This is a genomic window from Clostridium liquoris, assembly GCF_002995785.1.
Lineage (GTDB): Bacteria > Bacillota > Clostridia > Clostridiales > Clostridiaceae > Clostridium_AO > Clostridium_AO liquoris.
The window spans coordinates 1-115343 of sequence record NZ_PVXO01000073.1 but is presented as its reverse complement, the minus strand read 5'-3'; the positions used below and the strand labels follow the sequence as shown (position 1 = coordinate 115343).

Genomic DNA, 115343 nt, shown 5'->3' with positions numbered 1-115343 from the left:
TTCACAGAATTTAATACCAGTTCATATAGCATTCATTCCAATTTTAATACCACCACTAATTCCATTAATGAATAAAATGAAGCTAGATAGAAGAGCGGTGGCTTGTGCATTGACTTTCGGTCTTAAGGCACCATATGTATCTTTTGGTGTTGGATTTGGACTTATATTCCATAATATTATAAGAGACCAAATGATTCAAAATGGAATTCCAATTACAACTAAAGATGTTGGAAGTGTAATGTGGATTGGCGGATTATCAATGCTTATAGGTTTGCTATTAGCTGTACTTGTAGCGTATAGAAAACCAAGAGAATATAAGGATATAAAAATAGAAGGTCTTGATTTAGATGAGACTGAAGATGTTAAAATGACACCAAAACACTGGTTAGCACTTTCAGGGGCAATAGGAGCATTTGTAGTTCAGCTTATTACAGGATCATTACCACTTGGAGCATTAGCAGGATTGCTAATTATGGTTCTAACTGGATCAATAAAGGTAAAAGAAATAGACGAAATGATAGATGGCGGATTAAAAATGATGGCATTTATTGCTTTCGTAATGTTAGTTGCAGCAGGCTATGGAGATGTTTTAAGAAAAACTGGAGCAGTTGAAGCTTTAGTTAGCTCTACAGCAAGCGCAGTAGGTGGAAAAATGGGTGGAGCTTTCTTAATGCTTGCAGTTGGACTTCTAGTAACAATGGGTATAGGAACATCCTTTGGTACAATTCCAATTATAGCTGCAATATATTGTCCATTAGGTATAAAACTTGGAATGAGCACACCAACAATTATACTACTATTAGGAATTGCAGCAGCACTTGGAGACGCTGGTTCACCAGCATCAGACAGTACTTTAGGACCTACATCTGGATTGAATGTAGATGGACAGCATGATCATATTTGGGATACCTGTGTGCCAACATTCATATTCTATGATATACCATTATTCATAGCAGGTATGATAGGAGCTGCTATAATGGGTTAATTTATGAAGCATATGAAGCTAATATATAGCTCTAATATATAGTTAATAATATACACTTTAAGGAGGAAATACAAATGAAAGAATTTAAAGAAGTTGTTTTAACAGGAAATGATTTGACTTTAGAGGAAATGGTAGCAGTAGCTAGAAAGGGATGTAAAGTATCTTTAAGTGAAGAAGCTAAAAAGAATGTTTTAAAATCAAGAAAAATTATTGATGATATAGTTGAAAATGAAAAAGTTGTTTATGGTGTAACTACTGGTTTTGGTGAGTTTTGTAATGTAAGTATATCCAAAGAAGATTGCAGTCAATTACAAGAAAATCTTATACGTTCACATTCTTGTGGATATGGTCCAAGATTTTCAACAGATACAGTAAGAGCTATAATGCTTACTAGAGCAAATGCTTTATCAAAGGGATATTCAGGAATAAAAATAGAAACTATAAATACTTTAATAGAGATGTTAAATAAAGGAGTACATCCATGTATTCCTGAAAAAGGATCATTAGGAGCATCAGGAGACTTAGCACCACTTGCTCATATGGTTTTACCAATGCTTGGACTTGGAGAAGCTGAATACAAGGGTCAAATAATGTCAGGTAAAGAAGCTATGAACAAGGCTGGAATTCCTACAATTAAGTTAGAAGCTAAAGAAGGTTTAGCACTAATAAATGGTACTCAAGTATTAACAGCAACTGGAGCATTAGCAGTATATGATGCTATACAATTATTAAAGGTTAGTGATATTGCAGCTGCATTAAGCATGGAAGCATTAAGAGGAATAACAGATGCATTTGATCCTAGAACTCATGTAATTAGACCACATGAAGGACAAATGGCTACTGCAAGAAATATATTAAAATTAGTAGAAGGAAGCACTTATGTAACTAGACAAGGGGAATTAAGAGTACAGGATGCTTATTCATTAAGATGTGTACCTCAGATACATGGTGCTAGCAAGGATACAATTGATTATGTACAGAAAAAGGTTGAAATAGAAATCAACTCAGTTACAGACAATCCAATTATAACAAGAGAAGGAGACGTTATCTCCGGTGGTAACTTCCATGGAGAACCAATGGCACAGCCTTTTGACTTTTTAGGAATTGGAGCAGCAGAAATTGCTAACGTATCAGAAAGAAGACTTGAAAGACTTATAAATCATCAGTTAAATGATCTGCCAGCATTCCTTGCTAAACATGGTGGATTAAACTCAGGATTTATGATTACTCAGTATGCTGCAGCAGCTTTAGTATCAGAAAATAAGATACTTGCTCATCCAGCATCAGTAGATTCAATCCCATCCTCAGCTAACCAGGAAGATTTAGTAAGCATGGGAACTATAGCAGCAAGAACAGCTAGAGATATAATTAAAAATTCTACAAGAGTAGTAGCTACAGAAATGATGGCAGCTTGCCAGGCTATAGATTTTAGAAAAGATAAAGGCTTCAAGTTAGGAAAAGGAACTGAACAAGCTTACAAAGTAATAAGAGGGTCAATAGACTTTATTGAATATGATACTAATATAGAAATGTATAAAGAATTAGATAAAGCTACAGAATTAATTACTAGTGGAAAAGTACTAGATGCTGTTGAAAACGTAGTAGAATTAGAACATTAAAATTAATTATTAAAATAAACCTGTAAAATTTTACAGGTTTATTTTTTTTACCATTGTATTCAATTTTATTCTCAAATATGATAAAAGCTTATTAAATTTGAGAAAAGCGAAGAATGGTGTAAAAGCAATACTTACACTTAATGGTATTAAGATTAATACTAAATAATTCTCAATTTTGATAAAAATAATATATAAGTTTTTTCAGAACATTGATTTTACAGCAGTGTAAATTAATTCCACTTGGCATTGAAATTGCTATTTAATGTAAGTGAGCTTAATTTTGAGGAGGAGTGTTTATGTATAATGAGGATTTGCTAATAAATATTTTAAAGGATGGGGTAGTTCCAGCATTGGGATGTACAGAACCAATGGCAGTAGCTTATGCTGTTGCAAAAGCTAAGGAATTGCTTGAAGAGCAAGTAATGGAATTGAATATAAGTGTAGATAAAAATATATTTAAAAATGGTAAGGAAGTTGGTATTCCAGGAACAAACAATAAAGGTATTATTATGGCAGCAGCTTTAGCCATTGTGGTTGGGAAATCTGAATACAAGCTTCAAGTTATTAAAGATTTAGCTGTTGATGATATTCAAAAAGCTTTAGATTTAATTGAACAGAATATTATCCATCTAAACTTAAGAGAAGAGATTACTGGACTATACATAGAAGTAGAAGCTAAAGGAAAAAGCAATACATCCAGGGTTGTAATTAGAAATAGTCATTTAAATATAGTATGTCTTGAAAGAAATGGTGAATGTATTTCACAACAGTATGAAGAAAAGATTTCCCAAATTGGTATAAGGGATAGGATTAAAGAATTTTCTATAGCTGATATTAAGGAATTTGTAGATAATGTAGAATTAGAAAAGATACAGTTTATTAATGAGGGCATTATTATGAATAAAAAGATTGCTGAAGAAGGATTAAAATATAATTTAGGCTTAGGATTGGGGAATCTATTATATAAGGATAATGAAAGTATTGAACATTATGCAAAAGCAATAACTTCAGCAGCTTGTGAAGCTAGAATGTCTGGCTATCCATTACCAGTTATGAGCAGTGCAGGCAGTGGAAATCATGGGTTAGTAGCAATACTGCCTATAGCTGCAGTTGGGGAGAAATTAAATATAAATAATGAAATAATTATTAGAAGTGTAGCTTTAAGTCATTTAGTAACCATTTATATTAAAAGCTATACAGGAGCGTTGTCAGCAGTATGTGGCTGTGGGGTAGCTGCAGGAGTAGGGGCAAGTGCTGGATTAACATACTTGTTAGGTGGAGATATAAAACAGATATGCGGGGCTATAAAAAATATGATTGCAGGTATATCTGGAATGATTTGTGATGGAGCTAAATTAGGATGTGCATATAAATTAATTATTTCAGTATCCTCAGCATTAGATGCTGCAAAAATGGCCCTAGATAATATTTTTGTACCTTCTAATGATGGTATTTTAAATCAGTCTGTGGAAAAATCAATTCAAAATTTGGGTAAGGTATCTACTGAAGGAATGAGCTGTACAGATGAAGTTATTTTAAATGTTATGATGGAAAAGTGTAGTTGAAAAATGTAGCGTAAAGCTACTAAAAATATATTAAATAGGAGGAAGTTATCATGGGTAAGGTGAAAGACAGCTTAGTATTAAAACTATTTATAGCAGTAATAGGGGGAATTATATTAGGACTTGTTTCATCTGAGGGTGTAATAGGAGTAGTAATGACTATAAAGTATGTATTAGGACAAGTAATTTTCTATTGCGTACTGCTTGTAATTATAGGATTCATTGCACCTTCTATAGTTAAAATGCGATCTAATGCTAGCAAAATGTTGGGAATTGCTGTAGTTATAGCATATATCTCATCTATTGGAGCAGCTACTTTTTCAGCTATATCTGGCTATGCTATTATCCCGAAATTATCTATAACTAGTAATGCAGAAGGATTAAAGAAATTACCTGAAATAGTATTTCAATTAGATATACCTCCAATTATGTCTGTTATGACAGCATTAATTACCGCAGTTCTAATAGGTCTTGCCACTGCTTGGACAAATTCAGATTTAATTGAAAAGTTGTTGGATCAGTTTCAAAATATTATGCTCTCCATTGTAACAAGAGTAGTAATCCCTATTCTTCCATATTTTATAGCTACAACTTTTGCAGGATTAGCTTATGAGGGAAGTATTACAAAACAATTACCAGTATTTTTAATTGTCATATTATTAGTAATAATAGGCCATATTATTTGGCTTACATTATTGTATATTATAGGTGGAGCAATGTCTAAGAAAAATCCTTTAGAAGTGGTAAAGCATTATGGGCCAGCATATTTAACAGCAATTGGAACTATGTCTAGTGCAGCTACTTTACCTGTAGCTCTTAAATGTGCTCGTAAATCTTCCGTTTTAAGAGATGATATGGTAGATTTTGCAATTCCATTATGTTCTACTATACATCTGTGTGGCTCTGTTTTAACAGAAACATTTTTTGTTATGACAGTGTCAAAGATAGTGTATGGCACATTACCACCTGTTGCTCAAATGGTGCAGTTTATAATATTATTAGGTATTTTTGCTATAGGTGCTCCAGGGGTACCTGGTGGAACAGTAATGGCTTCACTAGGATTAATTACAGGAATATTAGGATTTAATGATTCAGCAGTGGCATTAGTATTAACTATATTTGCACTACAGGATAGCTTTGGAACAGCTTGTAATGCTACTGGCGATGGAGCCATAGCACTTATGCTGACAGGCATAGTTGAAAGATATAATATATTTGATAGTTCTAATATAACAGGCTAAATATTTGTATAGTGGACAATTGATAATTGACAGTGGACAGTTAAGGATAATTTTTCTTGGCTGTTGCCATGAAAAATTTATAATTATAAAGGGGATGTCGCACTAAAAATTAGTGCGACAGATTTTGTCTATAAATAAAACCACCTGCTATGCAGGTGTGTTCAGAAAAGCTTAAGCGTTGAAAAAAAATACCTCACTTTGATATAATAGATATGGTTTCGCCAGCCAATCTAAAATCAAAAGAGGTATTGCCCAAAATGGACAATAATAGTTTAGCACATACTAATTGGAGATGTAAATATCATATAGTATTTGCACCCAAATATAGCATTTAAAAAAATCAATATGTAAAAAATTTAAATTGAATCAATTTTAATACATAATTATGGTTTGAATTATAGGCTATCGCCTAATTTAGAGGCTAAAGCAAAAAAACGCGGCCTACTGGCCGCTTTAGTCTTAAATGATTTTTCGTAATGTTAATGGAGAAAAATTATCCATATCTATTATTTATTCTTTAGTATTTATAATTTAATCCTTTGTCAACTGTTAACTAAAATATAAAGAGCTTATTTAAAGATTTTTTTAGTGGAGCTTCAATATCCTTTTGCATGTCCATAGTAATTAGATTACCATCTTCTACAACTTTTTTCCCTCCAACAAAAACATCTTTTATATTTCCATCTTTATTAAGAACCTTCAAATCACAAAAATTATTTACATCTATGTTTCCTATAAAACCATTGTTAAATGCTAATGGAGTAGTTCCAATACTGTCAATAGTATCACTATTGATATCTGTATATCTATTTTTTAGGAAATTACGTTCTCCGGTAATAGATAAATCATCATTACTAGCTTCTCCATCTGTTCCAAGGTAAAGAGGTATATCTTTATCTAAAAGTTTTCTTAAATCAGCTTCTCCGGTTTTTATTCTATTATTCATTCTTGGATTTAAAACAACTTTCATATTATACTTTTTAATTATGTCTCTTTCATTATCATCAATCCATACACAATCTGATAAAATAACATGTCCTAAGCTTTTTATTTCGTTTTTCTTTAATAAAGATTCTAAAAATTCTATAGGTCTTAGGCCATAAAGTTTAAGAGATAGATCTACATCTCCTTTATCTTCGGAAAGATGAAATTGAATGTATTTACCATACTCAAATGCCAAATTAATTCCTTTTATAATAGCTTCCTTTGTTGAAGCATGGATACTATGTAATGAAGGGGCAACTACTACATTATTAGAACAAGCTTCTCCAGAAAGCATCATGAAATTAATTTCTGCTTCTTCAGGAGTTTCATAATAAGTTTTTTGAGATGCCTTTTTACCTTCATAAGCATCTTCATTTATAATATCATAATTCATTCTACCAAAATATAATCGTATGCCTACATCTTCTGCTGCTCTTATTACTTCTCTATCTAAAAGATTTTTTTTATTTCCGTGGCAATAAAAAGAAACCATTACAGAGGTAACACCTAAAGTAAGCATTCTGGAAAAAGCTCTTAAACAACCTAAATATACATGTTCTGGTTGTAATTTTACGCTATATTTGTATATGGTATTTCTACACCAAGTGCCTAAATCCCAAGACTTATCTATTATATCTGTATAGATGGATTGTTCAGGATGTGAATGACAATTAAAGTCACCTGAACAAATTGTGTAATTTTCTTCATAGTTTATTATTTCACCAGTAAAATTTTCAGGAGGAATTTCATCAAAAACAATTTTTTCTATTAATCCAGTATCTAAGTTTGCTATGATATAACCTTTTTTATCACTTTTATCTTTCCTAAAAACACCTGTTATTAAAGCTTTATTTTTCATAAATATCCCGTCCTTTATATTATATTCTTGTATATTATCTATTATTTCGACAATTATAGAATTATTCCTCTTAAATTGCTAGAGAAAAATATTAAAGAGATTAAATATTTTGAAAATAGCCTGCAAAAATTGCAGTGCGGCAAAAAGTGCAGGGTAGAATAATTCAGAAAAGTTACATTTTACTGAATATTTGGTTGATAAATGTGTTGGCATGAATTTTGCTATATAATATTATAAAAAATAAAAAAAGGGAGGATTAATATGAAAATAGAAATTGTAAAGGGAGTATTAACATTAAACGTTGACATGATTGCAACTTTAGCATTATCACTTTTGCTATTATTTTTAGGTACCTATTTAAGAAAGAAAATTAATTTCTTTGAAAGGTTTTGCATACCTGCTCCAGTAATCGGTGGACTTTTATTTTCAATTTTAGCTTTAATTTTAAAACAGAGCAATATTATAACAATAAGTATGGATACCACATTTCAATCACCTTTTATGATAGCATTCTTTACAACTATCGGGCTTGGTGCAAGCTTTGGCCTTGTAAAAAAAGGTGGAAAACCATTGATTATATATTGGATATTATGTTCCATAATGGCAGTAATGCAAAATGTAATTGGGGTTTCAATGGCTAAGCTGGTTCATATTCATCCTATACTTGGAGTTATGATGGGTGCTGTTTCTATGGAAGGCGGGCATGGTGCAGCGGCAGCCTTTGGGCCAACAGCAGAAGCTTTAGGAGTTCAAAGTGCAACTACAGTTGCTATAGCAGCTGCTACATTTGGACTTATAGCTGGTGGGTTGATAGGCGGTCCTATAGCTAAACATTTAATAGATAAATATGATTTAAAACCAACAGAAGTTGATGAATCAGTTGGAGAATCTTATAAGGAAGCGGCAGGTATTAGTGAAAAATCTAATGTTACTTCGTCAGTATTTTTGCTTCAATTAGCAGTTATAACTGTTTGTATGACTATTGGAGCTATGGCAAGTACATGGATTACTAAAACAACAGGCGCAGCACTTCCAGGCTATGTAGGGGCAATGTTTACTGCGGTTATATTCAGAAACTTAAATGATAAGTTTAAAATTGTTAAATTAGATTTTTATACCATTGATTTGATTGGAGATGTAAGTTTAGGAATATTCTTATCCATGGCTTTGATGACATTAAAACTTTGGGAATTAGCAAGTTTAGCAGGCCCAATGATAGTGGTATTAATGGCTCAGGTAGTATTTATGATATTTTATACACTATTTATTGTATTCAAAGCATTGGGAAAAGATTTCGATGCAGCGGTTATGGCAGCTGGTATGGCTGGACATGGACTTGGAGCTACTCCAAACGCTATAGCTAATATGGGAGCTGTAACAGAAAAATATGGTCCTTCAACAAAAGCATTCTTGATAGTTCCATTAGTCGGAGCATTCTTAATAGACTTAGTTGGAATACCTAATATAGTATGGTTTATGAATTATTTTAAATAATGTATAATTAGCCACATCAATATTAGCGTCTACAAATTAAGCCAAGATTTATAAAGGTTTGCGAATTATTGCAAAAATTAGACGATTTGTTGATGGATATGTAGTATAATAAAGTCAGAAAAAACAAAAAATTGTGCTTTTAAAGTAAACACTATAAAATAAATACTATAAAATAAACACTATAATTAATAGAACTTATATAAAATTTAAGGAGGAGTTTACCATGGCAAAATTAGTTGAATGTGTACCAAATTTTAGTGAAGGAAGAGATAAGGTACTTATTGAAAAAATAGTTGACGAAGTAAGAAAAGTTAAAGGGGTAAAATTATTAGATTATTTACCAGATGAAGATCATAATAGAACAGTTGTTACAATGATAGGAGCACCAGGACAAGTAAAAGAAGCAGTTATAAATGCAGCAAAAGTAGCAACAGAACTTATAGATATGACTAAACATCAAGGCGGACATCCAAGAATGGGAGCAACAGATGTGGTTCCATTTACACCAGTATCAGATGTTACAATGGAAGAATGTATTCAGTTAGCTAAAGAAGTTGGTGAGGCAATTGGAAACTGGGGAATTCCAGTATACTTATATGAGGATGCAGCAACAAAGCCTGAAAGAAAGAATTTAGCAGATATTAGAAAAGGACAGTATGAGGGATTCTTCGAAAAAATTAAGGCTGAAGAATGGAAGCCAGATTTTGGACCACATGCTATGAATGCTAAGAGCGGATGTACTGCTGTAGGAGCTAGAGTTTCATTAGTAGCATTTAATGTTAACTTAGGAACTGATAATGTAGAAATAGCAAGCGCTATAGCTAAAAAGGTAAGATTTATTGGTGGCGGATTAAGATTTGTTAAAGCAATAGGATTAAAATTGGAGGAAAGAAACATAGTTCAAGTTTCCATGAACCTTGTAAACTATGAAAAGACATCAGTATACAGAGCTTTTGAAATGGTAAAGATGGAAGCTAAAAGATATGGTGTCCCAGTAATAGGAAGTGAAGTAATAGGAACAGTTCCAATGAAAGCATTACTTGATTGTGCTGAATATTACTTACAAATTGAAAATTTTGATATGAATCAGATTCTTGAAAAAAGATTACTTGAATAATTTGCTTTGAAAATTCCTTTAAATAAATAAATGAGGCTGTGGCACTAATAATAAATTCTAAATGCCACAGCCCCATAAAAACTCAATATAACTCTTTAGAAAAAAACCTTTAGATACATTATAGTACATGATTTAAGAAAATGAAAGAGTATTCATAAAATACAGGTAAATGGGGGAGTACAATTGAAAACAAAAAAGATAGTTTATGCAGCCTTATTTATAGCAATTGGAGTAATAATCAGCAGATTCTTTTCAATTCAACTGCCTATTTTAAGAATAGGATTTGGATTTATTCCAACAATGTTAGCGGGGGTATTCTTTGGACCTTTATTTGGAGGAATAATAAATGCCGTAATAGATGTGATTGGGGCAACACTTTTCCCTGCAGGATCTTTCTTTATAGGATTTACAATAAGTGCGTTTTTATGTGGAGTAATATATGGGATGTTCTTTTATAAAAAGGAAATTACATATAAAAGTGTTATAATATCAGTAATATTAAAAATAGTTTTAGTAGATGTAGGCTTAAATACACTATGGCTTTCTATGATGACAGGAAAAGCATTTATGGTGTTATTACCAATAAGACTTGTAAAAAATATAGTGTTTATTCCAATAGAAACCATTGTATTTATGACAATTGTATATTCTCTTAAAAATACTTCTCTTGTAAGAAAGATAAATAATGTTCTACAATAATATAAAAAATAATTAGATGAGGTGGATGATTATTATGAATAAAGTACCAAGTGATATCGAAATAGCACAAAGTGCAACCATGAAGCCAATAGCTGAAATAGCTGAAAAGTATGGAGTTTTAGATGATGAATTAGAACTTTACGGAAAATATAAAGCTAAAATATCATTGGATGCATTTAAAAGATTAAAAGATACACCTAATGGAAAATTAGTATTAGTTACAGCTATAAGCCCAACACCAGCAGGTGAAGGTAAATCAACAACTTCAATAGGATTAGGTCAGGCTTTAAATAAAATAGGAAAGAAAGCATTTATAGCACTAAGAGAACCATCCTTAGGACCAGTATTTGGAATTAAAGGTGGAGCAGCAGGTGGTGGATATTCTCAGGTTGTTCCAATGGAAGATATAAACTTACATTTCACTGGAGATATGCACGCTATAACTTCAGCTAACAACCTTTTATCAGCTGCAATAGATAACCATATTCATCAGGGAAATGCTTTAAGAATTGATTCAAGACAGATAGTTTGGAAAAGAGTAATAGACATGAATGATAGAGCTTTAAGGCATGTTACAGTAGGACTTGGTGGAAAAGCTTGTGGATTTGTAAGAGAAGATGGATTTACGATTACAGTTGCATCTGAAGTTATGGCTATACTTTGTCTTGCAAATGACTTAATGGATTTAAAAGATAGATTAGGAAAAATAATAGTTGCTTATGATCTTGATGGAAACCCAGTAACAGCTAAAGATTTAAAAGTAAATGGTGCTATGGCAATGTTATTAAAAGATGCTATAAAGCCAAATATTGTTCAAACTCTTGAAAATACACCAGCTCTTATTCATGGTGGACCATTTGCAAATATTGCCCATGGATGTAACTCCTTAATAGCAACAAAATTAGCATTGAAATTAGGCGATATAGTTGTAACAGAAGCAGGCTTCGGTGCTGACCTTGGTGCTGAAAAATTCTTAGATATAAAATGTAGATATGGCAACTTAAAACCAGATGCAGTTGTTGTAGTTGCTACAATTAGAGCTTTAAAAATGCATGGTGGAGTTAAGAAAACAGAATTGGGAAATGAAAACTTAGAAGCATTAGATAAAGGATTTGCAAACTTAGCTAGACAAGTTGAAAGTATGAGAAAGTTTGGCTTACCAGTATTAGTTGCTGTTAATAGATTTTCAAATGATACAGAAGCTGAAATAGAACTATTAATGAATAAATGTAAAGAATTTGGAGTTGAAGTTTCATTAAATGAATGTTGGGCAAAAGGTGGAGAAGGCGGAATAGAAATGGCTGAAAAGCTTGTTAATATTCTACAAACTAAGGAATCTCACTACAAACCAATTTATGATGTAGAAGCTTCAATACCTGAAAAACTTGATACAATAGTAAGAGAAATCTATGGTGGAGATGGAGTTGATATAGCTCCAGCTGCTATGAAACAGATTAAAAAACTTGAAGAATTAGGATTAGATAAATTGCCAATATGTATGGCTAAAACTCAATTCTCATTTACTGATGATCCAAGTATTGTAGGAGCACCTAAAGGATTTAGGATTAATGTTAAGGATGTTAGAGTATCAGCCGGTGCTGGATTTATAGTATGCCAGACAGGCAACATAATGGTTATGCCAGGACTTCCAAAGGTTCCAGCAGCAGAAAAAATGGATATTGATGAGAATGGTGTTATATCAGGTTTATTCTAATAAGTCAACCTTTTAAATACCTCTAAGGTATGTCTCTCTTATAAAAGGGCATACCTTAAAGGATAATTAAAAAATATTAATTTAGGAGGCAACTATTATGCTTAAAGAAATGTCAGTTAAAGATTTTATATATGAAACAGCTTCAGAATCGCCAGCACCAGGTGGTGGAAGTATTGCAGCCCTTAGCGCAGCTTCAGCAGCAGCATTAATCGAGATGGTAGCTAATCTTACAATAGGAAAGAAAGGCTATGATGAAGTAAGGAAGGAAATGGAAGAAGTTAAAAAAGTAGCTTCTGAATATAAAGAAAAATTTATTAATTACATAGATGAGGATTCAGATTCTTTCAACAAGATTATGGCTGCTTTTAAAATGCCAAAGGATACTGATGAACAAAAAGCTGAAAGAACAAAATGTGTTCAGTCAGCTTTTAAGGGAGCAGCAACAGTTCCATTAAATGTAGGTAAAGATGCTTTCCAGTTACTTCAATTAGCTGAAAAAGTGGTATTAAAGGGTAACAAAAATGCAGTAACAGATGGAGCTGTAGCAGCAATGTCTGCCAGAACAGCAGTACATTCAGCATTTTATAATGTAAAGATCAATTTAGGTTCTATAAAGGATGAGCAATTTGTAAGCAATGCTAAAAAAGAAATGGAAGAACTAGAATCTAAAGTAAACGATATGGAAAAAGGAATACTTTCAAAAGTTAATCTATAATGCCAATACCTCCAATATGCTATTGACAGTTTATTAAATTAGGTTATAATAAAGATTATTATAATTAAATATGTAAAGCTTTGAAAAAGAGGAGTAGAGGATAATAGTACCAAGAGAGGAAGGTCCAATGGGTGAAAGACTTTCTGTATGAGTTTCCTTGAAGGTAGCTTTTGAGCTTCTTTACTGAAACACTAGTAAGTAAAGACGGTTTTCTTAATCGTTAAATTTGTAAGAGCCTGTAATTTGTTTTGCAGGAAAAAAGGTGGTAACGCGCGCTGTCGTCCTTTAAGGATTGGCAGCGCTTTTTGTATAAAAATAAGCATAAGGAGGAAATACATATGAATGAAAATTTAAATATCGCAAAAACTTATAATCCCAAAGAATTTGAAGAAAGAATATACAAGGTTTGGGAGGAAGAAAAGTATTTTACACCAAAGGTGGATAAAAATAAAAAACCTTTTACTATAATAATGCCACCTCCAAATATAACAGGTAAATTACATTTAGGTCATGCATTAGATAGTAGTTTGCAAGACTTCTTAATTAGAGTTAAAAGAATGCAAGGCTACAGCACACTATGGCTTCCAGGCGAAGACCATGCAAGTATAGCTACAGAAGTAAAGGTTGAAAATGAACTATTAAAACAGGGACTTGTAAAGAAGGAAATGGGAAGAGAAGCTTTCCTAGAAAAAGTATGGGAATGGACCGAGAAATACAGAGAAAGAATAAGAACTCAGCTTAAGAAAATGGGAGTTTCAGCAGACTTTACAAGAGAAAGCTTCACTATGGATGAAAATTTAAGCAAAGCTGTAAGAGCAGTATTTGTAAAGTTATATAATGAAGGATTAATTTATCGTGGAAATAGAATAGTTAACTGGTGTCCAAAATGTATGACTGCATTATCAGATGCAGAAATTGAATATGAAGAACAAGAAGGACATTTTTGGCATATTAAATATCCTGTTATAGGGGCAGATGAATATTTAGAAATAGCTACTACTAGACCTGAAACAATGCTTGGAGATACTGCTGTAGCTGTTAATCCAAAGGATGAAAGATATACTCATTTAGTAGGCAAAAAGCTTATGCTTCCTTTGGTAAATAGAGAAATTCCTATAGTAGCTGACGATTATGTAGATATAGAATTTGGAACAGGAGCTGTTAAAATAACTCCAGCTCATGATCCAAATGACTATGAAGTTGGCAAAAGACATAACCTTCCAGAGATTGTAATTATGAATGAAGATGGAACTATAAATGCTTTAGGCGGGAAATATGCTGGAATGGATAGATATGAAGCTAGAAAAGCTATTGTAGAAGATTTAAAGCAGCAGGGATTTTTAGTAAGTATAAAAGATCACTCACATAATGTGGGCTGCCATGATAGATGCGGCACAGTTATTGAACCTATGATATCAAAACAGTGGTATGTAAAAATGGCAGAACTTGCAAAACCAGCTATTGATGTTGTAAAAAATAAACAGATTAAATTTGTCCCTGAAAGATTTGATAAAATATATTTTAACTGGATGGAAAACATTCAGGATTGGTGTATATCAAGACAACTATGGTGGGGACACAGAATACCAGTATGGTATTGTCAGGATTGTGGCGAAATGATAGTATCTATGGAAGAACCAACACAATGTACAAAATGTTCAAGTCATAATTTAAAACAGGATGAGGATGTACTTGATACATGGTTTAGTTCGGCATTATGGCCATTTTCTACTTTAGGCTGGCCAGATAAAACAGAGGATCTAGAATACTTCTATCCAACAGATGTGCTTGTTACAGGATATGATATTATATTCTTCTGGGTTGCTAGAATGATATTCTCAGGATTACACAACATGAATGATATACCATTCCATACTGTGCTTATACATGGTATAGTTAGAGATTCCAATGGTAAGAAAATGTCTAAGTCTTTAGGAAATGGTGTAGATCCATTAGATGTAATAGACAAATATGGAGCTGATGCATTAAGATTTATGTTAATCACTGGTAACGCTCCAGGAAATGATATAAGATTCTATGAAGAAAAAGTAGAAGCAGCTAGAAACTTTGCAAATAAGATATGGAATGCATCAAGATTTGTTATGATGTATCTTGATAAAGATATTATGGAAAAGTATAAGAATTGCAAAGATTATACAGCAGCTGATAAATGGATTTTATCTAGAGCAAATACTGTAGTAAAAGAGGTAACAGAAAACATAGAAAAATATGAATTGGGGATGGCATCACAAAAGGTTTATGATTTTATGTGGAGTGAATTCTGTGATTGGTATATTGAACTTGTAAAACCCGTGTTATATGGTGAAGATGAAAAGGCTAAGGGAGTAGTATTCAATGTATTATTTAATGTTCTTACTACAGGACTTAAATTATTACACCCAGTAATGCCATTTATAACTGAAGAAATATATACTCATATTCAAGATAAAGAAAAGACTATAACAACTTCTAAGTGGCCAGAATATAAGGAAGAATTAAAAGATGAAAAAGCAGAAGAAAATATGGACTATATTATAGAAGCAATAAAGGCTCTTAGAAATGTTAGAGTTGAAATGAATGTACCTCCTTCAAGGAAAGCTAAGGTTATGATTTATGCTATGGAAGGAAAAGATGCTTTTGAATCAGGGAAAGTTTATTTTGAAAAACTAGCTTCTGCTAGTAAAGTCATTTTCTTAAATTCAAAAGATGAGGTACCAGAAAATGCAGTTTCAGCAGTTACAAAGGGTGCAGAAATGTATATGCCATTGCTTGATTTAGTAGATTTAGAAAAAGAATTAGATAGATTAAATAAGAAAAAAGTAAAATTAGAAAAAGAAATAGAAAGAGTAGAAAAGAAACTTTCTAATAAAGGATTCGTAGCTAAAGCTCCTGAAGCAGTAGTAAATGAAGAAAAAGCTAAGGGAGAGAAATATAGGGAAATGCTTAGCTCAGTAATGGAGAGAATAAATAATTTAAAATAGCTTTAAATTTGGGGGTGATTTATTATGAATTATAATGAAGCAATGTTATATATTGAAAATACAGCTAGGTTTGGAAGCAATTTTGGCACTGAAAGAACAGAAAAAATATTAGAATTGCTAGGGAATCCTCATAAAGAGTTAAAATGTATACATATTGCAGGTACAAACGGGAAAGGTTCTACTACTGCAATGATATCGAAAATACTTATAGAAGCAGGCTTTAAGGTTGGAATGTATACTTCTCCTTTTATAGAAGAGTTTGAAGAAAGAATACAAATCAATGGGCAAAACATCCCAAAATGTGATTTAGCAAAAGTAGTGACTAAAGTATCTGAAGCAGTGGAAAAGGTAATAGAATTAGGATATGAACATCCAACAGAGTTTGAGATAATAACCTGTGCTATGTTTCTATATTACTATGAAGAAAAGGTGGATTATGCAGTTATAGAAGTAGGACTTGGCGGAAGAATGGATTCCACAAATGTAATAACTCCTTTAGTAAGCGTAATAACATCTATAAGCTTTGATCATATGCAAATACTAGGCAATACTCTTGGTAAAATTGCTTTTGAAAAAGGTGGAATAATAAAAGAGAACGTTCCAGTTGTATTATATCCACAAGAAAAAGAAGCTGAAGAAGTAATAAAAAAAATATGTGAAGAGAAAAATAGTCACTTAACTTTAGTAAATAGAGATTCTGTAGAATATGTTGATAAAGATTTATCCAATGAATATTATCAAAATTTTATAGTGAAAACTAAGGAAAATAGATATGAAGTACAGCTTTCATTACTAGGAACCCATCAGATGTTGAATTGTTCAGTGGTACTGCATACTATTGATGAATTAATAAAACAGGGAATTAATATTAAAAAACAGCATATTTACAAGGCATTAAAAGAAGTAAAATGGCCTGGAAGATTAGAAATTATGAGAAAGAATCCATTGGTGGTATTAGATGGGGCACACAATATAGATGGAATTACTAATCTTAAAAACAGCGTGGAAAGATATTTTAAATATAATAAGATGGTCTTAATACTTGGAATACTTGCAGATAAGCAGGTAGAAGATATGGTAAGTACTATAACTCCAATGGCTGACAAGATTATAGCAGTTACCCCTCATAGCTACAGGGCTGAAAATTCCAACATTCTAATGCAGGTAATCAAGAAACACAATAAAAATTGTGAAGCAATGGATGACTACGAAGAAGCCTATAAAAAAGCATTAAGCTATTGTAATGAGGATGATTTAATTTTAATTTCTGGATCTCTTTATATGATAGGAGATATGAGAAAAGTTGTAAAAAACTAGGATAGAATACAGAGTACAGAGTACAGAGTATAAAACACAGAGAGGAGATTTATTTTTACAAAGCAAAAATGAATCTCCTCTCTGTACTCTATTATCTATTCTCTATTAATAGCTTCCTCTAGAGCCTTTGAAAGTTGATCTGGGCAGGAAGTGGTTTTATTTCCACAGGTTATTCCCTTTAATTTTTTAATAGCTTCTTCTACTGGCATACCTTCTATAAGATTGGATAAACCCTTTAAGTTTCCATCACAGCCGCCAGCAAAATTAACCTTTGCTATTTTATTATTAACTATTTCAAAATCAATTCTTTTAGAACAAACTCCCTTTGTTTTGTAGCTATACATTAATTCTCCTCCTTAAGTATTATATGAAAAAATTATATACTATATTAGAGTTGGAACTCAATAGTAATTAATAATATTTAATCTCACATTTTAATAATTCTACATATTATGTTTGTGAGGAGGGGAATTTTATGTGCTGTTTATTTATTTGTAACACATCTTCTGATTGTATATCAAAGGTAAATGTCAATTCATTTAAAGAAGAAAGTAAAATTACACTAAGTGCTACAAACTATAGAAAAGTTGGCCCCCATGGAATATGTAGATATGAGGATAAGCTAATAACGGCAAATAGTTATGATAATAGTATTTCCATTATAGATATAGAAGAGAATAGAGAAAAAGAAAACCATTTTATAGGTATGCATTGTAATGATGTAATTGAGTATGAAAATAATGCATTTATAATATGTGGAGAGCTAAATAATGTAGTAGTATTTGATCTAATAAAAAGCAAATTAATAGAAGAAATACCTTGCGGAAATCTTCCTCATAGCATAGCTTTGAATAAGGAAAAAAAATTGTTATTAATATGCAATATGGAGAATGACAGCATTACTTTAATAGACTGTGAAAATAGGGAAAATGTTAAAAATATAAAAGTAGGTTCCTATCCCACTAAAGCAATATTTAGTATGGATGGACAATATATACTTGTTTGCGAAAGTAATTTAGGATCGGATGGCAGAGGAAGTATTAGTATAATCTCGCTAAAAACTTTTAGAGTTCTTTACAGAATAGAAGTTGGTAATTCACCAGTGGATATGTTTTTAGAAAATGAATTTTGCTATGTTTCTAATTTTGGAGATGGAACTATAAGCATTATTAATATAAATTATTATGAAGAAGTAAAGAAATTAAATATAGGCGGAATGCCTAGAGGAATTGTAAAAGTTAATAATAATGTATATGTAGGTGATAATTATAATAATCTTCTTATAAGAGTGGATATTGAAAATGGAAACAAAAAAAATATACCAATAGGCGGCGAACCTACAGGTATGGTATTAGCATAAAATATTAATTTGTTAGTATTCCTAGTATTTTACTGTAAATTTCTGAAGAATTATTTTTCCATTTAGCACACAAATCTCTGGCCTGTTTATTAGAATCTACAGTAATTTTTAAATCAATTAATACAATATTATTATCTACAGCCTTTAAATTTACAATGAATTTATCCTTGTTCTCTATTGTATAGTCAGAAGTTATAGTAACATCTTTCTTTATGATATTAATATTATTAGTCAAATATTCATCAGCCGCATCAATTTTATTGCGTGATAGCCTATTTCCAAATAAAGATAGTACTTTTTTACCTTTTTCCGTTATTTCTAATCTGTGTTTATTTTCACCTTCAGTATACTTTAAAAAATTAGAGGAAATTAATTCAGATATATATTGCTGCAGTGTGAAATAATTAATAAAATTATTTTCTAAAATGATTTGTGTAATTTTATTGTTTGTTATAGGAATCTTAATTTTATCAAATATATAAAGAAGGAGAAGTTTATTCTCCGCTAATTCTAAAGTGTCTTCAAACATCATTTATCCTCCCTAAAAAATAATATTATAATAATATTAATTTTAAATATATATATTTCATTATAACATAAATCTTTTAAAATGAATAAAACACCAAAAAGAAATAGGTGCTTTAAATTTATAAATTTATTTTTAGGGAGGATTATTTATTTTTAATATAATGCTGTGAATAATAGTAATAATTAGTATTAAATTGCGCATATAAAATTTATAGAGAAGATAAATATGGGGGTAGTATTATTGAATAAAAAAGTATTAAGAAAATTAACAGGTGCAATGTGTTTACTTCTTATTAGTATGGCAGCATCTATATTTTTTAAAAGTAAAGGGGTATTTTTAGATACTGGAAGAAAGCTTCCTATATATTCTGTACAAACTGAAGAAAAAAACATAGCAATTACCTTTGATGTCAATTGGGGAAATAGCAATACAAAGAAGATATTGGATGTTTTGGATAAGTACAATATAAAGGCAACATTTTTTCTTATAGGTAATTGGATTGATGATTTTCCAGAAGAAGTTGAAGAAATATGCAAAAGAGGACATGAAATAGGAAACCATTCTAATTCTCATCCTGATATGACCAGAATATCTACAGAGGATATGATAAAGGAAATAAGCATAGCAGATGCAAAAATAATGAAAGTAACAGGGGAAAGCACAAAACTATTTAGATGTCCTAGTGGGGCCTACAATGATCTAGTAGTTGAAACAGTGAATTCCAATGGATATCACTGTATACAATGGGATGTAGACAGTATAGATTGGAAAGCCCAAGGAGCGGATAATGAATATAACAGGGTTATGAGAAAAGTACAGCCAGGCTCTATATTGTTATTTCACAATGATGGTAAATATACACCAGAAACCTTACCGAGAATAATAGAGGATTTAAAAGCTAAAGGTTATAGCTTTGTTAAAGTAGGGGATTTAATATATAAAGAAAATTATTATATAAATAATCAGGGCAAGCAAATTAAAAAATAGACATATATAAATGCTTAATCTATTGAAGCAGACATATATCTATATTATAATGGAAATATAAGTAAAAGGCCATAGGATTTATTTTAGGCTGTTGTTAGCATAATAAAGTATAAAATATAGACTCCTGTTAAAAATACTGTTAAGATGCAAAAAAATAGGAGTTGATTATATGAAAAACATAGTTGTTTTTGATGGTAATAGGAAATTTAAGGCTTATCTAAAAAGTCAGTTAGATTTATTAAGGATATCATGGGATATTAAGGATAATCCTAATAAACTTTATGGAACTTATGATTATGTAGTAATAAACAATGGAGGAATTATAGATAAATATAAGGAAGGCTTCAGCAGCAAATATATATTATTAAACATGGACCTTTTAGAAAATAGTAGAATTAACCTTTCAGGTAATATAATTACCTATGGATTAGGTAATAGAAATACTGTAACAGTATCCAGTATGGAAAAAGATAATGGAAGTTTTGTTTACTGTATTCAAAGGGCCTTATCAAGCAATATAGATTCTATTGTTCAGCCAGAGGAAATTCCTATAGATAGAACTTTTAAAGATGACTATGAATTATACTCTTTTATGGCTACCATAACTATAGCTTTAATTGAGGGAATGGATAGTTATGATATCAGAAAATATTTTAATTAAGAGATAAATGAATTTACTAAAATTGGTATATTTAAAGTTTTATTTGAATAATTATATGTTGTATAAATTATTTTAAGATACTAAGGGAAAGAGGGGTTATAATGGATAATTTGTTACAAAACAATAAGATCTATTTAGAGGGGAAAGTGTGTTCCAAATTAGAGTTTAGTCATGAAATGTATGGGGAGGGCTTTTATACTTTCTATGTGGAAGTACCAAGATTAAGTGAAATTAAGGATAATTTGTTTATTACAGTTTCGGAAAGGCTTATTGGCAGCATGGAAATAAAAGAAGGAACAGAAGTAGTAATTGAAGGTCAGTTAAGATCATACAATAAGTTCATAGATGGGGCTAATAGGTTAATACTAACTGTATTTGCTAGAAATATTGACTACTGCATTGAAAAAAGTAAGAACCCAAATCAGATATGCCTTAATGGTTTTATATGTAAGCAGCCGGTATATAGGACAACTCCCTTTGGAAGAGAAATAGCGGATTTGCTTCTAGCAGTAAATAGAGCTTATAACAAATCTGACTATATTCCAACTATTGCTTGGGGCAGAAATTCTAGATTTTGTCAAGAGTTACAAGTGGGAGATAATATAAGAATTTGGGGTAGACTTCAAAGCAGGGAATATCAAAAGAAGATTTCGGAAAATGAAAGTATTAAGAAAATAGCTTATGAAGTATCCATATCTAAGATGGAAAGGGTCTCAAAAGACGATAATAATGAAAACATTCTTGAGAAAATAAATGAATTAGAAATTAACGAAGAAGAGATAATTAATGAAGAAAATGAATTAATAAATGGCAAATAAAAAATAATAGAGAATAAATATGGAGAATTTTCTTCCGTATTTATTCTCTATTCTCTGTTAGTTATTATTTATAATATCTTCCATATTATAAAATCCAGGCCCTTTACCTTTCATAAATTCACAGGCCTTAAGTGCACCTATGGCAAAAACCTCTCTAGATAATGCACTGTGTTTTATTTCAATAGTTTCACCAGTACCTGCAAATATTATTTCATGTTCTCCTACAATGGATCCACCTCTAATTGAATGAATTCCAATTTCATTATTTTTTCTTTTACAATTACCAACTCTTCCATAAGTAAATTCTGTTTCTTCTGGAATAGATTCTTTTATTGTATTAGCTAATAGAAGAGCTGTTCCACTTGGGGAATCCACCTTTTGATTGTGATGTTTCTCTATTATTTCAATATCAAAATCCTTGTATAATTTTTTGCTTATATTTCTCAATATAGAGTTTATTATATTAATTCCTATAGACATATTTGCAGATCTAAATATAGGTATTTTTTTTGAAGTATCTGCAATTTTATCTATTTGTTCAGGAGAATAGCCTGTAGTACAAAGTACTAAGGGCAGCTTATTTTCTGTACAATAAGCAAGTAAATCCTCTAATGCATCCGGTCTTGAAAAGTCTAACACTACATCACCTAAAGCGGTACATTCATTTATATTAGAAAATGTAGCATAGGAATTTTTAATATCTATAAATTTATCTATTCCAGCAACTATATTGATATCAGGAAATGAATGTATGGCTTCTGTTATAACTTTTCCCATTTTTCCATTGCAACCGCATAAAATTACCTTTACCATTACGTACCTCCTATAAGATCAGTCTGTTATTTTAATAATCCATAATTTTTTAATTCACTTTTGAGTATATTTAGGTTATTTTCATCCATACTGCATAATGGTAATCTTAAATTACCAACATTCATTCCTAAAATATTCATAGCAGTTTTTATAGGAATAGGATTTGTTTCTATAAATAATGAATTTGATAGAGCTAAGGTATCTAGTTGAATTTTTAAAGCTTCATCTATTTTACCATTCATATATAATTCACACATTTTATGAACTTCTTTAGGTATTATATTTGCTAATACGGATATAACTCCAATACCACCTAGAGAAAGTATTGGTATTGTTTGATCATCATTACCAGAATAAATTTGAATTCTATCCCTTAATAGGGCTTTTATTTCTGCAATTTGACTTATATCCCCTGAGGCTTCCTTTATAGCTATTACATTTTTGCACTCATGGCATATTTTTACTAAGGTTTTTGGTAATAAGTTCAAACCTGTTCTGCCTGGAACATTGTAAATAATAATGGGTGTATTTACCTCTTGGTTTATTGCCTTAAAGTGTTCAATTAATCCTTTCTGAGTTGTCTTGTTATAGTAAGGTGTTATAACAAGAAGCCCATCTATTCCAATTGATTCAGCCCACTTACTAAAGTTTATTGCTGAAATAGTGCTGTTACTTCCTGTACCAGCTATTACTGGTATTCTTTTATTTACTTTTTCTACTGTAAATTTAATAGTTGCTTTTCTTTCCTCTTCTGACATTGTAGATGCTTCACCAGTAGTACCACAGACAATTATAGCATCAGTATTATTTTTTATATGCCATTCCAATAGTTCTCCTAGTTTATTAAAATCCACACCTTCTTCAGTAAAGGGAGTAATTATAGCTACACCTGAACCTTTAAATATATTCATTAATAAACCCCTTTTCTAAAAAAATTTGTTAATTTTATTAAATATTATTCATTTATAATGCATTCTGCAATTTGTATTGCATTTAATGCAGCACCTTTTCTTATATTATCTGCAACAACCCATAGGTTTAAGCCATTTTCAACGCTGAAATCCCTTCTTATTCTTCCCACATATACCTGATCATGACCTGCAGCTTCAATTGGCATAGGGTATACCAAATGTTTTACATCATCTTTTAATATAATTCCATTAGCATTTTTATAAAGTTCAAAAATATCTTCTAATTTAAAGTTACACTTTAGCTCTACATTTATACTTTCACTGTGACCATGATAAACAGGAACCCTTGCAGTAGTAGCTGTTATTTTTAAAGTGTTATCATTAAATATTTTAATAGTTTCATTAACCATTTTCATTTCTTCTTTTGTATAACCGTTTTCAAGAAAGCTATCTATATGCGGTATTATATTACCTGCTATTGGATAAGGAAATTTTCTAGGAGGCATACCTTTATATCCTTCAAGAAGATCGTTGTATCCTCCCATTCCAGCACCAGATACTGCTTGATAAGTTGAATAAATTATTCTCTTAATTCCATATCTTTCATGGAGCGGCTTTAATGCAACTACTGCCTGTATTGTAGAGCAATTAGGATTTGCTATTATACCATTATTCCATTCAATATCATCAGGGTTTACTTCTGGTACTACAAGAGGAACCTTTGGATCCATTCTCCATGCACTACTATTATCAATTACAGTAGCACCATATTTAACGAAGATAGGAGCAAACTCTAAACTTACACTTCCTCCTGCTGAGAAAAGAGCAAAATGAATTTTTTTATTTTTTATATTATCTTCCTTTAATTCTTCAACAGTATAATCACATCCCTTAAAACTTAATTCTTTTCCAGCAGATTTAGCTGATGCAAAAAGATAGAGATTATCTACTGGAAAATTTCTTTCTTCTAGTAATTCTAGAAATTTTCTTCCTACCATTCCTGTGCAACCAACTACGGCTACATTATAATTCATAGTAAATCCCTCCTAAAATTTCTTTACTATATTATATAACCCATATAGCTAAAATCATATAGTTTTTTAATAAAAATATAATAATTATAAAATATATTAGATCGGAATGAAATTATTCAATATGTGGAAAATTGTGAATATGATAAAATAGTTCAAAGCTTGATAAATCAAAAAGTGTATAATTGACAATATAAAAGAATTATGCTAATATGATTTAAACAAATAAAGGAAATGTCATTTGAAGTGTCTTATAATCATATTTTAGATTAATAAAAATTTAATATTTTTATATGTATAAAATATTTATATATGTATAAGTTATTTATTAATAAGTATACTTATTAATAAATAAAAAAATAAAGGTCTAACAATTAAATAAAAGGGGGAGTAAAAGTGAAAAGTAAAAAGTTTTTAGCCATACTTTTAACTGCCACTATGTTGTTATCCACAGCATTAGTTGGTTGTGGTGGAAGTAGTGATGGCAAAAAGCCTGCCGAAGGCGGAAAGAAGGGACAGTCTATAACATTAATATCTTCTGATGCTAAAACATTAGATACTTCAAAATCTACAGACCAGATGTCATTCAATGCTATTAATGCATCTATGGAGGGATTAACAAGATACAACAATGACAAACCAGAAAAAGCTATTGCAGAAAGCTGGGAACAATCCAAGGATGGATTAAAATGGACTTTTAAATTGAGAGATGCTAAATGGTCCGATGGTAAAAAAGTTACAGCTAAGGATTTTGAGTATGCTTGGAAGAGAATATTAAATCCAAAAACTAAAGCACAATATGCTTCTTTTATGTTTGTATTAAAGAATGGTGAAAAATTCTATGAGGGTAAAGCAAAAGAAGAAGAAGTTGGCGTAAAAGCTATAGATGACAAGACATTAGAAGTAACATTAGAAAATCCAACACCATACTTCTTACAGTTAACAGCTTTCCCATTATTATCCCCATTAAGACAGGATATAGTTGAAGCTGCAGGAGATAAATATGGTACAGATCCTTCAAAAATGGTATTCGATGGACCATTTGTTCTTGAAAAATGGGAAAAAGGATCAAAAATTACATTTAATAAGAATGAAAAATACTGGGATAAGGATACAGTAAAACTTGACAAAGGTACCTTCCAGGTAGCTGAAGAAATGCCAACAAGATATCAGATGTTTACTAGTAAACAGATAGATGGAACAGCTATAACTGGAGAATATGTTCAGAAAATGAAAGATGAAGCTAAAGCAGGAAAATATGATTACGTTGAAAGTACAGATCCAACATCTTTCTATATGATAATGAATCAAAATGGAGAAAAAGCTAATAAACTCTTAACAAATTCTAAAATCAGACTTGCATTATCACTTGCTATAGATAGAGAATCTTATGTTAATAAGGTTTATCAGAGAGGTTTTGCATCAAATGGTTTGATTCCAACAGGAATGGTAGCTGGAGAAAAAGTATATAGAGATGTAGTTCCAGAACCATTGAAGAGTGTAGCTAATAAGGATCCTAAAGCTTTATTTATAGAAGGGTTAAAAGAGCTTAATTTAGATCCAAATCCATCAAAATATACATTAAGATATTTACCACAGGGAAGTGCTACTTCAGATAGGGCATATGCAGAATACTTCCAGAATCAGTGGCAATCAAAAATAGGTGTTAACATTAAAGTAGACTCAGCAGCTGATTTCTCAGATTACTTAAAGAAAACAGAGGAAGGCAATTTTGAAATAGCTATGTCAGGATGGGGCGCTGACTATAATGACCCAATGGCATTTATAGAACTATTCACAACTGGTAATGGAAACAACAATGGTAAATTCTCAAATGCTGAATATGATAAAATTGTTAAAGATATAAAAAAAGAACCTGACATGAATAAGAGAATTGAGTTATATAAGAGAGCAGAACAGATATTAGTATCAGAACAGGCTGGAATTGCTCCAGTATTCTACAAAGACAAACGTTTCTTTACACAGAAATATGTAAAGGGATTACAATTCCCATCCTTCGGTGGATTATATGAGTTAAAGTGGACTTCAATTGAAGGAAAATAGTAAATTATATTGGTAATGTAATTATAAAGCTACAACAGGATTTTCCTGTTGTAGCCTTTATATAGCTTGTGATAAAATATTCATAGAATTAAGAATTTACTTTGAGAGTGTGAATTCTTTTATTTTAAAGTAGAAAATACTTATTACAAGAATGTAATAATTTTATATATATATTTAATAGCAAAGGATATAAAAATATTTGTAGTTTCGGAGGGGAGAAAAGATGGTAAGATATATATCTAAAAGATTGGGATATATGGTGCTTACGTTATGGGTAATAGTAACTATTACGTTTTTCTTAATGAATAGTATGCCTGGAAATCCCATAACTTCACAGGTCAAGCAATTGCCGGCACAAGTTAAAGAAAATTTAATGGCTGAGTATGGTTTGGACAAGCCTGTATCAGAAAGATATGTAATGTATGTTAAAAATTTATTAAAAGGAAATATGGGAGATTCTTTCGTAACACCAGGTATATCTGCTAATAAGTACATACATGATAGATTTCCAAATTCTGCAAGGATTGGTCTTCAAGCTGTATTTGTAGGTTTGGCTATAGGCTTAACTTTAGGAATAATTGCTGGTTTTAAAAGAAATACAGGGGTGGACTATTTTGTTATATTTATTGCCATATTAGGTGTATCTATACCTAGCTTTGTTGTTGCAGCTTTGTTGCAAAAGGGCTTAGGAGGAAAAGCAGGTTTACCTATAGCAGGGTGGTATAGTCAAGGAGATGGGTTCCTAAATACTATAAAGTTTACTATTTTACCAACTATGGCATTAAGTTTTTCAAGTATTGCTACCTATGCAAGATATATGAAGACTTCTGTTTTGGATGTAATAAGCCAAGATTATATAATTACTGCCCAAGCAAAGGGAGTGTCTAAGGTTTCTATAGCATGGAAGCATATTATTAGAAATGCAATACTTCCAATCGTAACTATACTTGGACCACAAATAGCTTCTATAATTACGGGATCTTTTGTAATTGAAAGGATATTTGCTATTCCTGGTCTTGGAAATGCAATGATTGATTCTATATCTGCGAAAGACTACAATATGATAATGGGATTCACCATATTTTACTCATTCTTATATATAGTATCTTTGTTAGTTGTTGATATATTATACACATTAATAGATCCAAGAATAAGATTATCAGGCAGTAAAAAATAGGAGGGGTAAAAATGGCAGAATTAAGTAAAGAAAAGTTTCAGATAATAGGTTGTGATAATTTTAATGCTGATGCCATAGTAAGACCCAATATGACCTATTGGCAGGATGCGTGGAGAAGATTAAAGAAAAATAAAGTTGCCATTTTTTCTTTAATATTATTGTCAGCAATTATTATAATGTGTGTTATAGGACCTTGGATAGGTAAATTGATATCTGGAGTTGATTACACCCATCAAAACATAGCTATTACTAATCAGAAGCCTAATAGTCAATATATATTTGGAACGGATAATCTAGGAAGAGATATGTTTGGCAGGCTATGGATAGGCGGAAGGGTATCTATAGCAATCGGTATTTGCGGTACTTTAATTGAGGTAACTATTGGCACTCTATATGGTGGAATCAGTGGTTATTTCGGAGGATTAGTTGATGACATAATGATGAGAATAGTTGAAGTATTAAATAGTATTCCATATATGATAATTGTTATACTATTTGCTGTTGTATTTGATAATCAAGGTATAGGAAGCTTATTATTAGCTTTATGTATTACAGGATGGACTGGAATGGCTCGTTTGATAAGAGGACAAGTTATGCAGTTAAAAGAATCAGAGTATGTGCTTGCAGCTCAAGCATTGGGTTCAGATCCAAAGAGAATAATAACTAAACATTTAATACCAAATACTATTGGAATAATAATTATATATATGACATTTGATATACCGGGATTTATATTCTCAGAAGCATTTTTAAGCTTTATAGGTTTAGGTATTCAGCCGCCTGATACAAGCTGGGGTGCTATGTGTTCATTTGGACAATCTGTAATAGATTTTTATCCCCATGAATTATTTTTCCCTGCCCTAGCAATAAGTTTAACTATGCTTTCATTTAATTTATTGGGTGATGGATTAAGAGATGCTCTAGATCCAAAACTTCGTCAGTAGAAAGGAGGATACTTATGGCAAAATTACTTGAAGTAAAAGATTTAAAAGTTTCATTTCACACATATGCAGGTGAGGTTCAATCAGTTAGAGGAGTATCCTTCGATTTAGAAAAAGGAGAGACTTTAGCAATAGTTGGTGAATCTGGATGCGGAAAAACTATAACCTCTAAATCAATAATGAGACTAATAGCTACTCCACCAGGAGAGATAAAGAAAGGTTCACAAATTTTTTTTGAAGGCAAAGATGTTTTAAAAATGTCTGATAAGGAGTTAAGAGATTTAAGGGGAGAAGATATAAGCATGATATTCCAAGACCCTATGACTTCTTTAAATCCTACTATGAAAATTGGAAATCAGATTGCTGAAAGTTTAATTATTCATAGAGGAATGAATAAAAAAGAAGCTTTGAAAGAAGCAGTGAAAATGCTAAAAGTAGTTAATATTCCTAATGCGGAAAAAAGATCCAAACAATATCCACATGAATTTTCAGGTGGTATGAGACAAAGGGCTATGATTGCTATAGCTCTTGCCTGTAATCCCAAGATATTAATAGCTGATGAACCAACCACTGCATTGGATGTTACTATACAGGCTCAAATTATGGACCTTATAAAAGAATTACAAAATAAGCTAGACACTGCAGTTATACTTATAACCCACGATTTAGGGGTTGTTGCTAGTGTAGCTAGCAGAATACAAGTAATGTATGCAGGAATGATAATTGAAAGAGGAACAACAGAAGAGATATTCTATAATCCTAAGCATCCATACACTTGGGCATTATTGCAATCAGTTCCTAGATTGGATACAAAGCATAAAAATCAGTTATATTCAATAAAGGGAACTCCTCCTGATCTTTTAAAACCACCAGTTGGATGTCCTTTTGCATCAAGATGTGAGTATTGTATGCAGATATGTAGAGACGAAATGCCAGAGATTACTAAGATAAGCGATACCCATAGTGTTCAATGCTGGCTTCAACATCCTTTAGCACCTAAGGTTGAAGTTCCACAGGCTATAGGAGGTGCGAAATAATGGAAGATAATTATTTAGTACAAGTAAAAAACTTGAAAAAATACTTTAAGGTGGGAAAAGACTCAGTTTTAAAGGCTGTAGATAATGTAAGTTTTAATATAAAAAAAGGTGAAACTTTAGGTTTAGTTGGAGAATCAGGCTGCGGTAAAACTACCTGTGGCAGAACAGTTCTAGGATTATACGAGGCTACTGGCGGACAAGTTTTTTTTGAAGGAATAAATATACACGGACTTAAAGGAAAAGATAAAAAAGCTTTTACTAAAAATGCACAAATTATATTCCAAGATCCATATGCTTCATTAAACCCTAGAATGACTGTAGGAGAAATTATTGCCGAGGGAATAGATATACACGGATTATACAAGGGGAAGGAAAGAATAAATAAAATATACGAAATGTTAGATTTAGTAGGACTTAATAAAGAGCATGCTTCAAGATTTCCTCATGAATTTTCTGGAGGGCAAAGACAGAGAATTGGTATAGCTAGAGCTTTAGCTGTAGAACCTAAGTTCATTGTATGTGATGAGCCTATTTCTGCTCTTGATGTATCAATACAAGCACAAGTAGTAAATTTATTAATTAAATTACAAAATGAATTAGGATTAACCTATTTATTTATTGCACATGATCTTTCTATGGTAAAACATATATCAGATAGAGTTGGAGTTATGTATTTAGGTACTATGGTGGAATTAGCATCTAGCCATGATTTATATGAAAAACCATTGCATCCATATACTCAGGCACTTTTATCTGCTATTCCTATTCCTGACCCTGAAATTGAAGAAACTAGGTCCAGAATAATGTTAGAAGGGGAAGTGCCAAGCCCTATTAATCCAAAACCTGGATGTAGATTTGCAGCTAGATGTAAGTATGCAAAGCCTATATGTACTGAGGCCATACCTGAGATTAAAGAGGTAGAAAAGGATCATTTTGTTGCTTGTCACTTATTTAATGATAAATAGATTATTTACAGAGTAAGGATAATCCTTACTCTATTTTTATTTCTATTCAGTGTATAATTAATTTCCTTCCTGTAAAAACTATTTAATGTGTTATATGACTTTTTATTAATCTTAAGTGGAGGAATAATTATGGGGAAAACACCTTTAAAGAAGGTTATAAAGGCAAAGCTAAAATCAAATAGGGAATTAACAGACAGTGAAAAACTAAGAGAAAAAATGAAATATGAAATTGCAGAAGAATTAGGATTAAGGGAAAAAGTCGATAAACTTGGATGGAGTTCTTTAACCTCGGAGGAGACTGGAAGAATAGGTGGAATAATGACTAAAAGAAAAAAACAACTTAATATTCCAAAAAATATTGACTTGCAGAATGAAAATATATAATATTTAGTAAGTGTAAATTATTCGCAAAAAGGAGTATTGCTAAATGGATTGCTATAAGGATTTTGCTCATATATATGATGAGCTAATAAAAGGAGATATTGACTATAAAAAATGGGCAGATACAATTTTGATTTTCTGTGATGAGTATAAAGTTCAAAGAAAAGATTATTTAGATCTAGCCTGTGGCACTGGAAATATAACAGAAAATATAGCAAAGTCTTTTTTAAACACTTGGGCTGTGGATTTGTCATACGATATGCTGACAGAGGCAGAAGGAAAATTAAGAGACAGTGGCATAAAGGGCAAATTTATATGTCAGGATATAAGTAGTTTAAACTTAAATAGAAAATTTGATTTAATAACTTGCTGCTTAGATTCTACTAACTATATAGTTGAAAAAGAGAAGCTTCATGAATATTTTAAAGGTGTATACAATCATTTGAAAGATGGGGGTATATTTGTTTTTGATATTAATTCCTATTATAAGATCACACAAATACTAGGAAACAATATATACAACTATGATAGTGAAGATGTCTATTATATTTGGGAGAATAATCTTGAAGAGGATATAGTGGACATGTATTTAACCTTTTTTATTAAGCAGGGAAAAGTTTATAAAAGATTTGATGAGTTCCACAGAGAAAGAGCTTATACAAACAAAGAAATCCAGGAGTCGGCAATTGCATGCGGGTTTCAAATTGCAAAGCTTCTTGATAATTATGAAAGTAAAGCTTTGAGGGAAGACACAGAAAGAATAGCTTATGTGTTAAAAAAATAGAAGTTTGGAGGCATTGATAGAATGGATAAATTGGTTAAAGCTGTTGCTATGGACGGCGGCATAAGAATAATTGGTGCAATAACTACTGATTTAGTAAATAAAGGGGTAAAGGTTCATAATTGTAGTGCTACAGCAGCTGCTGCACTTGGCAGAATGTTAACGGCAGGCGCTCTTATGGGTACTATGCTAAAATCTGATAAGGACACACTCACATTGAAGATTCAAGGTGGTGGAGAAGCAAGAGGAGTAGTTGTAACATCCTATGCTGATGGACATGTTAAGGGGTATATAGGTAATCCTTATGTAGATTTACCAGCAAATGATAAAGGAAAGCTGGATGTTGGCGGTGCTATAGGAAAGAATGGTATGTTGACAGTAATTAAGGATATGGGGCTTAAAGAGCCTTATGTAGGACAAACGCCAATATATTCTGGAGAAATAGGAGATGATTTAGCTTATTATTTTACTGTTTCAGAACAAACTCCATCCGCTGTAGGATTAGGAGTTTTAGTTAATGAAGATTTGAGTGTAAAGGCAGCAGGAGGGTTTATAATCCAAATGATGCCTGGGGCTGATGATATGGCAGCAGATTTAGTAACTTACAGATTAGAAGAGATTTCATCAATAACTGATTTTATATCAAAGGGAATGAGCATAGAAGAAATATTAGAATTTATTTTTGAAGGAATGAATTTAAAAATATTAGAACACCTTACACCAGAATATAGATGTGATTGTTCAAGAGAAAGAGTAAAGAGAGCTCTTATAAGTATAGGTAAAAAGGATTTAGGGGAATTGTATAATGATAATAAAACTGAGGAATTAAAATGTGAATTTTGTAATAAAAGCTACCACTTTAATCACGAAGAAATAGGACAATTGTTAGAGAAAATTAACGAGTAATTACGAATGATTTAGTTAAGAATAGGGATAATGTACTTGAAACATGTGGAATAAAGTAATATAATTAATCCATAATTGAATACTATTAAGCCTCTAACTAAAATGTAGAGGTGATGTTTTTAGAGGGGTGGAATATATGAACTTATTACAAAAGACTTTAGATATTATCAGACCAGCGGATAAAGAAGCTATAAAAAAGGCATGGGAAAGGATGGATAATCTTTCTAAGCCTATAGGCAGTTTAGGTAAGCTAGAGGAAATTGCGGTAAAAATGTCAGGAATAACGGGAAAAGTAAAGAACAGAATAAATAAGAAAAATACTATAATAATGGCTGCTGATAATGGAGTTTGGGAAGAGGGGGTTAGTGCCTGCCCACAGGAGTTAACAGCTATAATTACTAACAATTATACAAAAGGAATAACAGGTATAGGAGTTTTATCTGATTATGCAAAAGCTGATATCTGCGTAATAGATGTGGGAGTTAAAGCAGAATTTAATAATCCCAATATAATAAATAAAAAAATAGCTTATGGCACTAAAAATATAGCAAAAGGTCCTGCTATGACAAGGGAAGAAGCTATTAAAGCTATTGAAATCGGCATTGAAGCTGTGGATAATCTTGTTAAAGAAGGTTATGATTTATTTGGTACTGGTGAAGCTGGTATGTGTAATACCGCAACTAGTGCTGCAGTTATAAGTGTGCTTTCAGGAATGGATTCTGATATTGTTGCTGGAAAGGGTTCTGGTCTTACAGAAGAAGGATTTGCAAATAAGAAAGCAGTAATTAAGAGGGCAATAGAAATTAACGACCCTGATAAAAAAGATCCTATTGATGTATTAACTAAGGTAGGTGGATTTGATATAGCGGGATTGTGTGGATGTTTCCTAGGAGCTGCCAAGAACAGAGTTCCTATAGTTATAGATGGAATAATTGCTTGTGCCGCTGCTCTTTGTGCATTTAGATTAAATCCCAATGTAAAAGATTTTATGTTTCCATCCCATTTATCAGCAGAACCAGGATCTGAATATGTGATGAATGAAATAGGATTAAGACCAGGGTTAAATATGGATATGAGATTAGGAGAAGGTACTGGCTGCCCTCTAGAATTTTGCATAATTGAGTCAGCTCTATGTGTCATGAATAATATGGCCACTTTAGAGGAAGCAAGTATACATAACAGTGAGTTCTTTGTAGATATAAGAGAAAAGTAGTTTATTCACTATAAAAGGTGCCAATGCTCCCCAAAAGGTGCATTGACTTTTTCATTAAATTAAAAAAAGGTATTGACAAGTTTTATGATTTTCATTATAATTAATATTGTCTTAATGTTAAATCTATGGGCGCATAGCTCAGCTGGGAGAGCATCTGCCTTACAAGCAGAGGGTCACAGGTTCGAGCCCTGTTGTGCCCACCATAGATTAGGCTGGATAGCTCAGTCGGTAGAGCAGAGGACTGAAAATCCTCGTGTCCCTGGTTCAATTCCTGGTCCAGCCACCAGACGCGGGAGTGGCTCAGTGGTAGAGCGTCACCTTGCCAAGGTGAACGTCGCGAGTTCGAATCTCGTCTTCCGCTCCATATATATGGCGCTATAGCCAAGTGGTAAGGCAAAGGTCTGCAACACCTCTACCCCCAGTTCAAATCTGGGTGGCGCCTCCAATAAAAAATCAGCACTAAGTAGTGCTGATTTTTTTAGTTGACAATTGACAGTCTTTTTAAAGAATAAATAAGAATGAACTGCTCCATGTCAAATAGACAGATGAAAAATATGAAAATAATATGTGATAACTGTAAAAGGGAATTTGAAACAAGCAGAGATACACATCCATCAATATTATTAAGTGCCAAATCATAATTATATGAGTAGCAACTCTTAAAAACACCAAAATTCATCAAAATTTGGCATTTATCTTTATAAATTCTTGTTAAAATAACTTATAAAGATAACATATTAGATTTTTCAAGTTAGTTTCGTAAATCTCCTACTTTTAGACTTTGACTTTCTTTGACCATTGATTTATTATATAAGTATAAATTAAATAAGAGTTAGGAGGAGTTAAAAATGTTTGAGATGATACCTTTTAGTAGAAATAATTTAAATAGAAAAGAGGATTTCTTTTCACCATTTTGGAATAATTTCTTCGATGATGATTTCTTTCCAACAATGCACAACTTACAGGGAAACATTAGGGTGGATTTAAAAGAAACAGATGAAAACTATGTAGTGGAAGCAGACCTTCCCGGAATTAAAAAAGACGATATAAATATAGAGTTTAATAACAATTATCTAGTAATCAGTGCAAAGCGTGATGATTCCGCAGAAGATAAAAATGAAAATTATGTTACACGAGAAAGACACTATGGAGAGTTTAAGAGAAGTTTCTATACAGATAATGTAGATGAAAGCAAAATAGATGCTTCATTTAACGATGGTGTTTTAAAGATTATTCTTCCAAAATTAAATAAAGGCAAGGATGAAAAGAAAAAAATTGATATCCATTAGAAATATAACTAAAGCATATTAAATTGAATGGGGCTGTGGTACTAAGGAATTGTAGTATTATTCTTAATGCCACAGCCCCGGAATTTTATTTTGAAATTTTTCGTAATGTCAATGGAGAAAAATTAACCATAATTGTCAATTGTCAACTTTCAACTCTCAACTTTAAAGATGCTTCCCCTGTCTATCAGCTTTCCATCAGATAAGAATATAGGTTCTACATCATGCTTATGTAAAAAATTCATAACTTCTTTCCCGTAAGCGTAATATTTTAAATCACCATAAAAAGCAATCTTATTTTCTTCTATCATGCCACAACAGCCGCCAATAAAGCCATAATCTAAACCTGGCAGTATAATATCACCTGGTGGAAGCAGCAGCACATCTACATTTTCTTTTTCCATAACAGAAGCTATTATTTTATCACTGGTGATAAGGGCAGTATCTTTTACTATGGCTGTAGAGCACTTAGTATATCCTTGTTTAACATTTATAATTTTCTTATTGTGAATTTTATCTAATAAAACTGTATCTGTATATTTTATATAATGTATAAAAAAGTTTTTTAAATTAACTGCATTTAGAATTATATCATAGGGATATTTATAGATTAGTGAAGAAGAAGATAGTAGTACATTAATACCTAAAGATCTTAATGTATTAATAAAGTTTATATCCATATCCCTATGGACTACAATATTTTTATCATCAATTATATGCATCAGCATATCTGGATGGCCACAAACAGCTTCATAAAGAGAAGAGTTAGGAGGACATTTTAATATTTTATATCCTAGTTTTAATAAATTTGTTTCTTCTTCATTGGTAATTCTATAATCTACAAAAATGTATTTCATATTATTAATTTTTACGCTCCTTCAATAGTTTAATTACATTTTATAGTATTATATTATGTTTATCAAATGACTGATATCTTCATAAGCATAGAATATTATTGTGCTGTCGATATTTGAATAAATTATTATGAATATACCTTTGAATAAAACGCATACTATTGTAGAAGGGAGTGAGGCCAATGGAATCATTTCAACTTGTATATGAGGAAGATTTGGAAGAAATAATTGAAGGTATAAAGGATTTAAAGAATTTCTTTAAAATGAAGAAAATAGAAGCTGGTATTTCAGAGAGCATAAATAAAAGTACTCACTTCATTAAAATATCCTTTCCAGATGAGAAATTAAGTAGAAAAAATTTAAATATGTTTAATATATATATAGCTAACATATTATATAAAGCATTAATAGAGGAGTTCTCACGCAAATATATTATAGAATTTATTACAGATACTTATTTTTTTCTAGATGGAGATGAAATTGATGAAGTAAAGAAAAGAAGTATAGAAATATTGAATAATGATAGCCATATTATTGAGGATTCAAACATATATTACATGAACAGAAAAAATGAAATAATAGAAAAGATAGTTGAATGTATAGAAGAAAATAAAGAAATAAATATAAAGGGCTTTTTAACTTTTAGAATGAAAGAGTTAAAAAATGAATTGCAAAATATAATAGATAAAATTGTGGAGGATTATTTAATAGAAAAAGAATATAATGAATTTATAAAATTACTTAAATATTTTGTGGATATACAAGATAGTAAAATAGATGAAGTGAATATCATTATAGATAAAGGCGGAAATTATATAATTCAAGATGGAAGCGGCGATGATTTAATGGATAGATTATTTAATGAGTTTTTAGGAAATAAATTTACTGGCACTGTAAATATGGAGGATATGCTTATTAGTGGTCTTATTACTTATTGCCCAAATAAAATAATTATACATTGTGCTAATAATTGTCATAACACGGAATTTATAAATACAATAAAAAATGTATTCTTACAGAGAGTAGAGTTCTGCGATAAATGTAAAATATGTAATAAGATTAAGGAAAAAAACCATAATTAATGCAAGTTATCTATATTTAATATTGACATTATAAAAACTAAAGAATATAATAATAAAAAAAGATGGAAAAAGGCTGTGAAAAGGAAGAGTAAGCAATAAACATATTAAAAGAGATGAAGATCCAAGGGCTGAAAGATTTTCTTAATAGAATTTGTTGAAAACCACCTTTGAGCTATGTGCTGAAATCTTAGTAAGCATAGTCGTTACCTGCGTTAAAGGGCTAAAGATGATGATAGCATTATTGGTATTTTATTTATGCTACTATCAATTTGGGTGGAACCACGGTATTTAAATCGTCCCAGTTTGGGAGGATTTTTTTTGTTTTTTGTTTATTATTAGTTGATTATTAATTGAAAACTTTTTTATGGATAAGGAGGAATAGCAATGATTAAAGTAACATTAAAAGATGGTAAGATAATGGAATTTGAAAAGGGAACAAAAATTAGTGATATAGCTATGAAGATCAGTCCTGCTCTTTACAAAAAAGCATTAGGTGCTAAATTAAATGGTAAAGATGCAGAATTAATGACAGAAGTCAATGAAGATTGTTCTTTAGAAATATTGACTTTTGAAGATGAAGGTGGAAAATGGACACTTAGGCATACAGCTTCTCATATATTGGCTCAGGCTGTAAAAAGAGTATATCCAAATGTAAAGTTAGCCATAGGTCCTGCAATAGATACAGGATTTTACTATGATTTTGATGCAGATTTTACTTTTACACCTGAAATGTTAGAAACTTTAGAAAAAGAAGTAGGAAAAATAATTAAAGAAGATCTTAAGTTAGAAAGATTTGAATTACCAAGAGAAGAAGCCGTTAAATTTATGCAAGAAAAAAATGAACCATATAAGGTAGAACTTATAGAAGATCTTCCAAAGGATGCTATAATATCCTTCTACAAGCAAGGAGATTTTGTAGATCTTTGTGCAGGTCCTCATGTACCATCTACAGGAAAAGTTAAGGCTATTAAATTATTATCTGTAGCTGGAGCATACTGGAGAGGCGACGAAAAAAATAAAATGCTTCAAAGAATATATGGTACAGCTTTTACTAAGAAAAGCGAATTAGATGCATATTTAAATATGTTAGAAGAAGCCAAAAAGAGAGATCATAGAAAGTTAGGAAAAGAACTTGATTTATTTAGTATCCATGAAGAAGGACCAGGATTTCCATTCTTCCATCCAAAGGGAATGGTAGTTAGAAATGAACTTGAAGGATTCTGGAGAGAAAAACACACAGAAGCAGGATATGATGAAATAAGAACTCCTATAATATTAAATGAAGCATTATGGCATCAATCAGGACATTGGGATCACTACAAAGAAAATATGTATTTTACAAAGATAGATGGAGAAGATTATGCAATAAAACCTATGAACTGTCCAGGTTCTATATTGGTATATAAGAGTTCATTACATTCATATAGAGAATTTCCATTAAGATTAGCTGAATTAGGGCTTGTTCATAGACATGAGCTTTCAGGAGCATTACATGGTCTTATGAGAGTTAGATGTTTTACTCAAGATGATGCTCATATATTTATGACAAAAGATCAAATAAAAGATGAGATATTAAATGTTATTAAATTAATAGATGATTTCTATAAGACATTTGGATTTGAATATTTTGTTGAACTTTCCACAAGACCAGAAGATTCTATGGGAAGTGATGAAGATTGGGAAGCAGCAACTAATGGATTAAAAGAAGCTTTAGATGCAGCTAAACTTCCTTATAAAATAAATGAGGGGGATGGAGCTTTCTATGGCCCTAAGATAGACTTCCACTTAAAGGATTGTATAGGAAGAACATGGCAATGTGGTACTATACAGCTTGATTTCCAGATGCCGGAAAGATTTGATTTAACATATGTAGGTCCAGACGGAGAAAAGCATAGACCTGTTATGGTACACAGAGTTGTATTTGGAAGTATAGAAAGATTTATAGGAATACTTATAGAACAATTTGCAGGGGCATTCCCAACATGGTTAGCACCTGTACAAGTAAGGGTTATGAATATAACAGATGCTCAAAAGGATTATGTAGCAGCAATAGCTAAGACATTAAAATCAAAGAAAATAAGAGTTGAGATAGATGATAGAAATGAAAAGATTGGATATAAGATAAGAGAAGCTCAACTCCAAAAAATTCCTTATATGATTATTGTAGGGGATAAAGAAATGAACGAAAATAAAATATCTCTTAGAACTAGAAAAGGTGGAGATCTAGGTGCAATGAGCTTAGATGAATTCATTTCAAAGATAACCGAAGAAATAGAAAATAGGGTTATTGAGTAAAAAATTAATTAAAAAATGTTGACAATATTATATTAACATAGTAAAATATAATCTGTTAAGAAGAAACCAGCCGTTTCTCACCTTACAGCAATGCTAGTAAGGCTGTGTATTTAAGTACACATAGTATGTTGTATATTAGGAACGGCTTTGCCGTTCTTTTTTTATGTAATATATTTTTAAATCCACCTAGGAGGTGAATATTATTAGTAAGGATTTCCTTGTAAATGAAGAGATTAGGGAAAAAGAGATAAGGGTTATAACAAGCGATGGTGAGCAATTAGGTATAATATCATCAACTGATGCCCTAAAAATTGCAGAAGAGAGAGAATTAGATTTAGTTATGATAGCTCCTACTGCGAAACCGCCTGTTTGTAAAATAATGAACTTTGGTAAATTCATATATGAACAATCCAAAAAGGACAAAGAGGCTAAGAAAAAACAGAAGATCACCAATTTAAAGGAAGTAAGATTAAGTCCAACAATAGAGGAACATGATATCGAAATAAAAGCTAATAATGCAAAAAAATTCTTATTAGCTGAAGATAAGGTAAAGGTTACAATAAGATTTAGAGGAAGAGAAGCTGATTATTCCTTTATTGGGAAGAAAATACTTGATTTATTTCTTATAAAAGTTGGAGATATATGTGTTATAGAAAAACCAGCAAGATTAGAAGGTAAAAATATGACAATGGTTTTAGCTCCTAAAAGAGCATAATCATTAGGAGGAGGAATACACTATGCCAAAAATGAAAACACATAGAGGTGCTGCTAAAAGGTTTAAAGTTACTGGAACTGGTAAATTAAAAAGAGCAAAGGCTTTTAAGAGCCACATATTAACAAAGAAAAGCACTAAAACTAAGAGAAATCTTAGAAAAACTGGATATGTAGCTGGATGTCAAGAAAAAACAATGAAGAACTTATTACCATACCTATAATTTAGGGCTTAAAGGAGGTTTATTAAATGGCAAGAGTTAAGGGAGCGATGAATGCTCGTAAATATCATAAAAAAGTGTTAAAGCTTGCAAAAGGCTATTATGGTGGAAAAAGCAGGTTATTTAAGACAGCAAATGAATCAGTTGTAAGAGCATTAAGAAATGCATATACTGGAAGAAAATTAAAGAAAAGAGATTTTAGAAAGTTATGGATAGCTAGAATTAATGCAGCTACAAGAATCAACGGACTTTCATATTCAAGATTTATGAATGGTATAAAACTTGCTGGAATAGATATAAATAGAAAAATGCTTTCAGAAATAGCTATAAATGATCCAAAAGCTTTTTCTGAGTTAGTACAAATAGCAAAAGCGCAAATTAATGCTTAAAAAAATGCAGCGATAGAGCTGCATTTTTTAACTTATATCACCTTTTAATACACATTATTTTATATTACTAAGGTTTGTTGACAACATGTTTTTAAGTGATATAATTATCCATAATGTTCATAGCTTAATAATAATTTACGGGGTGCATATAATGAAAATAAAAATAGTAAAAGACTTTAAACTTACTCCTGTTCAAATTCTAGCAATTGGTTTTGCTATTGTAATAGTAACAGGAGCTATTCTTTTAAATCTTCCTGTAGCGTCCCAGACAGGAGAAAGAACTCCTTTTATAGATTGTTTTTTTGTTTCTACTTCAGCAACCTGTGTAACGGGTTTAATTACAGTAGATACTGGAACCCATTGGAGTTATTTTGGCAAGACAGTTATAATGTGCTTAATTGAAATAGGCGGACTAGGATTTATGTCTTTTGCCACATTAATAGCTTTAGTATTGGGAAAGAGGATTACTCTTAAAGAAAGGCTTGTAATGCAGGAAGCATTAAATTCTTTTTCTTTGCAGGGACTTGTAAAGATGGCTAAATATGTATTGATGTTTACTTTTTCAGTACAAATTGCAGGGGCAGCATTACTAGCCACCCAATTTATTCCCCAGTTTGGATTGGCTAAGGGATTATATTATAGTATATTTCATTCTGTATCTGCTTTCTGTAATGCAGGATTTGATCTTTTTGGAAACTTTCAGAGTTTAACAGCCTATGCAAATAATACAGTAGTAATATTGACCATCTCAGCTTTGATAATCATAGGTGGGCTTGGTTTTTATGTATGGCAGGAGATATACAATTTTAAGGGATTAAAAAAATTATCATTACATTCAAAATTAGCTCTTTCTGTTACGGCTATTTTAATAGTTGTAGGAGCAATTTTAATGTTCGTTTTTGAATATAATAATCCTGCTACTATAGAAAATATGTCTTTTAAAGGGAAAATATTATCTTCTATTTTTGCTTCAGTAAGCCCAAGAACTGCTGGATTTAATTCTGTTTCGACTTCAGATATGACTACTGCTGGAAGATTTTTAACTATAATATTAATGTTTATAGGAGGATCTTCTGGTTCTACTGCAGGAGGTATAAAAGTTACTACTGCAGGATTACTGTTTATGACAGTGTTATCCATTGTTAAAGGAAGAGAAGATACTGAAATATTTAAAAAGAGAATTCCTAAGGACACAATTTATAAATCTTTAGCTATAACTGTTATAGGACTAGGATTGGTAATCCTTGTCACTATGGTACTTTCTATAACAGAAAAAGGAGCTTCCTTGGAATATCTTTTATATGAAGCTACTTCAGCTTTTGGTACAGTCGGATTAACCTTAGGGCTAACCACTAAATTAACGGCTATTGGAAAATTAGTTATTGCCTTTACTATGTATGCAGGAAGAGTAGGTCCTTTAACATTAGCATTGGCATTATCAAGAAAGAAAACTTCAAATACAATAAAATATCCAGAGGATAAAGTATTAGTTGGTTAAGGAGTGTTTATCATGGCTAAAAAACAATTTGTAGTTATAGGTTTAGGTAGATTTGGAACGTCTGTTGCTAAAACTTTATATGCCTTAGGCAATGATGTTTTAGCAATAGATTCTAATGAAGATATGGTGCAAGATATTTCAGACAGTGTAACTCATTCAGTGCAAGCAGATGCCACTGATGAAAATAGTCTTAGATCTTTAGGAATACGAAATTTTGATGTAGCAGTTGTTACTATAGGTTCAGAGTTGCAGGCTAGTGTTATGGTAACATTATTGGTTAAAGAACTAGGAGTAAAATATATAATCGCTAAGGCAAATAATGAATTACATGCAAAAGTATTGTATAAAATAGGGGCAGATAGGGTAGTACTTCCAGAAAGAGATATGGGAGTGAGAGTAGCTCATAATCTAGTATCTTCAAATATACTTGATTATATTGAATTATCTCCAGATTATAGCATTGCTGAAATTGTAAGCCCTAAAGAATGGCATGGCAGAAATTTAAAAGATTTAAGTATGAGAGCAAACTATGGAATAAACGTAGTAGCTATTAAAAAGGATAATGATATAAATGTTTCTCCATCTGCTGAGGATATTATTGAGCCAGATGATATTGTAGTTGCTATAGGTGGAACAGAAGAATTAAGCAGGCTAGAAAACTTAATATCCAAATAAAGGTGGAATAGGCTTGGATACCATTGTTAGTAAAGATAATTCTATTATAAAAGAAGTTAAGAAGCTTAAAGAAAGAAAATATAGACGAGAAGAAAATAAATTCTTGGTTGAAGGGTTTAGATTTGTAAGTGAAGCTTTGGATTCAGATTTTAATGTACTACAAATATTTTTATGTGACAATTCTTTAGATAAATACAAAAGTTTTCATATTAATGACAGAGTTAAAAGGGATACAAAGGTATATTTACTAAAGGAAAATGTATTTAAAACTATAAGTAGTACAGATACCCCCCAAGGCATTATAGCTGTAGTAGATAATAAAAGTTTAAAAATAAGTGACATTAATGGATTTTATGTTTTAGTTGATAAAATACAGGATCCAGGAAATATGGGCACCATCATAAGAACTGCCCACGCTGCAGGGGCCTTAGGCATAATAACTACTAAGGGAACTGTAGATATTTATAATGAAAAGACATTAAGAGCTACCATGGGATCAATATTTCATGTACCTATATTAGAAGATAATAATTTTGAAATAGTTAATAGCCTAATTAATAAGGGCTTTAAAATATTAGCCAGCTCATTACAATCAGATAAAAATTTTTATCAGCTGCCTTTGAGGCATAGTAAAGTAATCATATGCATAGGAAATGAAGGAAATGGAATAAGTGATGAAATATATAGTATAGCCCATGAAACATTCAAAATACCTATGCCAGGTGGAGCAGAATCACTAAATGCAGGAGTGGCAGCATCTATTGTAATGTTTGAAGTAGTTAGGCAAAACTTAAAATAACATTGACAATTTTATTATTAATATGTAGAATTTAAAATTAAAGAGATAAAAATTGCATAGTTATAAACTATGAGGAAGAAAGTAGATATAAGGGTTATTTTAGGAAGAAAAGGTCATAGACTGCAAGCCTTTTTATTAATCTTGTATTGAAGTTCACTTCTGAGTTCTAATTGCGAAATAGTAGTAGCAGTTAGCGGTGGATAACCGATATATTATGGAGATGGACGCAATTTATGCGTCAATCAGGGTGGTACCGCGGATATAAAGTTCGTCCCTATGTGGATGGACTTTTTTTGTTTAATAAAATATATTGAAAGGAGCTCTAAGTTATGAAAGAAAACTTGGAAAAGATTAAGGAAAATGCCATAAATGAATTAAAAACAGTTATGGATAAAAATGAATTAGAAAATATTAGAGTTAAGTATTTAGGAAAAAAGGGAGAGTTAACCCAAATATTAAGGGGGATGGGAGCATTAAGCCCTGAAGAAAGACCTGTAATAGGAAAGTTAGCTAATGAAGTAAGAAGTAGCATTGAGGAATTAATAGAAGAAACTTCTAAGCAAATGAAGGAAAAAGAAAAATCTACAAGATTTAACAGTGAAACTATTGATATATCAATGCCAGGAAGAAAGCAAACTTTAGGTAGAAGACATCCTTTAGATTTAACATTGGAGAGTATGAAGGAAATATTCATATCTATGGGATTTACAATTGAAGAAGGTCCAGAAGTAGAATTAGATTATTATAATTTCGAGGCATTAAATATACCTAAGAATCACCCAGCAAGAGGAGAGCAGGATACATTTTACATAAATGATAATATAGTTTTAAGAACACAAACTTCACCTATACAAGTAAGAACTATGGAAAAACAAAAGCCGCCAATAAAGATGATATCCCCAGGAAAAGTTTATCGTTCTGATGCAGTAGATGCTACTCATTCTCCTATATTTTATCAGATGGAAGGTTTGGTAGTAGATAAAGGAATAACTTTTGCAGATTTAAAAGGAACTTTAGAATTATTTGCAAAGAAAATGTTTGGGGATAAAGTAAAAACTAAATTTAGACCACATCATTTTCCATTTACTGAACCATCAGCTGAAATGGATGCCACTTGCTTTGTATGTAATGGAGAAGGCTGCAAAGTGTGTAAAGGAAGCGGCTGGATAGAACTATTAGGATGTGGAATGGTTCATCCTCAGGTGTTAAGAAACTGTGGAATTGATCCAGAAGTTTACAGTGGATTTGCATTCGGTTTTGGTGTGGATAGAATGGTTATGCTTAAGTATGGTATAGATGATATAAGATTACTTTACGAAAGTGATATGAGATTTTTAAATCAATTTTAAAATTTCAGAATGGAGGAATAGGAAATGAAAGTCCCAGTTAAATGGTTAAAGGATTATATTAATATAGATATTTCAGCTCAGGAATTAGGCGATAGATTAACATTGTCAGGCTCAAAGGTTGAAGAAGTAATATCTTCAGGGGATGAAATTAGCAATGTAGTTACAGGAAAGATATTAGAAATAAAGCCTCATACAAATGCAGAGAAACTAGTTGTATGTCAGATAAATGTTGGAAAAGAGGAGCCTATTCAAATAGTAACTGGTGCTAACAACATGAAAGAAGGAGACATAGTACCAGTAGCTCTTCATGGATCAACTTTACCTGGGGGAGTAAAAATAAAAAAAGGAAAATTAAGAGGCATAGTTTCAAATGGTATGATGTGCTCAGAAGAAGAGCTTGGTATTGCTGGAGAGGAAGAAGTACATGGATTAATGATACTTTCACAAGATACTCCTATAGGTAAGGACATAAAGGAAGTATTAGGACTAGACAATTCAGTTATTGATTTTGAAATAACCTCAAATAGGCCGGACTGCTTAAGTATAATTGGAATAGCTAGAGAAACTGCTGCAACATTAGAAAAAAAATATAATATGCCTAGTCTAGATTATAAATGTTCCTGTGAAGATAAAATAACTGATAATCTAAAGGTGGAAGTAAGAGATAATCTTTGCAGAAGATATGCTGCTAGGGGAATTAAAAATGTTAAAATAGCTCCTTCACCAGCATGGATGCAGGAAAGATTATTGGAAGCAGGTGTAAGACCTATAAATAACATAGTTGATATAACTAATTTTGTAATGCTTGAGCTAGGTCAGCCAATGCACGCTTTTGATGCTAGAGAAATAACTTCTAATACTATAGTTGTAGAAAGAGCAAAAAATGGAGAAAAGTTTACTACATTAGATGAAGTAGAAAGAGATCTAACAGATGATATGCTATGTATAAAAGATGGAGAAAGAACTGTAGCTTTAGCAGGAATAATGGGTGGATTAAATTCAGAGGTTAAAGATGACACTACCAGTATAATATTTGAATTTGCTAATTTTGATGGAACAAATATAAGAGTATCTTCTAAAGAATTAGGCTTAAGAACAGAAGCTTCTTCTAGATTTGAAAAAGATTTAGATCCAAATTTAATTCAAATAGCCATGGATAGAGCATGTAATTTAATTAATGAACTAGAAGCAGGAGATATAATGGAAGGTACTATTGACATCTATCCTAAAAAGCTTGAAGAACATACCTTAGGAGTAGATTCAAGATGGGTAAATAAATTTTTAGGTACAAATATTTCTAAGGAAGATATGAAAGAATATCTTAATAGATTAGAATTGAGAACAGAAATAAATGAAGACATTTTAACTATTACAGTACCTACATTTAGATGTGATATAAATATTAAAGAAGATGTAGCAGAAGAAATAGCAAGAATATATGGATACAATAATGTGCCTGTTACTATAGCAAACAGTGCTGGTGAAAAAGGCGGAAAAAATAGAAAGCAGCATTTAGATGATAGAGTTATAGAAGCTTTAATAGGGAGTGGATTAAATCAATCAATTAGTTATTCATTTGTCAGTCCAAAGGTCTTTGATGAAATACTTTTACCTAAGGATAGTCCTTTGAGAAAAGCAGTTAAAATAAAGAATCCTCTTGGAGAAGATTATAGCATAATGAGAACTACTACTTTACCTTCAATGATGGAAGCCTTAGCTAGAAACTATTCAAGAAATAATGAAGAAGCTAGATTGTTTGAGATAGGAAAGATTTATTTGCCAGGAGAAGATGAATTTAAGCTTCCGGAGGAAAGAAATATTATAACTATAGGTTTATATGGAAATGTAGACTATTTAGATCTAAAGGGAATAGTTGAAAATATAGTAGAACACTTAGGAGTATTTGGAGCCAGATTTACTCGTGAAAATGAAAATCCTACTTTTCATCCAGGAAAAACTGCTAAGTTATATATAAAGAAAGATTTAGCAGGAACTTTAGGAGAAATCCATCCTGATGTAGCTGACAATTATGGTGTGGATGAAAGATGTTATATTGCAGAATTAAATTTAGACCTATTATATAGTCATTCAAATTTAAATAAAATGTATAAAGCTTTACCAAAATTTCCTGCTGTATTTAGAGATATTGCTATGTTAGTAGATGACAATGTATTGGTTCAAGATATAGAAGATATAATAATTAAACAAGGGGGAAAGATGGTAGAAAAAGTTAAGCTATTTGATGTTTATAAAGGAAAACAGATACCAGAAGGTAAAAAGAGCATTGCATATTCCATATTATATAGACTTGAAAACAAAACACTAACAGACGAAGAAGTTAATAAGGTGCATGACAAGATAGTTAGAACTTTAGAAAATAAGGTGGGAGCACAGCTCAGATAAATTAATATTTTAACTATTTGTAATTTGTGTTAGAATATATATTAAAGATGAATTTATCTGAGAGGGTGTTTACATGAACATAGTAACTGTTAGGATAAATGGGGTAGAGTATAACCTAAAAGGAAATGAAAAAGAAGAATATTTACATAAAGTGGCTAGTTATGTAGATAAAAAAGTAAAAAATATAATGGATAATAATAGTAAACTAAGTACTTCTTCAACTGCCATTTTAACTGCTATAAATGCTGTGGATGATATGTTGAAAAAGGAAGAAGAAATCCAACAGCTTTTAGATAAAATTAAGAATATGGAAGAAAAAGAGAAAGACTTCATTAGTGAATTGGAAAAGTTAAACAACAGGATTAATGAATTAGAAGGCTATAATGAAGTACTTAAAAGTAATACACAGGCTAATAAATTCGAAGAAGCATTAAAAGAAAAAGAAATAGAAGTTGAAACTGTAAAAAAGGAACGAGATATGTTACAGCAAACCTGTAAGGAGCATTTAGAGGAAAATAATATATTAAAGTCTAAATGTAAAGAATTTAAATTTCAGGTTCAATCTTCAAAGTATAAGATAATGGATTTACAACACAAGCTTATAGAAACACAAGTTCAGCTGGTTAAAGAAAAAAAGCGGAACAATCCTATGTTAAATTTTGAAACAATTGAAAAAAAATCATAAAACTATGGGTGTATATTTAAAATATACACCCATAGTTTTATATAAAAGTAGCTGCTTTATACATAAGAAAATAAAATATTTAATATACATCTAATAATTATTAATAATTCGCAGTTAACTAGGAGGAATTTATGATATATGTAGATAATGCATCTGCAAGTTATCCTAAGCCTGAAGAAGTTTATGAAGAAGCATTAAATTGTATGAAGCACTATGATGTATATCCAAGAGATAATTCTAATTCCATGGCTTTAAAATCCTTTAATAAGTTATGGGAAACACGAAAAGTTTTATGTGATTCTTTCAATATAAAGAATCCATGTAGGATGATTTTTACTAAAAATGCTACGGAAGGGATTAATATAGCCATTAAGGGATTATTAAAACCAGAAGATCATGTTATAACTACAATAATTGAGCATAATTCCGTATTAAGACCCCTAAATAGGATGAGTAAAAAGGGAGTAGGGGTTACCTTGCTTGGAGTAGATGAGTATGGTCAATTAAACATAGACAACTTGAAGAAAGAGATAAGGAAGAATACAAAGCTTATAATAATAAACCATGTATCTGGCGTTTTAGGTACAATACAATATATTAATTCCATAGGGAAAATTGCCAGGGACAGCGGCATAATTTTTATGGTGGATGCCTCAGAAAGTGCGGGGAACATAGCTATTGATGTGGAAAAAGATAATATAGATTTATTAGTATTTTCGGGAGAAAAGTGGCTATTAGGTTCCCAGGGAGTAGGAGGCCTATATATAAATGATGAATTGCCTATGGATAGTTTTATGGAAGGAAGTACTGCCAGTGAAGACAATTGTATTAGTCATCCGGGTTATTTACCTGATAAATATGAAAGTGGAACTTTAAATATTTCAGCTATTGCCTCCTTGTGTGAGGGAGTGAAATTTATTAAAAAGGTTGGAAGAAGAAATATACAGAAGTATACGGAAGGTCTTATGGAATATCTATTAGCTGAATTAAAGAAATTATCTTATGTGAAAATATATGGGTATCCATCTGTTGAGAACAGAACTGCTATTCTATCGTTTAATATTGAAAATATAGATAGCTACACTGTAGGACAGCTGCTTATGGAAAAGAATATAATTGCAAGTACTGGATATCACTCTTCACCGCTAATACATGTTATGTTAGGCACCAGTAAGCATGGAACTGTGAGAATAAGCCCAGGGTATTTTAATACCTATAATCACATGGAAGAAATAATAAAAAGTATTATTGATATAAATAGGGGGATATATTTATGAAGGTTTTGTTCTGCATTAGAGGAGACTATTATAGAAACTTTGCTGGTGATTCTATGCAGGTTATAAAAACAGCTGATTATTTAAGAAAGATTGGGGTTACTGTAGACATAAATAATGGATATATAAATGATTATTCAGATTATGATATAGTTCATTTATTTAATCTTACTACCATGGGAGAAACTTATAAATATTATAAAAATGCTAGAAAATATAAAAAAACCATTGTAATTTCGCCATTGTATTGGAATTTGAAGAAATACCTTAATTATGAAAAGGATTACGATGGCATTAAACTATGGGATAAATGTAAATCCTATAGATATGAGATATTAAAGGGATGTAAAATGATATACACTAATAGTAATATGGAGGGAGAATTACTAAAAAGAGAATTTAAAAGGCATTTTCCCTATACTGTTATATATAGCGGGGTAGAAGTTGAAAATGATGATGTACCTCTTTATAATTTTAAAGAAAGATATAAATTGGATAACTATATATTATGTGTAGGAAAGATTTGCAAAATAAAAAATCAATTAACCTTAGCAGAGATATGCAAAGATCTAGCATTAGAACTTGTACTTATAGGGAATATAACTGACAAAGAATATTATAATAGCTGTACTAAACTTCCTAATGTTACCTATTTAGGATTTATGGATAGTTACAATATTTATAATGCTTATAGATTTACCAAAGTACATGTACTTCCTTCTTTCATTGAAACTCCAGGATTGTCATCCTTAGAAGCAGCAGCTAGTGGCTGTAATATTATATCCACTGAAGAAGGAAGTGCAAAGGAGTATTTTAAGGATATGGCAATTTATTGTAATCCCTATGATAAATATAGTATAGGAAAAGGTATAAAGATGGCCATAAAAAAAGCTAAAGATCACAATTTAAAAAACTATGTTCTTAATAATTATAGTTGGGAAAAGTCTACAATGGAATTGTATAACAGCTACAAAGGGCTCATAACAGTTGACGGTTGACAATTGACAGTGGATAGTTAAGGAGAATTTTTGCCTATGGCAAAAATTCTTTTCATTATCTGTACTTTGTACTCTGTACTCTGAAAAAAGTGCGTAGCGCTTTTTTATAGCTTTAGGTAAAAAAAGTTTTAAATGCAAATAATATATTGTATAATAAACTTTAGGATTTAATTAGGAGAGATGCAAATGAAAAAAGTAGAATTACTAGCTCCAGCAGGAAGTATGGAAAGTTTATATGCAGCAGTACAGGCTGGAGCAGATGCGGTATATTTAGGAGGAAATAAATTTTCTGCCAGAGCCTATGCTTCAAATTTTGATGATGAAAATATGGAAAAAGCGGTGGAATATTGCCATATTTATGGAGTAAAAGTTTATGTAACATTAAATACTCTTTTAAAAGAAATGGAAATAGAAGAAGCATTACAGTATGCTAAATTTTTATATAAAGCAGGAGTAGATGGTTTGATAATTCAGGATACAGGATTGGCTTGCCTTTTAAGAGAACAGGTTCCAGACCTTGAACTTCACGCATCAACTCAGATGACTGTACATAATATAGAAGGGGCTAAATTATTGAAAGAATTAGGATTTAAAAGAATAGTTCTTTCTAGGGAATTATCTTTGGAAGAAATAAAGAACATATCCAAAGAATTAGGAGTAGAGACAGAAATATTTATTCATGGAGCACTATGTATATGCTACTCTGGGCAGTGTCTTATGAGCAGTATTATAGGTGGAAGGAGTGGAAATAGGGGAAGGTGTGCTCAACCTTGCAGGTTACCCTATACCCTTTTGGATAAAACCTATGACAAAGAATATAATGGTTACCTTTTAAGCCCTAAGGATATAAGCACTTTACAAGACATTAAAGGTATAATTTTAAGTGGTGCTGCTTCACTAAAAATAGAAGGACGTATGAAAAGACCAGAATATGTGGCTGGGGTAGTAGAAATATATAGAAAAGCTATTGATAGCTTACAGGGTAAAAATGAAAATAATAAATTTGACCATGAGAAAGAAAATAAAAAACTTCTCCAGCTATTTAATAGAGAAGGCTTTTCTAAGGCTTATCTCTATGGAAATGTGGGAAAAGATATGATGGCATATTCTTTTCCTAAAAATACAGGGGTATTTCTTGGTAAGGTAAGTAAGAATTTAACAATAAACTTAGAAGAAGGGATAAATATAAAAGATGGAGTGAGGAATAAAGAAAAAGGTTTTACACTATCTAAAATAATTAAAAATAATAAAGAAGTAGAGAAGGCTTTTAAGGGGGATAGAGTTAAGCTTTATCCTGCAAACTATAATTCAGGTGATGAATTATTTAAAACTTCAGATGTAAGTTTATTAAAAGAATATGAAAAATATTATATGAATCCCTATGATAAAAAAATTGATTTATCTATAGAAATTAAATTTAAAGTAGATTCTCCTTTCACAATTAAGACAAATATCCATGGGAAGGATATAGTTATAGAAGGGGACATAGTTCAAAAAGCTATAAAAAAACCTTTAGAAAAAAGTAAGATAGAAGAAAACCTAAATAAAACAGGAGATACCCCTTTCAGATTTGAAAGTATAATGTTTAGTGAATATGAAGAAGGTTTCTTGCCTGTATCTTCTATAAATCATGTAAGAAGAAGATTTCTATTAAAGGTACAGGAAGAGATTTTAAGTAAATGGAATAGGAAAATAGAAGCTGTTTCAAAAGAAGAAGAATATAAAAACTTAAGAATAAAAGAAAATATACCAGAATGTTTAGTCTATGTCACTACAAAAGAACAATTGAAGGCGGTTGTTGATTCCAACATAGTAGATATTGCATTTAATCCATTTATGAGAAAAAATGAAATCTCTATTGAGGATTTAAGAGATAAAAATTTAAATATGTATTTAAAAATACCTAATATTATAAAACAGGAATTTGAAACCATAAAGAGTTTTATACAGGATAATATAAAGTATATTGATGGAATAGTTACTGCTAATCTAGGTATTATAAATGAATTTAAAGAAAAGATCAATATTATAGGTGATTATAAATTAAATGTATTTAATAGTTATTCAATGAATTTTTATGAGAATATATTAAATGGAAGCTGTTTAAGTGTAGAATTAAATAAAAAGGAAATAGAAAATGTATTAAAAAATTATAAAAGCAATGTTCAGAACTTAGTCTATGGGAGAATAGAACTTATGGTAAGTGAATATTGTCCTATTGGAAGTAGTTTTGGGGGTAAGTGCAAAGGCAAGGATTGTAATGGATATTGTAAAAATAGAGAATTTCAATTGATTGATAGGATGGGAGAAAGGTTTCCCGTAGTAACAGATAGATTTTGTAGAAGCTATATATATAATTCTGTGCCTTTAAATCTTATACCTAATATAAAAGAATTAGAAAGCTTGGGTGTAAGTTCCTTTAGACTAGATTTTATAGATGAGGATTATGATAATACTTCTGATATACTAAAGGCTTTTATTCAGAAAAGCTTCACTAAAAATTTTAGTGGTTTTACTAGGGGACATTATAAAAGAGGAGTAGAGTAACTTAAAAAGGTGGTTGAGTTGAATTGAATGAAAGAGCATTAAGAGTTTTAGAGTTTAATAAAATAAAGGAAATGGTAAAAGGATATACTAGCACAGAAGCTGCTAAGGATTTAATAGATGATTTAAAACCTTACGATAATATTTATGAAGTTAAAGAACATCTTCAAGAAACTAAGGAGGCTCTTAATCTATTAACCAAAAAAGGAGCTCCTCCATTTGAAGGAGTTTATGATATAAGAGAAGGAATAAAAAGAGCAGAAAAAGGTTTTTCACTTATGCCTGGACAATTACTTAGAATTGCTACAATGCTAAGGTGTGCCAGAAAATTTAAAGAATATGTAGGACATAAAGAAGGGGAAGAAAGCTATAAAGTTATTGAAGATATATGTGAAGGCATAGTACCACTTAAAACATTAGAGGATAGCATTTTTAATGCTATTGTCAGTGAAGAAGAAATATCTGATAGAGCCAGTAGTGCGTTATATAATATAAGAAGAGCTCTTAAGGATAAAAATGCTTCTGTAAGGGATAAAGTAAATTCTCTTATGAGAAGTTATGCTCCTTATTTACAGGAAAGTATATATACAATTAGAGGAGAAAGATATGTTTTACCTGTAAAAGCGGAGCATAAAGGATCAGTGCCAGGACTTGTTCATGACCAGAGTTCTTCAGGGGCTACTTTATTTATTGAGCCTATGAGTTTAGTAAATTTAAATAATGAAATAAAGGAATTAATGTTAAAGGAAAAGGCAGAAATTGAAAGAATTTTACAAGAGCTGTCAGGGAAAATATACGATAGTATTATAGCCGTAAGAAATAATGCCAGTACAATATGGGAGTTGGATTTCATATTTGCTAAGGCTAAATTTGCTAGCAGCTTAAATTGTATATGTCCTAATGTAAACAATGAAGGAATAATTGATATTGTTGAGGGAAGGCATCCACTTATTGACCCTAAGGTTGTAGTACCACTTAATATATATTTAGGCAGAGGCTTTACTTCTCTTATTATTACAGGGCCTAATACTGGTGGTAAAACTGTTTCCCTAAAAACAGTAGGGTTATTGCAGATTATGGCTATGAGTGGACTTATGATTCCTGCAAGGGAAAATTCTACAGTTAGCTTCTTTAAGGAAATATTTGCAGATATAGGAGATGAGCAAAGCATTGAGCAGAGCTTATCTACATTTTCATCTCATATGACAAATATAGTGGATATTATAAAAAAAGCAGATGAAAATTCATTAGCATTATTTGACGAATTAGGTGCAGGTACTGATCCTACAGAGGGAGCAGCTTTAGCAGTATCTATTCTTGAAAATTTAAAAAAGAGAAAAGTGAAGATAGTGGCTACCACTCACTACAGTGAGCTTAAAGGATATGCTTTGAAAACAGAAGGGGTAGAAAATGCTTCTGTAGAATTCGATGTGGAAACATTGAAGCCAACCTACAGATTACTTATAGGTGTACCTGGAAAGTCTAATGCGTTTGAAATATCAAAGAGATTAGGATTACCAGAATATATTATAGAAGATGCTAAAAAAAGTATATCGAGTGAAAGTTTAAAATTTGAAGACTTAATTCAGAGTCTTCAAGAAAAAAGTATTAAGGCTTCAGAAGATGCAAGAAAATCTGAAATGCTTAAACTTGAAGCAATTAACCTAAAGGATAAATATGAAGAAAAATTATACAGCTTGGAGGAAACAAGAGGAAAACTTATAATTGATGCACAAAAAGAAGGAAAAAGATTAATTAAAGAAACAAAGGAAGAAGCAGATAATATCTTAAAAAATATAAGAGACTTAGAAAGAATGGGATATTCCTCTGATGTAAGACAAAAGCTTGAAGAAGAAAGAAAAAAACTTACAAATAAGTTAGATAAACTGGAAGAAGAAACAGATAAAAGTGAAAAGGATAAGGGAGAAAAGATAGAAGAAGTAAAATTAGGTGAAGAAGTATATCTTCCAAAGTTAAATAAAAATGTAATAATTCTATCAAAGCCTGACAATAAGGGTGAAGTACAGGTTCAGGCTGGTATAATGAAAATAAGCGTTAAACTTGAAGACTTAAGAGTAGCTAATAAATCAAAAGAAGTAAATAAAAAGATTAATAAAAGAGAGGCAAAGCTGAATATAAGAATGGTAGATCCTTCTCTAGATTTAAGGGGAATGGATGCAGAAGAGGCCATTTACTCTACAGATAAATATTTAGATGAAGCTTATATGGCAGGATTAAAAGTAGTAACTATTATACATGGAAAGGGAACAGGCATACTTAGAAAAGCTATAAATGATATGTTAAAAAGTCATAGCCATGTAAAATCACATAGATTAGGTGAGTACGGAGAAGGAGGCAGTGGTGTTACTATAGCAGAGTTGAAATAGTTAACACTAATTGTTAATTATTAATTGATAGAAGGTGTTTTCAATGATATTGGTAAGTGCTTGTCTTTGTGGAATCAATTGTAGATATGATGGGGGTAACTCTTTAAATAAGGACATACTTAGATTATTTAAAGAAGGAAAGGTTATACCTGTATGCCCAGAGCAGTTGGGTGGTTTAGAAACTCCTAGGGAACCTCACGAAATTTTGCAGGGTACAGGGGAAACTGTACTTGATGGCAAGGATAAAGTAGCAAGTGTAAAAGAAAAGGATTCCACTGAAAATTTTGTAAAAGGAGCCTATGAAACTTTAAAAATAGCACAAAGTTGTGATGCTAAAGCAGCTATACTAAAAGCAAAAAGCCCTTCTTGCGGTGTTGGGGTTATTTATGATGGAAGCTTTACAGGAAATAAAAAACATGGCAATGGTGTTACAGCGGAACTATTAATTAAAAATGGCATTAAGGTTTATACGGAAGAAAATTTTAATGATAAAAACTTTTAGATAAGTTTAATGAGGTGAATTTGCGTTGTCAATTTACATGGATGTGCCAAAAGAAATAGAAGAAAAAATTGCTCCTTATATATATAAGGGGGAAAATATAAAGCTTATAAATATTAAATATAAGGATAACTTATATAGAGAAATACAGTTTAGAAAAAAGGCTTTTGGAAAGGGAAAATATATATTAAAAGGTGTACTGTATCTTTCAGAAGAAAATGGAATTGTAAAAAATCAGTTTTTACTACAGGAGTTAGGAAAATTATCTTTTCATTATAAGAATATATTTGATAGGGATAATGGTTTATCTTTAATATCTACCTATGAGGATCAGGGTGCTATTAAAAGACATGAAGATGATTTCCATAGAGCTATTAAAGCAATAGGGTTTTTAAAAGATGAACTTACTTTTGATATTGAAAATGTAAAAAGCATTATAGAAAAAGTAATTAGACTAAGAGAAGAAAGAAATAAAAGCCTAGAGGATATTATAAAATTAGAAAATATTTTAAAATCTCAAGATTATGTTTTTAACCAAGAGATATTTTTAAAGTCACATTCTATTTTTGAAGAGGTATTGAGAGGTAATTTCCAAAGTATTAAGTCAATATATTCTATAAGGGAATATTATGATGAGTTAAAGAAGCAATGTTCCAAAAATAAAAGAAGCTTTTCAATAAAGTTTAATTTAAAATTAAAAGAGGATTTAATTAAATTAGATTATGTATTAAGATACTTTGAAAAAGTTATAAATACTTACAGCGGTATAGTAGATTTTAATGAGAACAATTACATAAAATTTATAAGAAGTAGACATAATGAAGTGATAAAAGAAAATTTAAATGGCATAAGAGGGGTGGAATTAAATAATAAATAATAAATAATAAATAATAAATAAGGAAAGCTTACCCAAGGGTAAGCTGAATTTTTTATTTCACTACTTTTATAAAATTAACTTCTGGATCCTCTGTGCCTTGAACATAAAGACCGGTATCTTTTAATTTTTGGACATAATCTATTATTTCACCGGTTATTATTTCACCAGGACAAAGTATTGGAATTCCTGGTGGATAGGCCATTAAGAATTCTCCACTTATCTTTCCTATACTTTCTTTTAAGGATACACAAACCTTTTCGCTATTAAAGGCTTCCCTAGGAATTTTGACCATATTTGGAATAGCAGGAATATCAATAAAATCAGATCTTTTATTTCCTTTACCATAATAATCTTTGCTGATTTCTCTTAATGCTTTTAGTAAAGCATTAATGCTCTCATTAGTATCCCCAAAGGAGCCTACTGCCAGTACATTATATAGGTCAGACATTTCCATCTGTATATGATACTTATTAGATAAAATCATATCTAAGTCATATCCTGTTATTCCTAAGCCCCTGCAAGTTATAGTCATTTTAGTAGGATCAAGTGAAAATACACCTGGCTCCCCTAGAATTTCTTCTCCAAAGCAATAAAAACCTGGGATTTTATTTATCTCTTCACGAGCATAATTTGCAAGCCCTATAGCCTTGTCTAATAGTTCATGACCGTGAAGTGCAATTTGTCTTCTTGCACAATCCAATGAAGCCATTAAAATATAAGAAGGTGATGTGGTTTGCAATACATTTAATACTTGCTGTACTCTGTGAACATCAATTCTTTTAGAATTAACATGAAGCAATGAGCATTGAGTTAAGGCACCTATAATTTTATGAGTACTTTGAGCACAAATATCTGCTCCAGCCTCTATACTAGACATTGGTAGCTTTTCATTAAAACCAAGGTGTGGCCCATGAGCTTCATCAACTATTAATGGTATATCATAACTATGAACTATATCAGCTATTTTTTTTATATCCGTAGCAACACCATAATAAGTTGGATTTATAATTAACACTGCTTTAGCATCTGGATTTTCTTTTAAAGTTTTCTCCACGGTTTCAGGAGTTACACCATGCGCAATACCTACTTTTTTATCTAACTCTGGCTGCATATAAACAGGGGTTGACCCGCTTAAAATTATTCCAGCAGTTACAGACTTATGCACATTTCTTGGAATAATTATTTTGTCTCCAGAGCCAACTACTGACATAATCATTGCCTGAATAGCGCCGGAAGTACCATGAATTGAAAAAAATGAAGCATCTGATCCATATGCATCAGCGGCTAGTTGCTGTGCTTTCTTTATTGGTCCTGTAGGATGATGTAAGCTGTCCACTAATTTAAAAACAGTAACATCAATTTTTAAAGGATTTTCTCCTATAAAATTTTTAAACTCTTCATCCATTCCTACACCTTTTTTATGACCAGGTACATGAAAGGGAATGGTATCCCTGTTGACATATTCCATTAAGGCATCAAATAATGGAGTTTCACTTTGATCTAACTTATACACCTTGATGAACACCTTCTTTCACAAATTTATACCCGTGAAACTATGAAAAATCAATGGTTCCCGTGGATTTTCTATCAAAACAATATCATTATAAGGTAAATGTTAACTAATTGCAATATAAATTAAAAAAATATTTTTTATAAATTTTATTATAATTATTTTATGCAATACTAACTTTTTTATATATCTATTAATAAAGTATTATGCATATTTTATATAATGTGATACTTGTAGATTTTTACAATACCGTCATAGTATAATATTTATATATGAATATTAACAAGAAAGGGGTTACAAATATGGGGTATAAAGATAAATATTTTTTATGGCTAAATTCACATTATATAGATGATGACATGAAAGAGGAATTAAGAAATATCTTTGATGAAAAAGAAATAGAAGATAGATTTTATCAAGAACTAGAGTTTGGAACTGGTGGATTAAGAGGTATAATAGGTGCAGGAAGCAACAGAATGAACATTTATACTGTGGGAAAAGCCACTCAGGGATTAGCAGACTACCTAAAGGAGAAATATAAAGAAAACATATCCGTTGCTATAGCCTATGATTCTAGAATAATGTCTAAAGAATTTGCTAAAACCGCTGGGGAGGTATTAGCAGCTAATAGTATAAAAGTAAATATATTTAAGTCATTACATCCTACACCAATGCTTTCTTATAGTACTATACATTTAGAATGTAATGCTGGTATTTGTGTAACTGCTTCTCACAATCCAAGGGAATACAATGGATATAAGGTCTATGGACAAGATGGAGGACAAATAACCGATGAATGTGCTAAAAATATATTAAAACATATTAAAGCGGTGGAAAATTTTAATGAAATAAAAAAAATAAAATTTCAACAGGGAATAGAAAATGGTTTAATAAGCTACATAGGTGATGAAGTGGATGAAACTTATTATAATAAAGTAAAAGATCTAGTAATAAGAAAACAAATGGTAAAGAATTATGCTAAGGATTTAAAAATAATATATACACCCATACATGGAACCGGTAATATACCTGTTAGAAGGGTATTAAAGGAATTAGGATATGAAAATATATTTGTGGTTAAAGAACAGGAATTACCAGACGGAAATTTTCCAACGGCTCCATATCCTAATCCAGAAATACATCAGGTTTTTAATATAGCACTAAAAATGGCAGAAGAAATAAATCCGGATATTATATTTGGTACTGACCCAGATTGTGATAGAATAGGAGTTGTTGTAAAAGACAATAAGGGTATATATAGAGTACTTACTGGCAATCAAATAGGAGCTTTGCTCACATATTATATTTTAATGTCAATGAAGGAAAATAACTCAATACCTAAAAATGGCGTAGTAATAAAGACTATTGTTACTACAGATATGGCAGGCAAAATAGGGGAAGATTTCAACATTAACATATTAGAAGTGTTAACTGGTTTTAAGTATATTGGTGAAAAAATAAAAGAATTTAAACAGAATAAAAAAAATAAATATATATTTGGGTTTGAAGAAAGTTATGGATATTTAATGGGGGATTTTGTAAGGGATAAAGATGCAGTTATAGCATCTACCATTATTTGTGAAATGGCTTTATATTATAAAAAACAAGGCTTAACTTTATATGATGCTCTAATGAATCTTTATGATAAATATGGATATTTTAAAGAAGAGTTAATTTCTATGGAATTAGAGGGATTAGAAGGAAAAGAGAAAATAGATAAAATGCTGCATTATTTTAGGCATTCTATCACATCTTCACTAAATGGACATAAAATTATAAGAAAAATTGACTATAAATTAGGCACAGAAAAGTATATGGAAAATATGCTAGAAAAACCTGTTGAATTACCTAAGTCAAATGTTATTAAGTTTATATTTGAAGATAACTCTTGGTTTGTAGTAAGACCTTCTGGAACTGAACCTAAAATAAAAATTTATTTTTCTGTGGTTGGTTCCAGCAGTCAGGATTCAGAAAATAAAATGAATAATTTAAAGAAAGCTGTGATGTCAATAATAGACATAGTATAAAATATATTTAAAGAACAGGAGATGAATGAGTATTGGATATAAAATCCCGTTTTTCAGAAAAATTATCTCATATACTTTTTTTAGAGATTAACAAAGAGAAAATTGAAAGTATATTTAAGGCACAGGTAAATGAGAAAATATATATCCCTATTAGATCTGAAAATATAGTAGAAAAGGTAAAATCAGGAGAGAAAATGGATAGCATACCTGCAGGCTACTTCATAGAAGCTATGTTTTTTGTATTAGGAGCGGATAAAAATTTTAAATTTAATAAGGTGTACAAGAAAATACTATTAAATGTACCTGAAAGTATTAAATTTATAAAAGGAAAAATATATAAGGCAGTTGATAAAAAGCAGTATGAAGATGCCTATATTATGCTGAAAGGCCTAATAGAAATTGAAGAAAATGAAGAAAATTATAATAAACTAATAATGTTAGCAGATAAATTAAGAAGTTTGGATAGGATATATAAAGAAGAAGAACTTTCCATTATAGAAAAAGCCAAGTCAATTTTTTCACAGTATGCTATGCCTTATTTATACGAATGTTTAATAAAAAGAGATGATAAAGACTATGAAAATGCTTTAATTGCATTAAATAATTATTTAAAAACTGGAGGAGAAGAGACAAAAGAAATTACGGAACTTAAGATTTCATTAAAAAATGTAGTAGATTATGAAAAAGGAAAACAGTTAATATATGATGACCCCCAAAAGTCATTATCACTTTTGATTCCACTATTGGATGAATTTAATGATGATGTAGAATTATATTATTATATTGCTATTGCTTATAGGATACTAGAAAATTATGAAAAGGCAATATATTATTTAATAGAGGCTATAAATATAGACAGTAATATGCCTGAACTTATCAATGAGTTAGGTATTAACTATGCCTCTCTTGGAAACTTTGAAAAGGCCATAGAATTCTTGAGAAAGGCTTTCGAAGTTACAAAATCTGTGGAAATTTGTACTAATCTTATAATGTGCTATATAAATGCTGGGAAAATAGAGGAGGCAAAAAAACATTTAAACATTGCTAAAAAATTAGATCCACAGGATGAAATAGTGATAAAGTTAGATAGTATTTTAAACAGCAATAACAACTAAAAGCCATATAGTTCAAAGTATAATATTGTACCATTGTGCAAATTATATATTATTGAATGGAAAAATTAATAATATATTAATATTATATTGGGGAATATGGTTAAATGAAAGGAGAGCTTCTAATGAAAGTTAAGAAAGCTATAATACCTGCAGCAGGATTAGGTACAAGATTTTTACCAGCTACCAAAGCACAACCTAAGGAAATGCTTCCAATAGTTGATAAACCAACAATACAATATATAATAGAAGAGGCTGTAGCTTCAGGCATAGAAGAAATATTAATTATAACAGGAAGAAATAAAAGGGCTATAGAAGATCATTTTGATAAATCTATAGAACTAGAGCAGCAGCTTCAGAATACGGGGAAAGATGATTTATTAAAAATGGTAGAAGATATTTCAAATATGGCAGATATTTATTATATTAGACAGAAGGAACCTAAGGGGTTAGGTCATGCTATAGGATGTGCAAGGACTTTCGTCGGCAATGAACCCTTTGCTGTTATGTTAGGAGATGATGTGGTAGATAGTGAGGTTCCATGTTTAAAGCAGTTGATAGATTGCTTTAATGAGTATAAAACTACCATTTTAGGAGTTCAAGAAGTTCCATCACAGGATGTATATAAGTATGGTATAATAAAAGGAATGTATATAGAAGATAGGGTTTATAAAGTAAAGGATTTAATCGAAAAGCCTAAAGTTGAGGAAGCACCTTCCAATGTTGCCATACTTGGAAGATACATAATAACTCCTCAAATATTTGATATTCTTCAAAATACTAATCCAGGTAAAGGTGGAGAAATTCAATTAACAGATGCATTAAGAACTTTAGCTAATCAGGAAGCAATGTATGCCTATGCTTTTCAAGGGAGAAGATATGATGTAGGTGATAAATTAGGTTTTTTAGAAGCCACTGTAGAATTTGCCCTAAAAAGACAGGATTTAAGGGAACCTTTTATGAATTATTTGCTAAAAATTAAGAATAATAATGAATTTCAATAAATAATAGAATATAGATGTAATTTAATAAAAAATTAAGAAATTCAACTTCCTAGTTTGGTAAAGGGGTTGAATTTTTGTATACAAATTGTAAACTCTATATATTTTTTATTCCTGTTATGTTAAACTTTTGTTATGTTAAAAAATCTGCTTATTGAATATTTTTTTAAATGTTGTAAAATGGTTAAAGTAATATAATACTATTTTAGTCTTAGGATGTGATAATAATGGAAAAAGATAAAAAACTCATATTATATGATATCTTGTTAGTAATTTTATCCCTTTATTTGGCTTTATTATTAAGATTTGATTTTAGAATACCAATTGAATACATGGAGTTCTTTAAGCTTTCTATTATTCCTGCGGTTATTATAAATCTATTCTTTAATAAAATATTCCATTTATATGATAGCATATGGAAGTATGCATCTATAGAGGAATTAATGTCAATAGTCTATTCTGTTTCTTTATCAAATGTAGTTCTTTTAATATATAGCTACTTTATAAATTATAAATTGTTAGAGACCAGATATATTAGATTCCCTTATGGTGTGCATGTGATATTTTGGCTGTTATCAGTTGTAACTTTAGGTGGTACAAGATTTATATATAGAATTGTTGAAGAAATGAATTCAGATAAGGGCAATGGTAAAGAGAATAAAAAATTATTGATAATTGGAGCAGGAGATGCTGCTGCGTTACTTATAAAGGAAATTAAGAGAAGTAACAATTTAAATTATGAAATAGTAGGTTTAATTGATGACGATCCATGCAAAAAAGGAAAACATATCAGTGGCATTAAAGTAATTGGCGGAAGAGAAAATATTGTTGATGTATGCAAAGAAAATAAAGTTGAAGAAATAATTCTAGCTATTCCTTCTGTAGATATAGCTACCAAGAGAAATATAATAAACATATGTAAGAATACCAATGCTAAATTGAAAACTCTTCCCGGAATTTATGAAATAATAGACAGTAAATTTAGTATGAACAAGATAAGAGACGTAAATATAGAAGACTTATTGGGAAGGGAAGAAGTAAAGTTAAATAATGATAATATCAATAAGTATATAAAAGATAAAGTTGTATTAGTTACTGGCGGAGGCGGATCCATTGGTTCAGAACTTTGCAGGCAAATAGCCAAGTTTAATCCTAAAAAGCTTCTTATATTAGACATATATGAAAACAATGCCTATGATCTTCAAATGGAATTAAATTATAATTATCCTAATTTAAATAAGGAAGTTATAATAGCTTCTATAAGAGATGAAAGAAAGCTTGGAGAGGTATTTGAAAAATATAGACCAGAGGTGGTTTTCCATGCTGCTGCGCATAAACATGTTCCACTTATGGAAAACAATCCAGCAGAGGCTATTAAAAATAATGTAATTGGAACCTACAATGTAGTAAAATGCAGTCACCAATTTGGGGTAAAGAAATTTGTACAGATAAGCACAGATAAGGCAGTAAATCCAACCAATATTATGGGAGCTACAAAAAGATTTTGTGAGATAATAATACAAGCTTTTGATACCATTAGTGATACAGAGTATGTAGCAGTAAGATTTGGTAATGTTCTTGGAAGTAATGGTTCTGTTATACCATTATTTAAAAAACAAATAGCTCATGGCGGTCCTGTTACAGTAACCCATCCGGAGATTAATAGATATTTTATGACCATACCTGAAGCAGCTCAATTAGTTATACAAGCAGGAGCTATGGCTAAAGGTGGGGAAATTTTTGTACTAGATATGGGTGAACCAGTGAAGATAGCAGATCTTGCTAAAGATTTAATAAGACTTTCTGGATATCAACCTGATGTGGATATAAAGATAGAATATACTGGATTAAGACCAGGAGAAAAACTATATGAAGAGCTATTAATGAATGAAATTGCATTGACTTCTACAGAACATGATAAAATTTATATAGAGAAGCCAGCAGGCAATAGTATAGAATTTGTAGAGGAATCTATTAAGGAATTTAAAGATGTAGTATATAAAGACAATGAAGAAATATTTAAATTAATGGAAAAGAAGGTTCCTACATATACTAGAAAAATTAATTAAGAGGAGAGAAAAAAATGAAAGTAGAATTACTAGATTTAAAGGTACAGTATAGTAATATTCAGGAAGAAATAGACAAGGCTATTAAAGAAGTTTTGGAATCTGCTCATTTTATTATGGGGCCTAATGTAAAAGAACTAGAAAAGGAAATTGCAGAATTTACAGGGGTGAAACATGCTATAGCTGTAGCTAATGGTACAGATGCATTAATGATTTCCCTAAGAGCATTAGGAGTTGGTCCTGGAGATGAAGTTATAACTACTCCATTTACATTCTTTGCTTCAGCAGAGACAACCTCAGTTTTGGGTGCAACGCCTGTTTTTGCTGATATAGATAAAAATACTTTATGCATAGATCCAGAAAAAATAGAGGAAAAGATAACAGAAAAAACAAAGGCTATAATTCCAGTACATATATTCGGACAGATGTGTCAGATGGATAAAATAATGGAGATTGCAAATAAATATAATATACCTGTAATAGAGGATGCTTGCCAAGCTATAGGATCAGAATATAAAGGTAAAAGGGCAGGAAGTATTGGAAAAGCAGGTACATATTCTTTCTTCCCAACAAAGAACTTAGGCTGCTACGGGGATGGCGGTATGATAGTTACCAATGATGATGAGTTAGCAGAAAAGATGAGATTATTAAGGGTTCATGGAAGTAAAAAGAAATATCATCATGAGATAATAGGATACAATAGCAGATTAGATGAAATACAGGCCGCTATACTTAGGGTAAAATTAAAATACCTAAAACAATGGAATAAATTAAGATATGAAAAAGCCCATATCTATAATGAATTACTAAAAGATACAGATATTATTCTTCCTTATGAGGATAAAGACTGCACACATATATATCATCAATACGTTGTTAGAGCTAAAAATAGAGATGAATTTGTGGAATTCTTAAAAGAAAATGGAGTTTCAACGGCAGTTTATTATCCGGTGCCTGTTCAAATGTTACAGGTATATAAATATTTAGGATATAAAGAAGGAGACTTACCTGTAGCGGATGAGACCTGTAAGCTTACTTTTGCGTTACCTATGTACCCTGAAATTAAAAGAGAACAACAGGAATATGTGGCTAGCTGTATGAAAAAGTTCTTACAAAAATAAGGTGTAAAATATGAAAGTTTTAGTGATTTCTCATATGTATCCATCAACTTTTAATAGTATGTCTGGAATTTTCATTCATCAGCAGGTTAAAGCTCTTATAGAGCAAGGATGCGAAGTTAAGGTGGTAAGCCCTGTTCCTTGGGCAGCTTTCCCTATAAATAGGATTAACCATAAGTGGAGAGCTTATTCTGAAATTCCCTATAAGGTAAATATGGATTCAATAGAAATATATTATCCCAGATATGTTGAATTTCCTAAAGGATATTTATTTCATAAATCCGGTGTTTTTATGGGGCTTGGCATAAAGAAAACTATAGAGGATATATATAGAAATTTTAAATTTGAAATAATCCATTCCAATGTAGCCCTACCTGATGGATATGGTGCTATGTTAGTAAATGAAAAATATAATGTTCCCCATGTGGTGACTATACATGGTCAAGATTTTCAAAATACTTTAAATAAGAATGAAAAATGTAGAAAAGCATTATTCAAAGTATTAGACAGAGTAGATAAAATAATAACTGTAAGCAGTAAATTACAAAGATTAGTTAAGGATGAAAGCTTTTACTCTAAAATAGAAGTTGTTAATAATGGTATAGATAAAACCTATTTACATAATCAATGTAAGGATAAAAAAGAAAAGAAACATACAATTAAAATATTAAGTGTATCTAATTTAATAAAAACAAAGGGTGTAGATATAAACATTAAAGCAATTGCTAAACTTATAGCAAAATATCCTGATATTGAATATGAAATAATAGGTGAAGGCCCTGAAAAGCCTAGGCTTGTAAGTCTTGTTAATAATTTAGGCTTAAAGGGAAATGTGAAGTTTTTAGGTAAATTAGAACATGATATAGTAATGCGGCATATGGCTTCCTGTGATATATTTTCCCTACCAAGCTATAGTGAAGGATTTGGAGTTGTATATATTGAAGCTATGTCTCAGGGTAAAACAGTTATAGGAGTTAAAGGCGAAGGAATAGAAGATGCAATAATACATGGATATAATGGCTTTCTAGTGCAGAGAGAAGATGTGGGGGATTTAACCAAGACTTTGGATTTTCTCATAAGCAACGAGAAAAAAAGAATAGAAATAGGGGAAATAGGTAAAAAAACTGTTGAAGAAAATTTTACTTGGGATATAAATGCAAAGAAGGTTATTTCTATTTATGATTCTTTAATAAAATAAAAATATTGTTATAAAATTTTAAATTAAATATAAAAAAGTTTGACCGCCATATTAACAAAGTGTATAATTTTATGTGGTGTAAATCTAAAACCTAGGAGGTTAAAACAATGTCACAAATAAGAGATGAATTAATAAAAAAATTGGAGAATAAAACAGCAAAGCTTGGAGTAGTAGGACTTGGCTATGTAGGATTACCGCTAGCAGTAGAAAAAGCTAAGGCTGGATATAAAGTTATAGGATTCGATGTTCAAGAGCAAAAAGTAGAAATGGTAAATAAAGGACATAATTATATAGGAGATGTGGTAGATACAGATCTAAAGACAATAGTAGGAAAGGGCTTGCTAAAAGCTACTACTGATTTTAGCTTTGCAGAAGAAGTAGATGCTGTTTGTATAGCAGTTCCAACTCCACTTGATATATATAAGCAACCAGATTTATCTTATGTGGTAAATTCAACTAGAAGTGTTGCAAAATACTTACACAGGGGTATGTTAGTAGTTTTGGAAAGCACAACATATCCAGGAACTACAGAAGAAGTATTAAAACCAATACTTGAAGAAACTGGGCTTAAATGTGGAGAAGATTTCTTTTTAGCATTTTCACCGGAAAGGGTTGACCCAGGTAATAAGCAGTACAAAACTAAAAATACACCAAAGGTAGTAGGAGGATGCACTCCAGAGTGTACAGAAGTTGCAGCTGCATTATATAAGAATGTATTAAAAGGAGAAATACACACAGTATCATCACCAGCTGTTGCAGAAATGGAAAAAATACTTGAAAATACTTTTAGAAACATAAATATAGCACTAGCAAATGAAATAGCTGTATTATGTAATAAGATGAATATAGATGTTTGGGAAGTAATAGATGCAGCAAAAACTAAGCCTTATGGATTTATGGCATTTTACCCAGGTCCAGGTATTGGTGGACACTGTATACCTCTAGATCCATTCTACTTAGAGTGGAAAGCAAAAGAATATGACTTCCATACAAGCTTAATTCAGACTTCTGGTAGAATTAATGATCAGATGCCAGAATATGTTGTTGATAATGTAATGAAGTTATTAAATAAAGAAAAGAAGGCTATGAATGGTGCCAAGGTATTACTTATGGGTGTAGCCTATAAAAACGATATAGATGATATGAGAGAATCTCCAGCACTAAAAGTAATAGAACATTTAGAGAAGAATGGTGCAAATGTTATGATTTGTGACCCATATATTCCTGAATTTGAACATAAGGGAAAGAAATACTTTACAGTAGACTGGAAAGAAGTAGTAGGTGAAAGTGATATAGTAGTTATTACTACTAGCCATAGTAGCATAGATTACGAAGAGTTAGCTGAAAAAGCAAAGCTAATTTATGATACAAGAAATGCTACAAAAGAAGTTAAAAACAATAGGGAAAAAATATATAAACTTTAATTTTGAAGGATAAGCCATTCTGGCTTATCCTATAATAAAATTATGAGGTGATTTTTGTGAAAAAGTTAAGATTTGCAATTATAGGTTGTGGAAGAATTTCATATAAGCATATAGAAGCTTTAGTTGGTAATAATGAAGAAGCTTTATTAGTAGCTACTTGCGATATTGTTAAGGAAAAGGCTGAAGCAAAGAAAAATGAATACATAGAAAAGATGGAAAATGCATTAGATGTTGGTGTTTACACTGACTATAAGGAAATGTTAGAAAAAGAGGACATAGATGTAATAACTATAGCTACTGAAAGTGGATATCATCCAGAAATAGCTATGTACTGCATGAATAAAGGAAAGCATGTCATAGTTGAAAAACCAATGGCTTTATCAATAAAAGATGCAGATGAAATGATCAAATGTGCTAAAGATAATAATGTTAAATTATGTGTAAGTCATCAAAATAGATTTAATGACCCAATACAAAAACTAAGAAAATCTATAGAAGAGAATAGGTTTGGAAGGCTTATTAATGGTACAGCAAGAATACTTTGGAATAGAAATATGGGATACTATCATCAGGCTCCATGGAGAGGAACATGGAAATTAGACGGCGGAACCTTAATGAATCAGTGTATACACAATATAGATCTATTACAATGGATGATGGGTGGAGAAGTAGATACAGTATATGCTCAATGCGATACTTTTTTAAGAGACATAGAAGCAGAAGATTTTGGAGCCATAATTATAAGATTCAAAAATGGTTCTATTGGTATTGTTGAAGGAAGTGCTTGTGTATATCCTAAAAATTTAGAAGAAACTCTAAGTATATTTGGAGAAAATGGAGCTGTATCCATAGGTGGACTTGCGGTAAATAAAATTGAGACATGGAGATTTGCTGATGGCAAAGATAACGAGGAAGAGATTTTAAAGGCGCAGGGAGAAGATCCAGATACAGTTTATGGATTTGGACATACAAATCTTTTCAAAGATATGATAGATGCCATAGAAAATAATAGAGAGCCTTTAATAAATGGAGAAGAAGGTAAAAAGGGTATGGCTATAATACTTGCTGCATACAAGTCAAGGCTTACTGGTGAACCTGTTAAATTCCCATTAGAAAACTTCTCTACTATGGATATGGTTAATGTAGATAAAATTCATAAATAGTAGATAAAAGGAGAATAATTATGAATTATATATCTGAAAAAGCTAAGATTGGTGATAATGTTAGTATTGGAAGATTTGCTGTAATAGAAGATGATGTAGTTATCGGTGATAACTGCATCATCGCTAATAATGTAGTTATACATAAAGGCACTGTAGTAGGCAGTAATGTTAGAATAGATGATAATACTGTTATAGGGAAACAACCCATGAGATCAGTAAATAGCATATTTAAAGATGATAAAAAATTGCCTCCAGCAAAAATACAAGATGAATGTTTAATAGGAGCAGGAGTAATTATATATGCAGGTTCTAATATAGGAAATAAAACCTTAATTGCAGACCTAGCAGTAGTTAGAGAGGATGTAACTATAGGAGAAAGAACAATAATAGGAAAAGGCGCTACTATAGAAAACTACTGTAAGGTAGGCTCTAATTGTAAAATACAAACAAATGTTTATTTAACTGCTTATTCTGAAGTGGGAGATTATGTTTTCATAGCCCCTTGCGTTGTAACTTCCAATGATAATTATGCAGCTAGATCCAAAGAAAGATTTAATCACTTTAAAGGTGTAACTGTAAAAACAGGTGGAAGAATAGGAGCAGGAGCAGTTGTTCTTCCAGGCAAAACTATAGAAGAAGATGGTTTTGCAGCTGCAGGAAGTGTAGTTACAAAGGATGTAAAAAAAGAAAGTATAGTAGTGGGAAATCCAGCTAAGCATTTAAGAAATGTACCAGAGGATCAACTTTTAAAGAACCAATAATTAAATTTGACAAAATACAGTAAGGCTTTTATTAAAATGATGTATTTTTGGCGCGCTTTTAAGCTGAATGGAGGTTTATTAATGTCAGTTAAAGTATGTCACATTTCTACAGTGCATTCTGAAAGGGATATAAGAATTTTTTATAAAGAATGTAAGACTTTAGCTCAAAATGGTTTTGAAGTTTATTATGTTGTAAATAGTAAAGAAAGATGCAATGTGGATGGAGTAAATATAGTTCCTCTACCTTACATTAAAAATAGGTTTTGCAGAATTTTTATTAAAGTATGGATTGCTTTGTTTAAGGCAATTAAAATAAATGCTAAAGTGTATCATTTTCATGACCCTGAATTTATATTTATGGGACTAATATTAAAACTTATGGGGAAAACTGTAGTATACGATGTGCATGAGGATGTACCTCAGCAAATATTAAGTAAGGAATGGTTAGGAATAAAGCCTTTTAGACAGGTAACATCTTTTTTATACAACATAATTGAAAAACTATCAGTTAGAGTATTTGATGAAATTGTAGCAGCTACCCCTGAGATAGCTAGAAAATTTCCTGAAAATAAGACTATTACTATAAGAAACTTGCCTATAACTAATATTATTAAGAAAGTTTCAAAAAAAGAAACTGCTAATGAAAAACCAATAGTTATATATGCTGGCGGGCTTACAAGAATAAGAGGTATTAAAGAATTAATAGAGGCAGCATATATTTTGCAGGATAAGATTGAATTAAGGCTTTTTGGTCAATGGGAAAATGAAGGCTTTAAAAAAGAATGTGAAAGTTTAAAAGGATGGAAATATACTAAATGGATGGGATTTTTAAAGATTGACGTGGTATATGAACATATGAAAAACTCTGACATAGGCATAGTTAATTTTTTGCCTGAAAGTAACCATATTAAAGCATTGCCTAATAAACCTTTTGAATATATGGCTTGTGGTATACCTATGGTAATGTCAAATTTTCAATATTGGAAGGAAATATTTGGTGAATGTGCTATATTTGCAGACCCAACAAATCCAAAGGATGTAGCTGAAAAAATAGAGTTCTTAATTAATAATAAGGATGCAGCTAAAAATATGGGTGAAAACGGTAAAAAATTAATTCAAACAGAATATTCATGGGAGGCAGAGAGCTTAAAATTAATAGACAAGTATAATGAGTTAATTAAGTTGAAATAATACACATGATTATTATAAACGGAGGAGCTAATTTTAAATGATTAAAAAATTTAGTAAGTGTATAGAGAACTATACGAATTTTAAAAATAATAACAAAAAAGAATATAAAAATATAGTTAATAAAATAGCTATAGGAATAGTTATTTTGGTTGTATTAGCAATTTCTACTCCTTCTGTTGTTAATTATTACTGTAGAAAAAATTATAAAGTTGGTACTGTAAATTTTAAAGATAAAAATCTAGAAGAACTAGTACGAAATGCTACTGGGAAAACAATGGGTTATATTTACACGAAAGATGTGGAAAAAATTAAAATATTAGATGGCAGATCTTTAAATATTAGCGATTTGTCAGGAATAGAAGACTTAAAGAACATAGAAACGCTGAGTTTAAAAAATAATGATATTGAAGATATCTCCCCAATTGGAAAACTAACCAATTTAAAAGCTTTAAATATAGGGATAAATAAGATAAATGATATATCTCCATTAAAGAATTTAACTAAATTAGAAGAATTAAATATTAGCAGTAATAATATATACGATTTAACCCCTATAAAAGGAAAAACTAAAATGAAAAAGTTAGATATTAGCTATAATGGATTAGGTGATTTATCTGTAATAAATGGTATGTCTGAGCTAGAAATATTGTCTATGCGGGATGTTAAAATAAATGATTTTTCTGTGGTAAAGAATTTTCCTAAGTTAAGCTACTTAGATGCTAGCGAAAATAACATATCAGATTTAAAACCATTGGAGAGTTTAAAGTATATAGATCAATTGATTTTAGAGGACAACGGAATTTCTAGTATTGAAGATATTAAATCTTTAAAAACCCTAACAAAGCTATATTTAAATAATAATAAAATTAAAGATGTATCTGCAATAAATAATTTAACTGCTTTATCAGAATTGGATTTAAAGGATAACTTAATTAAGGATGTATCATCTCTTAACAATTTAAAGGATTTGGTAATATTTAATATTATGGAAAATGATATTAAACAAGCTAATGTGGTTGAAGGTATGCCTGTATTAGAAGAATTATATATGGATAAAGCTGTTGATAGAAGTTGTTTGAAAAATATTAAAATACTGAAAAAGGCAGATTTGGATACAAAGTCTTATTTGATAAAAAAGAAGTATTATAATAATTAAATTCTATAATACTGTTAAGGATGGTGTATTAAATAAGTGGTAAATTTATTTATTGTTTTAATAGTTTTAGCCATAAGTATATTTTTGTTTAAAAAAGCTAGTGGTACATTAGCACCAAATAAATTAAATATGATTTCATATATATTTTATTTATTTATAGTTCAAACATACATAGGTGCTAGCTTAATATTTTTAGGATTAAGAAAACATTATCTAGTTGAGAAAATATTAAATCCCTCAACCATAGATAAGACATATTACATGGTAGCTTATACTGCTATTATGTTTCCATTGGTAATGTATTTAACAGCTAAACTAATTAAGGTTGATATTGGTAAAAGTTATAATGATTATTTAAAAAAGAATATTGAAGTAATAGACGAAAAATATGAGTTTATTACTGTGCTTACAGTATGTATTATATGTATATTTTCTGTAATTTATATGTTTATAAAAATTGGTTATGTACCCTTTATAGACTTAGTCTTGCATAATGATCCTCATAGATTTATGACTAAGAGAATAGAATTAACCAATAATTTCCCAGGAAATCAATATATAAAAAATATTATAGCTATGAATTTTACGCCTATACTTTCATATATTACTTTTGTATATGCTAAAAATACTAAGAAAGCTAAATGGATAATTCTATTTTTAATTATGTTTGTATGTACTGTATTTGTAAAAACTTACAACTATTCTAAATCACCTTTGGCCTTTTATATATTTGGATTTGTATTTTTACTTATAATAACCAGTAAGGGTATAAGCAAAAAAAACTTGATAAAAGTATTCATTGCAAGTATTGCTGTTATAGTGGTTATGTACCTTAAAATAGGATATTATTTTAATTCAGGACTTCACATATATAGTGGCCCTCTAGGAAGAATTTTTTATACCCAAGTAGCTACTTTGTTTTTACATGTGGATTTATTCCCAGCATTCCTGCCATTTTTACATGGGAAAAGTTTATATCCTACCATTTTACACTTATTGGGTTCTAATGAAACTTATGTGCGTTCAGGTAAAATAGTTATGGATTTTTATAACCCAGAAGGTGTTTTTAATGGAGTAGCAGGTGTAATGAATACTATATTCATAGGAGAAGCCTATGCGAATTTTGGAATGATAGGTACTATTATAGCACCTATATATGTAGGAATAGTATGCCAGTTGGTGTTTATATTATTCTTGAAAATGAAAAAAACACCTATAAATATAGGTTTCTTTGTTAGCATCATATTAACTTTTGGAACTATGAGTCAGGCTGGATTTACAGATTTTATCTATAATTCCACAGTAATAAGTGTATTTTTATTACTTCTGGCTATGAATATAATAATTAATCTTTTTAAAAGGATAGCAAAATAAATTCTTAGGAGTGCATAAATGTGGATAAGAAGAGATGCATAATTCATTTTCCATTTTATATAGATGAAAAGTTCCCATCGGGATCCAATATTAGGCCTATAGAATTTATGAAAGCTTTTAAGGATATTGGATATGATGTAGATGTAATTATGGGTTATGGAAAAGAAAGAAAAGGTGCAATTAAAAAAATAAAAGATAATATAGCAAATGGGGTAAAATATAGCTTTGTATATTCAGAGAGTTCAACAGAACCAACTATTTTAACTGAGAAGAATCATATACCAAAATATGCATTTTTGGATTTTAATTTTTTTAAATTTTGTAAAAAAAATGGACTTAAAATAGGACTGTTTTATAGGGATATATACTGGGTATTTGATGAATATAAAAATAGAGTACCATTTCATAAAAGATATCCAGCTGTAGCATGCTATAAATATGATTTGAAAATGTATAATAAATTTGTTGATGTTTTGTATTTGCCATCAATGAAAATGTATGAATATATTCCTTTTGATTTTACTGGGAACGTTGCAGAATTACCACCTGCCACTGAAATAGATAAAGTTAGTGAATTAAACAATATAAATATTGATAATAAAAATATTTTAAAGATATTTTATGTGGGAGGAATTAGTAAATTATATAATATTCAAAAATTATTTCAAGCTGTAAAAGAAAAGAAATATGTGGAGCTAACGGTTTGTTGTAGAAAAAATGAGTGGGAAAATGAAAAGCATATATATGAAAAGTATTTATGTGATAGAATAAACATAGTACACAAATCAGGGGACGAATTAATACCTTATTTTGAAGAAGCAGATTTATTTAGCCTCTTTTTTGAACCTAATGAATATAGAAAATTTTCAATGCCTGTTAAGTTATTTCAATATTTAGGTTATGCAAAGCCAATAATATCTACTTCGAATACTGCTACAGGAGATTTTGTTAAGAAGTATGATATAGGATGGGAATTAGATTATTCTACGGAAGAGCTGTTAAATTTATTTGATAAAATATATGATAATAAATTATGTTTGGATAATAAGATAAAAAATATTAAAGCAATAATAAAGGACAATACTTGGAAGGCTAGAGCAAATCAGGTGGAGAAGGATTTATCTATATAAATAATTGTTTGGAGGATATTAAATGAGAATTTGTTACTTAGCGGATATAAATAGTGTTCATACAAAAAAATGGTGTAACTTTTTTAAAGCTAAGGGTTATGAGATTCATGTAATAAGTTTAACTGATGGAACAATCGAAGGTGTTAAGGTTCATAGCCTTAATTTAGATTTAAAAAAAATACAAAGTAATGGCTTCATATATAAATTCAAGTATTTATTTCAGATAAATAAAGTTAAAAAATTAGTTAAAGAAATAAATCCTGATATATTACATTCTCATTATGCTTCTAGTTATGGCTTATTAGGCGCTCTAACTAAGTTTCATCCTTTTATTATATCTGTATGGGGAAGTGATGTTTATGAGTTCCCTAAGAAAGGTTTAATATCCAAATATGTCTTAAAGTATAATTTATCTAAATGTGACACTATTTTATCTACTAGCAAGGTTATGGGAGAAGAAACTAAAAAATACATAAATAGGGACATAGAAATAACACCTTTCGGGGTTGACATAGATTTTTTTAAACCGATGACTAATGTAGTTAAGGATAAAGATAAAATAATAATTGGCACGGTAAAATCATTAGAAACCAAGTACGGAATAGAATATTTAATAAAAGCTTTTGGAGAGTTGAGAAAAAAATATAGTAATATAAAGCTAGAAATAGGTGGAGAAGGTTCTCAAAGACATAATTTGGAGAATATGGCCAAGGACTTAAATATATTTGAGGATGTGCAGTTTTTAGGGAGACTGACAGCTAGAGAAGTAGTGGAAGCGTTAAATAGATACGATATAGCAGTGTTTCCATCCTTAGTAGAAAGTTTTGGAGTTGCAGCTGTTGAGGCACAAGCCTGCGGAGTACCTGTTATAGCTTCCAATGTAGGTGGATTACCTGAAGCAACAAATCCTGGAGTAAGCAGCTTATTAATAGAAAGAGAAGATGTGAAGGGCTTATGTGCAGCTTTAGAAAAATTAATTGAGGATCCTAAATTAAGAAGGGAAATGGGCGATAATGGAAGAAGGTTTGTAGAAGAAAATTATAATATAGAAAAAAACTTTGAAAAAGTAAATCAAATCTATAAAAAACTATTATCTTAAAATGCAAATGGAGGAATAGGAAATGAAGATTATTACAGTAATTGGAGCAAGACCTCAATTTATAAAGGCGGCAGCGGTTTCTAATATTATCAGAAAGGAATTTGAAGAAATATTAGTACATACAGGACAACATTATGATGAAAATATGTCTAAGGTATTCTTTGATGAACTAAATATACCTAAACCTGACTATAATATGGGAATTGGATCAGGAAATCATGGTCAGCAAACAGGAACTATGCTGATAGAATTGGAAAAAATATATTTAAAAGAAAAGCCTGATTTAGTTTTAGTATATGGAGATACTAACTCAACTTTGGCTGGAGCTTTAGCTGCTAGTAAACTATTAATACCTGTTGCTCATGTGGAAGCTGGACTTAGAAGTTTTAATATGAATATGCCAGAAGAGCAAAATAGAATTTTAACAGACCATATATCCAGTATATTATTTCCTCCAACAGAAACAGCTGTTGTTAATTTGAAAAATGAAGGAATAAAAAATTCTGTTCATAATGTGGGAGATGTAATGTTTGATGCTGTATTAGACTTTAAAGAGCTGGCAAAGAAAAAATCAAATATAGTAAATGAATTAAATTTAATAGAAAACAAGTACATATTAACTACCATACATAGAGCTGAAAATACAAATGATATAAATAGATTAAGAAATATTATTCAGGCTTTAAACGAAAGTAATAAGACTATAGTATTGCCACTTCATCCTAGAACAAAAAAATATATAGATAGCTATGGATTAAGCTTTAATAACAATGTTAAGGTAATTGAACCTATTGGATATTTAGATATGATAAGTTTGGAAATGCATGCAGAAAAAATTGTTACAGATAGCGGTGGAGTACAAAAGGAAGCCTTCTTCATGAAAAAGCCATGTATAACCATGAGGGATGAAACAGAATGGGTAGAAACTGTACAAAATGGTTGGAATACTATTGTTGGGACAGATAAAGAAAAAATATTAAGTGCAATAATGAATTTTGTTCCTAATAGAGAACAAGAAAATATTTTTGGTGATGGCAAAGCAGGAGAAAAAATATTAAAAGTAATAAAGGAAGCAATAAAATAATTATATTTAAGCAAAGTTACACGAGGTGAAATAATGAGGATATTATTTTTAACGCAATATTGTCCACCAGAAGTGGGGGCACCTCAAAACAGAATTTTTGAGTTTGCAAAGCAGTTAAAAAAGTTTGGACATGAAGTTACTATATTAACTGCAATGCCTAATTATCCTAAAGGTGAAATATTTGATGAGTACAAAGGAAAGAAGCTTGTTAAAGAAGAATTAGATGGAATTAAAATAATAAGAACTGGTATATATGCCACAAAGGAAAAATCTTTTACAAAAAGGTTGAAAAATTATCTTTCCTTTACTTTCTCCTCTGTACTTCAAGGCATGAAGCAGGTTGGAAAACAAGATGTGGTGATTACTGAATCCCCACCACTATTTTTAGGATGGTCAGGATATGTAATTTCAAAGAAAATAGGTGCTAAGTTCATATTTAATGTGTCAGATTTATGGCCTGAATCAGCTATTAAACTAGGTGTATTACATAATAAATTGCTTATAATCATGTCAACTTGGTTAGAAGAATTTTGTTATAGAAAAGCCGCTGCGGTTACTGGTCAAACACAAGGTATAGTTGATAATATTGTGCAAAGAGGATTTGGAAAAGATAAAGTACATTTAATAACCAATGGTGTGGATACAGGGTTCTTTAAAAAAGAAAATAGAGATGAAAGTTTTAGAAAAGAAATTAATATAGAAGATAAATTTGCTGTTTGTTATGCTGGTATTCATGGAATTGCCCAAGGTCTTGAAGTGATTATAAAGGCTGCTGACATATTAAGAGATGAAAAGGGTATTCAGTTTGTTTTTGTAGGAGATGGACCGGAAAAGAAAATGCTTATGGATATGGTAAGAAAAAGAAAACTTGAAAATGTTTTATTCTTACCTGTTCAACCAAAACCTAAAATGCCTAGGATAATAGCTTCAATGGATGCTACGGTAATACCTTTAAAAAAATTGGATTTATTTAAAGGAGCTCTTCCGTCAAAAATGTTTGAGGCATTATCTTCAGAGCTGCCAATAGTATTAGCAGTAGAAGGAGAAGCAGAAAAGCTTATAAATAATGCTAAAGCTGGAATAGTTGTGGAACCAGAGAATGAAAAAGAAATAGCAGAAGCAGTATTAAAGTTATATAAAGATAGAGAATTAAGAGAAACCTTAGGAGCTAATGGCAGAAAATATGTTATGAAAAATTATTCTAGAGAAACTATAGCAAGGAAGCTAGAAAAAATATTGATGGAACTATAAATATGGCAAATATAGATAAAAAAATTGTAGTTTTAAACTTTACCTATATATAGAAAAGTAACATTGAATAGCTTTTGACATTAATGGATTTGTCAAAAGCTATTTATAAGTTATCTTAAATTGTGGAGGTTACAATGAAAGAAAGCAACACACTAAAGTTTGCAATTAAACATGGCTTCATCCAGATTTTTAGTGCAAATTTTATAAATAAAGTAATACAATTCGGTATAACCATTGTATTAACTAGAATTTTAGAAAAAAAGGTATATGGAAGTTTCATTTATGCCCAAAATATTCTTAATATGTTTTTGCTTTTAGAAGGACTTGGCATGGTATCAGGTATACTTCAATATTGCAGCATGGAAGATGATAAGGAAAAAAAGCTGTCCTATTTAAAATATGCTTTAAAGGTAGGAATATTATTTAATGGTTTAATTGCTATTAGCATAATACTATTTACTTTGTTTTTTGAGCTGCCTGTTAAAGGCAGTACAGAAATATTAGGATATTTTTCACTTATTCCTTTGCTAACTATATTTTTTAATGAAATGCAGACTTTTTTGAGAACAGAATTGAGAAATAAAGAATTTTCTATATTATCTGTTACTAATACATTTTTATTTTTTATTGGTAACTTAGTTCTAGGAATTTTATTTAATATTAAAGGTATAGTAATTGGAAGATATCTTTCTTATATTTTATCAATTTTTTTAGGAATATATATGTTAAAGGATGATTTAAAGAGGTTGGTTCATATTGATTATCCTAAATTAGCGGAAAGAAAAGAATTCCTTAAGTATTCAATAGTATGCTGCTTAACTAGCTCAATGTCTCAACTTTTATATTTAATGGATACTTTTTTAGTAGGTTTAATAATAAAGGATCAAAGTATAGTAGCATCATATAAAACAGCAACTTTAGTACCTTTTAACTTGGTGTTTATACCTAACTCAATCATAATGTTTATTTATCCATATTTTGCAAAAAAGTATGATGATAAAAAATGGATAAAAGAAAAATATAATATTTTACAAAAATATTTATTCTTATTTAATGCTGCTATTACCATATTTTTAATAATATTTGCTCCTCAAGTGATAAATATACTGTTTACCAAGAGTTATGCAGACTCATTATCTACATTTAGAATACTAATGGTGGGATATTTTATTTCAGGAACCTTTAGAATACCATCAGGCAATATACTATCTAGTATGAAAGAGGTTAAAGTAAACTTTTATAATTCTATAATTTCTGGAGTTGCAAATATATTATTAGATATAGCATTAATTAAAAAGATGGGTTCAAATGGTGCAGCTATAGCAACAGTTGCAGTTTATATAATATCATCTTTAATTTCAAATATATATTTACATAAAAAGTTAAAATAATTAAAGACCACAGGTGAAGTAAAATCCTCCTGTGGTCTTTATGCTAATTAGCATGATTTATATGGAGATATTTAATATTGAATAGTTTATAATATTTATATATAATTTAGTAATAGCTTTGCAAAATTCAAAAGAAAAGGAAGGTGAACATATGGAGATATATTATAATAACTTATTAAGACTATTAATATATTTATATATTATTTTATTACCCATTTTGCCAAGTAAATTTAGGCTTAAGGGAGTGCCTTTTAATGGAGATATAATATTATTATTTATTATACTATTGTATTTACTAGGCATAATAATCATTAAAAACAATAGAAAAAAATTTATAACAAAGATTAAAAGCTTTTTTAGCAATGGTTTAAATATATCTATTTTACTTTTAATAATAGTTATGTTTTTATCCACCACATATGCTGTGGACAAAGTTACTGCTTTAAAAGAAAGTTTAAGATTCTGCAGCTATATAATTTTATATTTTATTATATATGCAGAAATAGATAGTACAGAAAAAATAAATAAGGCTTTAGCCAGTTATATATTTACTTGTATTATAATAAGCTTAGTGAGCATATTTGATTATATTAAAGGCATAGGGGCACCTCAACCTAGCAGTTATGGTATTAATATTAGGGTTGAATCTTTACTAGAAAACTCAAATAATTTAGGAGCATTTTTTGTAATGGCTATTTTCCCTTGTATAATGCTATTAATATATGAAAAGGACAAGAAAAAGAAAATATTTTACTTAATTTCATCATTATTATTTTTATTTAATATAGTTGCAAGTTTTTCTAGAAATGCTTGGTTAGGATTTGCAATAGGATGCTTATTAATAATAGTAATGTATGAAATTAGATTTCTTATTCCAGTGGCAATTTTAGGAGGTTTATCTTTATTTATACCAAAAATATACAATAGGCTTAGAGAATTTAATGATTTAAGCCAAAATCTTTCCAGAATAAAATTGTGGGAAACTGCCCTTTATATGATAAAGGATCATCCTATTTTAGGTGTAGGCATAGGAAATTTTGCTTCTCTTTATGATGAATATATAAAAAAATATAGGGATTTAAGATATTGTGGTTATAAAGTATATCACCCGCACAATATATTTTTGAAAATGCAATGTGAATTAGGTATTATAGGAAGTATAGCATTTATTGTAATGATTATATTTATTGTAGTGAAATTGAGACAATTAATAAATAGAGAAGAGAATAATTTTTATAAATTATATTATAAAGGATTTTTCGTATCTTTTATTGCATTTATGTCTATGAATTTAATAGATAATTTTTTCTCTGCTCCAAAGGTTATAGCATATTTTTGGATTTTATTAGCCTTGTCCCAATCAATTATGAATAGACATAATAATAGAAGCAGCATTTATTATTAATACTTAAATAATTTAGGCAGGTGATAAAAATTAAAGTATTACAGGTTATATCAGGGAATGATAATGGTGGTGGTGGAAATCACGTAATTAATATTTGCAGCAGCAATATTTTAGATATGAAATGTGAAATAGCTTGCATAGGTGAAGGAGATTTATATGAAAAAGCTGGCGAATTTTCTATACCAGCAGTTAGTTTCACTTTTAAGGAAATGATAAGGGGAAGCCTTGTTAAATATATTAAACGAAATGAAATAGATATAGTAAATTTTCATGGACCTAAAGCTAATTTTATATATTCATTAATTAAGAAAAAGCTATCTATTCCAGCGGTTACTACTATTCATAGCGATTATAGATATGATTTCTTAAATGATAAAAAAAAGAAGTATTTATATACACCTTTAAGTACTATGGCATTAAAAAAGTTTAATAACTATATATGTGTTTCAAATTATTTAAAAGAGCTTTTAAAACATAAGGATTTTAAGGGAGATAAATATGTAATTCCTAATGGTATAGATTTTAAAAAATACAATGTTGAAATAGGTAGAGAAGAATTAAGAAAAAAATACAATTTAAAACAAGATGATTTTATTTATATAATGGTTGCTAGAATGCATCCTATAAAAAATCATATTAATCTTATAAAAGCTTTTAACACCTTGCAAAAAGATTTTTCAAATGTAAAGCTGCTTTTATTAGGAGATGGGGAGTTAGAAAATGAATTGAAAGCCCTTGTTAATGATTTGAATATAAATGATAAGGTAATATTTACTGGCTTTAAAAAACATTCTATTGATTTTATAAATGCTTCAGATGTAAGTATACTAACCTCTTTTAATGAAGGTGGAGCTCCACCTCTAGTAGTGCTGGAGAGTGCCTTAGTAAAGAAAACAATTATATGTTCAGAGGTAGGAGATATGCCTCTTATAATTAATAGTTCCAATGGATTTTTAATAAATCCTTACTCAGAACGAGATATTTATGATAAAATGAAAAATGTGTATTTAAATAAAGAAAAATTAAGTATTAAGGGAGAAAATTTATATAAGAGTGCTTTAAATAAATTTTCTATTGAAGCCTTTTGGGAAAATTACTATAAGACATATAATGAAATATTAACTGGAAGTGAAGTGAATGAGTAAGGATAAATTTTTTAAAAGCTCTGCAATAGTAATGATACTTATTATTATAGGGAAGGTGCTTGCTGTAGTAAGGGATTCTTTAGTGGCAGCTAAATTTGGAATTACCTATATAGCAGATATATATAATTTTTCTATAGGAATGGTTTATTTATTAACCACTATAAGTTATGGATTAACTACCACTTTTATACCATTAAATACTGATCATATAAAAAAATATACAAAAGAAAAAAGAAATAAGTTTGTAAATAATGTAATAAATACTTATGGTATTTTTACGATAATACTTACAATAATTTTAATATTATTGTCTAAATATATAATTATTATTTTTGGCAATAGATTTAGCAATGATACTGAAGTCTTTAATATGTCTGTAACTGTAATAAGAATAATGTTTTTATCTTTAATTTTTATTAGCCTTCAAAGTATAGTAACTGGTGCATTGCAATGTCATAATGAATTTTATGAACCAGCGGCTATGTCTATAGTATCCAATATTGTTTTTATAGTGTACTTGGTGTTTTTTACAAAAAGTTATGGTATCTACGGATTTGCAGTGGCTACAGTAATAGGGTTCTTTGCTCAGTTTATAATAAATGTACCCAAATTTAAAAAATTGGGATATAAATATGAATTTTTTATTGACTTTAAAGATAGTGAATTAAAAAAGATGCTAATATTGATGGTACCTGTTATAATAAGCACATCTGTGATCCAATTAAATAATTTTATTAATAGAGCTTTTGCTGTAAATATATTTGAAGGTGCAGTAGCGGTTTTGGATTTAGCCAATAAATTAAATACTTTGGCTTATGAAGTATTTGCTATAGGTATAGCTATGGTTATATATCCGACACTATCTCAATATGCCTCAGGGAAAAACTTAAAGGAATATAAAGAAGCTCTTTTAAAAGGAATAAATACTATACTTTTAATTATGATACCGGCAGCTTTTGCTATAGCTATACTTAGAACACCTTTAATAACTTTACTTTTTAAAAGGGGTATGTTTGATGAGAAAGCTGTAGAATTAACTTCTAATGCATTACTATTTTTTACTCCTGCTATGGTGGCTTACGGAGTAAGGGACATTTTAAATAAAGCATTTTATGCAGTGAAAGATACTAAAACCCCCATGATAAATAGTTTTTTGGGGATAATAATAAATATTATTATAAATATTTTCATAGTAAAGTATATGAAGGTTTCTGGATTAACTTTGGCTACATCTATATCCTCTATATTAACTACAATTCTTATGATGATTAGTTTGAATAAAAAGCTAAATGGCATTAATTTAAGAAATATGTTCATAAGTTTTGTTAAAATTTTATGTTCTTCAATAATTATGGGAATTGCAATATTTTTCATAAATAAAAATTCTATGGCTTTATTTGGGATGAATATGAAAGGGAGCATAATATCTTTAAGTATTTCTTTTATATTAGGCAGTTTAGTTTATTTTTTAAGTATATATGTTTTAGGAATTGAAGAGTTTACATATTTTATTAATTTATTAAAGAGTAAAATTAAAATAAAATAAGGAGGTTAGTATGGAGAATAATACAATACAAATAGATTTAGATAAACATATAAAAAGCAAAAGGTTTCAATTTGTTATAAAAAGAATAATGGATATAATATTATCCTTCATAGGTATAATAATACTTTCTCCAATATACTTAATATTGATAATCCTAATTAAGTTAGATTCAAAGGGACCTGCTATATTTAAACAAGTAAGAGTAGGAAAAGACGGAAAGAATTTTATCATATATAAATTTAGAACCATGGTTGTAAATGCGGAAAAAAAGAGGGAATTAGAAATAGATCCTAATGATATAGGAAACTTTGTATTTCAAAGTAAGGAAGATAATAGGGTAACCAAAGTAGGGTCTTTTTTAAGGAAAAGCAGTTTAGATGAAATACCTCAATTATTTAATGTATTTATAGGGAATATGAGCCTTGTAGGCCCTAGACCAGAAATACCTGATGTGGTTAAATATTATCCACCAGAATATAGACAAAGATTATTAGTTACTCCAGGAATAACTGGACTTGCTCAGGTTAGTGGAAGAGGAGAAATAGAACTACAAAAAACTATTCACTATGATTTAGTGTACATTAAACAATTTTCTGTGCTTTTAGATATAAAAATATTATTTAAAACTGTTTTTTCGGTGTTCAAAAAAGAAGGGGCTTTTTAACTTTAGTGCCACAGCCCCCTTATTTATATTTGGAGGATGTTTATGTTTACTAAGATATTGACATATGATGTATATAATGAAAGTAGAGAAAACTTTATGCAATACATAAAAAAATTTAATAAGATACATATAATTTCTGGTAATCCGGAAGTGCTAAATAGCGGGTTAAATAATGAAATGTTATTTAAAAATTTTACACAGAAGAATTCTGTGATTATACCAGATGGCATAGGTACAGTTATTGCTTCTAAAATTGTGGGAAACAAAGTAGAAGAAAAAATAGCCGGAATAGAGGTTATGGAAGAAATAATAAAGCTATGTGAAAAAGAAGAAAAAGGTATATATTTATTAGGAACCAAAGAAGAAACCTTAAATAAATGTATAAATAATTTGAAAATAAAATATCCTAAATTAAAAATACTAGGAAGTCATAATGGTTTTTTTGATTTAGACAACTGTTATGAAATAATAAGTGAAATAAATAAGTTAAATCCTTATGCTTTATTTGTAGCTATGGGAGCACCGAGGCAAGAAATATTTATAAGTAAATATATGGACAGTATATCAGCTACTATATTTATGGGCGTTGGAGGAAGCTTTGATGTAATGGCAGGAGAAGTAAAAAGGGCCCCAAAGTGGATGATAAGCATGGGACTTGAATGGCTTTATAGAGTAGGTAAGGAGCCTTGGAGAATAAAAAGATTATCATCTATACCTAAGTTTTTAGTGAAGGTTATTCAAAATAGGTAATAGATAATAGATAATAAGTAATAGATAATAGATAATAGATAAGAGGTAAGAGTTTATGAAAAAATTCAGCAAGGCTGAATTTTCACCACAACTATTACTTCTTAGTTCTTACCTCTTACTTAAACTATGCTCTGTACTCTGAAAAAAGTGCATCGCACTTTTTTACTTAAGTTCATCTAAAGATGCAAATCTATATCCCTTAGATTTTAATTCTTTAATTACACTATCTAAAATTTCGGTATTTGTTTTGGAAACCGCATGCAATAAGAAAATACCTCCATTGTGAGTTCTTTCATTAATGAGTTTTTTTGCATATTCCTGACTTGGCTGCTTATTAGGATCCCAATCATTATATGCAAAGCTCCAAAAGATGGTTTTATAACCTAGCTCTTTTGTATATTGCAAGGAAAGTTCACTGTATTTGCCCATAGGAGGTCTAAAATACTTAGGCATTTTCTTTCCAGTTAAATCTTCAAAAGCCTTTTCTGTATCTGTCAGCTCTTTATCAAAGACGTCTTTTCCTTTTAATGCTGCTTGAGCCATAGAAGGATGATGATTGGAATGGTTACAAACTAAATGACCTTCATCTACCATTCTCTTAACTAAGTCCTTATTGCTATTTATATAAGGAACTACAACGAAAAATGCTGCTTTTACATCATTGGCTTTTAGTATATCTAATATTTTTCCAGTATATCCATTTTCATACCCTTCGTCAAAGGTTAAATAGATAACCTTCTCTGAAGTATCACCCAAGTAATAAGCTGAATTTTTATTAATTATATTTAAAACATCATCTGGCGCTCCTGAAGGTGTACCATCTTTTTTAGGTACAAAGAACCAATCTCTTTCCTTTGTATCCGTGGACACATTGTTTGAAGATTTCTCATTGGCATCTTTTTTAGGCTGATTTTTTGTATTATTAGCATCTGTGGGCTTTTTTATTTCTTTTTTATCTTCCACATTTTTATTTGGGGTAGATTTTTTTTCAATTTTAGAATCATCTTTAGATTCATTTTTTGGAATATCTGTTGAAGGCTTTTCAATATTAGAAGAAGCCATAGAATTATTATTTGACTTTTTATTAATGAATCTTCCATAGGTCAAAGTTCCCAATGATAACACTAAGCATAAGGTTAATACTAAAGTTTTTCTTTTCACCTTTTATCACCTACCATTAGTATGATATACTTTAGTTTATGTGTATTATTAATTTATATACGATGGAGAGATATGAAATGTACGAATTATTTGTAAAAAAAATCATGGAGCTATATAGTATTATTTTACAACCCATAGATAATATATACAAGAAGATAGCTATAATAAATTATAAGAAAATTTTTAATATGGGAAATGACGTAACCTTTGGTAAGTTTTATTATAGATTGTTAAAGGGTAACAAGAATATGGGAATAGTATATACTCCAGAAGAAATAGCAAGATATATCATAGAGAATACAGTAAAGATAGATGATTTAATAGATAATCCTTATATTAAAATAGTTGATCCAGCTTGTGGTTGTGGCAATATCATAATTCCATTATTTAAACATTTATATAAAATGTACATGGAAAATATGGAGACAATAAATAATAAAAATAAAATGTTATTGAATAAGGATAATGTAAAAGAACACATAATAAAAAATAATATATATGGTATAGATATAGATAGCATAGCTACTAAAATACTTTCCATAGATCTATTCCAAATAAGCGGCGTGGTATGCAGTGAAAATATATTAAATATGGATTTCTTGATGGATGAAATACATGATAAGTTTAACATATTTTTAGGCAATCCTCCTTATATTGGCCATAAGACCATAGAAAAGGACTATTCAAAACAAATTAAAGAAAAGTATAGAGAGGTTTATAAAGATAAGGGAGATTTAAGTTATTGTTTTTTCAAAGGAGCTATTGTTAATTCAGAGCCTAAATTCAAGGTGAGTTTTATTACCTCTAGATATTTTATGGAATCTCAAAGTGGAGAGAATTTGAGAAAATTTATTGTAGATAATTTTAATGTGGTAGAGATTGTAGATTTTTATGGCATTAGGCCTTTTAAAGGTACAGGAATAGATCCAGTTATACTGTTTTTAAAGGATAAAAGTAGTAATGGTGCAGAAAAGGTTAAAGTTATAAAACCTATGGATAAAAGCAAAGAAGATAAAAAAGCTTTTGTAAACTCATTTTTTTTAAAAAAAGGCAACCTATATAATAGTTATTTTGTGGACAGTAAAGAACTTGGAGAAAAAAGGTGGATTTTAAGAGAAGAAAAGGAATTAAATATATTTAGGAAAATCCAAGAAAAATCTACATTTAAACTTAAGGATATATGTGAAAGTTATCAAGGAATAATTACAGGATGTGATAAGGCTTTTATTGTAACCCATGAAGATATAGTAAAGGAACAATTAGAAGAAAGTATAATTAAGCCTTGGATAAAAAGTAGTTTCATTGAAAAAAACTGTGTAAAAACCCTGGATAAGTTTATAATCTATTCAAATGACATAGAGGATATAAGCAATTACCCTAATATAAATAATCATTTAATGCCTTATAAAAAGAAATTAATGAATAGAAGAGAATGTATTAAGGGAATTAGAAAGTGGTATGAACTTCAATGGGGAAGAAATTCAGATATATTTAAAAAAGAGAAAATTATTTTTCCATATAAAAGCAAGGATAATAGATTTGCTTTAGATAAAGGAAGCTATTTTAGTGCGGATATTTACTCCATAGTACTAAAGGAGAATAGTGATTTCAACTATAATTTTTTATTATTTTTACTAAATAGCAAAATATATGAATTTTACTTTCATTCCTTTGCAAAGAAATTAGGAGAAGATTTATATGAGTATTACCCTAATACATTGATGGATATGATGATCCCTAAGAAGTTTTCAACTAAAAACTATGATGAAAACTGTCTTTATGAATATTTTAATTTTACAGAAGAAGAAGTCAATATTATAAAGAATAAATAATAAAGAAAAAATAATAAATATGGAAAGAATTTTTTCGAAAAATTCTAGTTAAAAGTAAATAGAGGAAATTCGCTACAGCGAATTTCCTTCAATATTTATTATCTATTATTTCTTATTTTTTATTTGATATTTATCAGGTCTTCAACAAACTTTGGCAGAGCAAAAGAAGCTCTATGTATTTTTTCAGTATAATATCTTGTTTCAAAGGGAATTTTTTCAGGTAATTGTGCATTTTCAGGATCATGTTTTTTAGATCCAATAGTAAAACTCCAATATCCTGAAGGATAAGTTGGAATTGCAGCCATAAATAATTTAGTTACAGGGAATACGGCTTTAGCATCATCATAAACTCTTTTTACTACATCAGGTAGATAGAAAGGAGTTTCTGTTTGTGCTACAAATATTCCATCTTCAGTTAAACATTCAAATATTTCTTTATAGAAACTTCCACCAAATAAACCTTCAGCAGCTCCAAAAGGATCTGTAGAGTCAATTATTATAACGTCAAATTCATTTTTATGCTCATGAACATACTTAATTCCATCACCTATAAATACTTCACATCTACTATCTTCTAAAGCACAGCTTATTTCTGGAAGATACTTTTTACATTCTATAATTACATCCTCATCTATTTCGCATAATACAGCTTTTTCCATAGAAGGATGTTTTAATATTTCTCTTATAGTTCCTCCATCTCCGCCACCAACAACTAATACTTTTTTAGGATTTGGATGAGTAAATAGTGGAATATGAGTTATCATTTCATGATAAACATATTCATCTTTTATAGTAGTTTGTACTATACCATCTAGAAGCAACATTCTTCCTAAAGCATAAGTGTCTACAATAGCTAAATCTTGATATTTAGTCTTTTTTCTCACTAAAGTTTCTTTTACTTTGTAAGTCATTGCTGCATCAGAAATTTGAGCTTCTCGTAACCATAAATCCATTGTTGTACCTCCCTTCCATTATAATATAAAAAATAGTACATTTATTATAGCAATGATTTATATTATAAGCAAGTTATATAGATTTATGAAATTTTGGCTGTTTTTGTATAAAGATTCATGGTATGGATATAATAAATAATAAAAAAGTTATACCATAAAAAGAAGGAAAATTATGGTACATGTAGAATAAAGGTAAATAAGCATTTAGTAAAAAAATGGACAAATAATTAGAAATGAAAATGGGGGGAAATATATGTATCTTAAATTTGAAAATAATAATGAAAAACTATTAGTACATATGATGGGAGAATTAGATCATCATAGTGCAGAGGAAGTAAGAAATAAAATAGATGATAGATTAAATAGAGATGATATGAAAAAACTTATAATGGATTTTTCAGGGGTTTCATTTATGGACAGCTCTGGTATAGGCGTAGTAATTGGCAGATATAAAAAATTGGCCTATAAAAATGGGACTGTTTGTATAACTAATGTAAATGAAACTGTTAGAAGAGTATTTGAATTATCAGGAATGTTTAAAATCATAAAATTATACAATAGCAATGAAGAAGCATTGGAGAATATTTAATGGGGGGAAAATAATAATGTACGATAACATGATGAAAATAGAGTTTTTAAGCAAGTCAGAAAATGAAAGCTTTGCTAGGGTAGCAGTAGCAGCTTTTGCATCCCAATTAGATCCAACTATTGATGAAATAACTGATGTAAAAACAGCAGTTTCTGAAGCAGTTACAAATTCTATAATACATGGATATGGAAAAGAAGAAGGCATTGTTAAAATACAAGCCTTTATTCAAGGAAATGAGCTTACTGTTATAGTTTCAGATGAAGGAGTAGGCATAGATAATGTTGAATTAGCTATGCAGCCACTATACACTTCAAGGCCGGACTTAGAAAGGTCTGGCATGGGATTTACTGTAATGGAATCTTTTATGGATAACTTAAAGGTACAGTCTGAAAAGGGAAAAGGTACTGAAATTATTATGAAAAAAGCTTTTAAATCATTAAGTTAGGTGAATAATATGAATGAACAAGCGGTAAAAAAGGGTATATATGGTTATGAAGATAATTTAGCACTGATAGGAAAGGCTAGAGATGGAGATAAAGAGGCATTAAATAAGGTGGTTGAGATAAATCTACCTTTGGTTTCTGCTATAAGTAAAAGGTTCTTAAATAGAGGATATGAATATGAAGACATCTATCAAATAGGATGTATGGGCTTGGTAAAGGCTATTAATAATTTTAACCCAGACTATGGAGTAAAATTTTCAACTTATGCAGTGCCTATGATAATGGGTGAAATAAAAAGATTTATAAGAGATGATGGTATAATAAAGGTAAGCAGGAGTATAAAAAATACAGCAAGAAAATTACATTATGATAAAGAAGAATTAGCAAAAAAGTTAAATAGAGAACCTACTATAGAAGAATTGTCAGAATTCTCAGGAGTAGACGCTGAGGACATAATTTTTGCTACAGAATCTGCTAGTAGTATGCAGTATCTATATGATACTATTCATCAAGATGATGGTTCCCCTATAATGCTTATAGATAAAATAAGCGAGGATTATGAGGAAGACAATGAAATTGTAAATAAAATTGCTTTAAAAGAAGCACTTAATAAGTTAGATATTAAATCTAGACAAATTATCATGCTTAGATATTTTAAAGACAAAACCCAGGTAGAAGTAGCTAAAATGCTTGGTATTAGTCAGGTACAGGTGTCTAGAATAGAAAAAAGAGTATTAAAAATTATGAAAGAGAAGCTAAATGGATAGGATAATTTAATTATCCTATTTTTTTAGGTTAAAAATTAATTTTATGTATAAAATAAGAATGATAATTGAAACAGAGGTGATTGTATGAAATCCAATGAAAAACATATAAGAAAAAGGTTTGACCAATTATCCGCTGAAATTGAACCTAAAAAAGATCTATTAAGGCATTGCATAAATGCTTTTATCGTAGGAGGAATAATATGTGATATAGGGCAGTTTGTTAATAACTTTTTTTTAAATATGGGTGTACCAAAGGAGGAAGTTGGAACTTATGTGTCTATAGTCATGGTATTCATAGGAGCCTTGCTTACTGGCATTGGAATATATGATAGGATAGCTACTTTTGCAGGAGCAGGAACTATAGTGCCTATAACAGGATTTTCAAACTCCATAGTATCGCCTGCAATGGAATTTAAAAAAGAAGGATATGTATTTGGTGTAGGAGCTAAAATGTTTACTATAGCCGGCCCAGTGTTGGTATATGGATTAAGTACCTCAGTTTTAGTAGGGGTAATATATTATATTTTAAAAATAATTTAACATTAAGAAGTAAATACTATTTTTATAAGTTGTATATTTTTTAGAAAGAAGGTGATTTCTTGACAAAAAAGGTAGGAAAACAAACCTTAAAAATGGAGAATAAGCCTAGAATAATATCTACTTTTAGTATAGTTGGTCCTAAGGAAGGTAAAGGGCCTTTAAAGGATTACTTTGATGTTATAAAAAATGATGATTTAGCAGGAAAGGACAGCTATGAAAAAGCTGAAAGCAATATATTATATACTGCAGTAACTGAGAGTATAAAAAAAGCAAATCTAAAAGAGGATGATATAGATTTTTTGTTTGCCGGAGACTTGTTAAACCAATTAACATCTTCAAGTTTTGCTGCAAGAGATATGAATATCCCATTTTTAGGTCTTTATGGGGCATGCTCAACTATGACAGAATCATTATCTATAGCATCTATGGTTATGGATGGAGACTTTGCCAATTATATAATAGCAGCCACATCCTCCCATTTCTCTTCAGCAGAGAGACAATTTAGATTTCCACTAGAATTCGGATCACAAAGACCTCCAACAGCTCAATGGACAGTAACAGGATCCGGCGCTATGGTACTAGGGAGAGAAGGAAATTTTCCATATGTAACATACGTGACTATAGGAAAAGTAAAGGATTATGGAATAATTGATGCAAATAATATGGGAGCGGCTATGGCACCAGCTGCAGTATCTACTTTATATAATCACTTTAAGGATACAGGAAGATCCCCTAAGGATTATGATGTAATTGCCACAGGCGATTTAGGTAAAGTAGGCAAGGAAATAACAGCTAAATTGCTTAAAGATTATGGTTATGATATCAGCCATAATTATATAGATTGTGGTGAGGAAATATTTGATAATGAGACACAGGGAACAGATTCTGGAGGCAGTGGTTGTGGATGTTCTGCAGTTGTCTTATGCGGATATCTATATAAAAATATGTTAAGTGGAAAATTTAAAAGGATATTAGTAGTATCCACAGGTGCACTTATGAGTACTACTTCATCTCTTCAGGGTGAGAGTATCCCAGGTATAGCCCATGCGGTGGCAATAGAATATGGTACTGGAGGAAGTTAAACTATGATGAATGATTATGTAAGTGCCTTTATAGTAGGTGGATTGATTTGTGTTATAGCTCAAATTCTCATAGATAAAACAAAATTTACACCTGCAAGAATACTAGTAAGTTTTGTTACCTTGGGGGTTATTTTAGGAGCACTAAACATATATGATGTAGTAATAAGATTTGGAAAGGCTGGAGCCACCATACCATTACCTGGATTTGGTTACACTTTAGCGAAATCAACTATAAAAGAAGTTAATGAAAAAGGATTGATAGGCGCATTTACTGGTGGCATAAAAGGAGCTGCAGGCGGAATAACAGCAGCAATATTTTTTGGATATGTGGCAGCTTTACTTTTTGATCCAAAAACGAAAAAATAAGATATACCCCGAATTATTATGGGGCATATCTTTTTTAATTTTTTATCTCCTGATTATTATTAGAATTATTTGCAGGAGGTTTTTTATCATTTGGATTATTGTTGCTATTATCCGTATTAGTATTTTCCGTTGGAGGTGTTATTTTATTTATTTCATCTTGTGTGTGTTTTTCGTCTCCTGTTTGTCCATCTTTTTGGCCTTTTTGGTCTTTTTTGTCGTTTCCATCATTTTTGTATTTTTTGTCATTTTCATTGTTTCCATCGTTTCCATCATTTTTATACTTTTTGTCATTTTCATTCTTCCCGTTATCTGGTGATGGGCTAGGAGTTATTCCTTTATGAAAATCACATAATTCTGTTGGAACTGTATTTTCCATAAAGAGTTCATTTCTTATTCTATCTTTAGGACATAGTGCTGTAGGTATTTTTCCTGAATCAGCACATATAGGAACTTCTACTATACCATTAGGCATTGGCATTTCCTTATATTCTAAATTTTTATGGGCTTCTTTCATTATCATACCCCATAATAATGCAGCATCATTACTTCCTATATATCTTCCATAGGCTAGATTATCATTAAAGCTTGAATTATCATCGTTACCAATCCATATTGCTCCAGAATAATAAGGTGTAAGACCTGTAAACCAAAGGTCTATAGAATTAGTAGTTGTACCAGTTTTACCTCTAGCCATAGGGCTAAAGTTAGCTGAAGGACCTGTACCTCCAGGTGAAACTGGGCCTTTTAGTAAATCATACATTATATAAGCGGCTTGTGGAGATAGAACTTTAGATGAAGAATATTTGTTTTCCAATATTACTTTACCAGTTCTGTCCACCACCTTTTTATAAAGTACGGGTTCTGCCCTCATACCATTATTACCGAAAACTCCATAAGCATCAGCCATGGCTAGGGTGTTTGTACCACTGGTGCCATGTTTCCCAGTTAGCTGACCCAAGGAAAGTGCAGAAATACTTGTTTCATCGGAATTTTTATCTAAAGTTAATCCAAACTTTTTTGCATAACTTGCTCCAGTTTTTAAGCCAAGTTCATGTTCAATTCTTACAGCCACTACGTTTTTTGATTTTTGGAGGGCTGTCCTTAAAGGCATATTTCCATCATAGACACCATTATCGTTTCTAGGATTATAAGGTTTACCATTGTCAGGATAAAGCTTTCCTATTTCTTCTGGCACTGGTGCATCATCGTATATAGTAGCTGGGGTAGCTAACTTAGTATCTATGGCTGGTCCATATACTGTTAAAGGTTTAATACTAGAACCAGCAGCTCTATAAAATTCTGTTGCTCTGTTAAATGATAGAGGAGGCTGTTGTCCTCTTCCGCCAATTAAAGCTTTAACCTCTCCTGTGTGATAATCCATTATTGTAGCTGAAGCTTGAGGTTCCAATATTTTTTTATTATCTTTTGATTTAATGCCTAATATACTATCCATATTGTCTAAAGTATTTTGAGTATAATCCTGCAATGATTTGTTCATGGTAGAATAAATTTTAAGTCCACCATACATAATCATGCGATCAGCATCATTACTACTTAGATGATATTGAGCCATTAAATCTTTCTTTACTTGTTTAATTGCTTCCCTTGAAAACCATTCATAATTTAATTTATTGGCATTAATATTGGATTTTTTAAATACCAACTTGTTATTGTTTAAATCTGCTATAGCTTTATTATATTCACCTTCATTTATATAACCATTTTCTTTCATTTTACCTATTACTGTTTTTGTCCTATTTAAGTAGGGAGAAGAATTTTTTTGTGATGCTACAGCATAATAAAAAGTAGATGGACTTTGGATAATTCCTGCTAGAAAAGCGCTTTCAAGTAAATTTAAATCCTTTACGCTTTTACTAAAATATTGTTGAGAAGCAGCCTCTACTCCATAAGCACTTCCTCCTAAAGGTATAGTATTCATATATGCTTCTAAAATTTGTTCCTTACTTAATTGCTTCTCTAGTTCAGTGGCTAAATACCATTCCTGGACCTTTCTTTTAATCTTTACATCATCAGTAAGCAATGTTTTTTTTATAAGCTGTTGGGTAATAGTAGATCCGCCTTGCACCCCTGGCTTACCTGTAATCTTATTTGTTATAGTTATAAATGCAGCCCCAATGGTTCTTTTTAAATCAACACCATTATGGGTTTTAAATCTTTCATCTTCAATGCTAATAATAGCATTTTTTAAGTTGTTTGGTACATCCTTATAGGCTACCACAGTTCTATGCTGATCAGATACTACCATGTCCATTAATTGTCCACTATCTGTGTATATTAAAGATGGTTCACTTAAACTTAATATTTTATTTATATCTAAAGGTGGAGCTGTTTTTATCATAGCAAGACCAATTCCTAAAGCAGCAACAGCTGAAAATATAGCAAGTAAAAGTATTATTATAATGACTTTTTTTAAAGATTTAAAACGGGAACTTTTTTTCTTCTTTTTTTTCCCCATTTTCTTTTTCTCCATAACTTTCCTCCCGATATTTCTATTATTAATTATAACCAATTTTAAAATATTATATCATACAATAGGATTTTTATAAAATATATAAAAAGTCATTTACTTATATATGAAGTAATATTTAAGAATATTTTTATGCTATATTAAATATAAGTTATTAACAGCTATATTGGGAAGTGGATTTATTATTAATAACATTAAATTTAAATTAGCAATTGTCCTATTATTTATATTCATATGTGGCGGTGGTTTCTTTTATACTTTTGATAAGGTAATAACACCAACTGTGCTGGCAGCAGCTGATGGCGAAATGAAAGCTAAGGCTTTAGAAATTATTAATAAGACTATAATTGATAATTGTTTAGAAAACTTTAAATATGAAGATATAATAAATATACAAAAGGATCATGAGGGAAATATAGCTTTGATAAAGGCTGATACATTAACTATGAATAAAATTGCTTGTGATGTGGCTTTAGAATCTCAACAAAAGTTAAATAAATTAGGTACCATAGGAATAAAAATACCTGCAGGATATATATTTAAAAATAATATTTTAGCTTACTTTGGTCCAAATATAACTGTTAAAATGCAGCCTATTGGATATATAGAAACAAGATATATATCAGATTTTCAGAGTGAAGGAATTAATCAGACTAGGCACAGAATTTATGTACAAGTAAAAACAAATATAAGAGTAATAATTCCGTTGAGCAGTAATGAAATAGAAGTGAAAAATGAAATACCTATTTCAGAAACTATAATAGTAGGAAAGATACCAGAAACCTCTATAAATATGGGTCTGGACAATGCAGGAATTAGAATTAGAGCAGGTGAAAATACAAATTATTAAAAAAAGGACAATTAACAGAAATAAATTACTGTTAATTGTCAATTTTTTAATATCATTAATTTTCCTCCCAATTGAATATATAAGGAATGTTTCTATAAAAATCTCCATAATTTAAGCCGTAGCCTACTACGAATACATCAGGGATTTCGAAACAACAGTAGTTAGGTTTAATATTTACTTTTCTCCTTTCAGGTTTATCCAAAAGTACACAGCATTTAACAGAAGCAGCACCTAATTCTTTTACGTGATTAATTACAAAATCCATAGTTAAGCCTGTGTCAATTATGTCATCCACTATTAGAACATCTAAACCTTTTATATCATCAGGAATATCATTTACTACTTTTACTTTACCTGTAGATACCTCATCATGACCATAGCTTGAGGTTGTCATAAAACCAATTCTAGTAGGTGTAGTTATATTCCTTATTAAATCAGCGGTAAATATAAAACTACCTCTTAGCAAAGATAATACATATAGATTTTTATCATTATAATCCTTTGTTATTACTTTACCTAGTTCTGCAATTCTTGTACTAATTTGTTCTTCGGGTATTAAAATGTTTTCTTTCCTTTGTTCCATTATAGACCTCCATTCTATAACAATTATATATATTTACAATGTTGTTTTTATAGTATAAAATTATATGAAAGTTGTCAAGGTTTATACAATTATTTGTCAAATTGCAAGGAGTGGATTTTATGATAAACGGAAATACGGAAGGAATTAGAGATGTTATACTAGATAGATTGAATAAAATATACAATGTGAAAGTACCAAAAGATGAAGTTTTTAATTTAGAAATAGTGGATATAATTTCAGAAGTCACTTCTGAAATAGAAAGAGAAGTTAGTGTGGCTATAGATAGGAAAGGAAATGTAATAGATGTATCTATAGGAGATAGCACTACTGTAGAGGTACCTATAATTGATATAAAAGAAAAAAGATTATCAGGGGTAAGAGTAATTCATACTCATCCAAATGGAAACTCTAGATTATCTGCTTTAGACTTATCTGCTCTTACAAGATTAAAGTTGGATTGTATAGCAGCCATAGGTGTTGACGAAGCTGGACCTATAGATACAACTCTAGGTTTTTGCAATGTAGAAAAGGATATTTTAGTAGCTGAAACTACTGGAAAGTTAACTATTGAGAATGCTATTAGTTATGACTTAATGGGTAGAATAAAATATATTGAAGAAACCATAAAATCAAATGAAGTTGTAGAGGATAATAGTGAAAGGGCTATCTTAGTTGGTGTTGAAAGCGAAGAAAGTCTAGATGAGTTAAAAGAGTTAGCTAAGGCATGCAATGTAACTGCTGTAGAGCAGGTTTTACAAAAAAGAAATAAAATTGACTCTGCCTTCTATGTAGGGAGGGGAAAAGTAGAAGAAATTGCATTACTGACACAGGCAAAAAAGGCAAATGTGATTATTTTTGATGATGAATTAACTGCTTCTCAAGTTAGAAATCTTGAAGATTTTATTGGAGTAAAAGTAATCGATAGAACAACTCTAATTTTAGAGATATTTGCAAAAAGAGCAAAAAGTAAGGAAGGGAAAATTCAAGTAGAGCTTGCTCAGCTAAAATATAGATTACCAAGGCTATCAGGTCTAGGTACAGTTCTTTCTAGAACCGGTGGTGGTATTGGAACTAGAGGGCCAGGAGAAAAGAAATTAGAGACAGATAGAAGACATATAAGGGAAAGAATATATGATTTAGTTAAGGAATTAGAAAAAATAAAAAAGATAAGAGAAACTCAAAGAGATAATAGAAATGAAATACCTAAGGTATCTTTAGTTGGATATACTAATGCAGGAAAATCCACCTTAAGAAATGTACTGTATAATATGTATTCCCCAAAGGAAGATGCATTAAAGGGAAATGTATTTGAGGCAGATATGCTTTTTGCTACTTTAGATACAACCACTAGAGCCATAGTACTTCCTGATAATAGAACCATAACCTTAACGGATACAGTAGGATTTATAAAAAAGCTTCCTCATGATTTAGTAGAGGCCTTTAAATCCACATTAGAAGAGGTGATTTACTCTGATTTACTGCTGCATGTAGTAGATGTATCCTCAGACAATTATAAAGAGCAGACAGAGGCAGTAAATGAGGTGTTAAGGGAATTAAAAGCTATAGATAAGCCAACTATACTTGTTTTAAATAAAATAGATAAGGTTAGTGATGAAGAATTATTAAACATAAAAGATAATTTCAAGGGAATGCAGTATATAGAAATATCAGCCAAACAAGGTATTAATTTAGAAAAACTTATAGAAGAAATAATTAATAGATTACCTTATAAATTAAAAAAGGAAGAATATCTAATTCCATATGCAGATAGTGCTATTGCAGCTTATTTGCATAGAAATGCCAATGTTAATGTGGAAGAATATAGAGAACAGGGAATTTATATTCATGCAGAGGTAGATAAACAGGTGTATAATGTGTGTAAAAGGTATATGATTGGCGAATAGATTTAGAGTACAGATGACAGAGTACAGAGTACAGAGAATAAATAAAAAATGATAAATAATAAATAAGGAAACCTTACCTAAAAGGTAAGCTAAAATTTAATTTTAAATTTTTCGTAGTGACAATGGAGAAAGATTATCCATATCTATTATTTATTCTTCATTATTTATAATTTAAGTTTTTATGCAGTGTTAACTGAATAAAAACATCCATAACTGTCAACTGTCAATTGTCCTCTGTCAACTGAATACAGTGGGGGTGTGTTATATGGATATTTTAATTAAGGATGCTATGATAATTACTATGGATGAAGGCAGGGATGTTATAGATAGGGGATATATATTAATTAAGGATAACTTAATAAAACAAGTTTCTTATGGAGAATATATAGGAGAAAATATAGGGGAATATAAGAACTTAGAAGTAATAAATGGTAAGGATTATTGTGTTATGCCTGGCTTAATAAATGCTCATACTCATGCAGCTATGACTATGTTAAGAGGATATGGAGAAGGATTACCTCTTATGAGATGGTTAAAAGAAAAGATATGGCCAATGGAAAGTAAATTTACAGCAAAGCACATAAAACTGGGCACGGAACTTGCCTGTTTGGAGATGCTTAGTACAGGGACTACCTGTTTTAATGATATGTATTTTTATCAGGAAGAAGTTATGGAAGTAGCTAAAGAATTTAATATTAGAGCTGTTTTAGGAATACCAATAATAGGAGAAGATTGGGAACATCAGCTAAAAGAAGCATTGGAACTTCATAAAAAAACTGAAAGTTGCAAAAATACAATGGTATCAAGTATGTTAGCCCCTCATTCTCCCTATACACTATCAAAAGAGGCATTAAAAGTAATAGGGGAAGAAGGGAAAAAAATAGATAGCGGTATACACATACACATTGCAGAAACAGAAGATGAAGTGAATATATTAAAGGAACAATATAACAGTACTTCTTGCCAAGTTCTTTTAGAAAGTGGTATATTTGAAAATAGAGTAGTAGGTGCCCACTGTGTTCATTTAACAGATGAGGATATAAAAATAATTAAAAATAACAAAGTAAATGTAGTCTATAATCCTCAAAGTAATATGAAGTTGGCTAGCGGAATTCCAAGAATAGTAGAAATGCTAAATGAAGGAATAAATGTGTGTATAGGTACTGATGGAGCTTCTAGTAATAATAATTTAAATATGATGGAGGAAATGGAGACAGGAGCTTTACTTCAAAAACTTTGGTGCAGGGATCCGACTAAACTGGATGGCAAAGAAATAATTAAAATGGCTACACTTAATGGTGCAAAAGCATTAGGTTTTGACAAATTAGGCAAAATTAAAGAAGGCTATTTAGCAGATTTAATAATGATTAATTTAAACAAACCTAATTTAGTTCCAAATTACAATGTATATTCTAATATAGCTTTTTCGGCTAATGGCAGTGAGGTTGAATATGTAATTGTAGACGGAAATATAGTAATGAGGAAAGGTGAATTCTTAAATATAGATAAGGAAAAAATAATATATGATTTTAAAGCATTATGTAAAAACCTTATGTGATATGGATAAACATCGAATTAATTTTATAAAATAAGATAGCACTGTTAATAAAATATTATAAATTATTTTGGGAGGAATTTTATATGGATAAATACGTTTGTAGTGCATGTGGATATATATATGACCCTGCTCAGGGAGATCCAGACAATGGAGTAAAACCAGGAACACCTTTTGAGCAGATACCGGATAATTGGGTTTGTCCTATTTGTGGTGTAAGCAAAGATAAATTTGAAAAAGCAAAATAATAGAAAAGTGATTAGTCAATTTGGCTAATCACTTTTCTATTATTATTGATTTTTATATAATATTATTATATCTTAACATGAAACATATACCATAACCTTATTGCAATATTTTGTATGTATTAAAATCCATACAATTTTAAGATTATAGATTTAATCTGGATTTAACATGATAATATGATATAAATAAAGTACTATTTTAATTAAAAATGAAATTGAAAAAAATATAACTTTCATATATAATTGATTTATAAAATATTTATATATAATTATATTCATTGTATTAAATATTTATACATTCGTAGTATTTGAATTCAGCTATAAGGGGGCTTAAAAATTGATAAAAAGATTTAAAAGAGTATTAGTTGCTAATAGAGGAGAAATTGCTATAAGAATTTTTAGAGCTTGTCATGAGCTAGGCATAAGAACCGTTGCTATTTATTCAAATGAGGATAAATGCTCATTATTTAGGACTAAAGCAGATGAAGCTTATTTAATTGGTAAAAATAAAGGACCTGTAGAGGCTTATTTAAATATTGATGAAATAGTTCATCTAGCGCTTAAAAAGGGAGTGGATGCTATACATCCCGGATATGGATTCTTATCAGAAAATCCTGAGTTTGCTAGAAAGTGTAGGGAAGCAGGCATAGAATTTATAGGACCAACTCCAGAAATGATGGAGAAGTTAGGAGATAAGATACAGTCTAAAATAGTGGCAAAGAAAGCTGGAGTTCCAACAATACCCGGCGTAGAAAGAGCTATTACTTCTGAAGAAGAGGCATTGGAAATTGCAAAAGTTTGTGGCTATCCAGTGATGGTGAAGGCATCAGCTGGCGGCGGTGGAAGAGGAATGAGAATTGTAAAAAGTGAAAATGAACTGATTCCTGCTTTTAGGAATGCTAAGGAAGAAGCAAGAAAAGCTTTTGGAATAGACAGTTTATTTATTGAAAAGTATTTAGAGGGACCAAAGCATATAGAAGTTCAAATACTTGGTGATAAATATGGCAATATTGTACACTTACATGAAAGAGATTGTTCTATTCAAAGAAGACATCAAAAGGTTATAGAGTTTGCACCGGCATTTTCAATTTCCAAGGAAAAGAGAGAAGAGATTTGTAATGATGCTTTAAAAATTGCAAAGTCTGTAGGTTATGCTAATGCAGGAACTGTAGAATTTCTAGTAGACAAATACGGCAATCATTACTTTATAGAGATGAATCCTAGGGTACAGGTAGAACACACCATAACAGAAATGATTACAGGAATAGATATTGTACAAAGTCAAATTTTAATTGCTCAAGGATATGCTCTAAATTCTCCTGAAATAAATATAACTTCTCAACAGGATATAGTACCTAATGGATATGCAATACAGTGTAGGATTACCACTGAAGATCCTATGAACAATTTTGCACCAGACACTGGAAGAATAGATATATATAGAAGTGGTTCTGGCTTTGGCATAAGACTTGATGGAGGGAATGGTTTTACTGGAGCTGTAATAAGTCCCTACTATGATAGTCTTTTAGTAAAAACAACTGCTTGGTCAAGAAGCTTTAAAGATGCTTCAAGAAAAGCAATTCGTTCCATTAGAGAATTAACTGTATCAGGAGTTAAAACCAATGTGGACTTTTTAATAAATGTACTTAACCACCCAACCTTCTTAAAAGGAAAATGTACTACAAATTTCATAAATGACAATCCAGAGCTTTTTGATATATCACCTAAAGAAGATGAGGAATTAAGAGTATTAAAATATATAGGAGAAAAGGTAGTAAATGAAACTAAAGGGAATAAACCTAGCTTTGATGTACCTGTAGTACCTAAAATTCAGAAGGTTGAAGATTTAAGAGGTACAAAGCAAATTTTAGATGAAAAAGGGGCAGAAGGATTAGTAAAATGGATAAATGAGCAAAAAAAGTTATTAATAACTGATAGCACTATGAGAGATGCTAATCAATCTTTAATGGCTACAAGGCTTAGAAGCAAAGATATGATAAAAATTGCTAAGGCAGAAGCTAATCTTGCTAAAGATTTATTTTCCATGGAAATGTGGGGAGGAGCAACATTTGATGTAGCATACAGATTTTTAAAAGAAGATCCTTGGGAAAGACTTGAAAATATAAGAAAGAAAGTACCTAATATATTACTGCAAATGTTAGTTAGAGGAGCAAATGGAGTAGGATATAAAAATTATCCTGATAATGTAATAAGAGGGTTTATAAGAGAATCAGCAAAATCAGGAATAGATGTGTTTAGAATATTTGATTCATTAAACTGGTTAAAGGGTATGGAAGTAGCTATAGATGAGAGCTTAAATACTGGCAAAGTAGTAGAGGTATGCATATGCTATACTGGAGATATTTTAGATACCTCAAAGGATAAGTATTCTTTGGAATACTATGTGAAAAAGGCTAAAGAAATAGAAAAAACAGGAGCTCATATACTTGGAATAAAAGATATGTCAGCACTGTTAAAGCCTTATGCAGCAGGAAAACTTATAAGAGCATTAAAAAATGAAATTTCTATTCCTATACATTTACACACTCATGATACTACTGGAAATGGAGTAGCTACAATACTTATGGCAGCAGAAGCAGGTGTAGATATAGTAGATACAGCTTTTAGCAGTATGTCAGGGCTTACAAGTCAGCCAGCTTTAAATTCTGTAGTGGCCGCTTTAGAGAATACGGAAAGAGATACAGGACTTAATTTAGATAATCTACAAAAGATATCTGATTATTGGAGTGCTGTAAGACCAGTATATGCCCAGTTTGAATCAGGATTAAAATCTGGTTCCACGGAAATTTATAAATATGAAATACCTGGAGGCCAATATTCAAATTTAAAAAATCAAATAGAGAGTTTTGATTTAGGACATAGATTTGACGAAGTAAAAGAAATGTACAAAAAGGTTAATGAAATGGTAGGAGACATAGTTAAAGTAACTCCTTCATCTAAAATGGTTGGGGACTTAGCAATATTTATGGTTAAAAATGATTTAACACCAGAAAATATATATGAAAAGGCTGAAAATATGGCTTTTCCTGATTCTGTAGTATCTTTCTTTAAAGGAATGATGGGTCAGCCAGAAGGAGGTTTCCCTAAGAGGTTACAAAAGTTAGTGTTAAAAGGGGAGAAAAGCATAGATGTACGTCCAGGTGAGTTATTGCCTCCTGAAGACTTTGATAAAATCAAAAAGCATATTAAAGAAAAATACAATATAGAAGCATCCAATAAGGATTTAATAAGTTATGCTTTTTATCCTGAAGTTATGGAAGATTATATAAAATATATTGAAGAGTATGGTGATTTGAGCCATATGGGTAGTGATGTATTCTTCCATGGATTGAAGGAAGGGGAAACTAGTGAAATAGAAATTGGAGAAGGTAAGACTCTAATTATTAAACTTCTTCAAATAGGAAAATTAAACAAAGGTAAAAGAACTTTAGTTTTTGAGGTAAATGGCAATAGAAGAGAGATAGAAATTATAGATAAAACTAATAGTATTAAATCATTGGAAGAAAATCCTATTGAAATAGCAGATAAATTCAATAAATATGAAATAGGTGCAAGTATACCTGGAACCATATTAAATGTTTTTGTAAAAGAAGGAGATATAATAAAAGAAGGAGATAGTATAGCTTTAATAGAAGCTATGAAGATGGAAACTAATATACAGGCTGCTGTAAATGGAAAGGTAGAAAAGATTTATGTGAAGGAAGGGGAACAGGTGAAAACTAGCCAGCTCATAGTTAAATTATCCCAATGCTAATTGTTCACCTGAACTAATTTTAATTTTAGACAAATTTTAATATTATCATTTAAAAGTAATCTATACATTAGGTGTGGATTACTTTTAATTCTTTCTTTGAATATAAAAGGGAAATAAGTATAGAATTAATACTAGTATAAAATTAATTAATAAAAGTGAAGGAAAACATGCATTTGTCAAAGTGAAGTATTGTAATTATGTCCAGTAATATTATATAATAGGATATAATTTAACACTTATGAATTTATTTAAAAGGGGGAATAGTGTTGGAAAAAACTATTATACAGTATCAAAGAGCTTTCAATGGTCTTGTAGAAAGACTTAAGGGTAATGATACAGTGCTTGCGGCTATGGTATTTGGTAGTGTTATCACTGGGGATTTGTGGGATAAATCTGATATAGATCTTTTTGTTATTGTAAATGAAAAAATCCCTGATATTAAAAATATATATACTGAGGAAAAAGGTGTGCCTGTTCATATAAAACTTATGAGTAAAAATAAATTCATGCAGCTTTATGACGAGGATCTAAGAGGAGGTTTCATCCATAGAATATTTGCATCTTCTAGATTAGTTTTTTCTAAAGATGAAGATATAACCAATAGATATGATAGTGGCAGATATTATCCTGATTTGGACAGAGAAAGATGGAATATGGTGTATTTAGGTAGTTTATTAAAAAGCAGCGGGGTTTGTAGAAAATATCTGTATAATGATGGTATATATACAGCATATGCTTCAGCTGTAAAGACCGCAGAAGAGTATGCAAAGTTATTTGTAAATTCTTCTGGATATATGATAAGCAAAGATGCCATGACTATGGCCATGAATTTAAATGACAAATTTAAGCAACGTGTAGATGAATTATTTTTTAGCAAGGAAGATGTAAAGAAAGCTATAGAAAAACTATTAACCTTTGTAGACGAAAATATAGATGCTGACTTAAAAAATATTACAAGCATATTATTGAATTATATGAAGGAAAAAGATGCATTTTTAAGTGGAGAAGATATAAAAAAGGCAACTTTATTCCATAGTTTTGATATAGATATAGAGGAAATATTAGAAAAACTTTGTGAAAAAGATATAGTTAAAAAAGAAACCAGAGATTATAAAGCCAGTGATGGCAAGACCCTATTTAAAGAAAATGTTTATTTTATATAGAAATTGTGGGAAGTAACTTTTATAGTTTGCAGAGGATAATTGTTAACTGTGAACTATGGAAGTGCTTTGCACTTTTTTGAGAGGTTATGATATGGATAAGTATTTTGTAGATTTAGAAAACATTGATATTGCTAAGTATATTAAAATAGCTCAACATATAAAAAAATTAATAGATGATAATTTAATAGAAGACGGAGAAAAACTGCCTTCTATTAGAAATTTATCTAAGCTTTTAAAGGTGAATAATGTTACTATAGTAAGTGCATATAAAAAACTAGAAAGTGAAGGCTATGCTATTCAAAAGGTAGGAAGTGGAACTTACGCAAAAAGAAAAGAAATAGCCGTAAACTTAAAAAAGAGATATGGAGAAGTTGTTAGAAAAATAAGCAGTGAAGAGATGAAAAAATATATAGACTTTTCTGGAGAAGCAGCCTGTAGTGATGTTTTTCCTATAAGCTCTTTTAAGGATGTCATAAACAAGGTATTAGATAGGGACGGTATGGAAGCCTTAGCTTATCAGGAAGCTTTAGGTTATGAAGGATTGAGGAAAAGTATAGATGAATTTTTTTGGGATAATAAAATAGGGAAAGATAATATTCTTATAGTTTCCGGGGCACAGCAGGGGATAGATATAGCTTCAAAGGCTTTAATAAATGTAAATGATAATGTTGTAGTAGAAAAGCCTACCTATGGAGGCGCTCTTACGGTATTTAAATGGAGAAGATCTAATATATATGAAATAGAATTAGAAAAAGACGGCATGGATCTAAATAAATTAGAAAAGTTAGCAAAAAAAAATAAAATACGATGTGTATATATAATGAGCTATTTTCAGAATCCTACAGGCATAAGCTATAGCATTGAAAAAAAGAGAAGACTACTAAATATGGCAGAGATATATGATTTTTATATAATAGAAGATGATTATCTATCTGAGTTAATATATAATAATAATGAGTATGTAAGCTTTAAAAGTATTGATTATAACGATAGAGTAATATATATAAAAAGTTTTTCTAAAATTTTTTTACCTGGTATTAGATTAGGTTATATGATATGTCCTAAAATATTTAAGGAAAGCATACAAAATTCAAAGGTAAATACGGATATTGCTACATCAAGTTTAATGCAAAGGGCCTTGGATTTATATATAAAAGAAGGAATGTGGAAAGAGTATATAAATGTTTTAAATAAAGTTTATAAAGATAGATATATGTTTATGAAAGAATACTTATTTCAATTAAAAGAATATATTGAATTCTATTCCCCAGGTGGAGGACTGCACTTTTATATAAAGTTAAAAGGTACAAAAGTTAATTGTATGAATTTGTTTTATAGATGTAAAAGAGAAGGAGTATTAATAACTCCGGGAATAATATTCTATAAAAATCCTGAAGAAGGTTTAAACTATTTTAGAATGGGATTTTCTCAAGTTGGGGAGGAAGAAATAAAAAAGGGTATTGATATAATTAAGCATATTCTAGAAAAAGATTAAAGATTGGAGAAGGAAAATTGAGGAAGGGATTGCTTCAAGTTCAATGGAATGAAATAAATAAATATACTCAGGAAGAAATTACTTACTTCTTATTTTTGGAAGGCAAATCTTTAGAAGCTATTTGTAAAATTAGAAATATAAATAGAGATGTTGCACAAAAGCATATTATTGATGGGAAAATAAAATATGGATTACTGGTAAAAAGCAAGGATGAAGGAGAATTGTTACAAAATGTCTCAAGAGCCGGTAAATCTGATAAATTAGATATAATAAACTCTTTAGAAGAATCTACTAAAATTAAATTAATAGAATATATAAGAAAAAATTATGTAGAGATGTATCCAAAGGAAAAGGAAACAGCCATATGGATTATAGGTGAGTTAAAGGAAAAATCCTGTATGGATATTCTAATAAAAGCTTCTGTACATAAATTTGTCAATGTTAGAAGAATGGCAGTATCTGCCATGGGGAAAATGGAAGATATAGCTTTAGAAATGCCGCTGATAAGGGCTTTAGAAGATGATAATCCTCAGGTAGTACTATATGCAATTAAAGCTTTAACCAAAGTTAAAAGCTTAAAAGCTAAAGAGAAAATAAGTTGTATATTTAATAACTCAGATAAGGATTATTTAAAAAGGGCGGCTGAAAGATATATGGAAGAAATAGAATTAAACAGCAATGGTAGGTGATACTGTGGGATATTTAACTATTAAAGATGAAATAAGCAGCGAATTTGAAGAAAAAAAATCTATATTTATAGGTCATGTAAAGAGAGTTTACAATGAGGAAGAGGCAAAGGCTTTTATAAACAAAATAAGAAGCGAGCATAAGGAAGCTACTCACAATGTGTACGCTTATATTATTGGAGAAAATATGGGCATTCAAAGATATAGTGATGACGGTGAGCCTCAGGGGACTGCAGGGGTACCGGTGCTTGATGTAATAAAGAAAAATGGAATAACTAATACAGTAGCAGTGGTTACCAGGTATTTTGGAGGAGTTTTACTAGGGAAAGGCGGACTTGTAAGAGCATATAGCAGAGGCACTGCTCAGGCTATAAAGGAAGCTGGTATAGTAGAAAGAGTACAGGGAGCTGCTCTTCATGTTGTTATAGATTATGATCTTTTGGGAAAAGTGCAGTATTTATGCGGCCAAAATTTATGGCATATAGAAGATATCATATATACAGATAAAGTAGAAATTATTGTTTTATGTACTGATGAAATAATGGAGAAAATAAAAAATGAAATGGTACAAGTTACCTCAGGAAAATGTAGTTTTAAAAAGTATGAGGAAGGATATTATTTTAAAATAGAAAATAGACTGTTTAAAGAAGAAATATAATCAAAGTAATATCTATTTGTATTTGAGTTTATATTATCATATATGTTATAATGGTTGAGGCATTTTTAAAATTAATATAATATAGGTTTCTATATTGATATTTTTCAGTATATAAAAGAATTAATGTGCATAAGGAGGAGATATAAAATGTCAGGACACTCTAAATGGCATAATATACAAGCAAAAAAAGGTAAGGTAGATGCAAAAAGAGGTAAAATATTTACTAAGGTAGGTAAAGAATTAGCTATTGCGGCAAAGAATGGTGGGTCAAACCCCGATACTAATAGTAAATTAAGAGATGTTATTGCAAAAGCTAAAGCAAATAACATGCCTCAAGATACTATAACGAGAGCTATCAAAAAAGGTGCTGGAGAAATGGAAGGAATAAACTATGAAGAAATAGTTTATGAAGGATACGGACCATCAGGAATAGCTGTTTTAGTTGAAGTTTTAACAGATAATAAAAATAGAAGTGCAGGAAATGTAAGATATGTATTTACTAGAAATGGCGGAAACATGGGATCAACTGGTTGTGTATCTTTTATGTTCCAAAAGAAAGGACAATTAGTTATAGAGAAAACAGACCAATTAGATGAAGATGAATTAATGATGATGGCTTTAGAAGCTGGTGCAGAAGACTTCGCTTCAGAAGATGAAGTATATGTTGTAACAACTGCGCCAGAAGATTTTGGAGTTGTTAGAGAAGCTTTAGAAGAAAAAGGATTAGAATTCCTTGAAGCTGAAGTTAAAGCAATACCAGATACATATACAGAAATAGATGAAGCAACAGCATCTAAATTCCAAAGGATGCTGGATGCCTTTGATGATGATGATGATGTTCAAAACGTTTATCATAACGCTGAGTTCCCTGAAGGATGGGAAGAGTAGTCCTTTCAGTTGACAGAGGACAATTGACAATTGACAGTTAAGGAGACTTTTCTTCCACTGTGCTGCAGAAAAGCTTAGAATTAAATTTCAAATAATAAATAATAGAGAATAAAGAATAAATGAGGAAAAAGGGTCATAAAGAGAAAGTTTAAGTGAGCATATATAGATTTGTTTAAGCCAAATCTATATATGCTTTTTTGTCTATAAATAAAACCAAAAAAATTGTTCACAATTTTTTCAAACTTTATGTATAAAAGTTTCAGCAAATGACAATAATCAAGTTAGGAGGGATACTATGGAAATGAAAAATAAAAAAAGAATATATGTGATTTTAGTTATTATGGTTTCTGCTATTATTTTTAGCTTAAGTTACTATATGGCATTGGCAAAAATAAAAAGTAATAATAGAGAAAATAGAGATGACAAAGTTCAAGTAAATAACATAGGTGAAGAAATTGATAAAATAGCTGTACAAGGAAGCGGAGATGAGAAAATACACCCTGATACCTCTATTGAATTTAAAATAAGGTATAAAAAGAGCGGTGATACTGTAATAGAAAAAGTAGAAAAGGGAAGAAATGTTAATGAAAAAACAAAAAATACTCTTGAGGAAAGATACAAAAAAGAAGATTATAAATTAGAAGAGGCATCATCTTCAAAAATTATACTAGTAAAAGAACTTGATAAATATTTACCAAATAAATATGTGTTGGGGATAAAAGGACAATATCTTGCTATTTATAGAACAGATAGTAATGGAGATATGTATATAGAAAATGAGCAAACTGACATAACGGGAAAAAGAATTGATCACTTAAAAGAGCAAGATATAAATCTTTTAACTAATGGAAGCAGATACTTTCAATGTAATAGCCGAGAGGAAGTATTATCACGCCTTGAGGATTATGAATAATAATCCTTGAGGTTTTTTTGTTGAATAAAATTTCTTATAATGGTAAAGTAATAGGTGATAATTTATTATAAATAAGGGGCTGAATCAGATGTATGAGTACATAAAAGGCGTCTTTAAAGGAATAAATAAGGACTATATAGTTGTAGAAAACAATGGCTTAGGCTATAAAATATATACATCGGGGAATACCTTAGCTAATATGCCTAAAATAGATGAAGAAGTAAAACTATATTTACAGCAAATTGTTAGGGAAGATTTTATTGGTCTATATGGTTTCTATTCTAAAGAAGAAAGAGACATGTTTAATCTTTTGTTAACTATAAATGGAGTTGGTGCCAAAGCATCTTTATCATTACTATCTATAAGCAGTATATTGAATTTGAAGTATGCTATCCTTACCTCTGATGAAAAATCTTTAATGAGAGCTCCTGGTATTGGGAAAAAAACTGCTCAAAGGATTATACTTGAGCTTGGTGATAAGCTGAAAAAAGATGATTTATCTGGAGAAGTAAAGGGAAAATTAGATGAGCATAATGGAATTATGGATAATTCATTGGAAGCATTAGAGGCGTTGACTTCTTTGGGATACTCAGAAAAAGAAGCCAATAATGCGCTAAAAGCAGTGGACAAAAATAGTTCCTTAGAAGTAATAATAAAACAGTGTTTAAAATTTTTAATGAATGGAAAGGAGTAATATGATGGGCGAAAGATTTGTTACCCCTTTAAGTGTAGAAGAAGATACCGATATTGAGTATAGTTTAAGACCGCAAAGGCTTAAGGAATATATAGGACAGAAAAAGGTAAAGGAAAAATTAGATATCTTTATAAAGGCTGCTAAAATGAGGGGAGAAGCCTTGGATCATGTACTGCTTTATGGCCCTCCAGGACTTGGAAAAACAACTTTGGCCAATATAATTGCAAGAGAAATGGGGGGAAGTTTAAAAATTACTTCAGGACCTGCTATAGAAAGGGCAGGAGATTTAGCTGCGATTTTAACAAGTTTAAATGATTATGATGTATTATTTATAGATGAAATTCATAGATTAAACAGGTCAGTGGAGGAAATTCTTTATCCTGCCATGGAAGATTACGCTTTGGATATAGTCATAGGGAAGGGTGCTGCTGCAAAATCTATAAGATTGGATTTGCCTAAATTCACTCTTATAGGGGCTACCACTAGAGTAGGATTATTAACATCTCCACTAAGAGATAGATTTGGAATACTTTGTCCTATGGAATTTTATGAGGAAGATGAACTAAAAGAAATAATTGTGAGATCATCAGGAATACTAAATATAGATATAGAAGAAGAAGCTGCCTATGAATTAGCTATGAGATCTAGAGGAACTCCAAGAATAGCTAATAGAATATTAAAAAGGGTTAGAGATTACTCAGAGGTTAAAGGAAATGGAATTATAAATTTACAAACCGCAAGAGATGCCATGGAGCTTTTAGAAATAGATAGAGAAGGATTCGACAGCATAGATAATAAGATTTTAACTGCTATTATAGATAACTTTGAAGGAGGTCCTGTTGGAATAGAAACCCTTTCTTATTTCATAGGAGAGGAATTAGATACTATACAGGATGTATATGAACCCTATTTGCTGCAAAAGGGCTTTATAATAAGGACACCAAGAGGAAGAATAGCTACAGATAAAGCTTATAAGCATTTTAAAAGAAGCAAAAAAGATAAGTTTCAAATAGACCAGTGTTCAATGAAAATTGATAACCAATAGTTTAGTTATTTTTTTAATCATACAAAGGAGTGGAAACATGCAAGTAAAAGATTTTGATTACTATTTACCAAAAGAACTAATAGCACAATGCCCATTAGAAAAAAGGGATGAGGCAAGACTTATGATTCTAGACAAGAAAAGTGGTGAAATAGAACATAAAATATTTAAAGATATAATAGACTATCTAAACCCTGGAGACTGTCTTGTATTGAATGATACTAGAGTAATACCAGCTAGACTTATAGGTGAAAAACAGGATACCCATGGCAAAATGGAGTTTTTACTTTTAAAGAGAATAGATAAAGATACTTGGGAAACTTTAGTAAAGCCTGGTAAAAGGGCTAAGATAGGCACCAAGTTTTCATTTGGAAATGGTGAGCTAACAGCAGAAATAATGGCTCTTGGCGAAGAGGGAAGTAGAATAGTTAAATTTGAATATGATGGAATATTTGAGGAGGTTTTAGATAGACTAGGGCAAATGCCACTTCCTCCATATATAAAGGAAAAATTAGAGGATAAGGAGCAGTATCAGACTGTTTATTCAAAGGAGCAGGGATCAGCAGCAGCGCCTACAGCTGGACTCCATTTTACAGAAGAACTTTTGCAAAGAATAAAAGATAAAGGAGTAAATTTGGCCTTTTTAACTTTGCATGTAGGGCTTGGTACTTTTAGACCAGTAAAAGTAGATGATGTATTAGAACACCATATGCATTCAGAATATTATAGAATGACAAAGGAAACTGCAGAATTAATAAATAAAACAAAGGAAGCTGGTAAAAGGGTTATAGCAGTAGGAACAACATCATCTAGAACTCTTGAAACCATAGGAGATGAATCTGGTAGAGTTAGAGAGCAGTCAGGATGGACAGATATATTCATCTATCCAGGATACAAATTTAAGATCGTAGATGCTTTAATTACTAATTTTCATCTTCCAAAGTCAACTTTAATTATGTTGGTAAGTGCATTATGTGGAAGGGATAAAATAATAAATGCTTATAACATAGCTGTAAAAGAAAAATATAGATTTTTTAGCTTTGGAGATGCTATGTTTATCAAGTGATTCTTAGCTTCAGATAAAATAGATAAAGGAGTGTACACACACATGTACAAATTAATTAAAAAATGTGGCAAGACAAGAAGAGGAGAATTTACTACACCTCATGGTACAGTACAAACTCCTGTGTTTATGAATGTAGGAACTTTAGGAGCTATTAAAGGAGCAGTTTCTTCCATGGATTTAAAGGAAATAGGCTGTCAAGTAGAGCTTTCAAATACATATCACCTTCATTTAAGACCTGGAGATAAAGTGATAAAACAAATGGGCGGACTTCACAAGTTTATGAATTGGGATAGACCTATTTTGACTGACTCAGGTGGATTTCAGGTATTCTCTCTAGCTAAAATAAGAAAGATAAAGGAAGAAGGAGTGTACTTTAACTCTCATATAGATGGAAGAAAAATATTTATGGGTCCAGAGGAAAGTATGCAAATACAAAGCAATATAGCATCTACTATTGCTATGGCTTTTGATGAGTGTATTTCTAATCCTTCTCCTAGGGAATATGTAGAAAATTCTGTAGCTAGAACTACAAGATGGCTTGAAAGATGTAAAATTGAAATGGATAGATTAAATTCATTACCAGATACCATAAATAAGAAGCAAATGCTTTTTGGTATAAATCAAGGTGGTACCTATGATGATATTAGAATAGAGCACGCTAAAACCATAGCTAAAATGAACCTAGATGGATATGCTATAGGAGGGCTTGCTGTAGGAGAAACCCACGAGGAAATGTATAGGATAATAGATGCAGTGGTTCCATATCTGCCAGAGGATAAGCCAATATACTTAATGGGAGTAGGACTTCCAAGTAATATATTAGAAGCTGTGGATAGAGGAGTAGACTTTTTTGATTGCGTACTTCCAGCAAGGAATGGAAGACATGGTCATGTATTCACTAAGGAAGGTAAGATAAATTTAATGAATGCTAAATTTGAGTTAGATGGAAGACCTATAGATGAAGGTTGCCAATGTCCAGCATGCAAATATTATTCTAGAGCATATATTAGACATTTATTTAAAGCGAAAGAAATGTTAGCTATGAGGCTTTGTGTTTTACATAATTTATATTTTTACAATAATCTTATGAGAGAAATTAGAGATGCCATAGATGGAGATTACTTCCCAGAGTTTAAAGAAAAAAAATTAACAGAATGGGCAGGAAGAGCATAGAGGATAATATTAAAATCTATGAAAATTTTAATAATTAATAAATATTTCATATAAATTTGAAAAGTTTTACTTTACACATTAGTAAAGTACTTATAAACTTATACTATGAGGGGAGGTGATTATATGACAATGATTGGAGAATTTTTAACTATTGCTGCAGCTAGTCAACCAACTGGAGGCGGATTAGGCTTCTTTTTACCTTTTATTTTAATGCTGGTATTCTTCTACATAATTTTATATATACCGGAGAAAAAAAGAAAGAAAAAATATAAAGGTATGTTAGATTCTCTAAAAGTAAATGACGAGATTATAACAAAGGGTGGAATACTAGGAAAGGTTATAAATGTACAGGATACATTTATAATTTTAGAAACAGGACCAAGTAGGGCAAGAATAAAGTTGGATAAAAACGGAATACTTTCTATTTTAAATCCTTCTAATGTAGAGGAAAAGGAAGATAAAAAGGAAGTAAAAAAAGAAAATAAGCATAAAGAAGAGATAAAAGAAGAAACAAAAGAAGAGACAAAAAAAGAAGTTAAAGAAGAAGTTAAAAAAGCTGATGAAGAAAGCAAAGGCGTAGATTTTAAAGAAAATTAAAGAACAGAAATAAATTATTAAAAATTTTTTTCTTTAATCATAAAACACCTCTTTTCTACATAGATAGTAATAGATAGGGGGTGTTTTATATATGGGAAAAAGTAACTTTTTACCTATAGGAGACGGTGTATTAAGAAGTACTGTTATTACCGTCATATTTATGATTGTATATGCAATTATAATGAGCTTTGTAGATATCGGCGAAAAAATTAATGCTATTTTTTACTTGGTTACTACAGTGTTAAGTATAATGTACGGAAGCATATATGCAGTACGTAAAATCAATAAAAGAGGATGGCTTACAGGATTGATGGTTGCTGCATTATATATGTTAATAATTTATATAGTGTCTTTGATAGCAGGCAATTCACCTGGTTTGGAATACAGGGGAATGATGAGAATAGCTTTGGCATTAGCTGTAGGTGCATTATCTGGAATGCTAGGTATAAATATTTGACTTAGAGTATAATTTTAGTAGGCAAAAGTAGTAATAATTACTGCTTAAAAAATTAAAAGGAGATACAAAAAGTATCTCCCACATACATAAAAAATCCATTATAATGTAAGTTGATATTACTATA

At 30.3% G+C, this 115343-nt stretch carries 100 protein-coding genes, 4 tRNA genes, 1 pseudogene and 4 other annotated features (1 of these 109 running past the window's edge); of the genes and pseudogenes, 93 read left to right on the top strand and 12 right to left on the bottom strand.

Annotated features, from left to right (window positions below):
- From CLLI_RS14025 to CLLI_RS15155, 5 genes and pseudogenes are all read left to right on the top strand, one after another.
- Positions 1-985: the 3' portion of a Na+/H+ antiporter family protein gene (locus CLLI_RS14025; RefSeq protein ID WP_207655119.1), read on the top strand. It extends 323 nt beyond the left edge of the window; only the last 985 of its 1308 coding nucleotides appear in the window; its start codon lies beyond the left edge, outside the window; its stop codon occupies positions 983-985.
- Between the two features lie 74 nt (positions 986-1059).
- The gene (gene hutH, locus CLLI_RS14020) at positions 1060-2604 is read left to right on the top strand and encodes a histidine ammonia-lyase (protein WP_106064813.1); all 1545 of its coding nucleotides are present in this window, start codon (positions 1060-1062) and stop codon (positions 2602-2604) included.
- Positions 2605-2900: 296 nt separating this feature from the next.
- The gene (locus CLLI_RS14015; protein ID WP_106064812.1) at positions 2901-4169 is read left to right on the top strand and encodes an L-cysteine desulfidase family protein; all 1269 of its coding nucleotides are present in this window, start codon (positions 2901-2903) and stop codon (positions 4167-4169) included.
- Between the two features lie 50 nt (positions 4170-4219).
- A complete protein-coding gene (locus CLLI_RS14010; RefSeq protein ID WP_106064811.1) occupies positions 4220-5407 on the top strand; it encodes a dicarboxylate/amino acid:cation symporter in 1188 nt (395 codons plus the stop codon).
- A gap of 257 nt (positions 5408-5664) precedes the next feature.
- A pseudogene (locus tag CLLI_RS15155) lies at positions 5665-5733 on the top strand (IS200/IS605 family transposase); the annotation flags it as partial.
- 227 nt (positions 5734-5960) lie between these two features.
- On the opposite strand, the gene CLLI_RS14000 reads toward CLLI_RS15155, so the two are convergent.
- On the bottom strand, positions 5961-7250 hold the full coding sequence (locus CLLI_RS14000) for an amidohydrolase family protein (protein ID WP_106064810.1): 1290 nt from the start codon (positions 7248-7250) through the stop codon (positions 5961-5963).
- A gap of 261 nt (positions 7251-7511) precedes the next feature.
- Between CLLI_RS14000 and gltS the strand changes: the two genes are divergently transcribed.
- The 7 genes from gltS to CLLI_RS13965 all read left to right on the top strand — a co-directional run bounded on the left by gltS (position 7512) and on the right by CLLI_RS13965 (position 17287).
- Entirely contained in the window at positions 7512-8744 is a 1233-nt protein-coding gene (gltS, locus tag CLLI_RS13995; protein WP_106064809.1) for a sodium/glutamate symporter, read from the top strand.
- Between the two features lie 223 nt (positions 8745-8967).
- Entirely contained in the window at positions 8968-9861 is an 894-nt protein-coding gene (gene ftcD / locus CLLI_RS13990; RefSeq protein ID WP_106064808.1) for a glutamate formimidoyltransferase, read from the top strand.
- Positions 9862-10044: 183 nt separating this feature from the next.
- Positions 10045-10560 (top strand): folate family ECF transporter S component, encoded by a 516-nt coding sequence (locus tag CLLI_RS13985; RefSeq protein ID WP_106064807.1) that lies wholly within the window; start codon positions 10045-10047, stop codon positions 10558-10560.
- A 34-nt stretch (positions 10561-10594) separates the two neighbouring features.
- Positions 10595-12274, top strand: a complete 1680-nt coding sequence (locus CLLI_RS13980; RefSeq protein ID WP_106064806.1) for a formate--tetrahydrofolate ligase — start codon at positions 10595-10597, stop codon at positions 12272-12274.
- Between the two features lie 97 nt (positions 12275-12371).
- The gene (locus CLLI_RS13975) at positions 12372-12989 is read left to right on the top strand and encodes a cyclodeaminase/cyclohydrolase family protein (RefSeq protein ID WP_106064805.1); all 618 of its coding nucleotides are present in this window, start codon (positions 12372-12374) and stop codon (positions 12987-12989) included.
- Positions 12990-13060: 71 nt separating this feature from the next.
- Positions 13061-13278 (top strand) — a binding site (T-box leader).
- Positions 13279-13327: 49 nt separating this feature from the next.
- Positions 13328-15970 (top strand): valine--tRNA ligase, encoded by a 2643-nt coding sequence (locus CLLI_RS13970; RefSeq protein WP_106064804.1) that lies wholly within the window; start codon positions 13328-13330, stop codon positions 15968-15970.
- 24 nt (positions 15971-15994) lie between these two features.
- Positions 15995-17287, top strand: a complete 1293-nt coding sequence (locus tag CLLI_RS13965) for a bifunctional folylpolyglutamate synthase/dihydrofolate synthase (RefSeq protein ID WP_106064803.1) — start codon at positions 15995-15997, stop codon at positions 17285-17287.
- A 95-nt stretch (positions 17288-17382) separates the two neighbouring features.
- On the opposite strand, the gene CLLI_RS13960 is transcribed toward CLLI_RS13965, so the two are convergent.
- The gene (locus CLLI_RS13960; RefSeq protein ID WP_106064802.1) at positions 17383-17631 is read right to left on the bottom strand and encodes a TIGR03905 family TSCPD domain-containing protein; all 249 of its coding nucleotides are present in this window, start codon (positions 17629-17631) and stop codon (positions 17383-17385) included.
- Positions 17632-17762: 131 nt separating this feature from the next.
- On the opposite strand from CLLI_RS13960, the gene CLLI_RS13955 reads away from it, so the two are divergent.
- Entirely contained in the window at positions 17763-18647 is an 885-nt protein-coding gene (locus tag CLLI_RS13955) for a YncE family protein (protein ID WP_106064801.1), read from the top strand.
- Positions 18648-18651: 4 nt separating this feature from the next.
- On the opposite strand, the gene CLLI_RS13950 is transcribed toward CLLI_RS13955, so the two are convergent.
- Positions 18652-19176 carry a DUF4364 family protein gene (locus CLLI_RS13950; protein WP_106064800.1) on the bottom strand — a complete coding sequence of 175 codons (525 nt, stop codon included), beginning with the start codon at positions 19174-19176 and terminating at the stop codon, positions 18652-18654.
- Between the two features lie 240 nt (positions 19177-19416).
- Here CLLI_RS13950 and pdaB point away from each other — a divergent pair, with 240 nt between their 5' ends.
- The 3 genes from pdaB (at position 19417) to CLLI_RS13935 (ending at position 21642) form a co-directional block, all read left to right on the top strand.
- Positions 19417-20163: a polysaccharide deacetylase family sporulation protein PdaB gene (pdaB, locus tag CLLI_RS13945; RefSeq protein WP_242975614.1), complete on the top strand. Its 747-nt coding sequence runs from the start codon at positions 19417-19419 to the stop codon at positions 20161-20163.
- Positions 20164-20332: 169 nt separating this feature from the next.
- Complete coding sequence (locus tag CLLI_RS13940) at positions 20333-20824, top strand: hypothetical protein (RefSeq protein ID WP_106064798.1); 492 nt, start codon at positions 20333-20335, stop codon at positions 20822-20824.
- Positions 20825-20925: 101 nt separating this feature from the next.
- The gene (locus tag CLLI_RS13935) at positions 20926-21642 is read left to right on the top strand and encodes a single-stranded DNA-binding protein (RefSeq protein ID WP_106064797.1); all 717 of its coding nucleotides are present in this window, start codon (positions 20926-20928) and stop codon (positions 21640-21642) included.
- A gap of 57 nt (positions 21643-21699) precedes the next feature.
- Here the strand turns inward: CLLI_RS13935 and dapB are convergent, their stop codons facing one another.
- The 3 genes from dapB to CLLI_RS13920 are packed head-to-tail and all read right to left on the bottom strand — an operon-like array spanning position 21700 to position 24400.
- Complete coding sequence (gene dapB, locus CLLI_RS13930; RefSeq protein ID WP_106064796.1) at positions 21700-22455, bottom strand: 4-hydroxy-tetrahydrodipicolinate reductase; 756 nt, start codon at positions 22453-22455, stop codon at positions 21700-21702.
- 26 nt (positions 22456-22481) lie between these two features.
- Positions 22482-23366: a 4-hydroxy-tetrahydrodipicolinate synthase gene (gene dapA, locus CLLI_RS13925; protein WP_106064795.1), complete on the bottom strand. Its 885-nt coding sequence runs from the start codon at positions 23364-23366 to the stop codon at positions 22482-22484.
- Positions 23367-23410: 44 nt separating this feature from the next.
- Positions 23411-24400 carry an aspartate-semialdehyde dehydrogenase gene (locus CLLI_RS13920; RefSeq protein ID WP_106064794.1) on the bottom strand — a complete coding sequence of 330 codons (990 nt, stop codon included), beginning with the start codon at positions 24398-24400 and terminating at the stop codon, positions 23411-23413.
- Positions 24401-24793: 393 nt separating this feature from the next.
- On the opposite strand from CLLI_RS13920, the gene CLLI_RS13915 reads away from it, so the two are divergent.
- From CLLI_RS13915 to hsp18, 14 genes are all read left to right on the top strand, one after another.
- Positions 24794-26461: a peptide ABC transporter substrate-binding protein gene (locus CLLI_RS13915; protein WP_242975613.1), complete on the top strand. Its 1668-nt coding sequence runs from the start codon at positions 24794-24796 to the stop codon at positions 26459-26461.
- A gap of 223 nt (positions 26462-26684) precedes the next feature.
- The gene (locus tag CLLI_RS13910) at positions 26685-27638 is read left to right on the top strand and encodes an ABC transporter permease (RefSeq protein WP_106064793.1); all 954 of its coding nucleotides are present in this window, start codon (positions 26685-26687) and stop codon (positions 27636-27638) included.
- An 11-nt stretch (positions 27639-27649) separates the two neighbouring features.
- Complete coding sequence (locus CLLI_RS13905; RefSeq protein ID WP_106064792.1) at positions 27650-28582, top strand: ABC transporter permease; 933 nt, start codon at positions 27650-27652, stop codon at positions 28580-28582.
- A gap of 14 nt (positions 28583-28596) precedes the next feature.
- A complete protein-coding gene (locus tag CLLI_RS13900) occupies positions 28597-29616 on the top strand; it encodes an ABC transporter ATP-binding protein (protein WP_106064791.1) in 1020 nt (339 codons plus the stop codon).
- Positions 29616-30581, top strand: coding sequence for an ABC transporter ATP-binding protein (locus tag CLLI_RS13895; protein ID WP_106064790.1), 966 nt, complete (start codon positions 29616-29618; stop codon positions 30579-30581). The genes CLLI_RS13900 and CLLI_RS13895 overlap by 1 nt, the downstream gene beginning before the upstream one ends.
- A gap of 129 nt (positions 30582-30710) precedes the next feature.
- Positions 30711-30965 (top strand): alpha/beta-type small acid-soluble spore protein, encoded by a 255-nt coding sequence (locus CLLI_RS13890; protein WP_106064789.1) that lies wholly within the window; start codon positions 30711-30713, stop codon positions 30963-30965.
- Between the two features lie 43 nt (positions 30966-31008).
- Positions 31009-31746, top strand: a complete 738-nt coding sequence (locus tag CLLI_RS13885; protein WP_106064788.1) for a class I SAM-dependent DNA methyltransferase — start codon at positions 31009-31011, stop codon at positions 31744-31746.
- 21 nt (positions 31747-31767) lie between these two features.
- The gene (hslO, locus tag CLLI_RS13880) at positions 31768-32649 is read left to right on the top strand and encodes an Hsp33 family molecular chaperone HslO (protein ID WP_106064787.1); all 882 of its coding nucleotides are present in this window, start codon (positions 31768-31770) and stop codon (positions 32647-32649) included.
- 136 nt (positions 32650-32785) lie between these two features.
- Positions 32786-33862 carry a nicotinate-nucleotide--dimethylbenzimidazole phosphoribosyltransferase gene (gene cobT, locus CLLI_RS13875; protein WP_106064786.1) on the top strand — a complete coding sequence of 359 codons (1077 nt, stop codon included), beginning with the start codon at positions 32786-32788 and terminating at the stop codon, positions 33860-33862.
- A 127-nt stretch (positions 33863-33989) separates the two neighbouring features.
- Positions 33990-34065: transfer RNA gene (locus tag CLLI_RS13870), tRNA-Val, on the top strand.
- A gap of 7 nt (positions 34066-34072) precedes the next feature.
- Positions 34073-34148: transfer RNA gene (locus CLLI_RS13865), tRNA-Phe, on the top strand.
- Positions 34149-34151: 3 nt separating this feature from the next.
- Positions 34152-34226, top strand: a tRNA-Gly gene (locus CLLI_RS13860).
- A gap of 7 nt (positions 34227-34233) precedes the next feature.
- Positions 34234-34307 (top strand) — tRNA-Cys (locus CLLI_RS13855).
- A 403-nt stretch (positions 34308-34710) separates the two neighbouring features.
- Entirely contained in the window at positions 34711-35151 is a 441-nt protein-coding gene (hsp18, locus tag CLLI_RS13850; RefSeq protein WP_106063590.1) for a heat shock protein Hsp18, read from the top strand.
- Between the two features lie 149 nt (positions 35152-35300).
- Here the strand turns inward: hsp18 and CLLI_RS13845 are convergent, their stop codons facing one another.
- The gene (locus tag CLLI_RS13845) at positions 35301-36005 is read right to left on the bottom strand and encodes a DUF6873 family GME fold protein (RefSeq protein WP_106064785.1); all 705 of its coding nucleotides are present in this window, start codon (positions 36003-36005) and stop codon (positions 35301-35303) included.
- A gap of 179 nt (positions 36006-36184) precedes the next feature.
- Between CLLI_RS13845 and ytxC the strand changes: the two genes are divergently transcribed.
- The 17 genes from ytxC to CLLI_RS13760 all read left to right on the top strand — a co-directional run bounded on the left by ytxC (position 36185) and on the right by CLLI_RS13760 (position 56688).
- Positions 36185-37084 carry a putative sporulation protein YtxC gene (ytxC, locus tag CLLI_RS13840; protein ID WP_106064784.1) on the top strand — a complete coding sequence of 300 codons (900 nt, stop codon included), beginning with the start codon at positions 36185-36187 and terminating at the stop codon, positions 37082-37084.
- 66 nt (positions 37085-37150) lie between these two features.
- Positions 37151-37388, top strand: a binding site (T-box leader).
- Between the two features lie 80 nt (positions 37389-37468).
- Positions 37469-39379, top strand: coding sequence for a threonine--tRNA ligase (gene thrS / locus CLLI_RS13835; RefSeq protein WP_106064783.1), 1911 nt, complete (start codon positions 37469-37471; stop codon positions 39377-39379).
- A gap of 51 nt (positions 39380-39430) precedes the next feature.
- Positions 39431-39547 (top strand) — a sequence feature (ribosomal protein L20 leader region).
- Between the two features lie 25 nt (positions 39548-39572).
- Positions 39573-40094: a translation initiation factor IF-3 gene (gene infC, locus CLLI_RS13830; RefSeq protein ID WP_106064782.1), complete on the top strand. Its 522-nt coding sequence runs from the start codon at positions 39573-39575 to the stop codon at positions 40092-40094.
- A 22-nt stretch (positions 40095-40116) separates the two neighbouring features.
- On the top strand, positions 40117-40314 hold the full coding sequence (gene rpmI / locus CLLI_RS13825) for a 50S ribosomal protein L35 (protein ID WP_106064781.1): 198 nt from the start codon (positions 40117-40119) through the stop codon (positions 40312-40314).
- Between the two features lie 26 nt (positions 40315-40340).
- A complete protein-coding gene (rplT, locus tag CLLI_RS13820) occupies positions 40341-40700 on the top strand; it encodes a 50S ribosomal protein L20 (protein WP_106064780.1) in 360 nt (119 codons plus the stop codon).
- Between the two features lie 151 nt (positions 40701-40851).
- Positions 40852-42198 carry a TrkH family potassium uptake protein gene (locus CLLI_RS13815; protein ID WP_106064779.1) on the top strand — a complete coding sequence of 449 codons (1347 nt, stop codon included), beginning with the start codon at positions 40852-40854 and terminating at the stop codon, positions 42196-42198.
- A gap of 12 nt (positions 42199-42210) precedes the next feature.
- Entirely contained in the window at positions 42211-42873 is a 663-nt protein-coding gene (locus tag CLLI_RS13810; protein ID WP_106064778.1) for a potassium channel family protein, read from the top strand.
- A gap of 13 nt (positions 42874-42886) precedes the next feature.
- On the top strand, positions 42887-43672 hold the full coding sequence (locus tag CLLI_RS13805) for a TrmH family RNA methyltransferase (protein ID WP_106064777.1): 786 nt from the start codon (positions 42887-42889) through the stop codon (positions 43670-43672).
- A 60-nt stretch (positions 43673-43732) separates the two neighbouring features.
- Positions 43733-43951: a binding site (T-box leader), on the top strand.
- A 50-nt stretch (positions 43952-44001) separates the two neighbouring features.
- A complete protein-coding gene (pheS, locus tag CLLI_RS13800; RefSeq protein WP_106064776.1) occupies positions 44002-45021 on the top strand; it encodes a phenylalanine--tRNA ligase subunit alpha in 1020 nt (339 codons plus the stop codon).
- Between the two features lie 24 nt (positions 45022-45045).
- A complete protein-coding gene (gene pheT, locus CLLI_RS13795; protein WP_106064775.1) occupies positions 45046-47424 on the top strand; it encodes a phenylalanine--tRNA ligase subunit beta in 2379 nt (792 codons plus the stop codon).
- A gap of 73 nt (positions 47425-47497) precedes the next feature.
- A complete protein-coding gene (locus tag CLLI_RS13790) occupies positions 47498-48109 on the top strand; it encodes a cell division protein ZapA (RefSeq protein ID WP_106064774.1) in 612 nt (203 codons plus the stop codon).
- A gap of 131 nt (positions 48110-48240) precedes the next feature.
- Positions 48241-49386: an aminotransferase class V-fold PLP-dependent enzyme gene (locus CLLI_RS13785; protein ID WP_106064773.1), complete on the top strand. Its 1146-nt coding sequence runs from the start codon at positions 48241-48243 to the stop codon at positions 49384-49386.
- Positions 49383-50381, top strand: coding sequence for a glycosyltransferase family 4 protein (locus CLLI_RS13780; protein WP_106064772.1), 999 nt, complete (start codon positions 49383-49385; stop codon positions 50379-50381). Before CLLI_RS13785 ends, CLLI_RS13780 begins: the two co-directional genes overlap by 4 nt.
- A gap of 186 nt (positions 50382-50567) precedes the next feature.
- Entirely contained in the window at positions 50568-52928 is a 2361-nt protein-coding gene (locus CLLI_RS13775) for a U32 family peptidase (protein WP_106064771.1), read from the top strand.
- Between the two features lie 23 nt (positions 52929-52951).
- Entirely contained in the window at positions 52952-55312 is a 2361-nt protein-coding gene (locus CLLI_RS13770) for an endonuclease MutS2 (RefSeq protein WP_106064770.1), read from the top strand.
- Between the two features lie 43 nt (positions 55313-55355).
- Positions 55356-55814, top strand: a complete 459-nt coding sequence (locus CLLI_RS13765; protein ID WP_106064769.1) for a 2-thiouracil desulfurase family protein — start codon at positions 55356-55358, stop codon at positions 55812-55814.
- Between the two features lie 25 nt (positions 55815-55839).
- The gene (locus CLLI_RS13760; RefSeq protein ID WP_106064768.1) at positions 55840-56688 is read left to right on the top strand and encodes a hypothetical protein; all 849 of its coding nucleotides are present in this window, start codon (positions 55840-55842) and stop codon (positions 56686-56688) included.
- Positions 56689-56740: 52 nt separating this feature from the next.
- Here the strand turns inward: CLLI_RS13760 and CLLI_RS13755 are convergent, their stop codons facing one another.
- On the bottom strand, positions 56741-58201 hold the full coding sequence (locus tag CLLI_RS13755; protein ID WP_106064767.1) for an aminotransferase class I/II-fold pyridoxal phosphate-dependent enzyme: 1461 nt from the start codon (positions 58199-58201) through the stop codon (positions 56741-56743).
- A gap of 299 nt (positions 58202-58500) precedes the next feature.
- Between CLLI_RS13755 and CLLI_RS13750 the strand changes: the two genes are divergently transcribed.
- The 22 genes from CLLI_RS13750 to CLLI_RS13645 all read left to right on the top strand — a co-directional run bounded on the left by CLLI_RS13750 (position 58501) and on the right by CLLI_RS13645 (position 85254).
- Positions 58501-60225 carry a phospho-sugar mutase gene (locus tag CLLI_RS13750; RefSeq protein ID WP_106064766.1) on the top strand — a complete coding sequence of 575 codons (1725 nt, stop codon included), beginning with the start codon at positions 58501-58503 and terminating at the stop codon, positions 60223-60225.
- A gap of 32 nt (positions 60226-60257) precedes the next feature.
- Positions 60258-61340: a tetratricopeptide repeat protein gene (locus CLLI_RS13745; protein ID WP_106064765.1), complete on the top strand. Its 1083-nt coding sequence runs from the start codon at positions 60258-60260 to the stop codon at positions 61338-61340.
- Between the two features lie 122 nt (positions 61341-61462).
- Positions 61463-62341, top strand: a complete 879-nt coding sequence (gene galU, locus CLLI_RS13740) for a UTP--glucose-1-phosphate uridylyltransferase GalU (protein WP_106064764.1) — start codon at positions 61463-61465, stop codon at positions 62339-62341.
- 224 nt (positions 62342-62565) lie between these two features.
- Complete coding sequence (locus CLLI_RS13735) at positions 62566-64407, top strand: polysaccharide biosynthesis protein (RefSeq protein WP_106064763.1); 1842 nt, start codon at positions 62566-62568, stop codon at positions 64405-64407.
- 14 nt (positions 64408-64421) lie between these two features.
- Positions 64422-65525, top strand: a complete 1104-nt coding sequence (locus CLLI_RS13730; RefSeq protein ID WP_106064762.1) for a DegT/DnrJ/EryC1/StrS family aminotransferase — start codon at positions 64422-64424, stop codon at positions 65523-65525.
- A gap of 10 nt (positions 65526-65535) precedes the next feature.
- Positions 65536-66720 (top strand): glycosyltransferase, encoded by a 1185-nt coding sequence (locus CLLI_RS13725; RefSeq protein ID WP_106064761.1) that lies wholly within the window; start codon positions 65536-65538, stop codon positions 66718-66720.
- 107 nt (positions 66721-66827) lie between these two features.
- Positions 66828-68144: a nucleotide sugar dehydrogenase gene (locus tag CLLI_RS13720; RefSeq protein ID WP_106064760.1), complete on the top strand. Its 1317-nt coding sequence runs from the start codon at positions 66828-66830 to the stop codon at positions 68142-68144.
- Between the two features lie 56 nt (positions 68145-68200).
- Complete coding sequence (locus CLLI_RS13715; RefSeq protein WP_106064759.1) at positions 68201-69307, top strand: Gfo/Idh/MocA family protein; 1107 nt, start codon at positions 68201-68203, stop codon at positions 69305-69307.
- Between the two features lie 20 nt (positions 69308-69327).
- Complete coding sequence (locus tag CLLI_RS13710) at positions 69328-70068, top strand: N-acetyltransferase (protein ID WP_170063745.1); 741 nt, start codon at positions 69328-69330, stop codon at positions 70066-70068.
- A gap of 81 nt (positions 70069-70149) precedes the next feature.
- Positions 70150-71259, top strand: a complete 1110-nt coding sequence (locus CLLI_RS13705; protein ID WP_170063744.1) for a glycosyltransferase family 4 protein — start codon at positions 70150-70152, stop codon at positions 71257-71259.
- Between the two features lie 37 nt (positions 71260-71296).
- On the top strand, positions 71297-72415 hold the full coding sequence (locus CLLI_RS13700; RefSeq protein ID WP_106064756.1) for a leucine-rich repeat domain-containing protein: 1119 nt from the start codon (positions 71297-71299) through the stop codon (positions 72413-72415).
- A gap of 36 nt (positions 72416-72451) precedes the next feature.
- Positions 72452-73789, top strand: coding sequence for an O-antigen polymerase (locus CLLI_RS13695; protein ID WP_106064755.1), 1338 nt, complete (start codon positions 72452-72454; stop codon positions 73787-73789).
- A 20-nt stretch (positions 73790-73809) separates the two neighbouring features.
- On the top strand, positions 73810-74919 hold the full coding sequence (locus tag CLLI_RS13690; protein WP_106064754.1) for a glycosyltransferase family protein: 1110 nt from the start codon (positions 73810-73812) through the stop codon (positions 74917-74919).
- 22 nt (positions 74920-74941) lie between these two features.
- Positions 74942-76018, top strand: a complete 1077-nt coding sequence (locus CLLI_RS13685) for a glycosyltransferase (protein ID WP_106064753.1) — start codon at positions 74942-74944, stop codon at positions 76016-76018.
- A 22-nt stretch (positions 76019-76040) separates the two neighbouring features.
- A complete protein-coding gene (gene wecB, locus CLLI_RS13680; protein ID WP_106064752.1) occupies positions 76041-77102 on the top strand; it encodes a non-hydrolyzing UDP-N-acetylglucosamine 2-epimerase in 1062 nt (353 codons plus the stop codon).
- Between the two features lie 33 nt (positions 77103-77135).
- Entirely contained in the window at positions 77136-78353 is a 1218-nt protein-coding gene (locus CLLI_RS13675; protein ID WP_106064751.1) for a glycosyltransferase family 4 protein, read from the top strand.
- A gap of 134 nt (positions 78354-78487) precedes the next feature.
- The gene (locus CLLI_RS13670; RefSeq protein WP_106064750.1) at positions 78488-79744 is read left to right on the top strand and encodes an oligosaccharide flippase family protein; all 1257 of its coding nucleotides are present in this window, start codon (positions 78488-78490) and stop codon (positions 79742-79744) included.
- A 151-nt stretch (positions 79745-79895) separates the two neighbouring features.
- On the top strand, positions 79896-81149 hold the full coding sequence (locus tag CLLI_RS13665; RefSeq protein WP_106064749.1) for an O-antigen ligase family protein: 1254 nt from the start codon (positions 79896-79898) through the stop codon (positions 81147-81149).
- A 20-nt stretch (positions 81150-81169) separates the two neighbouring features.
- A complete protein-coding gene (locus tag CLLI_RS13660) occupies positions 81170-82294 on the top strand; it encodes a glycosyltransferase family 4 protein (RefSeq protein ID WP_207655118.1) in 1125 nt (374 codons plus the stop codon).
- Complete coding sequence (murJ, locus tag CLLI_RS13655) at positions 82287-83840, top strand: murein biosynthesis integral membrane protein MurJ (protein ID WP_106064748.1); 1554 nt, start codon at positions 82287-82289, stop codon at positions 83838-83840. The genes CLLI_RS13660 and murJ overlap by 8 nt, the downstream gene beginning before the upstream one ends.
- 10 nt (positions 83841-83850) lie before the next feature.
- Positions 83851-84504 carry an exopolysaccharide biosynthesis polyprenyl glycosylphosphotransferase gene (locus CLLI_RS13650; protein WP_106064747.1) on the top strand — a complete coding sequence of 218 codons (654 nt, stop codon included), beginning with the start codon at positions 83851-83853 and terminating at the stop codon, positions 84502-84504.
- 42 nt (positions 84505-84546) lie between these two features.
- Positions 84547-85254, top strand: coding sequence for a WecB/TagA/CpsF family glycosyltransferase (locus tag CLLI_RS13645; protein WP_106064746.1), 708 nt, complete (start codon positions 84547-84549; stop codon positions 85252-85254).
- Between the two features lie 162 nt (positions 85255-85416).
- Here CLLI_RS13645 and pdaA read toward each other — a convergent pair whose 3' ends face one another.
- Entirely contained in the window at positions 85417-86415 is a 999-nt protein-coding gene (pdaA, locus tag CLLI_RS13640; protein ID WP_242975612.1) for a delta-lactam-biosynthetic de-N-acetylase, read from the bottom strand.
- Positions 86416-86492: 77 nt separating this feature from the next.
- Here pdaA and CLLI_RS13635 point away from each other — a divergent pair, with 77 nt between their 5' ends.
- Complete coding sequence (locus CLLI_RS13635; protein WP_106064745.1) at positions 86493-88247, top strand: N-6 DNA methylase family protein; 1755 nt, start codon at positions 86493-86495, stop codon at positions 88245-88247.
- 119 nt (positions 88248-88366) lie between these two features.
- Here CLLI_RS13635 and speE read toward each other — a convergent pair whose 3' ends face one another.
- Entirely contained in the window at positions 88367-89200 is an 834-nt protein-coding gene (gene speE, locus CLLI_RS13630) for a polyamine aminopropyltransferase (protein WP_106064744.1), read from the bottom strand.
- A gap of 253 nt (positions 89201-89453) precedes the next feature.
- On the opposite strand from speE, the gene spoIIAA reads away from it, so the two are divergent.
- The 6 genes from spoIIAA (at position 89454) to spoVAE (ending at position 92987) form a co-directional block, all read left to right on the top strand.
- Positions 89454-89789 carry an anti-sigma F factor antagonist gene (spoIIAA, locus tag CLLI_RS13625; protein ID WP_106064743.1) on the top strand — a complete coding sequence of 112 codons (336 nt, stop codon included), beginning with the start codon at positions 89454-89456 and terminating at the stop codon, positions 89787-89789.
- Between the two features lie 16 nt (positions 89790-89805).
- Entirely contained in the window at positions 89806-90234 is a 429-nt protein-coding gene (gene spoIIAB, locus CLLI_RS13620) for an anti-sigma F factor (protein ID WP_106064742.1), read from the top strand.
- Positions 90235-90243: 9 nt separating this feature from the next.
- Positions 90244-90999: an RNA polymerase sporulation sigma factor SigF gene (sigF, locus tag CLLI_RS13615; protein ID WP_106064741.1), complete on the top strand. Its 756-nt coding sequence runs from the start codon at positions 90244-90246 to the stop codon at positions 90997-90999.
- Positions 91000-91083: 84 nt separating this feature from the next.
- A complete protein-coding gene (gene spoVAC, locus CLLI_RS13610; protein WP_106064740.1) occupies positions 91084-91539 on the top strand; it encodes a stage V sporulation protein AC in 456 nt (151 codons plus the stop codon).
- Positions 91540-91598: 59 nt separating this feature from the next.
- Positions 91599-92621: a stage V sporulation protein AD gene (spoVAD, locus tag CLLI_RS13605; RefSeq protein ID WP_106064739.1), complete on the top strand. Its 1023-nt coding sequence runs from the start codon at positions 91599-91601 to the stop codon at positions 92619-92621.
- 6 nt (positions 92622-92627) lie between these two features.
- Complete coding sequence (gene spoVAE / locus CLLI_RS13600; RefSeq protein WP_106064847.1) at positions 92628-92987, top strand: stage V sporulation protein AE; 360 nt, start codon at positions 92628-92630, stop codon at positions 92985-92987.
- Between the two features lie 34 nt (positions 92988-93021).
- On the opposite strand, the gene CLLI_RS13595 is transcribed toward spoVAE, so the two are convergent.
- Complete coding sequence (locus CLLI_RS13595) at positions 93022-95463, bottom strand: transglycosylase domain-containing protein (RefSeq protein ID WP_106064846.1); 2442 nt, start codon at positions 95461-95463, stop codon at positions 93022-93024.
- 178 nt (positions 95464-95641) lie between these two features.
- Here CLLI_RS13595 and yunB point away from each other — a divergent pair, with 178 nt between their 5' ends.
- Positions 95642-96325, top strand: a complete 684-nt coding sequence (gene yunB, locus CLLI_RS13590; RefSeq protein ID WP_278335589.1) for a sporulation protein YunB — start codon at positions 95642-95644, stop codon at positions 96323-96325.
- A 55-nt stretch (positions 96326-96380) separates the two neighbouring features.
- Here yunB and hpt read toward each other — a convergent pair whose 3' ends face one another.
- Positions 96381-96908 (bottom strand): hypoxanthine phosphoribosyltransferase, encoded by a 528-nt coding sequence (hpt, locus tag CLLI_RS13585; RefSeq protein ID WP_106064738.1) that lies wholly within the window; start codon positions 96906-96908, stop codon positions 96381-96383.
- 119 nt (positions 96909-97027) lie between these two features.
- On the opposite strand from hpt, the gene hflX reads away from it, so the two are divergent.
- From hflX to CLLI_RS13505, 16 genes are all read left to right on the top strand, one after another.
- Complete coding sequence (hflX, locus tag CLLI_RS13580; protein ID WP_106064737.1) at positions 97028-98812, top strand: GTPase HflX; 1785 nt, start codon at positions 97028-97030, stop codon at positions 98810-98812.
- A gap of 265 nt (positions 98813-99077) precedes the next feature.
- Positions 99078-100370 carry an amidohydrolase gene (locus CLLI_RS13575; RefSeq protein ID WP_106064736.1) on the top strand — a complete coding sequence of 431 codons (1293 nt, stop codon included), beginning with the start codon at positions 99078-99080 and terminating at the stop codon, positions 100368-100370.
- 83 nt (positions 100371-100453) lie between these two features.
- The gene (gene rd, locus CLLI_RS13570; protein ID WP_106064735.1) at positions 100454-100615 is read left to right on the top strand and encodes a rubredoxin; all 162 of its coding nucleotides are present in this window, start codon (positions 100454-100456) and stop codon (positions 100613-100615) included.
- A gap of 334 nt (positions 100616-100949) precedes the next feature.
- Positions 100950-104387: a pyruvate carboxylase gene (locus CLLI_RS13565; protein ID WP_170063743.1), complete on the top strand. Its 3438-nt coding sequence runs from the start codon at positions 100950-100952 to the stop codon at positions 104385-104387.
- A 266-nt stretch (positions 104388-104653) separates the two neighbouring features.
- Positions 104654-105550 (top strand): nucleotidyltransferase domain-containing protein, encoded by an 897-nt coding sequence (locus CLLI_RS13560; RefSeq protein WP_106064734.1) that lies wholly within the window; start codon positions 104654-104656, stop codon positions 105548-105550.
- Positions 105551-105641: 91 nt separating this feature from the next.
- Complete coding sequence (gene pdxR, locus CLLI_RS13555) at positions 105642-107045, top strand: MocR-like pyridoxine biosynthesis transcription factor PdxR (RefSeq protein WP_106064733.1); 1404 nt, start codon at positions 105642-105644, stop codon at positions 107043-107045.
- A 17-nt stretch (positions 107046-107062) separates the two neighbouring features.
- Positions 107063-107734, top strand: a complete 672-nt coding sequence (locus tag CLLI_RS13550; RefSeq protein ID WP_106064732.1) for a HEAT repeat domain-containing protein — start codon at positions 107063-107065, stop codon at positions 107732-107734.
- Positions 107735-107738: 4 nt separating this feature from the next.
- Entirely contained in the window at positions 107739-108389 is a 651-nt protein-coding gene (locus tag CLLI_RS13545) for a YigZ family protein (RefSeq protein ID WP_106064843.1), read from the top strand.
- Between the two features lie 147 nt (positions 108390-108536).
- Entirely contained in the window at positions 108537-109277 is a 741-nt protein-coding gene (locus CLLI_RS13540) for a YebC/PmpR family DNA-binding transcriptional regulator (protein WP_106064731.1), read from the top strand.
- Between the two features lie 295 nt (positions 109278-109572).
- The gene (locus CLLI_RS13535; RefSeq protein ID WP_106064730.1) at positions 109573-110190 is read left to right on the top strand and encodes a hypothetical protein; all 618 of its coding nucleotides are present in this window, start codon (positions 109573-109575) and stop codon (positions 110188-110190) included.
- A gap of 88 nt (positions 110191-110278) precedes the next feature.
- Entirely contained in the window at positions 110279-110884 is a 606-nt protein-coding gene (gene ruvA, locus CLLI_RS13530) for a Holliday junction branch migration protein RuvA (protein ID WP_106064729.1), read from the top strand.
- Positions 110885-110888: 4 nt separating this feature from the next.
- Entirely contained in the window at positions 110889-111929 is a 1041-nt protein-coding gene (gene ruvB, locus CLLI_RS13525; RefSeq protein WP_106064728.1) for a Holliday junction branch migration DNA helicase RuvB, read from the top strand.
- A 37-nt stretch (positions 111930-111966) separates the two neighbouring features.
- Positions 111967-112992: a tRNA preQ1(34) S-adenosylmethionine ribosyltransferase-isomerase QueA gene (gene queA, locus CLLI_RS13520; protein ID WP_106064727.1), complete on the top strand. Its 1026-nt coding sequence runs from the start codon at positions 111967-111969 to the stop codon at positions 112990-112992.
- Between the two features lie 42 nt (positions 112993-113034).
- Entirely contained in the window at positions 113035-114165 is a 1131-nt protein-coding gene (gene tgt / locus CLLI_RS13515; protein WP_106064726.1) for a tRNA guanosine(34) transglycosylase Tgt, read from the top strand.
- Between the two features lie 123 nt (positions 114166-114288).
- Positions 114289-114762: a preprotein translocase subunit YajC gene (yajC, locus tag CLLI_RS14930; RefSeq protein WP_423236803.1), complete on the top strand. Its 474-nt coding sequence runs from the start codon at positions 114289-114291 to the stop codon at positions 114760-114762.
- Between the two features lie 91 nt (positions 114763-114853).
- Entirely contained in the window at positions 114854-115219 is a 366-nt protein-coding gene (locus CLLI_RS13505; protein WP_106064725.1) for a TIGR04086 family membrane protein, read from the top strand.
- Positions 115220-115343: the final 124 nt, after the last annotated feature.

Excerpts from the sequence above, each read along its gene's own strand:
- hutH (WP_106064813.1), top strand. The coding sequence starts at position 1,060 with ATGAAAGAATTTAAAGAAGTTGTTTTAACAGGAAATGATTTGACTTTA.
- CLLI_RS14015 (WP_106064812.1), top strand. The coding sequence starts at position 2,901 with ATGTATAATGAGGATTTGCTAATAAATATTTTAAAGGATGGGGTAGTT.
- CLLI_RS14010 (WP_106064811.1), top strand. The coding sequence starts at position 4,220 with ATGGGTAAGGTGAAAGACAGCTTAGTATTAAAACTATTTATAGCAGTA.
- CLLI_RS14000 (WP_106064810.1), bottom strand. The coding sequence starts at position 7,250 with ATGAAAAATAAAGCTTTAATAACAGGTGTTTTTAGGAAAGATAAAAGT.
- gltS (WP_106064809.1), top strand. The coding sequence starts at position 7,512 with ATGAAAATAGAAATTGTAAAGGGAGTATTAACATTAAACGTTGACATG.
- ftcD (WP_106064808.1), top strand. The coding sequence starts at position 8,968 with ATGGCAAAATTAGTTGAATGTGTACCAAATTTTAGTGAAGGAAGAGAT.
- CLLI_RS13980 (WP_106064806.1), top strand. The coding sequence starts at position 10,595 with ATGAATAAAGTACCAAGTGATATCGAAATAGCACAAAGTGCAACCATG.
- CLLI_RS13975 (WP_106064805.1), top strand. The coding sequence starts at position 12,372 with ATGCTTAAAGAAATGTCAGTTAAAGATTTTATATATGAAACAGCTTCA.
- CLLI_RS13970 (WP_106064804.1), top strand. The coding sequence starts at position 13,328 with ATGAATGAAAATTTAAATATCGCAAAAACTTATAATCCCAAAGAATTT.
- CLLI_RS13965 (WP_106064803.1), top strand. The coding sequence starts at position 15,995 with ATGAATTATAATGAAGCAATGTTATATATTGAAAATACAGCTAGGTTT.
- CLLI_RS13960 (WP_106064802.1), bottom strand. The coding sequence starts at position 17,631 with ATGTATAGCTACAAAACAAAGGGAGTTTGTTCTAAAAGAATTGATTTT.
- CLLI_RS13955 (WP_106064801.1), top strand. The coding sequence starts at position 17,763 with ATGTGCTGTTTATTTATTTGTAACACATCTTCTGATTGTATATCAAAG.
- CLLI_RS13950 (WP_106064800.1), bottom strand. The coding sequence starts at position 19,176 with ATGTTTGAAGACACTTTAGAATTAGCGGAGAATAAACTTCTCCTTCTT.
- CLLI_RS13940 (WP_106064798.1), top strand. The coding sequence starts at position 20,333 with ATGAAAAACATAGTTGTTTTTGATGGTAATAGGAAATTTAAGGCTTAT.
- CLLI_RS13935 (WP_106064797.1), top strand. The coding sequence starts at position 20,926 with ATGGATAATTTGTTACAAAACAATAAGATCTATTTAGAGGGGAAAGTG.
- dapB (WP_106064796.1), bottom strand. The coding sequence starts at position 22,455 with ATGGTAAAGGTAATTTTATGCGGTTGCAATGGAAAAATGGGAAAAGTT.
- dapA (WP_106064795.1), bottom strand. The coding sequence starts at position 23,366 with ATGAATATATTTAAAGGTTCAGGTGTAGCTATAATTACTCCCTTTACT.
- CLLI_RS13920 (WP_106064794.1), bottom strand. The coding sequence starts at position 24,400 with ATGAATTATAATGTAGCCGTAGTTGGTTGCACAGGAATGGTAGGAAGA.
- CLLI_RS13910 (WP_106064793.1), top strand. The coding sequence starts at position 26,685 with ATGGTAAGATATATATCTAAAAGATTGGGATATATGGTGCTTACGTTA.
- CLLI_RS13905 (WP_106064792.1), top strand. The coding sequence starts at position 27,650 with ATGGCAGAATTAAGTAAAGAAAAGTTTCAGATAATAGGTTGTGATAAT.
- CLLI_RS13900 (WP_106064791.1), top strand. The coding sequence starts at position 28,597 with ATGGCAAAATTACTTGAAGTAAAAGATTTAAAAGTTTCATTTCACACA.
- CLLI_RS13895 (WP_106064790.1), top strand. The coding sequence starts at position 29,616 with ATGGAAGATAATTATTTAGTACAAGTAAAAAACTTGAAAAAATACTTT.
- CLLI_RS13890 (WP_106064789.1), top strand. The coding sequence starts at position 30,711 with ATGGGGAAAACACCTTTAAAGAAGGTTATAAAGGCAAAGCTAAAATCA.
- CLLI_RS13885 (WP_106064788.1), top strand. The coding sequence starts at position 31,009 with ATGGATTGCTATAAGGATTTTGCTCATATATATGATGAGCTAATAAAA.
- hslO (WP_106064787.1), top strand. The coding sequence starts at position 31,768 with ATGGATAAATTGGTTAAAGCTGTTGCTATGGACGGCGGCATAAGAATA.
- cobT (WP_106064786.1), top strand. The coding sequence starts at position 32,786 with ATGAACTTATTACAAAAGACTTTAGATATTATCAGACCAGCGGATAAA.
- hsp18 (WP_106063590.1), top strand. The coding sequence starts at position 34,711 with ATGTTTGAGATGATACCTTTTAGTAGAAATAATTTAAATAGAAAAGAG.
- CLLI_RS13845 (WP_106064785.1), bottom strand. The coding sequence starts at position 36,005 with ATGAAATACATTTTTGTAGATTATAGAATTACCAATGAAGAAGAAACA.
- ytxC (WP_106064784.1), top strand. The coding sequence starts at position 36,185 with ATGGAATCATTTCAACTTGTATATGAGGAAGATTTGGAAGAAATAATT.
- thrS (WP_106064783.1), top strand. The coding sequence starts at position 37,469 with ATGATTAAAGTAACATTAAAAGATGGTAAGATAATGGAATTTGAAAAG.
- rpmI (WP_106064781.1), top strand. The coding sequence starts at position 40,117 with ATGCCAAAAATGAAAACACATAGAGGTGCTGCTAAAAGGTTTAAAGTT.
- rplT (WP_106064780.1), top strand. The coding sequence starts at position 40,341 with ATGGCAAGAGTTAAGGGAGCGATGAATGCTCGTAAATATCATAAAAAA.
- CLLI_RS13815 (WP_106064779.1), top strand. The coding sequence starts at position 40,852 with ATGAAAATAAAAATAGTAAAAGACTTTAAACTTACTCCTGTTCAAATT.
- CLLI_RS13810 (WP_106064778.1), top strand. The coding sequence starts at position 42,211 with ATGGCTAAAAAACAATTTGTAGTTATAGGTTTAGGTAGATTTGGAACG.
- pheS (WP_106064776.1), top strand. The coding sequence starts at position 44,002 with ATGAAAGAAAACTTGGAAAAGATTAAGGAAAATGCCATAAATGAATTA.
- pheT (WP_106064775.1), top strand. The coding sequence starts at position 45,046 with ATGAAAGTCCCAGTTAAATGGTTAAAGGATTATATTAATATAGATATT.
- CLLI_RS13790 (WP_106064774.1), top strand. The coding sequence starts at position 47,498 with ATGAACATAGTAACTGTTAGGATAAATGGGGTAGAGTATAACCTAAAA.
- CLLI_RS13785 (WP_106064773.1), top strand. The coding sequence starts at position 48,241 with ATGATATATGTAGATAATGCATCTGCAAGTTATCCTAAGCCTGAAGAA.
- CLLI_RS13780 (WP_106064772.1), top strand. The coding sequence starts at position 49,383 with ATGAAGGTTTTGTTCTGCATTAGAGGAGACTATTATAGAAACTTTGCT.
- CLLI_RS13775 (WP_106064771.1), top strand. The coding sequence starts at position 50,568 with ATGAAAAAAGTAGAATTACTAGCTCCAGCAGGAAGTATGGAAAGTTTA.
- CLLI_RS13765 (WP_106064769.1), top strand. The coding sequence starts at position 55,356 with ATGATATTGGTAAGTGCTTGTCTTTGTGGAATCAATTGTAGATATGAT.
- CLLI_RS13750 (WP_106064766.1), top strand. The coding sequence starts at position 58,501 with ATGGGGTATAAAGATAAATATTTTTTATGGCTAAATTCACATTATATA.
- galU (WP_106064764.1), top strand. The coding sequence starts at position 61,463 with ATGAAAGTTAAGAAAGCTATAATACCTGCAGCAGGATTAGGTACAAGA.
- CLLI_RS13735 (WP_106064763.1), top strand. The coding sequence starts at position 62,566 with ATGGAAAAAGATAAAAAACTCATATTATATGATATCTTGTTAGTAATT.
- CLLI_RS13730 (WP_106064762.1), top strand. The coding sequence starts at position 64,422 with ATGAAAGTAGAATTACTAGATTTAAAGGTACAGTATAGTAATATTCAG.
- CLLI_RS13725 (WP_106064761.1), top strand. The coding sequence starts at position 65,536 with ATGAAAGTTTTAGTGATTTCTCATATGTATCCATCAACTTTTAATAGT.
- CLLI_RS13720 (WP_106064760.1), top strand. The coding sequence starts at position 66,828 with ATGTCACAAATAAGAGATGAATTAATAAAAAAATTGGAGAATAAAACA.
- CLLI_RS13710 (WP_170063745.1), top strand. The coding sequence starts at position 69,328 with ATGAATTATATATCTGAAAAAGCTAAGATTGGTGATAATGTTAGTATT.
- CLLI_RS13705 (WP_170063744.1), top strand. The coding sequence starts at position 70,150 with ATGTCAGTTAAAGTATGTCACATTTCTACAGTGCATTCTGAAAGGGAT.
- CLLI_RS13700 (WP_106064756.1), top strand. The coding sequence starts at position 71,297 with ATGATTAAAAAATTTAGTAAGTGTATAGAGAACTATACGAATTTTAAA.
- CLLI_RS13685 (WP_106064753.1), top strand. The coding sequence starts at position 74,942 with ATGAGAATTTGTTACTTAGCGGATATAAATAGTGTTCATACAAAAAAA.
- wecB (WP_106064752.1), top strand. The coding sequence starts at position 76,041 with ATGAAGATTATTACAGTAATTGGAGCAAGACCTCAATTTATAAAGGCG.
- CLLI_RS13675 (WP_106064751.1), top strand. The coding sequence starts at position 77,136 with ATGAGGATATTATTTTTAACGCAATATTGTCCACCAGAAGTGGGGGCA.
- CLLI_RS13670 (WP_106064750.1), top strand. The coding sequence starts at position 78,488 with ATGAAAGAAAGCAACACACTAAAGTTTGCAATTAAACATGGCTTCATC.
- CLLI_RS13665 (WP_106064749.1), top strand. The coding sequence starts at position 79,896 with ATGGAGATATATTATAATAACTTATTAAGACTATTAATATATTTATAT.
- murJ (WP_106064748.1), top strand. The coding sequence starts at position 82,287 with ATGAGTAAGGATAAATTTTTTAAAAGCTCTGCAATAGTAATGATACTT.
- CLLI_RS13650 (WP_106064747.1), top strand. The coding sequence starts at position 83,851 with ATGGAGAATAATACAATACAAATAGATTTAGATAAACATATAAAAAGC.
- CLLI_RS13645 (WP_106064746.1), top strand. The coding sequence starts at position 84,547 with ATGTTTACTAAGATATTGACATATGATGTATATAATGAAAGTAGAGAA.
- CLLI_RS13635 (WP_106064745.1), top strand. The coding sequence starts at position 86,493 with ATGTACGAATTATTTGTAAAAAAAATCATGGAGCTATATAGTATTATT.
- speE (WP_106064744.1), bottom strand. The coding sequence starts at position 89,200 with ATGGATTTATGGTTACGAGAAGCTCAAATTTCTGATGCAGCAATGACT.
- spoIIAA (WP_106064743.1), top strand. The coding sequence starts at position 89,454 with ATGTATCTTAAATTTGAAAATAATAATGAAAAACTATTAGTACATATG.
- spoIIAB (WP_106064742.1), top strand. The coding sequence starts at position 89,806 with ATGTACGATAACATGATGAAAATAGAGTTTTTAAGCAAGTCAGAAAAT.
- sigF (WP_106064741.1), top strand. The coding sequence starts at position 90,244 with ATGAATGAACAAGCGGTAAAAAAGGGTATATATGGTTATGAAGATAAT.
- spoVAC (WP_106064740.1), top strand. The coding sequence starts at position 91,084 with ATGAAATCCAATGAAAAACATATAAGAAAAAGGTTTGACCAATTATCC.
- spoVAE (WP_106064847.1), top strand. The coding sequence starts at position 92,628 with ATGAATGATTATGTAAGTGCCTTTATAGTAGGTGGATTGATTTGTGTT.
- CLLI_RS13595 (WP_106064846.1), bottom strand. The coding sequence starts at position 95,463 with ATGGGGAAAAAAAAGAAGAAAAAAAGTTCCCGTTTTAAATCTTTAAAA.
- hpt (WP_106064738.1), bottom strand. The coding sequence starts at position 96,908 with ATGGAACAAAGGAAAGAAAACATTTTAATACCCGAAGAACAAATTAGT.
- hflX (WP_106064737.1), top strand. The coding sequence starts at position 97,028 with ATGATAAACGGAAATACGGAAGGAATTAGAGATGTTATACTAGATAGA.
- CLLI_RS13575 (WP_106064736.1), top strand. The coding sequence starts at position 99,078 with ATGGATATTTTAATTAAGGATGCTATGATAATTACTATGGATGAAGGC.
- rd (WP_106064735.1), top strand. The coding sequence starts at position 100,454 with ATGGATAAATACGTTTGTAGTGCATGTGGATATATATATGACCCTGCT.
- pdxR (WP_106064733.1), top strand. The coding sequence starts at position 105,642 with ATGGATAAGTATTTTGTAGATTTAGAAAACATTGATATTGCTAAGTAT.
- CLLI_RS13540 (WP_106064731.1), top strand. The coding sequence starts at position 108,537 with ATGTCAGGACACTCTAAATGGCATAATATACAAGCAAAAAAAGGTAAG.
- CLLI_RS13535 (WP_106064730.1), top strand. The coding sequence starts at position 109,573 with ATGGAAATGAAAAATAAAAAAAGAATATATGTGATTTTAGTTATTATG.
- ruvA (WP_106064729.1), top strand. The coding sequence starts at position 110,279 with ATGTATGAGTACATAAAAGGCGTCTTTAAAGGAATAAATAAGGACTAT.
- ruvB (WP_106064728.1), top strand. The coding sequence starts at position 110,889 with ATGGGCGAAAGATTTGTTACCCCTTTAAGTGTAGAAGAAGATACCGAT.
- queA (WP_106064727.1), top strand. The coding sequence starts at position 111,967 with ATGCAAGTAAAAGATTTTGATTACTATTTACCAAAAGAACTAATAGCA.
- tgt (WP_106064726.1), top strand. The coding sequence starts at position 113,035 with ATGTACAAATTAATTAAAAAATGTGGCAAGACAAGAAGAGGAGAATTT.
- yajC (WP_423236803.1), top strand. The coding sequence starts at position 114,289 with ATGACAATGATTGGAGAATTTTTAACTATTGCTGCAGCTAGTCAACCA.
- CLLI_RS13505 (WP_106064725.1), top strand. The coding sequence starts at position 114,854 with ATGGGAAAAAGTAACTTTTTACCTATAGGAGACGGTGTATTAAGAAGT.